The organism is Dorea sp. AM13-35, assembly GCF_003473885.1.
GTDB lineage: Bacteria > Bacillota > Clostridia > Lachnospirales > Lachnospiraceae > Dorea_D > Dorea_D hominis.
Genome location: NZ_QUCZ01000001.1, coordinates 461,374 through 576,716, shown reverse-complemented (window position 1 = coordinate 576,716; position 115,343 = coordinate 461,374). Strand labels below are relative to the sequence as shown.

116 protein-coding genes (2 of these 116 only partly in view) are annotated in these 115,343 nt (G+C 41.8%); 77 read left to right on the top strand and 39 right to left on the bottom strand.

Annotation, left to right across the window (positions count from 1 at the left end):
* Together DW152_RS02795 and DW152_RS02790 are read left to right on the top strand one after the other, a co-directional pair.
* Positions 1 to 759, top strand: the 3' portion of a protein-coding gene (locus DW152_RS02795) for an RnfABCDGE type electron transport complex subunit B (RefSeq protein ID WP_021861117.1). It extends 33 nt beyond the left edge of the window; the window shows 759 of its 792 coding nt (coding positions 34-792); the start codon falls outside the window, past its left edge; it ends in the stop codon at positions 757 to 759.
* A gap of 49 nt (positions 760 to 808) precedes the next feature.
* Positions 809 to 1,285, top strand: coding sequence for a DUF2752 domain-containing protein (locus tag DW152_RS02790; RefSeq protein ID WP_117537227.1), 477 nt, complete (start codon positions 809 to 811; stop codon positions 1,283 to 1,285).
* A 96-nt stretch (positions 1,286 to 1,381) separates the two neighbouring features.
* Here DW152_RS02790 and DW152_RS02785 read toward each other — a convergent pair whose 3' ends face one another.
* Positions 1,382 to 2,674 carry a nucleotidyltransferase gene (locus DW152_RS02785; protein ID WP_117537226.1) on the bottom strand — a complete coding sequence of 431 codons (1,293 nt, stop codon included), beginning with the start codon at positions 2,672 to 2,674 and terminating at the stop codon, positions 1,382 to 1,384.
* A gap of 125 nt (positions 2,675 to 2,799) precedes the next feature.
* Between DW152_RS02785 and mgtE the strand changes: the two genes are divergently transcribed.
* The 16 genes from mgtE (at position 2,800) to DW152_RS02705 (ending at position 22,328) form a co-directional block, all read left to right on the top strand.
* On the top strand, positions 2,800 to 4,161 hold the full coding sequence (gene mgtE / locus DW152_RS02780) for a magnesium transporter (RefSeq protein WP_021861115.1): 1,362 nt from the start codon (positions 2,800 to 2,802) through the stop codon (positions 4,159 to 4,161).
* Positions 4,162 to 4,305: 144 nt separating this feature from the next.
* Positions 4,306 to 5,307 (top strand): phosphate acetyltransferase, encoded by a 1,002-nt coding sequence (pta, locus tag DW152_RS02775; protein ID WP_117537225.1) that lies wholly within the window; start codon positions 4,306 to 4,308, stop codon positions 5,305 to 5,307.
* A gap of 20 nt (positions 5,308 to 5,327) precedes the next feature.
* Positions 5,328 to 6,518 carry an acetate/propionate family kinase gene (locus DW152_RS02770; protein ID WP_021861113.1) on the top strand — a complete coding sequence of 397 codons (1,191 nt, stop codon included), beginning with the start codon at positions 5,328 to 5,330 and terminating at the stop codon, positions 6,516 to 6,518.
* A gap of 262 nt (positions 6,519 to 6,780) precedes the next feature.
* Positions 6,781 to 8,097, top strand: coding sequence for a hypothetical protein (locus DW152_RS02765; RefSeq protein WP_147323691.1), 1,317 nt, complete (start codon positions 6,781 to 6,783; stop codon positions 8,095 to 8,097).
* A 125-nt stretch (positions 8,098 to 8,222) separates the two neighbouring features.
* Positions 8,223 to 9,509 carry a hypothetical protein gene (locus DW152_RS02760; protein ID WP_117537223.1) on the top strand — a complete coding sequence of 429 codons (1,287 nt, stop codon included), beginning with the start codon at positions 8,223 to 8,225 and terminating at the stop codon, positions 9,507 to 9,509.
* A 572-nt stretch (positions 9,510 to 10,081) separates the two neighbouring features.
* Positions 10,082 to 10,615 carry a YceD family protein gene (locus tag DW152_RS02755; RefSeq protein ID WP_021861110.1) on the top strand — a complete coding sequence of 178 codons (534 nt, stop codon included), beginning with the start codon at positions 10,082 to 10,084 and terminating at the stop codon, positions 10,613 to 10,615.
* A gap of 3 nt (positions 10,616 to 10,618) precedes the next feature.
* Positions 10,619 to 10,798 (top strand): 50S ribosomal protein L32, encoded by a 180-nt coding sequence (rpmF, locus tag DW152_RS02750; RefSeq protein ID WP_005332600.1) that lies wholly within the window; start codon positions 10,619 to 10,621, stop codon positions 10,796 to 10,798.
* 142 nt (positions 10,799 to 10,940) lie between these two features.
* Positions 10,941 to 11,948: a phosphate acyltransferase PlsX gene (gene plsX, locus DW152_RS02745; RefSeq protein ID WP_021861109.1), complete on the top strand. Its 1,008-nt coding sequence runs from the start codon at positions 10,941 to 10,943 to the stop codon at positions 11,946 to 11,948.
* A gap of 41 nt (positions 11,949 to 11,989) precedes the next feature.
* Positions 11,990 to 12,223, top strand: coding sequence for an acyl carrier protein (acpP, locus tag DW152_RS02740; RefSeq protein WP_021861108.1), 234 nt, complete (start codon positions 11,990 to 11,992; stop codon positions 12,221 to 12,223).
* A gap of 58 nt (positions 12,224 to 12,281) precedes the next feature.
* Positions 12,282 to 12,977 carry a ribonuclease III gene (rnc, locus tag DW152_RS02735; protein ID WP_117537222.1) on the top strand — a complete coding sequence of 232 codons (696 nt, stop codon included), beginning with the start codon at positions 12,282 to 12,284 and terminating at the stop codon, positions 12,975 to 12,977.
* A gap of 7 nt (positions 12,978 to 12,984) precedes the next feature.
* Positions 12,985 to 16,542, top strand: coding sequence for a chromosome segregation protein SMC (smc, locus tag DW152_RS02730; RefSeq protein WP_117537221.1), 3,558 nt, complete (start codon positions 12,985 to 12,987; stop codon positions 16,540 to 16,542).
* Between the two features lie 23 nt (positions 16,543 to 16,565).
* Complete coding sequence (gene ftsY / locus DW152_RS02725) at positions 16,566 to 17,507, top strand: signal recognition particle-docking protein FtsY (RefSeq protein WP_021861105.1); 942 nt, start codon at positions 16,566 to 16,568, stop codon at positions 17,505 to 17,507.
* A 13-nt stretch (positions 17,508 to 17,520) separates the two neighbouring features.
* Positions 17,521 to 18,741 (top strand): threonine ammonia-lyase, encoded by a 1,221-nt coding sequence (ilvA, locus tag DW152_RS02720; RefSeq protein WP_118287896.1) that lies wholly within the window; start codon positions 17,521 to 17,523, stop codon positions 18,739 to 18,741.
* Between the two features lie 263 nt (positions 18,742 to 19,004).
* Complete coding sequence (locus DW152_RS02715; RefSeq protein WP_117537219.1) at positions 19,005 to 20,396, top strand: 2-isopropylmalate synthase; 1,392 nt, start codon at positions 19,005 to 19,007, stop codon at positions 20,394 to 20,396.
* Positions 20,397 to 20,424: 28 nt separating this feature from the next.
* Complete coding sequence (locus tag DW152_RS02710) at positions 20,425 to 21,078, top strand: GntR family transcriptional regulator (RefSeq protein WP_118287895.1); 654 nt, start codon at positions 20,425 to 20,427, stop codon at positions 21,076 to 21,078.
* A gap of 44 nt (positions 21,079 to 21,122) precedes the next feature.
* Positions 21,123 to 22,328 (top strand): NADP-dependent isocitrate dehydrogenase, encoded by a 1,206-nt coding sequence (locus tag DW152_RS02705; protein ID WP_117537217.1) that lies wholly within the window; start codon positions 21,123 to 21,125, stop codon positions 22,326 to 22,328.
* A gap of 157 nt (positions 22,329 to 22,485) precedes the next feature.
* Here DW152_RS02705 and abc-f read toward each other — a convergent pair whose 3' ends face one another.
* Entirely contained in the window at positions 22,486 to 24,411 is a 1,926-nt protein-coding gene (abc-f, locus tag DW152_RS02700; protein ID WP_118287894.1) for a ribosomal protection-like ABC-F family protein, read from the bottom strand.
* Positions 24,412 to 24,545: 134 nt separating this feature from the next.
* Here abc-f and DW152_RS02695 point away from each other — a divergent pair, with 134 nt between their 5' ends.
* The 18 genes from DW152_RS02695 (at position 24,546) to DW152_RS02610 (ending at position 46,134) form a co-directional block, all read left to right on the top strand.
* On the top strand, positions 24,546 to 25,202 hold the full coding sequence (locus DW152_RS02695) for a redox-sensing transcriptional repressor Rex (protein ID WP_021861098.1): 657 nt from the start codon (positions 24,546 to 24,548) through the stop codon (positions 25,200 to 25,202).
* Positions 25,203 to 25,375: 173 nt separating this feature from the next.
* Positions 25,376 to 26,875: an NAD(P)H-hydrate dehydratase gene (locus tag DW152_RS02690; RefSeq protein ID WP_118287893.1), complete on the top strand. Its 1,500-nt coding sequence runs from the start codon at positions 25,376 to 25,378 to the stop codon at positions 26,873 to 26,875.
* Positions 26,876 to 26,887: 12 nt separating this feature from the next.
* Positions 26,888 to 28,054 carry an alanine racemase gene (gene alr / locus DW152_RS02685; RefSeq protein WP_118287892.1) on the top strand — a complete coding sequence of 389 codons (1,167 nt, stop codon included), beginning with the start codon at positions 26,888 to 26,890 and terminating at the stop codon, positions 28,052 to 28,054.
* 76 nt (positions 28,055 to 28,130) lie between these two features.
* The gene (locus DW152_RS02680; RefSeq protein ID WP_021861095.1) at positions 28,131 to 28,478 is read left to right on the top strand and encodes a type II toxin-antitoxin system PemK/MazF family toxin; all 348 of its coding nucleotides are present in this window, start codon (positions 28,131 to 28,133) and stop codon (positions 28,476 to 28,478) included.
* 24 nt (positions 28,479 to 28,502) lie between these two features.
* Positions 28,503 to 29,294 (top strand): hemolysin family protein, encoded by a 792-nt coding sequence (locus tag DW152_RS02675; protein WP_021861094.1) that lies wholly within the window; start codon positions 28,503 to 28,505, stop codon positions 29,292 to 29,294.
* 57 nt (positions 29,295 to 29,351) lie between these two features.
* Positions 29,352 to 30,083: a YebC/PmpR family DNA-binding transcriptional regulator gene (locus tag DW152_RS02670; RefSeq protein WP_117537212.1), complete on the top strand. Its 732-nt coding sequence runs from the start codon at positions 29,352 to 29,354 to the stop codon at positions 30,081 to 30,083.
* A gap of 27 nt (positions 30,084 to 30,110) precedes the next feature.
* Positions 30,111 to 30,869, top strand: a complete 759-nt coding sequence (locus tag DW152_RS02665; protein ID WP_207722374.1) for a CFI-box-CTERM domain-containing protein — start codon at positions 30,111 to 30,113, stop codon at positions 30,867 to 30,869.
* A 40-nt stretch (positions 30,870 to 30,909) separates the two neighbouring features.
* Positions 30,910 to 32,190, top strand: a complete 1,281-nt coding sequence (locus tag DW152_RS02660) for an O-acetylhomoserine aminocarboxypropyltransferase/cysteine synthase family protein (RefSeq protein ID WP_117537210.1) — start codon at positions 30,910 to 30,912, stop codon at positions 32,188 to 32,190.
* A 71-nt stretch (positions 32,191 to 32,261) separates the two neighbouring features.
* Positions 32,262 to 32,948 (top strand): ClpP family protease, encoded by a 687-nt coding sequence (locus DW152_RS02655; protein WP_118287891.1) that lies wholly within the window; start codon positions 32,262 to 32,264, stop codon positions 32,946 to 32,948.
* A gap of 68 nt (positions 32,949 to 33,016) precedes the next feature.
* Positions 33,017 to 35,446, top strand: coding sequence for an FtsK/SpoIIIE family DNA translocase (locus tag DW152_RS02650; RefSeq protein ID WP_118287890.1), 2,430 nt, complete (start codon positions 33,017 to 33,019; stop codon positions 35,444 to 35,446).
* Positions 35,447 to 35,528: 82 nt separating this feature from the next.
* Entirely contained in the window at positions 35,529 to 37,070 is a 1,542-nt protein-coding gene (locus tag DW152_RS02645) for a chitobiase/beta-hexosaminidase C-terminal domain-containing protein (protein ID WP_118287889.1), read from the top strand.
* A gap of 348 nt (positions 37,071 to 37,418) precedes the next feature.
* Complete coding sequence (locus DW152_RS02640; RefSeq protein WP_021861032.1) at positions 37,419 to 38,600, top strand: iron-containing alcohol dehydrogenase; 1,182 nt, start codon at positions 37,419 to 37,421, stop codon at positions 38,598 to 38,600.
* A gap of 282 nt (positions 38,601 to 38,882) precedes the next feature.
* Positions 38,883 to 39,770, top strand: coding sequence for a sulfide/dihydroorotate dehydrogenase-like FAD/NAD-binding protein (locus DW152_RS02635; protein WP_021861031.1), 888 nt, complete (start codon positions 38,883 to 38,885; stop codon positions 39,768 to 39,770).
* Positions 39,770 to 41,155, top strand: a complete 1,386-nt coding sequence (gene gltA / locus DW152_RS02630; protein ID WP_118287888.1) for an NADPH-dependent glutamate synthase — start codon at positions 39,770 to 39,772, stop codon at positions 41,153 to 41,155. The genes DW152_RS02635 and gltA overlap by 1 nt, the downstream gene beginning before the upstream one ends.
* Positions 41,156 to 41,313: 158 nt before the next feature.
* Positions 41,314 to 42,087: a ZIP family metal transporter gene (locus tag DW152_RS02625; protein ID WP_021861029.1), complete on the top strand. Its 774-nt coding sequence runs from the start codon at positions 41,314 to 41,316 to the stop codon at positions 42,085 to 42,087.
* Between the two features lie 49 nt (positions 42,088 to 42,136).
* Positions 42,137 to 44,176, top strand: a complete 2,040-nt coding sequence (locus tag DW152_RS02620; protein ID WP_118287930.1) for a HelD family protein — start codon at positions 42,137 to 42,139, stop codon at positions 44,174 to 44,176.
* A 17-nt stretch (positions 44,177 to 44,193) separates the two neighbouring features.
* Entirely contained in the window at positions 44,194 to 44,673 is a 480-nt protein-coding gene (rlmH, locus tag DW152_RS02615; RefSeq protein WP_021861027.1) for a 23S rRNA (pseudouridine(1915)-N(3))-methyltransferase RlmH, read from the top strand.
* Between the two features lie 102 nt (positions 44,674 to 44,775).
* Entirely contained in the window at positions 44,776 to 46,134 is a 1,359-nt protein-coding gene (locus DW152_RS02610) for an MATE family efflux transporter (protein WP_021861026.1), read from the top strand.
* Positions 46,135 to 46,191: 57 nt separating this feature from the next.
* Here DW152_RS02610 and DW152_RS02605 read toward each other — a convergent pair whose 3' ends face one another.
* Both DW152_RS02605 and DW152_RS02600 read right to left on the bottom strand, forming a co-directional pair.
* Complete coding sequence (locus DW152_RS02605; protein WP_117537207.1) at positions 46,192 to 46,809, bottom strand: hypothetical protein; 618 nt, start codon at positions 46,807 to 46,809, stop codon at positions 46,192 to 46,194.
* Complete coding sequence (locus tag DW152_RS02600) at positions 46,806 to 47,138, bottom strand: PadR family transcriptional regulator (protein WP_117537206.1); 333 nt, start codon at positions 47,136 to 47,138, stop codon at positions 46,806 to 46,808. Before DW152_RS02600 ends, DW152_RS02605 begins: the two co-directional genes overlap by 4 nt.
* 220 nt (positions 47,139 to 47,358) lie before the next feature.
* Here DW152_RS02600 and DW152_RS02595 point away from each other — a divergent pair, with 220 nt between their 5' ends.
* Entirely contained in the window at positions 47,359 to 48,678 is a 1,320-nt protein-coding gene (locus tag DW152_RS02595) for a M18 family aminopeptidase (protein WP_021861023.1), read from the top strand.
* Between the two features lie 140 nt (positions 48,679 to 48,818).
* Here DW152_RS02595 and DW152_RS02590 read toward each other — a convergent pair whose 3' ends face one another.
* Entirely contained in the window at positions 48,819 to 49,097 is a 279-nt protein-coding gene (locus tag DW152_RS02590) for a type II toxin-antitoxin system HicB family antitoxin (protein ID WP_021861022.1), read from the bottom strand.
* Between the two features lie 325 nt (positions 49,098 to 49,422).
* Between DW152_RS02590 and DW152_RS02585 the strand changes: the two genes are divergently transcribed.
* The 31 genes from DW152_RS02585 (at position 49,423) to DW152_RS02440 (ending at position 79,574) form a co-directional block, all read left to right on the top strand.
* Positions 49,423 to 49,866, top strand: coding sequence for a GNAT family N-acetyltransferase (locus tag DW152_RS02585; protein ID WP_118287887.1), 444 nt, complete (start codon positions 49,423 to 49,425; stop codon positions 49,864 to 49,866).
* A gap of 94 nt (positions 49,867 to 49,960) precedes the next feature.
* Entirely contained in the window at positions 49,961 to 50,647 is a 687-nt protein-coding gene (locus tag DW152_RS02580) for a SanA/YdcF family protein (RefSeq protein WP_118287886.1), read from the top strand.
* 82 nt (positions 50,648 to 50,729) lie between these two features.
* Entirely contained in the window at positions 50,730 to 50,978 is a 249-nt protein-coding gene (locus tag DW152_RS02575) for a YabP/YqfC family sporulation protein (protein ID WP_021861019.1), read from the top strand.
* A gap of 16 nt (positions 50,979 to 50,994) precedes the next feature.
* Positions 50,995 to 52,302 carry a sporulation protein YqfD gene (locus tag DW152_RS02570; RefSeq protein WP_118287885.1) on the top strand — a complete coding sequence of 436 codons (1,308 nt, stop codon included), beginning with the start codon at positions 50,995 to 50,997 and terminating at the stop codon, positions 52,300 to 52,302.
* Positions 52,277 to 53,275 (top strand): PhoH family protein, encoded by a 999-nt coding sequence (locus tag DW152_RS02565; protein ID WP_021861017.1) that lies wholly within the window; start codon positions 52,277 to 52,279, stop codon positions 53,273 to 53,275. Before DW152_RS02570 ends, DW152_RS02565 begins: the two co-directional genes overlap by 26 nt.
* Positions 53,275 to 53,769, top strand: coding sequence for an rRNA maturation RNase YbeY (gene ybeY / locus DW152_RS02560; protein WP_117537203.1), 495 nt, complete (start codon positions 53,275 to 53,277; stop codon positions 53,767 to 53,769). Before DW152_RS02565 ends, ybeY begins: the two co-directional genes overlap by 1 nt.
* A 13-nt stretch (positions 53,770 to 53,782) precedes the next feature.
* On the top strand, positions 53,783 to 55,441 hold the full coding sequence (locus DW152_RS02555; protein WP_118287884.1) for a putative polysaccharide biosynthesis protein: 1,659 nt from the start codon (positions 53,783 to 53,785) through the stop codon (positions 55,439 to 55,441).
* A gap of 58 nt (positions 55,442 to 55,499) precedes the next feature.
* On the top strand, positions 55,500 to 55,850 hold the full coding sequence (locus DW152_RS02550; RefSeq protein ID WP_207722375.1) for a hypothetical protein: 351 nt from the start codon (positions 55,500 to 55,502) through the stop codon (positions 55,848 to 55,850).
* Positions 55,851 to 55,911: 61 nt separating this feature from the next.
* Entirely contained in the window at positions 55,912 to 56,145 is a 234-nt protein-coding gene (locus DW152_RS13400) for a DUF896 domain-containing protein (RefSeq protein ID WP_021861013.1), read from the top strand.
* Positions 56,123 to 56,680, top strand: a complete 558-nt coding sequence (locus DW152_RS02545) for a 5-formyltetrahydrofolate cyclo-ligase (RefSeq protein ID WP_243059755.1) — start codon at positions 56,123 to 56,125, stop codon at positions 56,678 to 56,680. The genes DW152_RS13400 and DW152_RS02545 overlap by 23 nt, the downstream gene beginning before the upstream one ends.
* Positions 56,680 to 56,856 carry a DUF4250 domain-containing protein gene (locus tag DW152_RS02540; protein ID WP_021861011.1) on the top strand — a complete coding sequence of 59 codons (177 nt, stop codon included), beginning with the start codon at positions 56,680 to 56,682 and terminating at the stop codon, positions 56,854 to 56,856. The genes DW152_RS02545 and DW152_RS02540 overlap by 1 nt, the downstream gene beginning before the upstream one ends.
* Before the next feature lie 15 nt (positions 56,857 to 56,871).
* Positions 56,872 to 58,317, top strand: coding sequence for a tRNA (N6-isopentenyl adenosine(37)-C2)-methylthiotransferase MiaB (gene miaB / locus DW152_RS02535; protein ID WP_118287882.1), 1,446 nt, complete (start codon positions 56,872 to 56,874; stop codon positions 58,315 to 58,317).
* Between the two features lie 82 nt (positions 58,318 to 58,399).
* On the top strand, positions 58,400 to 58,819 hold the full coding sequence (locus tag DW152_RS02530; protein ID WP_021861009.1) for a putative ABC transporter permease: 420 nt from the start codon (positions 58,400 to 58,402) through the stop codon (positions 58,817 to 58,819).
* A 78-nt stretch (positions 58,820 to 58,897) separates the two neighbouring features.
* Entirely contained in the window at positions 58,898 to 61,543 is a 2,646-nt protein-coding gene (gene mutS / locus DW152_RS02525; protein ID WP_021861008.1) for a DNA mismatch repair protein MutS, read from the top strand.
* Positions 61,544 to 61,546: 3 nt separating this feature from the next.
* Positions 61,547 to 63,667 carry a DNA mismatch repair endonuclease MutL gene (mutL, locus tag DW152_RS02520; protein WP_118287881.1) on the top strand — a complete coding sequence of 707 codons (2,121 nt, stop codon included), beginning with the start codon at positions 61,547 to 61,549 and terminating at the stop codon, positions 63,665 to 63,667.
* Entirely contained in the window at positions 63,667 to 64,617 is a 951-nt protein-coding gene (gene miaA, locus DW152_RS02515; protein ID WP_118287880.1) for a tRNA (adenosine(37)-N6)-dimethylallyltransferase MiaA, read from the top strand. Before mutL ends, miaA begins: the two co-directional genes overlap by 1 nt.
* Positions 64,618 to 64,641: 24 nt before the next feature.
* Complete coding sequence (locus DW152_RS02510; protein WP_118287879.1) at positions 64,642 to 65,925, top strand: methionine gamma-lyase family protein; 1,284 nt, start codon at positions 64,642 to 64,644, stop codon at positions 65,923 to 65,925.
* Between the two features lie 22 nt (positions 65,926 to 65,947).
* Positions 65,948 to 67,213: an NAD(P)/FAD-dependent oxidoreductase gene (locus DW152_RS02505; protein ID WP_118287878.1), complete on the top strand. Its 1,266-nt coding sequence runs from the start codon at positions 65,948 to 65,950 to the stop codon at positions 67,211 to 67,213.
* Positions 67,214 to 67,242: 29 nt separating this feature from the next.
* On the top strand, positions 67,243 to 68,868 hold the full coding sequence (locus DW152_RS02500) for an NAD(P)/FAD-dependent oxidoreductase (protein WP_118287877.1): 1,626 nt from the start codon (positions 67,243 to 67,245) through the stop codon (positions 68,866 to 68,868).
* A 96-nt stretch (positions 68,869 to 68,964) separates the two neighbouring features.
* Positions 68,965 to 69,225: a DUF4321 domain-containing protein gene (locus DW152_RS02495; protein ID WP_021861002.1), complete on the top strand. Its 261-nt coding sequence runs from the start codon at positions 68,965 to 68,967 to the stop codon at positions 69,223 to 69,225.
* Between the two features lie 42 nt (positions 69,226 to 69,267).
* Positions 69,268 to 69,969 carry a RadC family protein gene (gene radC, locus DW152_RS02490; RefSeq protein WP_117537200.1) on the top strand — a complete coding sequence of 234 codons (702 nt, stop codon included), beginning with the start codon at positions 69,268 to 69,270 and terminating at the stop codon, positions 69,967 to 69,969.
* Positions 69,970 to 69,986: 17 nt separating this feature from the next.
* Positions 69,987 to 71,009, top strand: coding sequence for a rod shape-determining protein (locus tag DW152_RS02485; protein WP_021861000.1), 1,023 nt, complete (start codon positions 69,987 to 69,989; stop codon positions 71,007 to 71,009).
* Between the two features lies 1 nt (position 71,010).
* Positions 71,011 to 71,880 carry a rod shape-determining protein MreC gene (gene mreC, locus DW152_RS02480; RefSeq protein WP_021860999.1) on the top strand — a complete coding sequence of 290 codons (870 nt, stop codon included), beginning with the start codon at positions 71,011 to 71,013 and terminating at the stop codon, positions 71,878 to 71,880.
* A gap of 16 nt (positions 71,881 to 71,896) precedes the next feature.
* Positions 71,897 to 72,415: a rod shape-determining protein MreD gene (gene mreD, locus DW152_RS02475; RefSeq protein WP_021860998.1), complete on the top strand. Its 519-nt coding sequence runs from the start codon at positions 71,897 to 71,899 to the stop codon at positions 72,413 to 72,415.
* Complete coding sequence (locus DW152_RS02470) at positions 72,408 to 75,347, top strand: penicillin-binding transpeptidase domain-containing protein (protein ID WP_186855355.1); 2,940 nt, start codon at positions 72,408 to 72,410, stop codon at positions 75,345 to 75,347. The genes mreD and DW152_RS02470 overlap by 8 nt, the downstream gene beginning before the upstream one ends.
* A gap of 19 nt (positions 75,348 to 75,366) precedes the next feature.
* A complete protein-coding gene (locus tag DW152_RS02465) occupies positions 75,367 to 76,029 on the top strand; it encodes a septum site-determining protein MinC (RefSeq protein WP_021860996.1) in 663 nt (220 codons plus the stop codon).
* A complete protein-coding gene (minD, locus tag DW152_RS02460) occupies positions 76,011 to 76,802 on the top strand; it encodes a septum site-determining protein MinD (RefSeq protein WP_021860995.1) in 792 nt (263 codons plus the stop codon). Before DW152_RS02465 ends, minD begins: the two co-directional genes overlap by 19 nt.
* Positions 76,803 to 76,814: 12 nt before the next feature.
* A complete protein-coding gene (locus DW152_RS02455; protein WP_118287876.1) occupies positions 76,815 to 77,027 on the top strand; it encodes a cell division topological specificity factor MinE in 213 nt (70 codons plus the stop codon).
* Positions 77,024 to 78,148, top strand: coding sequence for an FtsW/RodA/SpoVE family cell cycle protein (locus DW152_RS02450; protein ID WP_118287875.1), 1,125 nt, complete (start codon positions 77,024 to 77,026; stop codon positions 78,146 to 78,148). The genes DW152_RS02455 and DW152_RS02450 overlap by 4 nt, the downstream gene beginning before the upstream one ends.
* A 12-nt stretch (positions 78,149 to 78,160) precedes the next feature.
* Complete coding sequence (gene mgsA, locus DW152_RS02445; RefSeq protein WP_021860992.1) at positions 78,161 to 78,556, top strand: methylglyoxal synthase; 396 nt, start codon at positions 78,161 to 78,163, stop codon at positions 78,554 to 78,556.
* Positions 78,540 to 79,574 (top strand): D-alanyl-D-alanine carboxypeptidase family protein, encoded by a 1,035-nt coding sequence (locus DW152_RS02440; RefSeq protein ID WP_021860991.1) that lies wholly within the window; start codon positions 78,540 to 78,542, stop codon positions 79,572 to 79,574. The genes mgsA and DW152_RS02440 overlap by 17 nt, the downstream gene beginning before the upstream one ends.
* Positions 79,575 to 79,625: 51 nt before the next feature.
* Here DW152_RS02440 and DW152_RS02435 read toward each other — a convergent pair whose 3' ends face one another.
* On the bottom strand, positions 79,626 to 79,829 hold the full coding sequence (locus tag DW152_RS02435) for a DUF378 domain-containing protein (RefSeq protein WP_021860990.1): 204 nt from the start codon (positions 79,827 to 79,829) through the stop codon (positions 79,626 to 79,628).
* Between the two features lie 94 nt (positions 79,830 to 79,923).
* Here DW152_RS02435 and DW152_RS02430 point away from each other — a divergent pair, with 94 nt between their 5' ends.
* The 8 genes from DW152_RS02430 to DW152_RS02395 all read left to right on the top strand — a co-directional run bounded on the left by DW152_RS02430 (position 79,924) and on the right by DW152_RS02395 (position 86,513).
* Positions 79,924 to 80,874, top strand: a complete 951-nt coding sequence (locus DW152_RS02430; RefSeq protein ID WP_118287874.1) for a TIGR01212 family radical SAM protein — start codon at positions 79,924 to 79,926, stop codon at positions 80,872 to 80,874.
* Between the two features lie 11 nt (positions 80,875 to 80,885).
* The gene (locus DW152_RS02425; RefSeq protein WP_118287873.1) at positions 80,886 to 82,265 is read left to right on the top strand and encodes an HlyD family efflux transporter periplasmic adaptor subunit; all 1,380 of its coding nucleotides are present in this window, start codon (positions 80,886 to 80,888) and stop codon (positions 82,263 to 82,265) included.
* A gap of 12 nt (positions 82,266 to 82,277) precedes the next feature.
* Positions 82,278 to 82,973: a YggS family pyridoxal phosphate-dependent enzyme gene (locus DW152_RS02420; RefSeq protein ID WP_021860987.1), complete on the top strand. Its 696-nt coding sequence runs from the start codon at positions 82,278 to 82,280 to the stop codon at positions 82,971 to 82,973.
* Between the two features lie 24 nt (positions 82,974 to 82,997).
* On the top strand, positions 82,998 to 83,549 hold the full coding sequence (locus DW152_RS02415; RefSeq protein ID WP_021860986.1) for a cell division protein SepF: 552 nt from the start codon (positions 82,998 to 83,000) through the stop codon (positions 83,547 to 83,549).
* A gap of 20 nt (positions 83,550 to 83,569) precedes the next feature.
* Positions 83,570 to 84,325, top strand: a complete 756-nt coding sequence (locus DW152_RS02410) for a YlmH family RNA-binding protein (RefSeq protein ID WP_118287872.1) — start codon at positions 83,570 to 83,572, stop codon at positions 84,323 to 84,325.
* Positions 84,326 to 84,343: 18 nt separating this feature from the next.
* Positions 84,344 to 84,865, top strand: a complete 522-nt coding sequence (lspA, locus tag DW152_RS02405) for a signal peptidase II (protein WP_118287871.1) — start codon at positions 84,344 to 84,346, stop codon at positions 84,863 to 84,865.
* The gene (locus tag DW152_RS02400) at positions 84,831 to 85,751 is read left to right on the top strand and encodes an RluA family pseudouridine synthase (protein WP_118287870.1); all 921 of its coding nucleotides are present in this window, start codon (positions 84,831 to 84,833) and stop codon (positions 85,749 to 85,751) included. The genes lspA and DW152_RS02400 overlap by 35 nt, the downstream gene beginning before the upstream one ends.
* A gap of 117 nt (positions 85,752 to 85,868) precedes the next feature.
* Positions 85,869 to 86,513: a cytidylate kinase-like family protein gene (locus DW152_RS02395; protein ID WP_021860982.1), complete on the top strand. Its 645-nt coding sequence runs from the start codon at positions 85,869 to 85,871 to the stop codon at positions 86,511 to 86,513.
* Between the two features lie 71 nt (positions 86,514 to 86,584).
* Here DW152_RS02395 and DW152_RS02390 read toward each other — a convergent pair whose 3' ends face one another.
* The 3 genes from DW152_RS02390 to DW152_RS02380 all read right to left on the bottom strand — a co-directional run bounded on the left by DW152_RS02390 (position 86,585) and on the right by DW152_RS02380 (position 89,793).
* Positions 86,585 to 87,640, bottom strand: coding sequence for a tyrosine-type recombinase/integrase (locus DW152_RS02390; RefSeq protein WP_021860981.1), 1,056 nt, complete (start codon positions 87,638 to 87,640; stop codon positions 86,585 to 86,587).
* A gap of 453 nt (positions 87,641 to 88,093) precedes the next feature.
* Positions 88,094 to 89,089, bottom strand: coding sequence for a dipeptidase (locus DW152_RS02385; protein WP_021860980.1), 996 nt, complete (start codon positions 89,087 to 89,089; stop codon positions 88,094 to 88,096).
* Positions 89,090 to 89,433: 344 nt separating this feature from the next.
* Positions 89,434 to 89,793 carry a LysM peptidoglycan-binding domain-containing protein gene (locus tag DW152_RS02380; RefSeq protein WP_021860979.1) on the bottom strand — a complete coding sequence of 120 codons (360 nt, stop codon included), beginning with the start codon at positions 89,791 to 89,793 and terminating at the stop codon, positions 89,434 to 89,436.
* 271 nt (positions 89,794 to 90,064) lie between these two features.
* Between DW152_RS02380 and lexA the strand changes: the two genes are divergently transcribed.
* On the top strand, positions 90,065 to 90,682 hold the full coding sequence (lexA, locus tag DW152_RS02375; protein WP_021860978.1) for a transcriptional repressor LexA: 618 nt from the start codon (positions 90,065 to 90,067) through the stop codon (positions 90,680 to 90,682).
* A gap of 204 nt (positions 90,683 to 90,886) precedes the next feature.
* On the opposite strand, the gene rsfS is transcribed toward lexA, so the two are convergent.
* The 30 genes from rsfS to DW152_RS02225 form a co-directional block, all read right to left on the bottom strand.
* Complete coding sequence (rsfS, locus tag DW152_RS02370) at positions 90,887 to 91,228, bottom strand: ribosome silencing factor (protein WP_021860977.1); 342 nt, start codon at positions 91,226 to 91,228, stop codon at positions 90,887 to 90,889.
* A 2-nt stretch (positions 91,229 to 91,230) separates the two neighbouring features.
* Positions 91,231 to 91,815: a bis(5'-nucleosyl)-tetraphosphatase (symmetrical) YqeK gene (yqeK, locus tag DW152_RS02365; RefSeq protein WP_021860976.1), complete on the bottom strand. Its 585-nt coding sequence runs from the start codon at positions 91,813 to 91,815 to the stop codon at positions 91,231 to 91,233.
* Positions 91,805 to 92,413: a nicotinate-nucleotide adenylyltransferase gene (gene nadD / locus DW152_RS02360; RefSeq protein ID WP_118287869.1), complete on the bottom strand. Its 609-nt coding sequence runs from the start codon at positions 92,411 to 92,413 to the stop codon at positions 91,805 to 91,807. Before nadD ends, yqeK begins: the two co-directional genes overlap by 11 nt.
* A 46-nt stretch (positions 92,414 to 92,459) precedes the next feature.
* Entirely contained in the window at positions 92,460 to 92,750 is a 291-nt protein-coding gene (yhbY, locus tag DW152_RS02355; protein WP_021860974.1) for a ribosome assembly RNA-binding protein YhbY, read from the bottom strand.
* Between the two features lie 25 nt (positions 92,751 to 92,775).
* Positions 92,776 to 94,059, bottom strand: a complete 1,284-nt coding sequence (gene obgE / locus DW152_RS02350) for a GTPase ObgE (protein WP_021860973.1) — start codon at positions 94,057 to 94,059, stop codon at positions 92,776 to 92,778.
* A 126-nt stretch (positions 94,060 to 94,185) separates the two neighbouring features.
* Entirely contained in the window at positions 94,186 to 94,470 is a 285-nt protein-coding gene (gene rpmA / locus DW152_RS02345) for a 50S ribosomal protein L27 (RefSeq protein WP_021860972.1), read from the bottom strand.
* Between the two features lie 5 nt (positions 94,471 to 94,475).
* Positions 94,476 to 94,808, bottom strand: a complete 333-nt coding sequence (locus DW152_RS02340; RefSeq protein ID WP_021860971.1) for a ribosomal-processing cysteine protease Prp — start codon at positions 94,806 to 94,808, stop codon at positions 94,476 to 94,478.
* 15 nt (positions 94,809 to 94,823) lie between these two features.
* Entirely contained in the window at positions 94,824 to 95,132 is a 309-nt protein-coding gene (rplU, locus tag DW152_RS02335; protein WP_118287868.1) for a 50S ribosomal protein L21, read from the bottom strand.
* A gap of 95 nt (positions 95,133 to 95,227) precedes the next feature.
* Positions 95,228 to 96,031: an amidohydrolase family protein gene (locus DW152_RS02330; protein WP_021860969.1), complete on the bottom strand. Its 804-nt coding sequence runs from the start codon at positions 96,029 to 96,031 to the stop codon at positions 95,228 to 95,230.
* A complete protein-coding gene (locus DW152_RS02325; protein WP_021860968.1) occupies positions 96,021 to 96,443 on the bottom strand; it encodes a CBS domain-containing protein in 423 nt (140 codons plus the stop codon). The genes DW152_RS02330 and DW152_RS02325 overlap by 11 nt, the downstream gene beginning before the upstream one ends.
* 15 nt (positions 96,444 to 96,458) lie before the next feature.
* Complete coding sequence (locus DW152_RS02320; RefSeq protein ID WP_021860967.1) at positions 96,459 to 97,811, bottom strand: aspartate kinase; 1,353 nt, start codon at positions 97,809 to 97,811, stop codon at positions 96,459 to 96,461.
* Between the two features lie 48 nt (positions 97,812 to 97,859).
* On the bottom strand, positions 97,860 to 98,468 hold the full coding sequence (locus DW152_RS02315) for an HAD-IA family hydrolase (RefSeq protein ID WP_021860966.1): 609 nt from the start codon (positions 98,466 to 98,468) through the stop codon (positions 97,860 to 97,862).
* Between the two features lie 79 nt (positions 98,469 to 98,547).
* Positions 98,548 to 99,033: a Cys-tRNA(Pro) deacylase gene (gene ybaK / locus DW152_RS02310; protein WP_021860965.1), complete on the bottom strand. Its 486-nt coding sequence runs from the start codon at positions 99,031 to 99,033 to the stop codon at positions 98,548 to 98,550.
* A 54-nt stretch (positions 99,034 to 99,087) separates the two neighbouring features.
* Positions 99,088 to 99,834: a TIGR03936 family radical SAM-associated protein gene (locus DW152_RS02305; RefSeq protein ID WP_021860964.1), complete on the bottom strand. Its 747-nt coding sequence runs from the start codon at positions 99,832 to 99,834 to the stop codon at positions 99,088 to 99,090.
* Positions 99,818 to 101,683 carry a TIGR03960 family B12-binding radical SAM protein gene (locus DW152_RS02300; protein WP_021860963.1) on the bottom strand — a complete coding sequence of 622 codons (1,866 nt, stop codon included), beginning with the start codon at positions 101,681 to 101,683 and terminating at the stop codon, positions 99,818 to 99,820. The genes DW152_RS02305 and DW152_RS02300 overlap by 17 nt, the downstream gene beginning before the upstream one ends.
* Before the next feature lie 202 nt (positions 101,684 to 101,885).
* On the bottom strand, positions 101,886 to 102,857 hold the full coding sequence (locus tag DW152_RS02295; RefSeq protein WP_021860962.1) for a dipeptidase: 972 nt from the start codon (positions 102,855 to 102,857) through the stop codon (positions 101,886 to 101,888).
* A gap of 140 nt (positions 102,858 to 102,997) precedes the next feature.
* Complete coding sequence (locus tag DW152_RS02290) at positions 102,998 to 104,257, bottom strand: DUF819 family protein (RefSeq protein ID WP_021860961.1); 1,260 nt, start codon at positions 104,255 to 104,257, stop codon at positions 102,998 to 103,000.
* Positions 104,258 to 104,632: 375 nt separating this feature from the next.
* A complete protein-coding gene (locus DW152_RS02285; protein WP_021860960.1) occupies positions 104,633 to 105,193 on the bottom strand; it encodes a chromate transporter in 561 nt (186 codons plus the stop codon).
* Positions 105,190 to 105,756, bottom strand: a complete 567-nt coding sequence (locus DW152_RS02280) for a chromate transporter (RefSeq protein ID WP_021860959.1) — start codon at positions 105,754 to 105,756, stop codon at positions 105,190 to 105,192. The genes DW152_RS02285 and DW152_RS02280 overlap by 4 nt, the downstream gene beginning before the upstream one ends.
* 9 nt (positions 105,757 to 105,765) lie before the next feature.
* Positions 105,766 to 106,749 (bottom strand): biotin synthase BioB, encoded by a 984-nt coding sequence (gene bioB, locus DW152_RS02275; protein ID WP_021860958.1) that lies wholly within the window; start codon positions 106,747 to 106,749, stop codon positions 105,766 to 105,768.
* 21 nt (positions 106,750 to 106,770) lie between these two features.
* Entirely contained in the window at positions 106,771 to 108,060 is a 1,290-nt protein-coding gene (locus tag DW152_RS02270) for a dicarboxylate/amino acid:cation symporter (RefSeq protein ID WP_021860957.1), read from the bottom strand.
* Positions 108,053 to 108,910, bottom strand: a complete 858-nt coding sequence (rfbD, locus tag DW152_RS02265) for a dTDP-4-dehydrorhamnose reductase (RefSeq protein ID WP_117537198.1) — start codon at positions 108,908 to 108,910, stop codon at positions 108,053 to 108,055. The genes DW152_RS02270 and rfbD overlap by 8 nt, the downstream gene beginning before the upstream one ends.
* Positions 108,911 to 108,949: 39 nt before the next feature.
* On the bottom strand, positions 108,950 to 109,252 hold the full coding sequence (locus DW152_RS02260; RefSeq protein ID WP_117537197.1) for a hypothetical protein: 303 nt from the start codon (positions 109,250 to 109,252) through the stop codon (positions 108,950 to 108,952).
* Positions 109,253 to 109,327: 75 nt separating this feature from the next.
* A complete protein-coding gene (hisIE, locus tag DW152_RS02255) occupies positions 109,328 to 110,611 on the bottom strand; it encodes a bifunctional phosphoribosyl-AMP cyclohydrolase/phosphoribosyl-ATP diphosphatase HisIE (RefSeq protein ID WP_021860454.1) in 1,284 nt (427 codons plus the stop codon).
* Between the two features lie 18 nt (positions 110,612 to 110,629).
* Complete coding sequence (gene hisB / locus DW152_RS02250; protein ID WP_021860455.1) at positions 110,630 to 111,217, bottom strand: imidazoleglycerol-phosphate dehydratase HisB; 588 nt, start codon at positions 111,215 to 111,217, stop codon at positions 110,630 to 110,632.
* A 14-nt stretch (positions 111,218 to 111,231) separates the two neighbouring features.
* Entirely contained in the window at positions 111,232 to 112,527 is a 1,296-nt protein-coding gene (gene hisD, locus DW152_RS02245) for a histidinol dehydrogenase (RefSeq protein WP_118287867.1), read from the bottom strand.
* Positions 112,528 to 112,545: 18 nt separating this feature from the next.
* Complete coding sequence (gene hisG, locus DW152_RS02240) at positions 112,546 to 113,181, bottom strand: ATP phosphoribosyltransferase (RefSeq protein ID WP_021860457.1); 636 nt, start codon at positions 113,179 to 113,181, stop codon at positions 112,546 to 112,548.
* A 25-nt stretch (positions 113,182 to 113,206) separates the two neighbouring features.
* Positions 113,207 to 114,466: an ATP phosphoribosyltransferase regulatory subunit gene (gene hisZ, locus DW152_RS02235; protein ID WP_021860458.1), complete on the bottom strand. Its 1,260-nt coding sequence runs from the start codon at positions 114,464 to 114,466 to the stop codon at positions 113,207 to 113,209.
* 106 nt (positions 114,467 to 114,572) lie between these two features.
* Positions 114,573 to 115,118, bottom strand: a complete 546-nt coding sequence (locus tag DW152_RS02230; protein ID WP_021860459.1) for a Holliday junction resolvase RecU — start codon at positions 115,116 to 115,118, stop codon at positions 114,573 to 114,575.
* On the bottom strand, positions 115,076 to 115,343 hold the 3' end of the coding sequence (locus DW152_RS02225; RefSeq protein ID WP_021860460.1) for an RluA family pseudouridine synthase. It continues 755 nt past the right edge of the window; the window shows 268 of its 1,023 coding nt (coding positions 756-1,023); its start codon lies beyond the right edge, outside the window; it ends in the stop codon at positions 115,076 to 115,078. The genes DW152_RS02230 and DW152_RS02225 overlap by 43 nt, the downstream gene beginning before the upstream one ends.

Below are 115,343 nucleotides of genomic sequence, written 5' to 3'. Positions count from 1 at the left end.
ATCGTAGGCGGCACCGGATTATTCATTGGTGTGTTCCTTGGTATTGCAGGAAAGAAATTTGCAGTAGAAGTAGATGAGAGAGAAGAAGCAATCCTTGAAGTATTGCCTGGAAACAACTGTGGTGGTTGTGGATATGCAGGATGTTCCGGACTTGCAGCTGCTATTGTAAAAGGCGAAGCTGAAGTTGGAGGATGTCCGGTCGGTGGAGCTCCGGTTGCAGCAAAGATTGGTGCAATCATGGGACAGGAAGCCGGTGCACAGGTACACGAAGTAGCATTTGTAAAATGTGCAGGAACCTGTGACAAAGCAAAACAGGAATATGAATATCACGGACTGAACGACTGTGTTATGATGAACATGATGCAGGCGGGAGGACCGAAAGGATGTAATTATGGATGTCTTGGAGAGGGAACATGTGTGAAAGCCTGTCCGTTTGATGCCATCCATATTGTAAACGGAGTTGCTGTTGTAGACAAAGAAGCATGTAAAGCATGTGGTAAATGTGTGGCAGCTTGTCCGAAACACCTGATCGAGATTGTACCGTATGACCAGAAACACCTCGTACAGTGCAGCTCTAAGGACAAAGGTAAAGATGTTATGTCTGTATGTTCCGTTGGATGTATCGGATGTAAGATGTGTGAGAAGATCTGTAAATTCGACGCTGTTAAGGTTGAGAATAACATTGCACACATTGATCCGGAAAAATGTATCGGATGCGGTGCATGTGCAGCAAAATGTCCGAAGAAGATCATTCTGTAGAAGAACGTCTTTTTCAGAGATTTATGAAATTGGTATACAGGAGAATCGTATGAAAAGATCTTTCAAAACGATAATATCCGAAGGATATGAACAATTCATAAAAGATATAAAGCAAACAAAATGGGCGATTATTGTTATAATCGCCTATTTTGTGTTTGGTAGAAAATTTATTTATAGTATTTGTCCGCTCATTATGCTTACCGGATATCCATGTCCGTCCTGCGGACTTACAAGAGCCGGTATCCGGCTATTGCATTTTGATTTTGCAGGAGCATGGCATATGCATCCATTTATCTATGTGGTTGCAATTCTTGTATTTCGCTATTGCTGGAACCGTTATATCAGGCTTCAGTTAAGGCAGCCAAAGAGTATGAAGATACTTGCAGGAATCGCACTTGTGGCACTTGTGATTTTTTATATTTACCGCATGGTGTGTTATTTTCCGGGGGAACCACCGATGAGCTATTACTCTGGGAATCTGCTGCATACTTGCAAAAATTTCCTTGCAAATTTATTTGTCCAATGATTTTATATAATAAATTTTTAAATTGGATATCATTCCGAAACCTGTGTCAACAGAATGGATCTGTATCAAATCTGTTAATCATTCTGAATAACAGGATTATTCGGTGTCAACTCTTATGATCTGCTGTCTGTATTCATTAAAGAATGGAATCTTAAACTTATCAGTTAAAACACTCTCATATAAATTAGCAGCCTGGATATCTGTGCGGAGCATGGAAAGCCCTGTCTCTGATAAGCTGTCTGTCTGTGTTAGTTTCGTAATCAATGGGATGCGAGAAGTCTGCTTAAGTATTGTAAGGACAGAAGACTGATCCATTCGGAAACCGAGAAGGCGTGCATACTGACAATTTCCACGAGCCTGATAATCCAGCATATCTGCGGTTTTAATCTGCAAAAGAATATGAAGCAGTGACCGACTGATTCTTGTATAGGTAAGATCTCTTGATTTCAGAAGATCACAAAACTGTTCGTAAGAGATCAGGTCATCAATGTGATTCATGATCCGGTTTGCAAGATCCTCTGTGATATCAAGATATTTCATAAGAGAATCTGAAGTTTCGTTCATAAGCCGGTATTTCAGAAGAAGTGAAAAATCATTTGCATATACCGGATACCGAATCAGGTGTGTATCCCGAAGAAGATCAATGCAAGCAGAAGGTACCTGGTCTTCCAGTCTTGTCAGTACATCAGAGAGCGGTGGTTCGTCGTAAATGCTGTCACTTCTTAAATGAATCGAACTTCCGGCCTGCGCAAGGAGTCTGCGGATCGCAGAGGCAGAACTGTAATTTCCGGACAGATCCCGATCATGATAACCGGACTCTTTACGCTGGATTGTATAGCCTTTGATCAGGCTTCCGGTCTGATATAATGCTTTGATATATTCGATGCCGAGAATGTTGTTCGGTTCATCCAGCACCTGATCCACATTTTCATCTTTTAAATAGGAGGATAATGCCTGCTGCCTTGCACGCGGAAAAGAAAGCCCCTTGCGCAGTGCTTCTTTCAGATAGAAGGTATAATCCTCCGGTTCCTCTGTAAGAATCCCGGCGATACGTTCCAGTAGTGCATAGTCTCCACATTCACTTCCGAAACAGAGTGCATCTACACAGCCAAGATGGTTAAGCAAAGAAACAGCACCTGTGGCGAAATATTCGGCGCTTCCAGTTGCGTAGCAGACCGGAAGTTCAAAGACGGCGGCAACACCACTTTCCAGAGCTACCTGGGCGCGCAGATGCTTTGGCATGATCGCGGGTGTTCCACGCTGTACATAATTTCCACTCATAATAACAAGAACAGCGTCTGCTCCGGTGATTTCTTTTGCTTTTCTTATATGGTATAAATGCCCGTTATGAAAGGGATTGTATTCAGCAATCAGTCCGACAATTTTCATAAAAAATCTCCTTGTATATCTATTTGAAATTGATTATACTATAAAAAGGGACTTTAGGTCAAAAAAGTCATTATTTTCACGTTTAGTTTATTACAATTGTTTTCAGGAGAGAAAGGAGGATATATATGAGCCAGGAAATCGAAGATATACTGACAGAAGATGAGATTAAAGAGATGTTGGAAAATCGGCAGTACAAAGAATTAAAAGAACAACTGGAAAGTAATATGTATCCTGTTGACCTCGCTGAGATTTTAGAGGATTTTGACCAGAAGCAGCTTGTTATGATCTTCCGGCTTCTTGCTAAAGAAGAAGCGGCTGAAACGTTTACTTATATGAACAGTGACATGCGTGAGATTCTGATTAATGCACTGACTGATTCCGAGCTGGAAGAAGTCATGGAAGAGATGTATCTGGATGATACGGTTGATGTGCTGGAGGAGATGCCGGCGAATGTTGTTGACCGTCTCCTGATGGTGACAGATGAAGAGACAAGAGTGCAGATCAATCAGCTCCTGCAATATCCGGAGGACAGTGCGGGCAGCATTATGAATGTGGAGTATATTGCACTCCGTAAAGAGATGACGGTTGCAGAATCTATTTTGAAGATTCGTCAGGTCGGTTTGAACCGGGAGACAATTTATACCTGTTATGTCACGGAAAAGCGTAAGCTTATCGGTCTTGTAGATGTCAAAGAATTACTGACGACCAGTGAATCGAAGACAGTGGAAGAGATCATGGAGACAAACATGCTCTATGCACATACAACAGATGACCAGGAGGAAGTTGCACTGACGATCCGCAAATATGGTCTGATCGCACTTCCAATCGTAGACCATGAGATGTGTATGGTCGGTATTGTAACAGTAGATGACGCAATGGATGTATTGCAGGAAGAGACGACGGAAGATATCAGTATCATGGCGGGTGTCAATCCGAATGAAGAATCTTATTTTGGGACAACGGTTATGGAACATGTGAAGAGCCGAATCCCATGGCTTCTGTTTCTGATGCTATCGGCAACCGTGACACAGATGATCATGAACAGTTATGAATCAGCGCTTGCCATTATGCCGCAGCTCGCAGGATTTGTCCCGATGTTGACAGGTACCGGAGGAAACTGCGGTTCCCAGAGCTCAACACTGGTGATCCGGGGACTGGCAGTCGGCGAGATTGAATTCCGGGATCTCCTGAAAGTAATATGGAAAGAAATCCGTATCGCAGTATGTATCAGTATTGTGCTTGCTGTGGTAAATGGACTGCGAATTATGCTGATGGGGCAGGGCGATGCGCTGATGGCATTTACGATCGGTCTGACGATGGCTTGTACCGTTGTGATCGCCAAAGTTGTTGGATGTACACTTCCGCTTATCGCAAAGCGGGTAGGTCTGGACCCGGCGATTATGGCAACACCTCTGATTTCAACACTGGTAGATATCAGCACGATCAGCGTATACTTTGCAATTGTCAGTGCAGTATTTCAGTTATAGATGCGTGATATATGCATATAGACAGAAAAAATGAGATAAAGTGACAGAATGTATGAAAAAATACACATAAGAGACCTTGTTTGCAAGGTCTCTTTGTATTATAATAGTCCTATCTGAGAAAATATGGAAAGGAGTCTATTTATCATGGGATTCATAGATGAGATTAAAGCAAAAGCAAAAACAAGCAAAAAGACAATCGTTCTTCCAGAAACAGAAGACGGCAGAACTTATGAAGCAGCAGAAGCTGTATTAAAAGAAGGAACAGCTAATCTGATCCTGATCGGAAGCGAAGAAGAGATCGCAAAGAACAAAGGATCTTTTGATATCAGCGGAGCTACTATTGTAGATCCTGCAACGTCTGAAAAGACAGACGCATACATTGCCAAACTTGTTGAATTAAGACAGAAAAAAGGAATGACAGAAGAACAGGCAAGAGAGCTTCTTCTGACAAATTACTTATATTATGGTGTTATGATGGTTAAGATGAAGGATGCTGACGGTATGGTATCCGGAGCATGCCATTCTACAGCAGATACATTAAGACCATGCCTTCAGATCCTGAAGACAAAACCAGGTACAAAACTCGTATCCGCTTTCTTCGTAATCGTAGTACCGGATTGCGATATGGGAGCTGACGGAACATTTGTATTTGCAGATTCCGGTCTGGAGCAGAATCCGGATCCAGAGAAACTTGCAGCAATCGCACTTTCTTCTGCAGATTCTTTCGAACTGCTGACAGGAAAAGAGCCAATCGTTGCAATGCTTTCACACTCTACTAAGGGAAGTGCAAAACATCCTGACGTAGACAAAGTTGTAGAAGCTACACGTATTGCAAAAGAAAATGCAAAAGAAGGTTTATTATTAGATGGAGAGTTCCAGCTTGACGCAGCAATCGTTCCGGAAGTTGGAGCATCCAAAGCACCGGGCAGCCCGGTTGCAGGTAAAGCAAATGTACTCGTATTTCCAGACCTGGATGCTGGTAATATCGGATACAAACTTGCACAGAGACTTGGTAAAGCAGAAGCTTACGGTCCTTTAACACAGGGAATTGCAGCGCCGGTTAATGATCTTTCAAGAGGATGCAGCGCAAAAGACATTGAAGGTGTTGTTGCCATTACAGCTGTACAGTGTATGGCTGAAGAATAAAAAAGAGAGGAAAAAAGATTATGAACGTATTAGTAATCAACTGTGGAAGTTCTTCATTGAAGTTCCAGCTGATCAATTCTGATTCAGAGCAGGTTCTTGCAAAAGGACTTTGTGAGAGAATTGGAATTGATGGAAGCCTTACTTATCAGCCGGCAGGCGGAGAGAAAGTCAAATCTGACAAAGCTATGCCGACTCATACAGAGGCTATTCAGTTCGTTATTGACGCACTGACAGATGACAAGACAGGTGTCGTAAAAGACTTAAAGGAAATTGGGGCAGTCGGACACCGTGTTGTACATGGCGGAGAGAAGTTCGCCAAATCTGTAGTAATTACAGATGAAGTTATGAAAGCAATCGAAGAGTGTAATGACCTTGCACCTCTTCACAACCCAGCTAACCTGATTGGTATCAATGCATGCCAGGAATTAATGCCGGGTACGCCGATGGTAGCTGTATTTGATACTGCTTTCCATCAGACAATGCCAGCAAAGGCGTATATGTATGGTCTGCCATATGAGTATTATGACAAATACAAAGTAAGACGTTATGGATTCCACGGAACAAGCCACAGTTTCGTATCCAAGAGAGCTGCTGAACTTGTTGGAAAACCATATGATGCAGTGAAGACAATCGTTTGTCATCTTGGTAACGGTGCAAGTATCTGTGCTGTAGAGAATGGTGAATCCGTAGATACATCTATGGGACTGACTCCACTGGAGGGTCTTGTAATGGGAACACGTTCCGGAGATATCGATCCGGCTATCTTAGAGTTCATCGCTAAGAAAGAAGACCTTGATATTGCAGGGCTTATGACAATGTTAAATAAAAAATCTGGTGTGTTTGGTCTTTCTAATAACTTATCCAGTGATTTCCGTGATCTTACAAGCGCTGCTGAGAGCGGAAATGAGATTGCTGCTACAACAGTTGATGTATTCTGCTACCGTGTAGCTAAGTACGTTGGAAGTTATGTAGCTGCCATGAATGGTGTGGATGTAATTGCATTTACAGCAGGAATTGGTGAGAATGCAAGTCTTGTACGTGAGAAAGTTATGGAATACCTTGGATACCTTGGAGTTGCAATCGATAAAGAAGCAAATGATTCACATGGTGAAGAAGTGAAGATCTCAACTCCGGATTCTAAAGTTGATGTATTTGTAATTCCTACAAATGAGGAACTTGCAATTGCAAGAGAGACTGTTGCATTAGTTTAATCAGCATAGTTGAACGATCATAGAATTGAGAGGTGTATCGAAGGCTGTCGCGGGAGCGGCAGCCTTCTTTATATATAAAGCTTTCGGCAGATATAAAGCCGTCGGCAGGAAGCGCACTCGCGCGAAGAGGCAGAACAGTATTTCTAATATTTTTCTTAAGATTCCGGGAATGAGCGGAAAGAGAATTGAATTTGAGAGAAATATCAAGTATAATGTGCTTGTTCTTAAGATAGGAGATAAAATAAAAAGGGGTAGATATAGAATGAAAAAAAGGAACATGTATGCAGCAGTTTTACTTACAGCAATTCTCAGTGTTACATCTCTGGGAAGTGCAGGTCATGTACAGGCGGCAGGAGATACATCCAGTGTCAGACTTCGGACAGTTAGTGCAGAAAAAGGAAATGCGCTGACAACAGACGTGTTGACAAAGGATACCGGGAAGAGCCAGAAGAAACTTGCAATCCAGACAGGCGCCGCAAAGCAAAAAGCAGCACTTACTGGCAAGAATGTCAGAGCCAAAGCAACAACAAAGAAGAATATGAGTTATATTCCGGTAGTCAAAGGTGTAACAGGTTCAGAAGAAGGCAAGCAGGGCAATGTTGCACTTGGTAATTCTGTCGGAACTACAGATGGCACGATGGGAAAGAGATACCTCTATTCACAGAAAGTTGAATTTCAGGGCAAGGGTTCTTTTTCATTTTCTGTTAAATGTACAGAAGCAAAGACGGCGGGACGTAATGTTGTCTACGGAGTATTCAAGCAGGCATCCCTGGAAGATCCGATTGATAAGTCAAGCGTTGATGTTGTAACGAAAAAAGGCGATCACAAGACAGTCGTTGTAAAGATCCCGAAAGCAGGAACCTATTATATCGGCATCTATACAATGGTCAATGCAAAAGATAAGAGCGAATCCTGGAAGTTTACGACAGGAGCGATCTACTGGAATGGCAATAATCGTACGATTACCAGTGATAAGAAGATTGCAGTCGGTCACAAAACAACGCAGACGAATTATTTTAAAATGAAAACCACAGAAAGCGGTTATATCACAGTGATCACAAGTGATCCGAAGAATAAGATCGTTCTTTATGACAGTAAGAAGAATCGTCTTACAGAGAGTACAATTGCAAAATATGGTGTCACATATGGTGTACCAAAGGGAAGAACTTACTATATTAAAGTATGGTCTCCGGCGAGTGAAGATGGCGGTTATACGCTGGTGGCAAAAAATCGTAAGATTTCCGAAAAAAGCGGAAGCAGTAAATCTAATGCTGTGGAGATTAAGAAAAATACCACAATCAAAGGAACAATGGAAACAGGAGTGAAGAGAGCGGACTGGTATAAGATCCGCCTTACATCCAAACGGAGTGTGGAACTTTCCTGGAAAGCAAGAACGAATGAAAAGATGAAACTTGCTATTTATCAGGGAAGCAGAAAGATTGATACAAAGACGTTGACTTATGCAGATGCTTCCTACAAACTTAAGTCCGTTGGAAAATGGCCAAAAGATACATATTATCTGAAAGTATATACAGATACAGAAAAATCTTCCGGTTGGTATATTTTAAGATGGAAATAATCAGATATTTATATTATAATGAATAAAAAGAGGGACAGTTTTTCTCAATACCATTTTAAATAGAATGATATTACGATGATTGCCCCTGATTTTATATCACAATAAAGGAAAAGGAGAAAGAGGTTATGATGAAGAGAAAAGGCAAAGTATTGTCACTTGTATTAGCGGCTATCCTTACTGTTTCTTCAGGAAGTGTAGTACAGGCGGCAGATACATCGACAAAAGTACAGAATACACAGGCAGTGAAGGCAGAGGCGCAGAGTCTGGAAGCACAGAGCAGTATTGTAAAGGCAGTGAAGGCTGCAAAAGTGAGTCCGGTAAGCGCACAGAGCGCAACTGTGAAAGCAACGAAAACAACAGTTGTAGATGGAAGTATTCCGGTTATCATGATGAATACAGGAAACGAGAGTGTCAACAAAGTAGGTCAGATTATACTTGCGGCCCGGAATGGAACAGTAGGCAATCACTATCAGTACAGTCAGGCTGTAACATTCAAAACGAAAGGTACATTGGATTTCGCAATGAATTATTCGGCAAAATCAGACGGTGCAAAGCAGAAATCAGCTACTTACGGATTGTTTTATGATTCCGCTTTAACAAAGCCGGTAGATTCTTATCAGTTTTGTGATGAGCTGGGAGAGACAACTTCCCGCATGTTCAAAGTCCCGAAACCGGGAAAATATTATCTTGGAATCTATGTTTATGCAAACACTTATTCAGATGGAGTCTATGATGCTTGGGGATTTGTGGCTGCAGCAGGTTTCTATAACGGTGCAGACCGTACGATTTTGCATAATAAGCAGATTGCGATTGGACAAAAAGAGCCACAGACAAATTATTTTAAATTCAAAGCAACACAGACGGGATATGTCTCTGCATTTGCCAGCAAAGACAGCAAATATTCAGTAAAGGTTGCACTTTGTAACAGCAAGAAAAAAGCTTATTCCGATTATACAGCGGTTGGATACAATCCTTCTTATGGAGTAACAAAAGGAAAGACATATTATTTTAAAGTAGCGTCATCCTATAACAGCAATGGTGGATATTTCTTTAAAGTTAAGAATTACAAAGTTTCTGAAAAGAGTGGCAAGAGCAAGGGAAAAGCTGTAACAATAAAGAAAGGCAAGACTGTAAGCGGAACACTGCAGGCAGGAAGCTCACAGGCAGACTGGTACAAATTCAAACTGACCAGCAAGAAGAGTGTGAAGATTTTATGGAAAGCAAAGACCAATGATACAATGAAGATTACCGTATATCAGGGAGGAAGAACGATCGGAACTCGATCATTGATTTATTCAAATTCTTCTTATACTTTACAGTCATTAGGCAAATGGTCAAAAGGAACTTATTATATTAAAGTATACCGTGGTAATTCCAAATCTTCAGGATGGTATTCTCTGAAATGGAAATAAATTGTAATTGCGCATCGCATACAGAATGTAATAGTGCAGGCTGTAAATACAGAGATAACAAAACAGAATCATAGAGTAAGCGGACAGCTACCGTGAATATTGTGGCTGTTCGCTTATTTTTTATTGTTGCGTGATAGGAAATTTCATTCATTTCATATAAATAAAAATCCTTCGGCAGTATGCACATATTTTTTTTATGTAGACGGAAAAATGGATCAAACGTGTTGTTGCTGAGATGGGTGAAAGAATGCGATCATCGTTGATTCTTCAGCAAATATTAAAAAGGCAGCCCAAGGTGTTGCAAGTTCAACCGTAAATTTACAGCAGCTGTTGTATTGCAGCATCCGTTTGGAGGATTTAATATGTCCGGAACAGATGCGAAGACAGGAACAGCAGATTATCTGATAAACTTCCAGAACCTTAAATCTGTAACAGTAGACTTGACAGATTAAGTGTTTTAGAGCAGCTTTTGAAAAAATGTGGACAAACATAAGAAAAATATCTCAAATACCAGTTGACAAAACAATTTTCCATGATATAATAATTTAGGTATGAATAGGGGTGATAGTATTATGTTATTAGACCTATCCAATGTTTTGTCTGAACAGCACAAATCTGTGGATAAGAATGTTTCGATTTCGATGGATGAATTCAGACTCAGAGGAAAGACTTATCCGGTTCTTTCAAAAGATGAGTTGCATATTCAGGTTGAATATGCAGGTGATCAGAAGCTGAGAGTATCCGGTCTGACAAATCTGACGATTGGAATTCCGTGTGATCGATGTCTTGAAGAGGTCCCGGTTGATTTCAAACTGGATTTTACAAGAGAAGTTGAGACAAAAGAAGCAGAAGTCGCTTCGGATGAAGCGGATCAATTAGACGAAAATAATTATATTGACGGATATCATCTTGACGTAGAAAAATTACTCTATAATGAGATATTGGTAGGATGGCCGATGAAAGTTCTGTGTAGCGAAGACTGTAAAGGAATTTGCAGCGTATGTGGTCAAAACCTAAATGAGGGTACCTGCAGCTGTGAAGATACAGGCCTCGATCCGAGAATGTCAGTTATCCGCGATGTTTTTAAGAATTTTAAGGAGGTGTAACCTATGTCAATTTGTCCAAAGAATAAATCTTCAAAAGCAAGAAGAGACAAAAGAAGAGCGAACTGGAAAATGAGCGCACCAAACCTGGTAAAATGCAGCAAATGCGGCGAATTAATGATGCCTCACAGAGTATGCAAAGCTTGTGGTTCGTACAACAAAAAAGAAATCATTGCTCAGGACTAATTTTGAGAATGAAGTTAAAATCAAGAGCGGCGTTTGTCGCTCTTGATTTTTTTTGACACAATCTTTTTATATCATTATAAAATGATTGATTTTTACAATGATGTCTAGTAGAATTATTCTAGTAGTTCTGGGAGGAATTAAGATGACAGATAGAACAATAGTAGCCCTGGATGCTATGGGCGGGGACAATGCCCCAAAAGAAATGATCAAGGGAGCTGTGCAGGCACTTGAGAAAACAGATGCCGTGCAGGTACTCCTTGTAGGTAAAGAAGATGTGATCCGTGCAGAACTTGCACAGTATACGTATGATAAAGCACGTATCGAGGTTGTAAATGCAACGGAAGTGATCGAGACAGCAGAACCGCCGGTGAATGCGATCCGTCGTAAGAAGGATTCTTCTATTGTGGTCGGTATGAAGCTCGTGAAGGAAGGACAGGCAGATGCCTTTGTTTCTGCCGGAAGTTCCGGGGCTGTACTAGTTGGAGGTCAGGTAATCGTTGGCAGGATCAAAGGCGTGGAGAGGCCTCCTCTTGCACCGCTGATCCCGACGGAGAAAGGCGTCAGCCTTCTGGTTGACTGTGGAGCCAATGTAGATGCAAGACCGTCTCATCTTGTACAGTTTGCGAAGATGGGTTCCATTTATATGGAGCATGTTGTCGGCATTAAGAATCCGAAAGTCGGCATCGTGAATATCGGAGCAGAAGAAGAGAAAGGCAATGCGCTTGTAAAAGAAACTTTCCCATTATTAAAAGGAGAGAAGAATATCAATTTTATTGGAAGTGTGGAGGCAAGAGAGATTCCGCATGGACAGGCTGATGTCATTGTCTGTGAAGCATTTGCCGGTAATATTATTCTTAAATTATTCGAAGGTGTCGGAAGTGTGCTTATTTCCGAGATCAAGAAAGGCATGATGGGAAGCTTAAGAAGCAAGATCGGTGCGCTTCTTGTAAAACCGGCACTGAAGAAGGCGTTGAAGAGTTTTGACTCGTCCGAGTACGGAGGAGCGCCACTTCTGGGACTCAACGGTCTCGTTGTCAAGACACACGGCAGCTCTACTGCGAAGGAAATCTGCAATACGATTATACAGTGTGTTACATTTAAAGAACAGAAGATTAATGAGAAGATCAAAGAAAGTATTCAGCCGGAGTAATTTCCGTTGGATAGATAGAAGAGCAGAAAGGATGAACAGATATGGAATTTGAAAAATTGAAAGCAATTATCGCAGATGTATTAAATCTTGATGAGAATGATATTCACATGGATTCTACATTTGTAGATGATCTCGGAGCAGATTCACTGGATATTTTCCAGATTATTATGGGAATCGAAGAAACTTTTGATATCGAGATCGATAATGAAGATGCGGAGAAGATTGTTACAGTCGGAGATGCTGTAGAACAGATAAAAAACGCAACAAATGACTAGGCATGAACAAGACGAGAAAGCCCAAGCGGGCTTTTTCGTTTTATGAGGTAGATAATTTATGGATAATATGTTAAAAGAGTTACAGGATCGGATCGGTTATCATTTTCAGGATGATAAACTTCTGAAAAAAGCGATGGTACACAGTTCTTATGCAAATGAGAAGCATCTTCCAAAATACGAGTGCAATGAACGTCTGGAATTTTTAGGAGATGCGGTGCTGGAGCTTATTTCCAGTGAATTTTTATTTTCCCTGCACAAGACGATGCCGGAAGGGCAGCTTACAAAGACGCGCGCAAGTATGGTGTGCGAACCTGCGCTTGCTTTCTGTGCAAGAGATATTGAGCTGGGTAAATATCTGCTGCTCGGAAAAGGTGAGGATGCAACCGGCGGAAGAAAGAGAGAATCTGTCACATCAGATGCGATGGAGGCACTGATCGGTGCAATTTATTTGGACGGTGGTTTTGCTAATGCAAAAGAGTTTATTGAGAGATTTATTTTAAAAGATCTGGAAAATAAGAAGCTCTTTTATGATAGCAAGACTATCCTGCAGGAGATTGTACAGTCAAACTTTAAGGAACCTGTGTCCTATGAGCTGCTTGGAGAAAAAGGACCGGATCATAATAAAGTGTTTGAAGTGGCTGTCCGGATCGGTGACGACAGATATGGAGTCGGCTCCGGGCGCACAAAGAAAGCAGCGGAGCAGGAGGCTGCTTACCAGAGTATACTGGCACTTCGGAAAAAGAACTTTGAGTAGGTGAGGTATGTATTTAAAAAGTATTGAAGTGCATGGATTTAAATCCTTTGCGCACAAATTAAAGTTTGACTTTCATAACGGAATTACCGGAATTGTCGGACCGAACGGAAGCGGTAAGAGTAATGTTGCAGATGCCGTCCGGTGGGTACTTGGTGAACAACGAATCAAGCAACTGCGTGGAGGCACGATGCAGGATGTTATTTTCTCCGGGACAGAGAACCGTAAGCCTTTAAGTTATGCATCGGTTGCGATTACGTTGGATAATTCTGATCATCAGCTTCCGATTGATTATGAGGAAGTGACGGTAACAAGAAAGTTATACCGTTCCGGCGAAAGTGAATATCTGATCAACGGCAGTACATGCAGGCTGAAAGATGTCAATGAACTCTTTTATGATACCGGAATAGGTAAAGAAGGGTATTCGATCATCGGACAGGGCCAGATTGATAAGATCTTAAGCGGAAAGCCGGAGGAACGAAGAGAGCTTTTTGATGAAGCGGCAGGTATCGTTAAGTTTAAGAGACGGAAGAATACTTCTGTTAAGAAGTTGGAAGAAGAGCGTCAGAACCTTCTGCGAGTCAATGATATTCTTGCTGAGTTGGAGAAACAGATCGGTCCACTGGAACGACAATCGGAAAAGGCAAGAGAATATTTGAAGAAGAAAGAAGCGCTCAAGACATACGATATTAATATGTTTCTTCTGGAGACAGAGAGACTTAAGAATCTTTCCAGTCAGGTGGAAGACAAGCTTAAGCTTACTAAAGAAGAGCTGGAGCAAGCTTCTGCAGATTATGATGGAATGAAGCAGGAATATGAAGCTGTAGAAGAGCAGATGGAGACGATTGATGAATCCATTGAACACTCCAAGAATCAGTTGAATGAGACTTCCATGCTTAAGCAGCAGCTGGAGAACCAGATTGCACTTTTAAAAGAACAGATCCACAGTGCACGTATGAACGATGAGCATTATGCCCAGCGTGCACAGAGCATTGAGATGGAACTGAGTGAACGTGAAAGCCAGCTTACTGAACTTAAGAAAGAACAGACGGTAATTCTTGCGGAACATAAGGAAAGCCGGGACAAGGAAGATAAGGCGAAACTGACACTTGTTGAAGTACAGAGTAAGATTGCAGAACTGACAGATGCGATTGACCGCGGTAACAGCAATATAATGGATGTGCTGAATAACCGTGCATCTACGAAAGCAAAGATCCAGAAATATGACACGATGCGGGAGCAGATCCAGGTGCGTCGTTCCGAGCTTACAAAACGGATTTTAGAGGAACAGACATCCGGAAACAAACAGCAGAAAGAGAAAGAAAAATATGCTGCGGAATTAGAAGATATTTCCGCACAGATCATTGAACTTAATGAGAAGCAGAATACATATGAAGAACAGATTAAAAGTATTCAGGCAGAGATGAACCGGCTGTCGGAACAGTTCCGTATCAGCCAGACTTCTTATCACCGGGAGCAGTCCAGACTGGAGTCTCTGAAAAATATTACAGAGCGTTATGATGGATATGGAAACAGCATTCGGCGTGTCATGGACAACAAGAATCAGGAACCGGGACTTCTCGGTGTTGTTGCAGATCTCATCAAAGTAGAAAAGCAGTATGAGATTGCGATTGAGACTGCACTTGGCGGAAGTATCCAGAATATTGTTACCCGTGATGAAGATACTGCTAAGCGGATGATTCAGTTTCTTAAGAAGAATAAGTTTGGACGTGCAACATTTCTTCCGCTTACAAGTATTCGTCCGGGAAATGGAATCGGCAGACCGGAAGCGCTGAAAGAGCCGGGAGTGATCGGACCTGCGAATGCACTTGTTACAGTCGATCCGAAATACAACGGTCTTGCATCGAATCTTCTGGGACGTACGCTTGTTGTTGACCACATTGATCATGGAATCCAGATTGCGGGAAAATACAAACAGTCAATCCGCATTGTTACGTTAGAAGGAGAACTGATCAATCCAGGTGGTTCTATGACTGGTGGTGCATTTAAGAATACGAGTAATCTGTTAAGCCGCAGGAGAGAGATCGAAGAATTGGAAAAAGCGGTACAGAAGTTAAAAGCACAGATGAATGATCTGGAGCAGTCTCTGAATGAAAAGAGAACGAAGCGTACCGGATATTATGAGAAGATAGAGCTGTTAAAAGAAGAATTGCAGAAGGCATATGTCGTTCAGAATACAGCGAAGATGAACCTTGATCAGGCGGAGGCGAAGATCCATACGTCAGAGAACATGATTTCAGATATTAACAGAGAATCAGAAGAGCTGGAACATGAGATGTCAAATATTTCTGATAATCAGGAATCTATACAGGTAGAGCTAGATACATCAGAGAAGATGGAGCAGGAGTTAAATGCCAGAATTGAAGCGGATCAGACTGTATTAGATCAGATCCGAGAGGAAGAAACTTTATGTCAGAAAGAGGTGGAGACTCTGCATCTTGCTAATGCAAGTCAGGAGCAGAAGATAACATTTATTACAGAAAATGTTACACGTATCCAGGAAGAAATTGATAAATTCACACAGGAAATGGAAGAACTTACAGCAAGCCAGGGCGGTAATTCCAAAGAAATCGAAGATAAGGAATTACAGATCCGTGAGCTGAAAGAGACGATTGCAAATTCTGGAGATTTATTTACAGAGATCCGGCAGGAGATTGAGAAATCAAGGAAAGAGCGTGAAGAACTGAACCAGAGACACAAAAGTTTCTTAGAGAAACGGGAAGAACTTTCGAGACATATGTCTAATCTGGATAAGGAAGTATTCCGTCTGGAAAGCCAGAAAGAAGGCTACGAGGAATCCACAGAAAAACAGATTAATTATATGTGGGATGAATATGAGATCACATATGGTCATGCACAGGAATTAAGGGATGCGAACCTTACAGATCTCTCCAGAATGAAAAAGCGTATCCAGGAGTTAAAAGGCGAAATCCGGCAGTTAGGTTCCGTAAACGTAAACGCAATCGAGGATTACAAGAATGTTTCCGAGCGCTATACGTTCTTAAAGAACCAGCACGATGACCTTGTGGAAGCGGAAGCGACATTGGAACAGATCATTGCGGAGCTGGATACAGCGATGCGTAAGCAGTTCAGGGAGCAGTTTGAACGGATCTGCAAGGAATTTGACACCGTATTCAAAGAACTGTTCGGTGGTGGTAAAGGAACGCTTGAGCTTATGGAAGATGAAGATATTCTGGAAGCAGGAATCCGCATTATCGCACAGCCACCGGGAAAGAAACTGCAAAATATGATGCAGTTATCCGGAGGGGAGAAAGCATTGACGGCGATTTCCCTGTTGTTTGCAATACAGAATCTCAAGCCTTCACCGTTCTGTCTCTTAGATGAGATCGAGGCGGCGCTGGACGATAATAATGTAGACCGTTTTGCAAAATATTTACACAAGCTGACAGAGAATACACAGTTTATTGTAATTACACATCGTAGAGGAACGATGATCGCTGCGGATAGATTATATGGAATCACAATGCAGGAAAAAGGTGTTTCAACCCTTGTTTCGGTAGATTTACTGGAAAATGAATTAAAATAATAGTATGATAAGAGGAGGCTGTTATGGCAGAGGAGAAAAAGGGCGGCTTTTTCAGCCGGCTCGTTTCAGGGCTTACGAAAACAAGAGATAATATTGTATCCGGAATGGACAGCATTTTTCACGGATTTACACATATTGATGATGATTTTTATGAAGAACTGGAAGAAGTTATGATCATGGGAGATCTTGGCGTTCAGGCAACCTACGATATTCTGGATGACCTGAAGGAAAAGGTAAAAGAGCGTCACATCAAGGAACCGGCAGACTGCAGAGAAATTCTTATTGAGAGTATCAAAGAACAGATGGATGTTGGTGAGACTGCTTATGAATTTGAAGACAAGACTTCTGTTGTAATGATGATCGGTGTCAATGGTGTCGGAAAGACAACGACAATCGGCAAGCTCGCAGGAAAACTGCGTGCCCAGAATAAGAAAGTCGTACTGGCTGCTGCGGACACATTTCGTGCTGCTGCCGGTGAACAGTTAAAAGAATGGGCAAACAGATCGCAGGCAGAGCTGATCGGCGGTCAGGAAGGTTCCGATCCGGCATCCGTTGTATTTGATGCAGTTGCAGCCGCAAAGGCAAGACATGCAGACGTACTTTTATGCGACACGGCAGGAAGACTGCACAACAAGAAGAACCTGATGGAAGAGCTCAGAAAGATGAATCGTATCATTGACCGGGAATTTCCGGAAGCATACAGAGAGACGCTGGTCGTGCTGGATGCGACAACGGGACAGAATGCACTGCAGCAGGCAAAGGATTTTAATGATGTTGCGGATATTACCGGAATCGTACTGACGAAGATGGATGGAACAGCCAAGGGTGGTATTGCAGTTGCAATCCAGGCAGAACTTGGTATACCGGTGAAGTACATCGGTGTCGGAGAAACAATAGATGATTTGCAGAAATTTGATGCGGATGCATTTGTAAATGCGTTATTTGCGAAGGAAGACGAGAATTAGGAGGGCAACAAAGATGGAAAGTTTAACACTGGAAAGTTTTGAACAGGCGAGTGAGATCGTGAAAAAAGTTACACTGCCTACCAAGCTGGTTTACAGCGAGTATTTAAGCAAAGAGACAGGTGGTAAGATTTATCTGAAACCGGAAAATATGCAGTATACAGGCGCTTACAAAGTACGAGGATCTTATTATAAGATCAGCAGAATGTCAGAAGAAGAGAGAGAACATGGACTCATCACTGCTTCTGCCGGAAACCATGCACAGGGTGTTGCCTATGCAGCACAGCAGTTTGGCTGCAAAGCAACAATCGTTATGCCGACAGTTACACCACTTATCAAAGTCAACCGTACAAAGAGCTATGGAGCGGAAGTTATCCTTCATGGTGATGTTTATGACGATGCATGTGCGTATGCGCTGAAGCTTGCCGAAGAGAAAGGATACACATTTGTACATCCGTTTGATGATCTGGAAGTTGCAACCGGACAGGGAAGTATCGCAATGGAGATTGTACAGGAACTTCCTACAGTTGATTATATTCTTGCTCCGATCGGTGGTGGCGGACTGATCACAGGTGTATCAACACTTGCGAAGATGCTGAACCCAAAGATCAAAGTCATCGGTGTAGAGCCGAAAGCAGCAGCAAGTATGACTGCAGCATTTAATGCGGGTGAGCCGGTTACACTGGACAGCGCAGATACGATTGCTGATGGTACAGCTGTAAAACGTGTCGGAGAAAATATTTTCCCATATGCGAAAGAGAATATCGATGAGATTTTGCTCGTAGAGGACGATGAGTTGATCGGTGCTTTCCTTGATATGGTAGAGAACCATAAGATGGTTGTCGAAAATTCCGGACTTCTGACAGTTGCAGCGCTGAAACAGATGAACTTAAAAGGTAAGAAAGCAGTTGCAATCTTAAGCGGTGGTAATATGGACGTTATTACGATGTCATCTATCGTACAGCATGGTCTGATCCAGAGAGACCGTATCTTCTCTGTATCTGTACTCCTTCCGGATAAAGCCGGTGAGCTAGTGCGTGTTGCGAAGACGATTGCGGATGCCAAAGGTAACGTTATCAAACTGGAACACAACCAGTTTGTAAGCACGAACCGTAATGCGGCTGTGGAGCTTCGTATCACAATGGAAGCATTTGGAACAGAGCATAAGAATGAGATTCTCCAGGCACTGGAAGATGAAGGACTTCGCCCGAGAGAGATCAGTGCAAAACTGTACTAATGAAAAGAAATGCTGAAAGTATGATATAGAAAAACATGACTTTCTGCCAGGTCATCTGGTGGAAGTAATAATTGAATACAGAGATGCTACAGACATAAAAGCAGTATGGGTATAATAGGAGAAAACCTAAGATATTCATATTGCTTTTCTATTTTCCTCATAAAAATTATAATTTCTTCTTGACATACAATGTATGATTGTATACAATCATACATGAAGATTGAAAAAGAATCGTATTTGTTACGGAAAGAGAGATGACAGCAATGGAAGATAGAAAAGTATACCTTGATAAACACAGCAATCTGTTGCAGCTGGAAGAGCATATGTATCCGCTCGTAGATGTCGATAAACCGAATGTGTTCCGGAATCTGTTCCACTATGATGAGATCCCGAAGATTGCATTCAATGACCGTATTGTACCGCACAGTATGCCGGATGAAATCTGGATCACAGATACAACCTTCCGCGATGGACAGCAGTCCAGAACTCCGTACACGACAGATCAGATCGTAACGCTTTATGATTATTTTCACAGATTGGGCGGACCGAATGGAAAGATCAGACAGTGTGAATTTTTCCTCTACAGTAAAAAAGACAGAGATGCCGTTTATAAATGTATGGAGCGAGGATATAAGTTTCCGGAGATCACAAGTTGGATCCGTGCAAGCAAGAAAGACTTTGAACTTGTGAAAGAGATCGGTATGAAAGAGACCGGTATTCTTGTAAGCTGTTCTGATTATCATATTTTTTATAAACTGAAAATGACAAGAAGAGAGGCAATGAACCATTATCTTTCTGTTGTTCGTGAATGTCTGGAGACAGGAATTTCACCTAGATGTCATCTGGAAGATATTACACGATCTGATATTTACGGATTCGTGATTCCGTTCTGTCTGGAACTTATGCATCTGATGGAAGAATATAAGATTCCGGTGAAGATCCGAGTCTGTGATACGATGGGATATGGTATCAACTATCCGGGTGCCGTGATCCCAAGATCCATTCCGGGTATTATCTATGGCCTTCGTGTACATGCCGGAGTTCCGAGCGAACTGATCGAGTTCCATGGACATAACGATTTCTACAAAGCAGTCAGCAATTCTACAACCGCATGGCTGTACGGTGCAAGCAGTGTAAACTGTTCGCTGTTTGGAATCGGTGAACGTACCGGTAATACACCGTTGGAAGCTATGGTATTTGAATATGCACAGCTTCGCGGAACACTGGATGGCATGGACACAAGAGTGATCACAGAGATTGCAGAGTATTACGAGAAAGAGATCGGCTACAGAGTCCCGTCGAGGACACCGTTTGTCGGAAAGAATTTCAATGTTACCCGTGCAGGAATCCATGCGGATGGTCTGCTGAAAAATGAAGAGATTTATAATATTTTCGATACAGATAAATTCCTGAACCGCCCGCCACTTGTTGCAATTTCAAATACATCCGGTCTTGCGGGAATCGCACACTGGATCAATACTTACTTCGGACTGAAAGAAGAGAAGCAGGTTGACAAGAACAGCAAGCTTGTTGACAAAGTAAAAGAGTGGGTAGATAAGGAATATGAAAGCGGTCGTGTCACCGTCCTGACAGATGAAGAACTGTTAGGTGTTATTGATGAGGCGTGCAAAGAGCTTGGCATCCGTCTCAGATAACAACGAACAAATAGAGAGAGGTATAAAAATGATGGAATATCAGGATCAGTCTCTGAGAGGAAGAGTTTTTCAGAGACTGCGTGAAGATATATTAAATGGTAAATACAAAGAAAATGATGAGCTTAGGGAGATTTCCATCGGGGATGAACTGGGAGTCAGCCGTACACCGGTAAGGGAAGCTCTCCGTCAGCTTGAACTGGAAGGACTGGTACGGATCGTACCGAATAAAGGCGCTTATGTGACCGGAATTACAAGAAAAGATGTAGCAGACATCTTTAAGATCCGTTCGATGTTAGAAGGTCTGTGCGCCAGATGGGCAACTGATCATATTACGGATGAACAGATTGAAGAATTGGAAGAGATGCTTCTTCTGTCAGAATTTCGTCTGAAAAAGGAGCAGAGTTCTGTCGCAGAACAAGTATCCGAACTTGACGGAAGATTTCACAGAGTTCTTTACGAAGCATCGGACAGCCGTATATTAGAGCATGTCCTGACAGATTTTCATAAGTATGTGAAGCTGGCAAGAAAGACTTCTGTTGGCGAAGAACACCGGGCCGAAAAATCCATTCAGGAACACCGGGCAATTCTGGAAGCAATCAAACAGAAAGACGCAGACAAGGCAGAAGAACTTGCGAATCAGCATATCAAAAATGTAATGCAGAACCTGCATCTGGAAGAATAATAATCAGATAGAATATAGAAAATAACGTAGAAAGGGAGAAGAATATGGCTAAGATTAAAATGACAGTACCAATTGTGGAAATGGACGGAGACGAGATGACAAGAATCCTTTGGAAGATGATTAAGGAAAATCTTCTGGAACCTTTCATAGAGTTAAATACCGAATATTATGATCTCGGACTGGAACACAGAAACGAGACAGATGATCAGGTGACGATCGATTCGGCAAATGCGACGAAAAAATACAAAGTCGCTGTAAAATGTGCAACAATCACACCGAATGCCGCCCGCGTAAAAGAATATAACTTAAAAGAAATGTGGAAGAGCCCGAATGGAACGATCCGTGCTATCTTAGATGGAACGGTATTCCGTGCACCGATCGTTGTAAAGGGCATTGAACCTTGTGTAAAAAACTGGAAGAAACCGATTACCATCGCAAGACATGCATATGGAGATGTGTATAAAGGTTCTGAGATGAAGATTCCGGGAGCAGGAAAGGTAGAGCTTGTTTATACTGCAGAAGATGGCAGTGAGACAAGAGAACTCGTACATAATTTTGACAGTGCCGGAGTTGTACAGGGAATGCATAATATCAATCATTCGATTGAGAGCTTTGCAAGAAGTTGTTTCAATTATGCACTGGATACAAAACAGGATCTCTGGTTTGCTACGAAAGATACAATTTCCAAAAAATATGACCATACATTCAAAGATATTTTCCAGGATATCTACGATGCAGATTATAAAGACAAATTTGAAGAAGCAGGAATTACTTATTTCTACACACTGATCGACGATGCGGTTGCCCGTGTTATGAAATCCGAGGGTGGTTATATCTGGGCATGCAAGAATTATGACGGAGATGTTATGAGTGACATGGTATCATCTGCATTTGGTTCACTTGCAATGATGACATCTGTGCTTGTGTCTCCGGAAGGATATTATGAGTACGAGGCAGCACACGGAACCGTACAGCGCCACTATTACAAACATCTGAAAGGTGAAGAGACATCCACAAACTCTGTGGCAACAATTTTTGCATGGACAGGAGCACTACGTAAACGTGGTGAGATGGATGGAAACAAAGAGCTGATGGCATTTGCAGACAAGCTGGAAAAAGCAACGATTGATACAATTGAAAGCGGCAAAATGACAAAAGACCTGGCACTTATTACAACACTTGAGAATCCGACTGTGCTGAACAGCGAAGACTTTATTAAAGCAATTGCAGAAAAATTAAAAGAGGACTAAACTTTACATAGATTTTACGGAAAACAGATATACTTCAAACAGAACTATGGTATTTTTGTAAAAGGCAAAAAAGTAAAAGGCTTTAACTTCTCGCAGTCAAAGCCTTTTTGTATTATTTATCTTATGCAATAAGAACAGTAGTTTTGACTAAGATAATTTAGTCTTCAGCAAGAATTTCCCAGTTTTTATAAAGAGTTTCCAACTCTTCCGCAATCTGTACTTTCTCTTTGGCGAGTTCCTGGCATTTGACAGAGTTTGTGAAAATCTCTTCTTGTACCATAAGTTCATCAATTTCCCGGTCGCGGTCTTCGAGTACGCTGATGCGTTCTTCCGTCTTTTTTAATTCATTCTGGCGTTTGCGTTCCTTAGCCTGCAGTTCTTTTTGTTCCTGCCAGCTTAATTTGGAAGCGGAGACTTCACCGGAATCGGTGGAAGAATCAGAAGTCATATCGATATTTTCTGTATATGCAGCTGTGAGTTCTTCCTTTTTCTCCAAGTAATAATCGTAATTTCCAATGTAATTGACAAACGTATGATGCGTAAGATCCAGGATTCTTGTGGCTGTCTGATTGATGAAATAACGGTCATGCGAAACATAGAGCAGTGTTCCGGTATAATTATTCAGCGCTTTTTCCAGAATTTCTTTTGAGGTAATGTCTAAATGGTTGGTCGGCTCATCGAGGATCAGGAAGTTTGCTTCAGAGAGCATAAGCTTTGCAAGAGAAACACGTCCTCTTTCACCACCGCTTAAATCGGAAATCCGTTTAAAGACATCGTCTCCGGTAAATAAGAATGCTGCAAGCATGTTCCGGATCTGCGTATTTGTAAGAGTCGGGTAATCATCCGAAATCTCTTCAAAGATTGTCTTTTCCATATGGAGCACATGGTGTTCCTGATCGTAGTAGCCAATCTGGACATTCGTACCAAGGGTGAAAGTTCCGTTGTCTGCAGGGAGAACCTGATTTAAAATCTTAAGCAGAGTCGTCTTGCCGGTTCCATTATCGCCGATGATCGCAACGTGTTCGCCACGCTTGATCTCAAAACTGATATCTGAAAATAACGTCTGTGGTGGAAAGGCTTTACTTAAATGTTCTACCGTCAGTACATCATTACCGCTGATGGTTGCAGGTTCCAGCTTTAACTGAAAGTCTTTGTTTGTTTCTATCGGTTTTTCTACCGGTTTGATCTTCTCAAGCATTTTCTCACGGCTTTCCGCCCGTTTGATTGATTTCTCGCGGTTGAAAGAGCGGAGCTTTTCAATAACAGCTTCCTGATGCTTGATCTCTTGCTGTTGGTTGAGATATTCTTTGATACGCGCTTCGCGGATCTGCTGTTTTTTCTGAGAGTAATCAGTATAATTACCAGAATAAGTCATCAGTTTACCGTTTTCTATTTCGATGACTTTCGTTACAATCCGGTTCAGAAAATAACGGTCGTGTGAGACGATCAGTACTGCACCCGGATAATTTAATATGTAAGTTTCCAGCCACGTGATTGAATTCAAATCCAGGTGGTTGGTCGGCTCGTCCAGAAGCAGAATATCCGGTTTAGTAAGCAGAAGTTTGCCGAGAGAAACACGGGTTTTCTGTCCTCCGGAGAGCGTATTCACCGGTTTGGTAAATTCTTCTTCCTGAAAACCTAGTCCCTTTAAGACGCCAGTCAGTTCGCTTTCGTAAGCATATCCATTTTCGCGTTCAAATGCTGCGGTCAGCCGGTTGTAGGAGTCCATGTGGTCTTCCAGAGAGTCTCCACTTAAGTCCTTCATCTCCAGTTCCAGCTGACGGATTTTCTGTTCCATGGCAATGATATCTGCTTTTGCCGTGCGCACTTCTTCGTAGATCGAACGATCTGTATTCATGTCCTGATGCTGGGCGAGATATCCCATAGTCTTTCCTTTGGTCAGGATGACGGAACCACCATCTGACGGCAGTTCTCCGGCAATTATCTTGAAAATAGTAGATTTGCCGGCTCCGTTCGGGCCTACAAGGGCAGCTTTCTCATGATCTTCTATATGAAAAGAACCATCTTTCACAATGATTTCTTCACCAAATGTTTTGTTAATTCCATGACAGGCAAGTATCATAAAAAATTCCTCCTTATCTGTTCACATACGTTCTTATTATAGCGAAAACGTAATAAAAAAACTACTAAAAAATTGACTTTATTCATACAATTTTATATAATAACAGTTAGAATATATATGGGAAGGTGAAAAAATTGGATAATCGAGGAATATCACAGGCAGTCATCCGACGTTTGCCGCGATATTATAGATATTTAGGAGAACTCCTTGAAAATGGGGTAGAACGTATTTCTTCTAACGATCTGAGCAAAAGGATGAAGGTTACTGCGTCTCAGATTCGTCAGGATCTTAACAATTTCGGAGGATTCGGACAGCAGGGATACGGCTATAATGTCAAATATCTATATACAGAGATCGGCAAAATCCTGGGACTGGAAGAAGATCATAAGATCATAATCATTGGTGCAGGTAATTTGGGACAGGCACTTGCAAATTATGCAGCGTTTGAAAAACGTGGATTTATCCTGACCGGAATTTTTGATGTAAATCCGCGTCTGGAGGGAGTTGCGATTCGTGGAGTGCCGATCCGCATGATGGACGAGTTGAAGTCCTTTGTCCAGAAGAATGATGTAGAGATTGCTGTACTTACAATTCCAAAAGAGAAGGCAATCGAAGTTGCGAATATGCTTGTGGAGAACGGCGTGCGCGCGATTTGGAACTTTGCACATACGGACCTCAATATGCCGGATAACATCATTGTTGAGAATGTGCATTTGTCAGAGAGTCTGATGCAGTTATCTTATAACATCAGTCGTTATAATGAAGACCAGCGCAAAAAAGGAAAGAACTAGTAAAAGCAGACGTATAGAAACAGGCATGTGTATACAGGCTTGTTTTTATACGTCCTTTTTATATGATACCAGAGCAGAAAAGCCTGCATTCATGTGAGCTTGTCAGTAAGCGGATGTAAGATTTTGTGACTCCGCAGGTGTCATAAGTACGATTATATTAGGGAGATGAGCATATGAGGTTTTTACCGGATGGAGACAGTATGAAGGCGGCAGATAAGGATACGATAGAGAATCTCGGTATCCCATCACTGGAACTGATGGAACGTGCGGCGAGGAGTTGTATTGATTCCATGAAAAAGGAAAAGCTGGATTTTACAGATGTTCTGATTGTCTGTGGATCGGGAAATAATGGCGGAGATGGTTTTGCTATTGCGAGACTTTTAAAAGAAGAAGGATGTGCGGTTACTGTTTTTATGGCGGGGAATCCGGCACATTTAAGTGCGGAATGCCGGTATCAGTGGAAGCTTTTTGAAAGCATTGGAGGATCGATCCGCGACCACTACCCGGATGGCACATACAGCCTGATCATTGATGCTATATTCGGTGTTGGTCTGAGTCGGGAAGTAACCGGGCATTACCGGGAAGTTATCGAGTGGATGAATGAAGCGTCCGGAACAAAAGTTGCAGTGGATATTCCATCGGGAATCAATGCCGGAAATGGTTGTGTGCTTGGTATTGCATTCCGCGCAGATTATACAGTGACGTTTCAGGTTGAGAAGATCGGACTTATCTTTTATCCTGGAAAAGAATATGCAGGTAAAGTCACAGTGACAGATATCGGAATATCACTCCGAACGATGGAGAAGAACAAGAACATTGCATATCTGCCGGACAGAGAGGAATATATCAGAATGCTGCCGGACAGACCGGAAGATTCCAATAAGGGTACTTATGGAAGGCTGCTTGTGATCGCCGGAAGTAAAGGGATGAGCGGAGCTGCATTTCTTAATGCAATGGCAGCTTATCGGATGGGAGCCGGACTGGTGCAGATTTATACGGAGGAATCGAACCGGGTTATTTTACAGGCACTCCTGCCGGAAGCAATCATCACAACCTATACAGAATTTGACAAGGAAGAAGTGAAACGGCTTTTAAGCCACGCAGATGCGGTATGCATTGGTTCCGGACTTAGCAGATCCAAGACTGCAAAGAAGATTTTAAAAACCGTATTGTCCAATGTGGAAGTAGCATGTGTGATCGATGCAGATGGACTGAATCTGCTTGCGGAGCATTTGAAATATACAGAATATCTTACAGAAGGAAGTTTTATCCTGACTCCGCATATGAAAGAGATGTCCAGACTGACCGGACTTTCTGTTCCTGAAATCAGAGCTAACAGACAGCAGGTGCTGGAATCTCTGACGGAAGAATGGAACGTTACCTGTGTCCTGAAAGATTCAAGAACGTTGATCGGAGAGGCCGGGAAACGGACCTGTGTCAATACAAGTGGCTGTCAGGCGCTGGCAAAAGGCGGTTCCGGAGATGTGCTTTGCGGTGTGATCGCCGGACTTCTGGCACAGGGAATCAGTACATTCGAGGCGGCAACTCTCGGAACTTATATACATGGATTAAGTGGTGAAACAGCTGCGAGAGAGAAGAACCGTTACAGTATTCTGGCAAGGGATCTGCTTGAGAGCCTTGCAACAACGGACATTACAAATAGTAATTTATAAGGAGGAAGAACAATGAAAAATTATACAAGAGTGTGTGCAAGAATCAATCTGGATGCAATTGAATCAAACGTAGAGAATATGAAGAATAATTTACAGGAAAATGTTCCGATGATCGTTGTTATTAAGACAGATGCCTATGGACACGGTGCTGCTCAGGTAGCACATCTTCTGGAGCCAAAATCTTATGTATGGGGATTTGCAGTTGCTACATTAGATGAAGCAGTATTACTTCGTAAAGCAGATGTGACAAAACCGATCTTGATTCTTGGCTGCGTCTTCCAGGATCAGAGAGAAGATCTTATCAATAACGAGATTCGAATGGCAGTATATACAGAAGAAATGGCAAAAGAACTGTCTGATCTTGCCGTGAAACTTGGCAAAAAAGCTTATGTACATATCAAACTGGATACCGGTATGGGAAGAATCGGATTCAAAATCAATGACGAAAGCGCTGATACGATTGAAAGAATCAGTAAACTTCCGGGACTTGTACTGGAAGGAATGTTTACACATTTCTCCAAAGCTGATGAGACAGATAAGACATATACAAACAGTCAGTTTGAGAAATATATGCGGATGAAACATGCACTGGATGAAAAGAAAGTATATTTTACTTATTATCACTGCTGCAACAGTGCAGGGATCATTGACTGCAAAGAAGATAATCTGAGCCTTGTTCGTGCAGGTATTTCCACTTATGGTATGTATCCGTCTGAGGAAGTTCATAAGGAAAACGTTGCGTTGATGCCGGCATTGGAACTGATCAGTCACGTTGCATATGTAAAATGGGAAGATCCGGATGAGTTGATAAGTTATGGAGGAACTTATAGGACAACAAAAAGGACAAAGATTGTTACGGTTCCGGTCGGCTACGGAGACGGTTATCCGAGAAGTCTGTCCAACAAAGGTTATGTCCTGATCCACGGAAAGAAAGCACCGATCATCGGACGTGTCTGCATGGATCAGTTTATGGTGGATGCGACAGAGATTGATGACGTGAAATTTGGTGATAAGATCACACTTGTCGGACATGACGGAGACGAATTCCTGCCGGTAGAGACATTAAGTGAGCTGTCAGGAAGATTTAACTATGAATTTGTATGTGACCTCGGAAAGCGGATTCCGAGAGAATATATCCGTGACGGAAAAGTTGTAGAGCAGGCTGATTGTTTCGCATAATATAAAACAAAAGCATACATCCGAAAAATATGGGAATACTGAAAGTATCTTAATTTGAGCGGAGTGTGAAGAAGACGTGCAGGTAAGACGCGGTGATATATATTATGCGGATCTAAGTCCGGTTGTTGGATCAGAACAGGGAGGAATCCGGCCGGTTTTAATTATTCAGAATGACACAGGTAACAGGCACAGTCCGACTGTGATCTGTGCAGCGATCACGTCCAGGATGAATAAGGCAAAACTTCCTACGCATGTGGAGATTGATGCAAGGCAGTACCAGCTAGTGAAAAATTCAGTAATCCTTCTGGAACAGATTCGCACGATCGATAAGCAGCGGTTAAAAGATCTGGTATGCCACTTGGATAAAAATATTATGACAAAAGTTGATGAAGCACTGAAAATCAGTCTCAGTCTTCATACATAGAAAAGGAGTACAAGATAATTTACTATGGAAAAGAAAAGTTTATTTCAACGGATCAGGCAGAGTCTCAAACTCGATGACGAGATGGACGAAGCACAGATACGAAAGGCGGCAGGTCTGATCCGTAATATCTTCCGTTATATGGACAAAGATGCAAAGGATATTATGACACACCGGAAAAATATCGTTGCGATTGATGCGACAGAAACACTGGAAAATGCATTTCAGTTCATGCTGGGAGAGAGCTATTCCCGCTTCCCGATTTACGAGGAGGATATAGACCAGATCATCGGTTTTATCCATCTGCGGGAGGCGGCGACCTGTTATCTGGATGAATCGCTCAGAAAACGTCCGGTAAAAGAATTGGATACATATATAAGGTCGGTTTCCTTCATACCAGAGACGAAAAGTATTGATAAATTATTTAAAGAAATGCAGACAAAGAAAAATCACATTGTTATCGTTCTGGATGAATATGGACAGACTTCCGGTCTTGTTGCGATGGAAGATATTCTGGAAGAGATTGTTGGAAATATTCTGGACGAATACGACGAAGAAGAAGAGATGATCCATGCGCAGTTGGACGGAAGCTACCTTGTGGATGGGCTGACGGAACTGGAAGATCTGGAAGATATTCTGCAGATTTCTTTTGAGGAAGAGGAATGTGACACGTTAAATGGATTCCTGATCCGGCAACTTGAACGTATTCCCGGAGAGGATGAAAACTGCTCAGTTCTCTACAATTCCTACCGATTTACAATCTTATCCGTAGATAATAATACAATACAGAGAGTTAAGATTGAAAAAGTACTTGAATAGTGCTAGAATAAAACGATGTGAAATAATTAAGAATAGATACAAGGAGAGATAAGATTTATGTCTGGACATTCAAAATTTGCCAATATCAAACATAAGAAAGAGAAAAATGATGCAGCAAAGGGAAAGATTTTTACAAAAATCGGTAAAGAGCTTGCCGTTGCAGTAAAAGAAGGAGGAAGTTCAGATCCTGCTAACAACAGCAGACTTCGTGATGTTATTGCTAAAGCAAAAGCTAATAATATGCCGAATGATACAATCGACAGAAATATCAAGAAAGCATCCGGAGATGCCAATGCAGCGAATTATGAGCATATTACATATGAAGGATATGGACCAAACGGAACAGCTATTATTGTAGAGACACTGACAGATAACAGAAACCGTACAGCTACGAATGTTAAGAATGCATTTACTAAAGGAAACGGTAATGTCGGGACTCCTGGATGTGTATCCTTCATGTTTGACCGCAAAGGTCAGATTATCATTGATAAAGAGGAATACGAAGGGGATGCAGATGAGCTGATGATGCAGGCGCTGGATGCGGGTGCAGATGATTTTATAGAAGAGGAAGACAGCTATGAAGTTGTTACAGATCCGGATACATTCAGTGAAGTACGTCAGTCTCTTGAAGATGCAGGAATCGCTATGGCTTCCGCAGAAGTAACTATGATCCCGCAGACATATGTAGAACTGACAGATGCAAAAGATATTGCAAGCATTCAGAAGACACTGGATATGCTGGATGATGACGATGATGTACAGGATGTATATCACAACTGGGATGAATAGGATATCTGGAAACTTCGGAGGAGAAGCATGGACAATATAGAAAAGACACTGCAAGAGCTGTTTGACGAGATGTTGACACATGTCAAAGGCTTTCGCAGAAAAACATACAACGGAGTTTTTGAAAAAGGATATTTGAAATACCGCCCTGTACTTGTAAGTCTTGAGCAGCTTTTAGCTGAGACAGAAGATGAGGAGAAAGATGCGCTAATAGAAAAACTTTCGCAGGTGATTCCAGCTTATGCGTATGATAAGATGCAGAAAGAAGCGAAAAAAAACAGAGAGCGTCTGGGTGTAGATTATAATATGAATATGGCAGTATATGTTATTCCGTTTCTGAATTACTCCAGAAATGAAGACTGCGAGAAATTGTCCCGTCGCATTGTAGAAGTATGGAATGAGAAGAAGGTTACATCCTTAACACTTTCTCATTCTTCTTATGATGATATTGCGGAAGGATTTCGCAGCAAACTATGTTATATCACTACAGCAGTGTGTGAACATATGCAGAAAGAAGACGACTGCTATGAAATGCAAGTGATGCGCAGATTCCGAGATGAATATCTGATGCAGACGGATGAAGGACGTAGTATTATAAAGGACTACTATGAGGTCGCGCCGGGAATTGTGATGATTTTAAATATGCAGAAAGATGCAGCTGCCATCTATAAGCAACTGTATTGTAAATATTTGCTACCATGCGTGCAACTGATCGAGCAAGGGAAGAAAGCACAGTGCCAGGCATTATATATGCAGATGGTACAGAATCTTAAAATGCAGTATATCTAAATATCAGAATATTATAAGGTATAGTCAGGAGGAAAAGGAAATGAGTGATTACAAACTGGAAACCAAATGTATTCAGTCCGGTTATGAACCGGGAAATGGGGAACCGAGAGTGCTTCCGATTTATCAGAGCACAACATTTAAGTATAACAGCAGTGAGCAGATGGGCAGACTGTTTGATCTGGAGGAATCCGGATATTTTTATACACGTCTGCAGAATCCGACAAATGATGCTGTAGCAGCAAAGATCTGTGATCTGGAAGGCGGTGTTGCCGCAATGCTGACTTCATCCGGACAGGCTGCAAACTTTTACGCAATTATGAATATTGTAGAAGCAGGAGACCATATCGTATGCGCATCTGCGCTTTATGGAGGCACCTATAACCTGTATGCCCATACGATTAAGAAAATGGGTGTGGATGCAACATTTGTTGATCCGGAATGTTCTGAAGAAGAGTTAAATGCAGCATTCCAGGAGAATACAAAAGTTGTATTCGGTGAGACGATCGCCAATCCGGCGCTTGTTGTACTTGATCTGGAGAAATTTGCCAAAGCTGCACATTCACATGGAGTTCCATTTATCGTGGATAATACATTTGCAACTCCAGTCAACTGCCGCCCGTTTGAGTGGGGAGCAGATATCGTTACACATTCTACAACAAAGTACATGGATGGACATGCATCCTGCGTCGGTGGGGCAATCGTAGACAGTGGTAATTTTGACTGGGAAGCGCACAAAGACAAATTCCCGGGACTGACTGCACCGGATGAGACGTATCATGGAATTGTCTATACAGAGAGATTTGGAAAAGGCGCCTATATTACAAAAGCAACGTCTCAGTTAATGCGTGACCTTGGTTCAATCCAGGCACCGCAGAATGCATTTCTTCTGAACATCGGACTGGAGACTTTACATCTGCGTGTACCGAGACATTGTGAGAATGCTTTAAAAGCAGCTGAATATCTGAAAAACCACGAAAAGGTTGCATGGGTTTGCTGCCCGTCCATGCCAGGTGACAAATACTACGATCTGGCATCCAAGTATATGCCGAACGGAACCTGTGGTGTAATCACATTCGGCTTAAAAGGCGGAAGAGATGCTGCTGTACGCATGATGGACAGCCTGAAGATGATTGCGATCGTGACACATGTAGCGGATGCGAGAAGTTGTGTACTGCATCCGGCAAGCCACACACATAGACAGATGAATGATGAGGAACTGAAAGAAGCTGGCGTACAGCCGGATCTGATCCGTTTCAGCGTCGGAATCGAGAATGCAGAAGATATTATTGCGGATCTTGCACAGGCTCTTGAGCAGGCTTAATTTTCTGATTTACGAATAAAAATAACAGGACACCTTCATACTAACAATAAAGAAGTATGGAGGTGTTTTTTATGGATCAGAAGCAGTCAGAAGAGAGAGAACAGATCAAAGAAATGGGGAGTCTTGATCTGAGAACAAATAAACAGAAAGACAGGATTAAATTACTGACGATTATTGGCGAGATCGAAGGTCATGAGGCAGTATCAGGCAATACAAAGGCAACGAAATATGAGCATCTTCTCCCGGTGCTTGCGGAAATAGAAGACAGCGAAGAGATTGATGGACTGCTTGTGCTTCTGCACACACTGGGCGGTGACGTGGAAGCGGGGCTTTCTATTGCAGAGATGATCGCATCGCTCAGCAAGCCTACCGTATCGCTTGTTCTTGGAGGCAGCCATTCTATCGGCGGACCGCTTGCAGTATCAGCCAGATATTCTTTTATTGTTCCAAGCGGCACGATGGTTGTTCATCCGGTGCGTACGAACGGCATGTTTATCGGCGTGGAACAGAGCCTTCGCAATATGCTGAAAACACAGGATCGGATCACCCGGTTTCTTTCAGATCATTCGAAAATGAGTCAGGAGAGAATTGAAAAATTAATGCTCAATCCTACAGAACTTGTAAAAGATGTCGGTACTTTGCTGGAAGGTGAAGATGCTGTGAGGGAAGGTCTGATCGATGCGGTTGGGGGGCTTAAGGATGCACTTGGCAAACTGCATGAAATGATCGCGCAGGAGAAGCAAAAAAGAGCAAAATAACGTAATGACATCCCTTCTTAATAATGCTATACTAATAATAGTATTGCCAAGAATAAGGGGGAATATAAATGGCTGCAAAGTCAAGAAAAAAGAGGAGTACAAGGCAGACCAAAAAGAAAAAACAGGAACAGAGTTTCCTGCGGGATGAAGTGACAATTTGGCTGACACTGGCAGTCAGCATTTTGATCATGCTCAGTAATTTCGGCCTGGGCGGCTCGGCGGGAGCAAAGGCTTCCCACGGATTATATTATGCATTTGGAGCAGTTGCCTATGTAGTTCCGTTTCTATTATTTGGAATTGTTGCATTTCTTATCTCAAACAAAGGGAATGTAAATGCATATTTAAAGACAGCGGCAGGACTTATATTTGTTGTCCTGACCTGCGCACTTCTGGAACTGGTGGACAAGATCGGAGGTATCATCGGCGAAAAGATTACGAATGTACTGGCACCGGTTATCGGAGTCGCAGGTACATATGTTGTTGTTCTTATTTTCATGATCATTTGTTTTGTCATTATGACTGGAAAGTCTTTGCTTAAGGGAGTAAAAGAAAGTGGAGACCGAGCATACGGCAAAGCAAAAGAAGATTCTGCCAGAAGAAGGAAAATTGCAAAAGAGCGCCGGGAAGAACGCAGTAAAGAGCGGGAGCGACTGCGTGAACAGAAAGCAAAAGAAGTGCTGGAACAGAAGAAATTCCAGGCAGAGAAACCACCAAAGAGTGTCGGAAAAAGTAAGCGCAGTGAGAAGCATGTGGAAGGTGTTTCGTTTGATACAACACTTGGCGGCGGACAAACACCGGCACACGAAGATATGCATGAAGTTTCAGCAGAACCACAGTTCGTGATCCACCGCGGGGATGATGCGTCTATGCCGGCTGATAAAAACGAGATGCCGTCAGTGGCAGACGCAGATGTTCAGGAAGAGAAACCGCGCAGACGCAAAACACGTGAAGCGGCTGCAGAACTGGCGAAGGAGACTGCACAGGTTGCGGCTACGGTTGCTTCAGGAGAGAGAAAATCAAAGAAAGCATATCAGTTCCCACCAATCTCACTTTTGAAACGAGGAAAGAATAAAGGTGGAGAATCTGATGCAAGCCTTAGAGAGACCGCAATGAAGTTACAGCAGACACTGCAGAATTTCGGAGTCCAGGTTACAGTGACGAATGTAAGCTGCGGCCCTGCGGTAACACGGTACGAGTTACAGCCGGAGATGGGGGTCAAAGTTAGCAAGATTGTTGGTCTTGCCGATGATATCAAACTGAATCTTGCAGCGGCAGACATTCGTATCGAGGCGCCGATTCCCGGAAAAGCGGCAGTCGGAATTGAAGTTCCGAATAAGGAAAATTCCGCAGTTATGCTCCGTGATTTGCTGGAGACAGGAGAGTTCCAGAACAGTCCGTCAAATATTTCATTTGCAGCTGGAAAAGATATCGGTGGCAAAGTTGTTGTGACGGATATTGCGAAGATGCCACATCTTCTGATCGCAGGTGCAACCGGTTCCGGTAAATCTGTCTGCATCAACACAATCATTATGAGTATTTTATATAAAGCAAGACCAGATGAAGTGAAGCTTATCATGATTGATCCGAAAGTTGTAGAGTTAAGTGTATATAACGGGATTCCGCACCTGATGATTCCGGTTGTGACCGATCCGAAGAAAGCAGCAGGTGCTCTTAACTGGGCGGTTGCAGAGATGACGCGAAGATATCAGGCATTCGCAGAATACAATGTACGTGATATGAAAGGCTACAATGCGAAAGTAGAAGCAATGCCGGAACCAGCTGAGGGTGAACCGGCAAAACCGGTTCTGATGCCACAGATTGTCATTATCGTAGATGAGCTTGCAGATCTGATGATGGTAGCGCCGGGAGATGTAGAAGAAGCAATCTGCCGTCTGGCGCAGCTTGCCCGTGCAGCCGGAATCCATCTGGTTGTTGCAACACAGCGTCCATCCGTAAATGTTATTACCGGACTGATCAAGGCAAATATGCCATCAAGAATTGCATTTTCCGTATCATCCGGTGTTGATTCCAGAACAATCATCGATATGAACGGAGCAGAGAAACTGCTTGGAAAAGGTGATATGCTTTTCTACCCGTCCGGTTATCAGAAACCAGCCAGAGTACAGGGTGCGTTTGTAACGGATAAAGAAGTGCAGGATGTTGTGGAGTATCTGAAATCACATAATGATGATTCCGGATATGATGAAAACGTTGCAAACCATGTGAATACTTCGGAGATCGGAAGTGGAAGCATCGGAAGTGCAGATACCGGGGAGACGGATGTGCATTTTATAGAGGCCGGAAGACTGATCATTGAAAAGGACAAGGCGTCTATTGGTATGTTGCAGCGTACGTTTAAGATTGGATTTAATCGTGCAGCGCGCATTATGGATCAGCTTTGTGAAGCCGGAGTTGTAGGCGGCGAAGAAGGCACGAAACCACGAAAGATTTTGATGTCTGCGGAGGAATTTGAGCAGTATATCACAAAAAAATCATAAGTTTCCAGTTGCAAGCAGAAAAACTTTGAAGTATAATAGTGGAGTTTCGAGAAAATATACAGGGAGGAGGACATGATGAATCATGAAATGTAAATACTGCGGACATGAGATACCGGATGGTGTGTTGTATTGTGATGCATGTGGGAATGAAGTCCGTATTGTTCCTGATTATAATCCTCTTGATGATATGTTAACCGAGCAGGTTCGGTTTTCGATAGATGAACAAAATGAAGGGAAAGAAGATCCGGATTATCTGGCATATGACCGTACCCGGGTGGATGTCCGAAGTAATACGGGTGGACGTACCAGTGGAAGATCTGGCGCAACCGGTAGAATAACAGGAGTATCTGCCCGCACGACAAGACGAACGATGAATACGCGTGTGACGGGCGATACATCTATCCGGGCAACCGGTAAAACTACGGTGCTTCGCCAGACCGGAAGAACAGGAAATACAGGCAGAACCGGACGTACCGGTCAGATCGCAGACCGTACCGGAGGCGGTAAAAGGTCTGTGAGTCGTAAGAAGAAAGAACAGAAGATGGCAAGACTTAGGAGAAAGCGCCGGATTGTCATTCTTGTTCTTATTCTTTGTATTGCTGCGATCGCTGGTATCAGTTATGCACTTTACATCAATTCCTATACGGGAATTGTAAGAAGTGGTAATAATGCACTTAAGAATCAGGAATATTCAAAAGCGGAAAGTTATTTTAAAAGAGCGATCAAAAAGAATAAGCAACGGCCGGAGGCTTATAGCGGTCTTGCAAAGACATATCTCGGTCAGGATGAAGATGACAAGGCAGAGAATGTATTCCTGGACGCGATTGATACGCAGTCAGGAAATGCGGATCTTTATGATGCCTGTTTCCAGTTTTATCTGGATACAGACCAGACACTTAAGATTCCGGAACTTCTCGATGACGCTGATGATTCTGTACAGGAACAGTTGTCAGAATATGATATTGACAGACCAACATACAGTCTGGATGATAAAAAGACATATGATGATGTACAGCAGGTGACACTTACCGCCGGTAAAGGAATGACGATTTATTATACAACCGATGGAACGGATCCGACATTTGACAGCGACAAATACAAAGAACCGATTCAGCTTGAAGAAGGGGAAAATGACGTGCGCGCAATTGCTGTCAATAAAAAAGGAATACCGAGCAGCACTGCACAGAAGGTGTATAAGATTGTGTTCCCGATTGAGGAAGCACCGGCTATTTCACCGTCTACCGGACAGTACGAAAGTAGTCAGACGATTGAAATTAAAGTACCGGATGGATATACGGCATACTATACGATGAATGGAAAGACACCGACAACATCCTCAAAGAAATATACCGGGCCGATTAAGATGCCGGAGGGCGAGACATTGTTTAAGGCGATTCTTGTAAACAGTGACGGACGTTCAAGTGGTGTTACAACACGTAATTACGTGCTGGATCTCAGCAGCTCGAAGGGCAATTCAGATACCTCATCCAATATATCCGGAAGTAACAGCGATTCTTCGGATATATCTACGTCCGACAGTAATACTGACGGATTGGGAACAGATACAACAACCGGAAGCCGTTCCAACCGTGTGATCACCGGAAAGGGAGGAGCTTCTGAGTAGGACTGATGTCAGAATAAAGCAAAAAGATAATATAAGAAATGAGCAGGGACACATGGAAAGTGAAGCTTATCATGTGTCCTTTTTTGTGTAATAGTTTCGTTTCTACTACGTAAAAACTCTCCGGAAGGATGCGCACTCACGTGAAATGGCAGAGTGTAATAAGCAACAGCGCTCAACGCAAGAAAATGCCTTGGCACATTCTATTTTGTTATGACGATATGAAAAAAGATTGCACGAAAATAAGTACAAAAAGTTATAAAAAAACTATTGCGTTATTTTTTTAACAGATATATAATTGCGTTAAAGAATTAACAAAACAATATATCTTAAGAAAAGGAGATGCGAACAATGGCAAGATTTACATTACCAAGAGACGTATATCACGGCAAAGGATGTTTGGAAGAACTTAAGAATTTAAAAGGTAAAAAAGCAATCCTCGTAGTAGGCGGCGGTTCTATGAAGCGACAGGGATTTCTGGACAAGGCTGTCGGTTATTTGAAAGAAGCTGGTATGGAAGTCCAGTTGTTTGAAGGTGTAGAACCTGATCCATCTGTAGAAACTGTAATGAAAGGTGCAAAAGCAATGCAGGAGTTCGAACCGGACTGGATCGTTGCTATGGGTGGAGGATCACCAATCGATGCTGCAAAAGCAATGTGGGCATTTTATGAATATCCGGACATTACATTTGAAGATCTGATCACACCGTTCAGTTTCCCGGAATTAAGACAGAAAGCAAAATTTGCAGCGATTCCGTCTACATCGGGAACGGCAACAGAGGTTACGGCATTCTCCGTTATCACAGATTATGCAAAAGGAATCAAATACCCTCTGGCAGATTTCAATATCACACCAGATGTAGCAATCGTTGATTCAGAACTGGTAGAAGGACTTCCGGCAAAACAGGTTGCATATACAGGAATGGATGCACTGACACATGCGATTGAAGCTTATGTATCTACTCTGAACTGTGTATATACAGATCCACTTGCAATCCAGGCAATTGAAATGGTATTCGATTACCTGCCGGCATCTTACAACGGAAATATGGAAGCAAGAGCACAGATGCATGACGCACAGTGTCTCGCAGGAATGGCATTTTCCAATGCATTACTTGGAATTGTCCACTCTATGGCACATAAGACGGGTGCAGTCTTCTCAACCGGTCATATCACACATGGTCTTGCGAATGCAATGTATCTGCCATATGTAATCAAATACAATGCAAAAGATCCGATCGCAGCAAAACGTTATGCGGAGATCGCACGTAAAGTAGGACTTCCGGGAGCTTCAGAAAAGGCACTGATCAATAGTTTGTGTGAGAAGATCCAGGCATTCAATGTAAAACTTAACATTCCGGCAACATTAAAAGAGTTCGGAATCAAAGAAGATGAATTCAAAGAGAAGATTGCTACAATCGCTGAAAATGCTGTTGGTGATGCCTGTACAGGATCTAACCCAAGAGCCATCGATCCGGCAACAATGGAAAAGTTATTTACATGCATTTATTACGGAACAGAAGTTGACTTTTAATTCGGCATTTTTCCAATTACCATACATAAGGAAGGAAGCGGAACCTGACTCCGCTTCCTTCTTTTATCGCCGTCAGGGCAATATAAAAAATATAACATTTATGTGTCCGTCAGGCTGCATTTGATGAATGTTAAATGTTTATCTATAAGTATATAATTATAATAAATAGTCAAAAGAAGAGAATTACTGCAAAACAATTGTACAAAAACAGGATGTATTGCTTGCTATTTTTCTAAAAATATTTTATTATGATAAAAGGATTATATTCGAGGAGGAAGAAAGATGTACAAGATATTGAAAGCTGAGAAATTGGCTGCGAACATTTATCTTATGGATGTCGAAGCTCCACGTGTTGCACGTCACTGTGAACCGGGACAGTTCGTTATCGTTAAGATGGATGAAAAAGGGGAACGTATTCCACTTACAATTTGTGATTATGACAGAGAAGCCGGAACGATTACAATTGTATTCCAGCCGGTAGGAGCATCTACAACAAAGATGACAGAGATGAAAGCCGGAGATTATTTCCGCGATTTCACAGGACCGCTTGGATGTCCATCTGAATTTATTCATGAAGATCTGGAAGAACTGAAAAAGAAGAAAATCTTATTTGTCGGTGGTGGTGTCGGAGCCGCACCGGTATACCCACAGGTAAAATGGATGAAAGAGCATGGAATCGATGTGGATGTTATCATCGGCTCCAAGACAAAAGACCTCTTAATTCTGGAAGACCAGATGGAGGCAGCTGCAGGAAATTATTATCCATGTACAGATGATGGATCTTATGGTCATGCAGGTATGGTTACAACAAAGATCGAACAGCTTGTAGAAGAAGGCAACAAATACGATGTCTGTATCGCAATCGGACCAATGATCATGATGAAATTCGTATGCCTGCTTACAAAGAAACTGGAGATCCCGACAGTTGTAAGTATGAATCCGATCATGGTAGACGGAACCGGTATGTGTGGAGCCTGTCGTCTGATTGTAGGCGGAGAAGTAAAATTCGCATGCGTAGACGGACCGGAATTTGACGGACATCTCGTTGATTTTGACAACGCTATGAAGAGACAGCAGATGTATAAGACACAGGAAGGTCGTGCGATGTTAAAATTACAGGAAGGTGACACCCATCACGGTGGATGTGGCCAGTGCGGAGGTGAGAACTAATGGCAGATGTATTAAAAAGAGTGCCTGTCAGAGAACAGGATCCAAAAGTAAGAGCTACGAATTTCGAAGAAGTTTGTTATGGATATAATCAGGAAGAGGCAATGGAAGAAGCTACACGTTGCCTAAACTGTAAGAATGCAAGATGTATCCAGGGATGTCCGGTATCGATCAACATTCCGGGATTTATCTCAAAAGTAAAAGAAGGAGATATCGAAGGCGCATATAAAGTAATCGGTGAGTCTTCTGCACTTCCTGCAATCTGCGGACGTGTATGTCCACAGGAATCACAGTGTGAGTGCAAATGTATTCGTGGAATCAAAGGCGACGCCGTATCTATAGGTAAACTGGAAAGATTCGTTGCAGATTATGCACTGGAACATGATATTAAACCTGAAAAAGCTGAGAAGACCAATGGTCACAAAGTTGCAGTGATCGGTTCCGGTCCGTCCGGACTTACCTGCGCAGGAGATCTTGCCAAATTAGGATATGAAGTAACTGTATTTGAGGCACTTCACGAACTCGGGGGTGTGCTTGTATATGGTATTCCTGAATTCCGTCTTCCAAAGCAGAAAGTTGTTAAGAAAGAGATTGAGAAGGTAAAAGAACTCGGTGTTAAGTTCGAGACAAACGTTGTAATCGGTAAATCTACAACGATTGACCAGTTAATGGAAGAAGAGAACTTCGAAGCAGTATTCATCGGATCAGGAGCCGGACTTCCAATGTTTATGGGTATTCCGGGAGAAACTGCAAATGGCGTATTCTCTGCAAATGAATATCTGACAAGAAGTAACCTGATGAAAGCATTTGATGATTCTTATGATACACCGATCGCAGCAGGCAAGAAAGTTGCAGTTGTCGGTGGTGGTAACGTAGCTATGGATGCTGCGAGAACGGCACTTCGTCTTGGCGCAGAAGTACATGTTGTATATCGTCGAAGCGAAGCAGAGCTTCCGGCAAGAGCAGAAGAAGTTCACCATGCAAAAGAAGAAGGCATCATCTTTGATCTTCTTACCAATCCGAAAGAGATTCTCGTTGATGAGAACGGTTGGGTGAAAGGTATGAAAGTTGTGAAGATGGAACTTGGTGAGCCTGATGCATCCGGAAGAAGACGTCCAGTTGAGATTCCTGGATCTGAGTATGATATTGACCTGGATACAGTGATCATGTCTCTTGGCACTTCTCCGAACCCACTGATTGCTTCTACAACAAAAGGTCTGGAGACAAACAAGAGAAAATGCATCGTTGCCGAAGAAGACAACGGACAGACTTCCAAAGCATTTGTATTTGCCGGCGGAGATGCCGTTACAGGAGCTGCTACAGTTATCCTTGCTATGGGAGCCGGTAAAGCAGGAGCAAAAGGTATCCACGAAGCATTATCCAAGTAGAACATATAAAAATCTTAAAGTTTTATACAGATATTAATCATTAAGATTATGAAGACGAAAAGACAAGGGCAGGTAATTCTGTGCCTTGTCTTTTTTTCTGGGTGTGGTATAATTTTGAAATATGACGTGAAGGAAACAGCAAGCAGAAAGGAGTATTTATGACTGTATTTTTAGGACTTATCATTCCTTTTATCGGAACAACTCTTGGCGCAGTTTGCGTATTTTTTGTGAAAAATGAATTAAAACCGTTGATCCAGAAATCGCTGCTCGGATTCGCAGCGGGAGTAATGGTTGCAGCCTCTGTGTGGTCTCTTCTGATACCTGCAATGGAAATGAGCGGGTCAATGGGCAGGCTTGCATTTCTTCCGGCTGCGGTTGGATTCATTATCGGAATCCTGTTTTTGCTGATTCTGGACCGGGCTATTCCACATCTGCACATCGGATGCGAGGAGGCAGAAGGCCCGGCATGCAGTCTGAAAAAATCAACGATGCTGATTCTTGCTGTAACGATTCATAATATTCCGGAAGGAATATCCAGCGGTGCCATATTTGCCGGCATCGTCAGCGGCAATACCAATATAACTCTGGCGGGAGCATTTGCTCTGTCTATTGGTATTGCAATCCAGAATCTTCCGGAGGGATTTATTGTCTCTCTGCCAATCAGAAGTGAAAATGGACGTGGAAAGGCATTTTTCTATGGTATGCTTTCTGGAATCGTTGAACCGATCGCGGGTGGGATTACTGTATTATTTGCTTCTTTTATTACACCGGGATTGCCGTATCTGCTTGCATTTGCGGCAGGGGCGATGATCTATGTTGTCGTTGAGGAATTGATTCCGGAGGCAGCGGAAGGTGAACACAGTAATATTGGAACCATCGGATTTGCAGCAGGATTCGTATTAATGATGATTCTGGATGTGGCACTGGGATAAAAGTGCTGTATATCAGAAAGTTACAATAAATAAAAGGACACGAACAGCTATGGGACAGAACCTTGAGGATATCCGCTTTGACGGAGAACTTTTTTTAGAAGACGTATTAGAAAAATTACATAAAAAGATGGATGAACTGAAAGAGGATCTGACTGCCGGGGAACAGGAGATCCGCCAGATGCATGACTATTACTGGGAAAATTATACCGAGATGGACCAGTATGGATATGAAGATTATGATAATCAGCAGGCACTTTTGCATCAGGTGAATGCAAATCAGGAAAAACTGCGCATGCAGCAGAGAATTGCAAGGCTCATGGATGCCCCTTTTTTTGGACGAGTGGATTTCATCTATGATGGAGAAGACGAATCGGAGCCATTTTATATTGGAATCGGAAATTTTGCGCCGGAAGCGGGTATGTGTCCGCTGATCTATGACTGGCGTGCGCCGGTCTGTGGACTTTTCTATGATTATGATGCCGGAGAAGCTTCCTATGAGGCGCCATCCGGTACGATCACAGGAAAGATTGCATCCAAGTGGCAGTATAAGATCCGTAAGGGAAAAATGATCTATGCCTTTGAGAGCGATACGAAGATTGATGATGAGATTTTAAAACAGGAGCTTGGAAGCAACAGCGATGTACAGTTAAAGAATATTGTGCGCACGATCCAGAAGGAACAGAACGCAATCATCCGTAACCGCAAAGACCAGATCCTTGTGATCCAGGGTGTGGCAGGAAGTGGCAAGACATCGGTAGCGCTTCATCGTGTGGCATATCTTCTGTATCATGACAGAGAACATCTGAAAGCGTCAAATGTGCTGATCTTATCGCCGAACAGTGTGTTTTCGGATTATATTTCACATATTCTGCCGGAACTTGGAGAAGAAAACATCCGGGAGATGAGCTTTGATCTTTTTGCATACAAAGAACTGCATAGTATTGTAAATGACTGTGAAGACCGCTATGACGAACTGGAACATCAGATGCAGTTCCCGGACGCAGCTGCAAAGAAGCAGTATGAATTGAAACAGTCACCGGAGATCATCGGAATGATGGAGGCATTTCTTGCACTTTTGGAAGAAGAGCTGGTTGATCTGAAAGAGATCTCTTATAAAGGATATACTAAGTCAGAGAGTGAAATTATCTCTCTCTTTTATTTCAAATTCCAGAATACACCGCTGCTCGCAAGAATGGATGCAGTCATGGATTATTTTAAAGATGAATTTGTGACTTTAAGAGGCAGGGAACTCTCCGAGGAAGAAGAGGAATATCTGAAAGAAAAGGCAGGGCAGATGTATATGGAACGTGATATTTATCATATTTATAACCGCTTTCTGGAGTTTGCAGGTTATGAAACATTACCAGATCTGCCATATGAAAAAAGGATCCTTTCTTATGAAGATGTCTATCCGATGTTATATTTAAAATACCGCCTGTGCGGAGCCACACAGCATAAAAATGTCAAACATCTTGTCATCGATGAGATGCAGGATTATTCTTATCTGCAGTACAGTATTCTTGCCATGTTATTCCCGTGCAGAATGACGATCCTCGGCGACCGCATGCAGACAATGGATGAAAAGCAACAGGATGTCACCCGGTTTCTTCCGAAGATTTTTGAACGGAAAGTAAGGAAACTGGAGATGAATAAAAGTTATCGTAATACTGTCGAGATCGCAGAGTATGCAAGAGCACTGAGCGGCGATCAGGAGCTGGAACTTCTGATGCGTCATGGACAGGGTGTTACAGAACAGACATTTGTTTCAAAAGAAGCGTTGCTGGATCAGGTTCTTATAGATGTAAACCTGGAAAAATACGAGACTGCTGCCATTTTAACACTGACAGAAGAAGATGCTTTAACCGTCTGTCAGATTTTGAAGGACAGGGAAGAAAATTATCATTATATTGACCGTAATACATCTGCGTTTGAAAAAGGGCTTACCGTGACAACCTTTTATCTGGCAAAAGGGCTGGAATTTGACCAGGTATTCACTGCATTTTTCCATCGTGACAATCCACTTTACAAGCAGGCGGCTTACATCAGTGCGACAAGGGCGCTGCATGAACTTTTTGTCTATCAGATATAAGGAGAGATAAGAAATCTATGAAAATAACAGTGATAACCGTAGGGAAAATAAAAGAAAAATATCTGAAAGATGCAATTGCAGAATACAGCAAACGGCTCAGCCGTTACTGCAAACTGGAAATTCTGGAAGTTGCTGATGAGAAGACACCGGATGGTGCAAGTGAGATAGTAGAAGAGAATATCCGCGAAAAAGAAGGCGAACGGATTTTAAAGCTGATCAAAGAGGACGCATATGTCATCACGCTGGAAATCAGCGGAAAGATGTTAACTTCCGAGGAACTGGCAGACCGGATCGAGACACTTGGAATCCAGGGGAAAAGCCACCTGGTATTCGTGATCGGCGGATCGATCGGACTTGGAAGAGAAGTGTTAAGGCGTTCCGACTATGCACTCAGTTTTTCCAAAATGACATTTCCGCATCAGCTTATGCGCGTCATTTTGCTGGAGCAGATTTACAGAAGTTATCGCATTATCAATGGAGAGCCGTATCATAAATAAGATGATATCAGATAAGGTGTGGTGAAAGTGCATAGTACGTAATTATCTGCAGACATCACAACATCAACATTATATAGATTATATAGAACAGAAGGTTAGAACATGAACGAAGATAAAGAATTTTTAGGAACAGAACCAATTGGAAAATTATTATTAAGACTGGCGCTTCCAACCCTAGCGGCTCAGATTATCAATATGCTGTACAATATTGTGGACCGTATTTATATCGGGCATATCCCACATGTAGGTGCGGCGGCACTGACAGGAGTCGGTGTCTGCATGCCACTGATTATGATCGTGTCTGCATTTGCGGCACTGGTCGGATATGGAGGTTCGCCGAGAGCATCCATTTATCTCGGAAAGAAAGATGTTGAATCGGCAGAGAAGATTTTAGGAAACTGCTTTACAATGCAGATTCTTGTATCGCTGATACTGACAGCAGTTTTGATTATCTGGAATCGGGATCTTCTGCTTGCATTCGGTGCCAGTGAAAATACAATTCCCTATGCGAACAGCTATATGAATCTTTATGCACTTGGAACGCTGTTTGTAGAACTGACACTTGGTATGAACGCATTTATTACGACACAGGGATTTGCTAAGACTGGAATGTATTCCGTTTTGATTGGTGCAGTTGCCAATATCATCCTGGATCCTGTGTTTATCTTTTTACTGGGTATGGGAGTGAGAGGAGCGGCGCTTGCTACAATACTTTCGCAGGCTCTTTCCTGCATCTGGGTCGTGAGTTTTCTGTGTGGGAAGAAGACATTTATCCGTATCCGGAAAGAGAATCTGAAACTGATACCGAAAGTAATTTTACCGTGTCTTGCACTTGGATCTGCAACATTTATTATGCAGGCAAGTGAGAGCGTTATTTCGGTATGCTTCAATTTTTCGCTTCAGAAATACGGCGGAGATATGGCAGTTGGAGCTATGACAATCCTTACAAGCGTCATGCAGTTTGCAATGCTTCCGCTTCAGGGATTCGGCCAGGGGGCACAGCCAATCATGAGTTACAATTACGGCGCAAAAAATGTAAAGCGTGTAAAAGCCGCCTTTTTATTACTATTAAAGATCAGTATGATCTATGCAGTTATTTTATGGGGCTGCGTCATGTTCTTCCCGCAGATTTTTGCCGGAATCTTCACAACAGATACGGCACTGGTTGCATTTACAGCAAAAGCGCTCCGTGTATATCTTGCAGTGATGTTCCTGTTCGGTATCCAGATTTCCTGCCAGATGGCGTTTAATTCACTTGGAAGAGCTGTGGAATCCATTATCGTTGCAGTTGTACGTAAGTTCGTGCTTCTGATTCCGCTTATCTATATTATTCCGCAGATCTTCCGCGCGGATCAGACAACAGCGGTTTATATGGCAGAGCCGGTCGCAGATTTGATCGCAGTTACATTTACGGCAATTTTATTTTCTGTTCGATTCAAAAAGGCGCTTAGAGCAATCTAGGCGCCTTTTTGAATCGGATGCATAATCTGTCATTAGCAGATTATACGTTGCAGTATATTAAATTTCATTTGGAGAGTGTGCTCGGTTACGTCTGGCTCCGATGATATAGATAAGCGTCATCGGATAATCTAATATCAACCCGAAAAGGAAAATAATACAATCACCCGTTTCAATCGGGCTGTCAATACTCATAATGGCATTATAAATGTCATTTCCGGCTATGAATATGAGGAAAATAAGTCCAAGTGCAAGGATTTTATTTCCCTTTTCTGGTGTATTACAGCCATGTTCGGCATAATATCCCATAAAGAAAGCATAAGCTGCAAATATATTATAATAAATAATTTCCGTCGCAGAAAGACCACCAAATACAGCCACCAGTCCCATTGAGATTGGGAGAAGTCCATAAAGCTGAAAATAGATTCCGCTGATTCGCAATAATTTTCTGCCGCCAAGTGCCTGCATTCCGCCGATGGAATATACAAGATCTTCACAGAATTCCCGAATCGGTTTTCCGATAACCTCCATAAAATCTTCCCCTCGTTCCTGTGATTCTAATGCCATTCCAGTAATGTCCTCTTCAATCTGACGAATCTCTTCAGTAGAAAGAGGGAACGTACGGATATATCGTTTTGCTTTTCTCATAATTTTTTCATTTTCCTTTGTTAGTTTCATAATGATTCCTCCATATTTAAGATTTCATTTACTGATTTCTGCACCTGATTCCAACAGTTTATAAATCCATGCAGATAGGTAAGTCCTTCGTCGGTAATGGAATAGTATTTGCGCCTTGGTCCAAGAGGAGACGGACGCAGAGTTGAACTAATATAATTCTTCTTCTCCAATCTGACGAGAAGTGGATAAATCGTTCCTTCTTTAATATCCTCAAAACCATACTCTGTAAGGCTGGTTACAATCTGGTAGCCGTAAGTGGTTTCCCGATACAGAATCTGTAAAATACAACCTTCCAGTGTCCCGCGCATAAGCTGTGACTTGTCATACATATTGTAATCACCATCCTTTTTTCAAATTCTTTATTTACTACCTTACAATACATAGTAGCTATTGACTATATTGTAACACATAGTAGTGAGATGTCAAGTGAAACATAAAAATGATTTACAGATAAGGAAAGCATATATTGCGTCTGGGAATAGTCCTTGTGAGAAAATGCGATCTGCTGTATGATGTGTATATAATAAAAATTAGAGAGGGCATAATAAAATGGAAATAAACAGGATAACTGAATTAACGGATTTTATAGAGCAGTCACCGACCGCTTTCCATGCGGTACAAAATTTGAAAACCATGCTGGATAAAGATGGATTCCAGGAATTAAAGGAAGCTGAAAAATGGCATCTGGAACCAGACGGAAAATACTATGTCACAAGAAATAATTCCAGCATTATTGCATTGAAAATAGGAAATGCTTTGGATGAATACAGCTTTCATGTGACGGCATCCCACAGCGATTCACCGACATTCAAATTAAAAGAAAATATCGAGATAAATGTCGCTGGAAAGTATACCGTGCTCAACACAGAAGGATACGGCGGTATGATCTGTTCTACATGGTTCGACAGACCGCTTTCGTTGGCAGGCCGTGTTATGGTAAAAGATGGAAACAGTATTGAAACAAAATTAGTGAAAATTAATCGTGATCTGCTTATGATCCCAAGTCTTGCCATTCATATGGACCGCAAAGTAAACGATGGAAAATCCTACAACAAACAGATCGACATGCTTCCGGTTCTGTCCGGCAGTGTAAAAGAATCCGGCGAGATAAAAGCGATCATTGCAAAAGAACTGGATGTAGAAACAGAGGATATTTATGGAATGGATCTTTTCTTATATAACCGTATGAAAGCGGTACGCTGGGGAAGTGAAGAAGAATTTATTGGATGTCCGAGACTGGATGATTTAGAGTGTGCATTTACTTCTGCAAAAGCATTCCTGACAGCCGGTAATCAGAAAAATATCAATGTCTTTGCCTGCTTTGATAATGAAGAAGTCGGTTCCGGAACGAAACAAGGAGCCAAGTCTACCTTCCTTTTTGATGTATTGTGGCGCACAAATCAAGCACTGGGATACAGCGAAGAAGATTTTTACCGTGCACTTGCAGGAAGCTTTCTGTTAAGCTGCGACAATGCACATGCTGTGCATCCGAATTACAGGCAGAAAACAGATACGACGAACTGTACTTATATGAACGAAGGAATTGTTGTGAAATCACATGCCGGTCAGAAATATACAAGTGATGCGGTCAGTATTGCGGTATTTAAGATGATCTGTGAAAAAGCAGGTGTTCCGGTACAGTTTTTCGCAAACCGTTCGGATGAAGCAGGTGGCAGTACGCTTGGTAATCTTGCTATGGCTCAGGTGTCCATGAACACAGTTGATATCGGGCTGCCACAGCTTGGCATGCATTCCGCATATGAGACAGCCGGTGTCAAAGATGTGGATTCTATGATACGTGCCATACAGGAATTTTATCAAACGCACATAAAAGCAAACGCGGATGGAAATTACATTCTCAAAGAATAAAATCAGAAATAAATTTACAAAACATTGTGTGAAAGAGTTCGCTGAACGAAATAATAATAAAAGAAAATCTCTGGGAAAACAGGAGCAGTCACGCTCTTTATTTCCAGAGATTTTTATCTTACATGCTTTCTGTTATCTCTTTATTCATCCCATCCTTCATAAAAACGGATGTTCATGGAAATGTTGCGGACAATATCGCCTTCTTCCAAAGTCAGATCTTCCAGATCACTGACATATGGGATGAGTGGTTCGTCTTCGGATAATTCCAGTGTCAACCAGTCTTTTCCGGCATCGTTGATACTGTCGATGGCGTCATCCAGAGTCTCCCCTTCTCCGTAACAATATTCCAGGTCCGGGAAATAACCTTTGTAGCTGCCTTCTTCAGTCTGACGGAAGATGGCAGGATATATAAATTTCATAAAATAGTTCCTCCTTCATTCGGTAAATGCATATCTTGTACTATTATAGCATCCAGAAATCAGAATGCAAGGTCTAAGAGACTATACAGGCGGAATAAACTCATGTATAATGTTAGATGCCAGGGGCAAAAGCCTAAAACTACGATGTGCTTGCACATGAGTAGTTTTAGGGCTTAATGCCCCGCCCCGATATGAGCATAAAAGTGGAGCGTAAGCTTCACGATATGCGAATATTGGGTAGAATTGTGAGAGTACGAAGTACGAAACAATTCGTATGGAATCTGTATATAACAGATGTGAAATAAGAAAAGTATCGGAGGTTTTTATGTTTACAATCAGAGATGTTAAAGAGACAGACAGAGAAGTCCTTTTTGCGATGGAGAAGGAATTTTATGAAGGACCGGCGTGTGACCACACGGTTCCGGAAGAAAATTTTGAGGCAACACTTAAGGAATGCCTGCGCAGCCGACAGTATGCGAGAATGTTGATGCTGGAAGATGAAACCGGCGTTGTCGGATATTTTAATATGTCTCTTACTTGGAGCAACGAGGCGGGAGGACAGACAGTTCTCTTAGAAGAACTTTTCTTCAAACCGGAAGCGAGAGGCAAAGGTTATGGAACAAAAGTATTTGCATGGGTAGAAGAAGAATACCCGGATGCTAAGAGATACCGCCTGGAGGCAACACCGTGCAATGAAAAAGCAATCGCGTTATACAAAAGGCTTGGATATGAAGAACTTGATTATTATCAAATGATTAAGGAACGTTAAAATACAGCACATGCAAAATTAGCTATTGGCAGTTTTCTTCAGATGCTATGGCGACAAAGAATTGTAGTTAGGTAAAAAAGAAATGGGGAAGTATATGAAAAGACAAAAGAAAAAAAGATTGATACTGCGCATTTTCAGAAATCTGATCTGTATCGGATTGTTTGTTATTCTTGCAGCACTTCTTGGAAATGCATGGGTGATTGGAAGCACGAAAGGTCTGATCAAAAAGGAATCTGAAGTGAAATCTTCAAAAGCAGACTGTATCTTTGTACTTGGAGCAGGCGTACACAAGGACAATTCACCGTCGCTTATGTTACGGGACCGTCTGGAGACGGCATGCAGACTTTATGAAGAAGGAGCAGCATCCAAGATCATTATGAGTGGCGATCATGGCAGAAAAGACTATGATGAAGTACAGGTTATGAAAGATTATGCCATAGATAAAGGGATTCCGTCTTCAGATATTTTTATGGATCATGCCGGATTTTCCACTTATGAGAGTATGTATCGTGCAAAGGCGGTTTTTCAGGTAAAGAATATGATCGTTGTGTCACAGAAATATCATCTGTATCGTGCACTGTACAGTGGCAAGGGGCTTGGAATGAAGGTGACCGGAGTTCCGGCAAAGGAAACGCGCTATGCAGGACAGATGTACCGGGATCTGCGGGAACTTCTGGCAAGAGATAAAGACGTTGTATCGGTATTGCTTAAGACAAAACCGACGTATCTTGGAGAAGCGATCCCGGTGAGCGGAGACGGGGATGCAACCAACGATCAGTAAATTTTTTTGCGTGGATGTGAGCATATTGATATAAAGATCTGCATAGATTACAATAACATCCATAAGAAGGCAGTCGGTGTGTATGGAGTTTGCAGAGATACCGAAAGATGTACTTCCGGGGCTGTCGGTTCTGACAGTAACCGGTAATGTGGAGCTTACGCTGGAGAACTACCGTGGGATTCTGGAATATACAGGCGAACTTGTCCGGGTGCAGGTAAAAGGCGGTCAGTTAAAAGTTACCGGAGAGCATCTGATGATCTCCTATTATACGAATGATGAGATGAAAATGACCGGATGGATCCGGGATATCGAATATCATTGCAGTGAATAAGGAGGTGTCGGAAAAGATGCTGATCCGTTTGTGGAGATATACCCGGGGATATTTAAGAATCCGTATTACAGGCTCCGGAACCGAGCGTTTTATTAATGGCTGTCGTCACAGGAACATCCGTCTCTGGAATCTGCAGGTTGTAAATGGCGCATATGAAGTAAATATGTTCGTATGCGATTTCAAAAAACTGAAAACGATTCTTCGAAAGACCGGTACGAAAGTCACGATCGTGAAGCGTATTGGTCTTCCTTTTTTTCTGCTCCGCTACCGCAGGAGAAAATTATTTTTTGCGGGATGTGTACTGTGTTTTGCATTACTGGTCATGCTGACACGTTTTATCTGGGATATTGATCTGTCGGGAAATCAGATCTATACGAGAGAGCAGATTCTTCATTATCTGGAAAATAATAAGGTACATACCGGAATGGTGAAATCGAAAGTAAACTGCGGCAAGATTGCAGCAGATCTTAGAAGGAATTATAAAAATATCATATGGGTTTCAGCGAGCATTGACGGCAATCGGCTCTGTATCCGTGTCCGGGAAAATATGGATGCATACAGAAGTAAAACAAAGAAACTGACGGAAAATAGAAAAGAGAAAACCGTGTCCCCTTATGATCTTGTCGCAGATACAGATGGTGTGATCACAGAAATTGTTCCAAGGGAAGGTATTCCCAGAATCCGGAAAGGAAAGAAGGTCAGAAAGGGACAGGTGCTTGTGTCCGGTCAGGTTCCGGTAAAGGACGACAGTCAGACAGTGATCGATTACCAGTATCACAGGGCAGATGCGGATATCAAAGCGGAAGTAAAGATTCCATATAAAGAGGTTTTAGCAAACAGTTATGCGAAAAAAGTTTATGGAACAATAAAGAAGAAAGAAGACTATATAAGGATTGCAGACTGGCAGTTTCAGACCGGAGATATTTTCCCCGAAAAACAGACGGAACAAACGAAAAAACAGGAAACTTATATCACAAATCATCCACTCTGCCTTTTTGACCGCATCAAACTGCCGGTTTCTTATGGCACGAAAACAACGGTTTTTTACAGAATAAGTCAGAAAAATCATACAACAAAGGAAAAACAGCAGCTTTTAAGCCATACATTTTCACAATATTGCCGTGATTTGGAGAAAAAAGGGGTAGAAATTCTGGAGAATGATGTTAAAATATACACAGGGTCAGGAAACGCCAGTGCGAGAGGCACGATCACTGCAGTCAGGAGTATCGGTGTTTTGAGACCGTCGAAGATAAAAAAGATTCCGCGAAATTCAAAATCGCAACAAGGAGAGAATATAGATGGGCATGATGGAAACAGTCATTGAGATTCCGACCGAGCATGAGCAGAATGTGTTCGGTCAGTTCGATGTTTATGCGAAAAAAATTGAAAGATCTTTACATGTCACACTTATAGCAAGAGATGAACATGTAAAGATCATGGGTGAAGCTGCCCGCGTTGAGAAAGCGAAAAGCGTACTTGCGAATCTGGTAAAACTGTCCGAACGTGGTGGTGGTATCACAGAACAGCAGGTAGATTATACACTTTCACTTGCAATGGAAGACAGCGAAGACAGTGTATTGGAGATTGATAAAGATATTATCTGTCATACGATCCAGGGTAAGCCGATCAAGCCGAAGACGCTGGGACAGAAAAAATACGTCGATGCGATCCGTAAGCAGATGATTACCTTCGGTCTCGGACCAGCAGGAACGGGAAAGACCTACCTTGCAATGGCGATGGCGATCACGGCATTTAAAAATAATGAAGTAGGACGTATCATTCTTACAAGACCGGCAATTGAAGCAGGAGAAAAACTTGGATTTCTTCCTGGAGATCTGCAGAGCAAGATCGATCCTTATTTAAGGCCACTGTATGATGCACTGTATCAGATCATGGGGGCGGAGAGTTTTCTGAAAAATTCTGAAAAAGGTCTGATCGAGGTGGCACCACTTGCTTACATGCGCGGTCGTACACTGGACAATGCATTTATTATTCTGGATGAAGCGCAGAATACAACTCCGGCACAGATGAAGATGTTCCTCACCCGTATCGGTTTTGGCTCCAAAGTCATTATCACCGGAGATGAAACGCAGAAAGACCTGCCGTCCGGTCAGATTTCCGGTCTGGATACAGCTGTAAAAGTTGTAAAAAACATTAATGATATCAGCATCTGCCGCTTGTCAAGCAAGGATGTTGTGCGTCATCCACTTGTACAGAAGATTGTAAAAGCTTATGAAGAATATGAAAATAAAGCAAATGCCGCCAAGGTACGCGGACGTGAAAAAAGGAGAAAATAATGACGGTTTACTTTGAAGAAGAGGGTGCCCTCACATTGCCTGTAAATGCAAAAGAGATTGCCGAAGAAGTCGTGGAAGGAGCACTGGATTATATCGGATGTCCTTATGAAGCGGAGGTGAATCTGCTTCTTACCATGAATGAACAAATCCATGAGATGAATCTTGAATTCCGAGAGATTGACAGACCGACGGATGTCCTGTCATTTCCGATGCTTGATTATGAAGAGGCAGGTAATTTTGATTTCCTTGAAAACTGTGAGGAAGCTTTTGATCCGGAAAGCGGAGAGCTTGTTCTTGGAGATATTGTCATATCAAAGGAAAAAGTTCTCGCACAGGCTGAAGAATACGGACATTCTCCCCGTAGAGAATATGCTTTTTTAATTGCACATTCTGTGTTACACTTATGTGGATATGACCATATGGAGGAAGAAGAACGCCTCGTTATGGAACAGAAGCAAAGAGAGATTTTAGAAAAATTAGAAATATTACGTTAAGATGGAGTAGAACATGTCGGAAAAACAACAAAGCGAAAAAAATCTGCTGATCCAGGGGACAATTCTGGCAGCCGCAGGAGTGATTACCAAGATCATCGGTGCGGTATACAGAGTTCCGCTGGTTGGTATTCTTGGTGATAAAGGACTGGGATATTACGGTGTTGCGTTCCAGATTTATGCGATTGCGCTGACACTGACTTCGTACAGTCTCCCAGTTGCTGTTTCCAAACTGGTATCCGCCAGAGTTGCAGTCGGCGAATATAAAAATGCATATAAAGTATTCCGTGGTGCGCTTGCATTTGCAATCACAGTAGGAGGAACGGCAGCACTGATTATATTCTTCGGCGCGGGAGTCATTGCCAAAAATATTATGGCGATGAGCATGAGTGTCTATGCACTTCGCGTACTTGCACCCTGTATTCTGATTGTAGCGATTCTTGGTGTATTCCGTGGTTTCTTTCAGGGCAACGGCTCTATGATGCCGACGGCAATCTCGCAGATCTTAGAGCAGATCATCAATGCGGTTGTCAGCATCGGTGGCGCTTATGTCTTATTAAAAGCAGGACGTGCGGTTGGAAAGACAAGAGGTGATTCCTCTTACGGAGAAGCTTATGGTGCGGCCGGTGGTACATTAGGAACAGTTGCCGGTGCAGCCGCAGCACTTGTGTTTGTAGTCTTTATCTTTCTCGTTTACCAGAGAGTTGTAAAGAAAAAAATGAAAAAAGACAGAAGCAGGCACAAGGAAACTTATGAAGAGATATTCCGGGTTCTGCTTTTGACGATCGCACCGGTTATTTTAAGTGCGACGGTATATAATATCTGTGGTGTTATTGACAATGCAATGTTTGGCAAGATCATGGCAGCACAGGGACACAAGGAGAGTGAATACGCAGCACTTCTTGGAATCATCAGTGGTAAGTACGATACGCTGATCAACGTTCCACTTGCCTTTTCCAGTGCGATCGCATCTGCGATGATGCCGAGTATTGTAGCGGCAGTTAAGAACAGAAGCCGCAAACAGTTACATAATAAGATTGAACTTTTCAGCCGTTTTACAATGGTTGTGGCACTTCCAAGTGCAGTGGGATTTATCGTGCTGGCAAAACCACTTCTGGATCTTATTTTCTTTACAGAAGATAACCGGATTGCAGCCGTGACACTGCAGTTTGGAGCATTGTCAGTTATTTTCTACTGTTTGTCAACAATCACAAATGCGGCGTTACAGGGCATGGATCGTATGATGACACCGGTATACAGTGCAGCGGCAGCACTTGTTGTACATATTATTTCATTGTTTATTATGATGGTTGTATTTAAGTGGGGCATTTATGCTGTTGTATTAAGTAAGATTGTATTCTCTGTTACTGCTTGTATTTTCAATGCACATGCCTTAAGAGAATATGCCGGCTTTGTACAGGAACGCAAGAAGACATTTATTATACCTGCGATTGCCTCTGTGATCATGGGTGTTGTGGCATTAGTTGTACACCTGTTCTTTGAGTTGTTCCTTGGAACACATATTGCTACAATTCTGGCACTTCTTGCGGCGGTAGCTGTTTATGGTACAGCAATCATCCTGCTTGGCGGTCTTACCGAAGCAGAAATGCGGCAGATGCCGATGGGAACAAAACTGGTTGCCGTTTGTAAAAAATGCCGTCTGTTTCCGTCTTAGGAGCGTATAAAAAAGATTTTACATGCCAATACTATACTAAAAAGGAGTTGTCCTTATTATGAATAAGTATGGTATTGGCTTTTTCACGACAGCAGTTCTGGCAGTGCTGATCCTGACATTTGCCTATCAGTTCAGTTTCCAGAAGGCAAGAGAACATGCACAGGAAGAAGCGGAAGTAAAAAGAGAGACGCAGACAGTTCCTGCGGATGCAAATAAAAAAGAAGGATATTATCTGATAGAGGAAGGCGGATTCCTGGTTGTATATGCCAGTGATCGTAAAACTGTATATGAATATACAGATATTGCTTATGATGATCTGCCGGAGAAGGTCCGCAATGAGATCCGCTATGGAAAATATATCCGTTCCCAGGCAGATCTGTACGGATTTCTGGAAAATTATTCCAGCTGAAACCATAGAAAATGAAAAGATTTAAACGAATACAGATAAATGACGGAAAGGACAAAAGAGAATGGACGAGAAGAAAATCGCAAGAATTAACGAATTATATCATAAATCAAAAGAAGGAACACTTACTGAAGAAGAGAGAAAGGAACAGCAGATCCTGCGCCGCGAATATATTGATTCTGTCCGGATGAACCTGCGCGGTCAGCTTAATAATATTTCTATCAAAGAACATGACGGAAGTGTTACAGATCTGGGAAAAAGACATGCAGAAAAATATGGAAACAAAAAAGGAAATTAGATCCTGCATTTTAAAACAGCGGAGAGCACAGTCCAAAGAGACATGTGAGAAATCAAGCATGGTGATCGCCCAAAAACTGCTTGCCCTGCCGGAATACCGGAAAGCGAAGAATATTTACGCATATATGAATTTTTCGGGGGAAGTAAAGACAGAAATGATACTGAAAGAATCTCTCCGACTTGGCAAGAATCTCTGGCTTCCGAGAGTGAACGGTGATATTATGGATTTCTTCCGGGTCAGATCGAAAGATGACTTCGAGATCGGAGCATACGGAATCCTGGAGCCAAAAGGCGAGAGTAAAGCCGGGAAAGAAGAAGCAAGAGATGGCTTCATGGTTGTGCCGGGTGTTGCTTTTGATGCAGACAGAAACCGCATCGGCTTCGGCGGTGGTTACTATGATAAATATCTGGAACTATATCCGGAGCTTTTTACGGCTGCGGTTGCATTCGGATTTCAGATTGTAGAAGGTGTGCCGACAGAGGCGAATGATATCCGTCCACAGAAACTGATCACAGAAGAAAGGATATATGAATAATGAATTTACCAAAAGATCCGATGCTGCTTTTAAGCGTCGTGAATACAAAACTGCGCGACCAGTATACATCTCTTGATGCGTTGTGTGAGGATATGCAGGCAGACAGAGAAAAGATGGAAACTAAATTACAGAACATTGATTACACTTACGACGAAAATACCAACCAATTTGTATAGAAGAAAGGAAACAATATGTCAGATCATATGAAATACAACATCGATCTTATGCAAACTCCACCAGAGGAAGATACTGCGAGACAGTATTATTACATAGAAAAAGCAAAAAAATATGTACAGAAAGAGGCTGAGGAAGCAGGACGTCCACTGACTGCATGTATTACTACTTTTGGATGTCAGATGAACGCAAGAGATTCTGAAAAATTAAGGGGAATCTTACTGGATATCGGATATATGGAAGCACCTGAAGACGAAGCAGATTTTGTAATCTTCAATACATGTACCGTGCGTGAAAATGCCAATACCCGTGTGTACGGAAGACTGGGACAGTTAAAGCCTCATAAGAAGAAAAATTCACATATGAAGATTGGACTCTGTGGCTGTATGATGCAGGAGCCGGAAGTTATTGAAAAATTAAAGAAGAGCTATTCATTTGTGGATCTTGTATTTGGAACGCACAATATTTACAAATTTGCAGAGCTTATATGCCAGCGCTATGAAAGCGGTAAGATGGTTGTCGATATTTGGAAAGATACCGATAAAATCGTAGAAGATCTTCCGAATAAGAGAAAATATTCATTCAAATCGGGAATCAATATTATGTTCGGTTGTAATAACTTCTGTAGCTACTGCATTGTACCATATGTAAGAGGCCGTGAGCGAAGCAGAAAGCCGGAAGATATTATCCGGGAGATTGAGCGCCTTGTTTCAGACGGTGTCACGGAAGTTATGCTTCTCGGACAGAATGTCAATTCCTATGGAAAGACACTGGATGAGCCGATAAGTTTTGCGCAGTTATTGCAGAAAATTCAAAAGATTGAAGGACTTAAACGTATCCGATTTATGACTTCCCATCCAAAGGATCTTTCCGATGAACTGATCGATGTAATGGCAACTTCAAAGAAAATCTGTAAGCATTTGCACCTTCCGGTACAGTCAGGAAGTACAGAAATCTTAAAGAAAATGAACCGTCATTATACGAAAGAATCTTATCTGGAACTGGTAGAAAAGCTGCGTGCGAAAGTGCCGGATATTTCTCTTACCACAGATATTATCGTCGGATTTCCGGGGGAGACAGAAGAAGATTTTGAAGAGACGCTGGACGTTGTAAGAAAAGTCCGCTATGACAGCGCATTTACATTTATCTATTCCAAACGTACCGGAACACCTGCCGCAAAAATGGAAAACCAGGTACCGGCAGATGTTGTGAAAAAGAGATTTGACCGCCTTCTTCATGAAGTTCAATCCATCGCAGCTGAAGTATGTGCGGTTCATGAAGGAACAACACAGGAAGTATTGATTGAGTCTGTCAGCGATCATGATTCGACTATGGTGACCGGACGTATGAGTAATAACCTGCTTGTACATTTAAAAGGAGAGGCCTCCATGATCGGAAGCTATGTCAATGCACACCTGACAGAATGTAAAGGATTCTATTATCTGGGAGAACTTGCAGAATAAAATCATTTGCAATATCTTCCACCTATAAAGAGATACAAAAACGCTCAAACTATCTGGTAAGAAGGATAGTGAGGGCGTTTTTATGGGTAGAACCGGAAAATATCTCTGCCTCATCGGAATCGGAGGCAGTCTGTATTATGTATTTGAACAATTGTTTCGTGGATTTTCGCACTGGAGCATGTTTCTGCTTGGTGGAATCTGTTTCCTGTTTATTTATCTGCAGGGCAGCAAGATTGGATGGGATGAACCACTGTGGAAACAAATTTTGAGATGCGATATTTTTGTAGTTTCCATGGAATTTATGACAGGAATCGTTGTAAACTGTATGTGGCATATGAATGTATGGGATTATACAGATATGCCATTTCAGATCTTAGGGCAGATCTGTCTGCCTTTTGCAATCATTTTTGCAGGACTCTGTGCGGTTGGAATTTTTCTTTCCAGCTACCTTGCCTGTTACCTGTTCGGCGAAGAAAAACCTGTTTTTCATGTTCTGAGATGAGAAATTCTATCTTTTCCCACCGGAAAAATAATGTTATAATAAAATGTAAACTTAAAATCGATACAAAGGAGAATAGATGTGGCTGAATTAACACCAATGATGCAGCAATACATGAAAACAAAAGAAGAATACAAAGACTGTATCTTGTTTTATAGACTGGGAGATTTTTATGAAATGTTCTTTGACGATGCAATCACAGCATCAAAAGAACTGGAGATCACCCTGACAGGGAAGAACTGCGGGCTGGAGGAACGGGCACCAATGTGTGGAGTACCTTATCACGCTGTAGACAGTTACCTGAACCGGCTTGTGTCCAAAGGATATAAAGTTGCAATCTGTGAACAGGTGGAAGATCCTGCGACAGCGAAAGGAATTGTAAAGAGAGAAGTTGTCAGGATCGCAACACCGGGTACGAATCTGGATACCCAGGCATTGGATGAGACGAAGAACAATTATCTTATGTGTGTCGCATACATTGCAGACCGGTATGGTGTATCGGTTGCGGATGTGACAACCGGAGATTATTTTGTGACCGAGATAGAAGACAGTGAAAAGTTATTTGATGAAATTTACAAATTTATGCCCTCAGAGCTTATTTGCAATGAGGCTTTTTATATGAGTGGCATGGATTTTGACGATTTAAGAGAACGTCTTGGTATCACCGTTTACTCGCTGGATGCATGGTATTTTGATGATGAAATCTGCACAAAGACGCTGGAAGAGCATTTCCACTGTGCAACACTGGAAGGGCTTGGACTTGCGGATTATGACTGCGGTATTGTAGCGGCAGGTGCACTGTTCCAGTATCTGAAGGAGACGCAGAAGAATGCACTGACACATATGTCCAGACTGATACCGTATACGAATGGCAAATATATGCTTCTCGACAGTTCTACAAGACGGAATCTGGAACTTTGTGAAACAATGCGTGAGAAGCAGAAAAGAGGTTCCCTACTCTGGGTTCTCGATAAGACGAAAACTGCGATGGGAGCGCGGACACTGCGCAAGTATATTGAACAGCCATTGTTACATAAAAAAGAAATTGATGAGAGACTGGATGCGGTAGAGGAATTTAAAAACAATGCGATCGCAAGAGAAGAGATTCGAGAATACCTGACACCGGTCTATGACCTGGAACGTCTCGTCAGCAAGATTACATACCAGTCTGCCAATCCAAGAGATCTGACTGCTTTTGAGAGTTCCCTCTCCATGTTGCCACATGTAAAGACAATCTTAAGTGATATGCAAAGTACCCTGAACCGGGAACTGTACGATGCGTTAGATCCACTGGAAGATCTGTGTACATTGGTGAAAAAGGCAATTAAGGATGAGCCACCGCTTGCCATGAAAGAGGGTGGCATCATCCGGGATGGTTACAATGCAGAAGTAGACAAGTTAAGACATGCCAAGTCTGACGGAAAAGAATGGCTTGCCAAGTTGGAAGAAGACGAGCGGGAAAAGACCGGAATCAAGAATCTCAAAATCAAATATAATAAAGTATTCGGCTATTATCTGGAAGTAACTAATTCTTTCAAGAATCTGGTGCCGGAGTACTATACAAGGAAACAGACACTTGCCAATGCGGAACGCTACATTATTCCAGAATTAAAAGAACTGGAAGACACGATCCTCGGTGCAGAAGATAAGCTGTATGCGCTGGAATATCAGCTCTACTGTGAGGTGCGTGACACGATTGCAAAAGAAGTTGTGCGTATCCAGACAACAGCGAAAGCGGTTGCGAAGATTGATACTCTGGCTTCTCTGGCACTGGTCGCTGAACGTAATAATTATGTGCGTCCGAAGATCAATGAGAAAGGTGTCATTGATATCAAAGACGGCAGACATCCGGTCGTAGAGAAGATGATTCCGAATGATATGTTCATTACAAATGATACTTATCTGAATGATAAGAAGAAAAGAATTTCTATCATCACCGGACCGAACATGGCTGGAAAGTCAACTTATATGCGCCAGACAGCCTTGATCGTACTGATGGCACAGATTGGATCCTACGTTCCGGCATCTTCGGCAAATATCGGACTTGTTGACCGTATTTTCACCCGAGTGGGAGCATCGGATGATCTGGCTTCCGGACAGAGTACCTTTATGGTAGAGATGACAGAAGTCGCGAATATTTTACGAAATGCGACAAGCAAGAGTCTCCTGATCCTTGATGAGATTGGGCGTGGAACAAGTACCTTTGACGGACTGAGTATTGCGTGGGCAGTGATTGAGCATATCAGCAACAGTAAACTGCTGGGAGCAAAGACATTATTTGCAACGCATTATCATGAGCTGACGGAACTGGAAGGAAAGATTGATAACGTGAATAATTACTGCATTGCCGTGAAAGAAAAAGGCGATGACATTATCTTCCTTCGTAAAATCGTAAGCGGTGGTGCGGACAAAAGTTATGGTATTCAGGTGGCGCGTCTTGCCGGTGTCCCAGCTTCTGTTACAGACCGTGCAAAAGAAATTGTAGAAGAACTGGTGCAGGCAGACATCACGTCACGGATCAAAGATATTGCAGTGGCAGGAAGTGAGTCGAAACACAAAGCAAAGAAATATGATGATGTGGATCTGGCACAGATGTCATTGTTTGATACCGTCAAAGATGATGATGTACTTCAGGAACTCAAAAACCTGGATGTAACGAATCTGACGCCGATTGACGCACTGAATACACTGTATCAGTTGCAGAACAAGTTAAAAAACAGGTGGTAGTTTATGTCAAACATACATGTATTAGATCAGATAACAATTGATAAGATCGCAGCCGGAGAAGTGATTGAACGTCCGGCTTCTGTTGTAAAAGAGCTGGTAGAAAATGCCATTGATGCCGGTTCCGGTTCTGTGACTGTAGAGATCAAAGAAGGCGGCATTTCTTATATGCGCATTGCTGACAACGGCTGCGGAATTGCACGGGACGATGTTCAGAATGCATTTCTCAGACATTCTACGAGCAAGATCCGCGCTGCCGAAGATCTGGAACATATTGCATCTTTAGGCTTTCGTGGTGAAGCGTTGTCCAGTATTGCGGCTGTCTCACAGGTCGAGATGATTACAAAAACAAAGGAACAGCTTCTTGGAACGCGTTACCAGATCGCCGGTGGGAAAGAAGAAGAACTGGAAGATACCGGAGCTTCGGATGGAACAACATTTCTGATCCGTCAGCTTTTTTATAATGTACCGGCAAGACGGAAATTTTTGAAGACACCGATCACCGAAGCAAGCCATGTCGGCGATCTGATGACGAGACTTGCACTGTCGCACCCGGAGATTTCTTTCCAGTTCATCAATAACGGGCAGTCCAGACTGCATACATCCGGAAATGGAAATTTAAAAGATGTCATTTATCACGTATATGGAAGAGAGATTACTGCTAATCTCATTCCTCTGGAATATAAGAATAACGGGCTTTCCTTAAGCGGCTACATTGGAGCGCCGCTCATTTCCAGAGGAAACCGTAATTTTGAAAATTATTTTATTAATGGCCGCTACGTGAAAAGTAATATTATTTACCGTGCCATTGAAGATGCATATAAAGATTTTTCCATGCAGCATAAGTTCCCATTTACTGTCTTTCACATTACGATTGATGGAGAACATGTAGATGTGAATGTCCATCCAACAAAGATGGAGCTTCGGTTTAACAATCAGCAGGAAGTGTATAATACACTCTATGAAGCAATCGACTCGGCACTTCACGGAAGAGAACTGATTCCGAAGGTGACACTAGATGAGCCGAAAGTGCCGAGGGCAGAGGTTGTGCCGGTAACGAAGGAAAAGCAAAATTTCCGTACAACCGGATCTTCGGTCAGCTTTGCATCAACTGCCGGGAATATGACAAAACAGGCAGCGCAATCAGAAATGTGGGCTGGGGTGCAGACACCGGTGAAACAAAAATCGAAAATACCGCCGAAAGAAGAGAGGAATCTGGATTATTTCATGGAACAGATGAAAAAGCGTGTAACATCTTATCACCAGCAGAATTCATCTGCGGAAGTAAAGAGCCGGTCAGATATTTTTAAGCCTGAACGGCAGGCAGACCGGATAAGAGAAGCGGTGTCGCAGTACAAAGCGACTGCAAGGGATGCGAAAAAACAAGAGTTTCCTAAAAAGACAGATGTAACACCAGAAATACCGGGAACTGCTAAAACAACGACTGAAAAGACAACAGCAAATGAACAAGGTATTGACATCAAAGCAAATGAAAAACCGGAACAGATGGATCTCTTTGAAGATCGTTTTCTTGACAAAGAACGAAAAGCAGATTATACGTTGATTGGGCAGATTTTCGATACCTACTGGCTTGTCCAGTTCGAAAATAGTCTGTATATTATCGACCAGCATGCAGCACATGAAAGAGTTCTGTATGAACGGACATTGCGGGAAATGAAAAACCGGGAATTCACATCCCAGATGATCAGCCCGCCGATCATTCTGAACCTGACGATGCAAGAGGCGGAGCTGCTCAGACAGTACATGGATCGCTTTACAAGAATTGGATTTGAGTTTGAAGAATTCGGGCAGGATTCTTTTGCGGTAAGAAGTGTTCCGGATAATCTGTTCAGCATTGCCAAAAAAGATCTGCTTCTGGAAATGATTGACCATTTATCGGATGAGCTTAACAGAAACCAGCCGTCCGACCTGATTGATGAGAAGATTGCGTCTATGTCCTGCAAAGCGGCTGTAAAAGGCAATATGAGTCTTTCTGCTGCAGAAGTCGACACCTTGATCGGCGAACTGCTTCTTCTGGATAATCCGTATCATTGTCCACACGGAAGACCGACGATTATTTCCATGACTAAACGGGAGTTAGAAAAGAAATTTAAGAGGATTGTATAATGAAGAAAAAACCATTGATCATTCTTACCGGTCCGACGGCCGTTGGCAAGACAAAGGCCTCCATCGGACTTGCAAAAGCAGTTGACGGCGAGATTATTTCTGCTGACTCGATGCAGGTTTACCGGCATATGGATATCGGTTCTGCGAAGATAAAACCAGAAGAGATGGAAGGCATACCGCATCACCTGATTGATGTACTGGAGCCGGATGATGAATTTCATGTTGTAAAATTTCAGCAGCTTGCCAAAAAAGCGATGCGGGAAATCTGGGAACGCGGGCATATCCCGATCGTTACCGGTGGAACCGGCTTCTATATCCAGGCATTGCTTTATGATATTGATTTTGATGAAAATGAAAAAGAAGATGCATGCCGGAAAGAACTGGAAGCTTATGCCAGAGAACATGGAGCAGAAGCTTTGCATGAGAAGCTTGCTTTGGTTGATCCGGCATCTGCTGAAATGATTCATCCAAATAACATCAAGCGTGTGATACGTGCGCTGGAATTTTATGAGCAGACCGGAAAACGAATTTCCGAACACAACGAGACACAGCGTCAAAGGGAGTCCCCGTATGCATTTGCCTATTTTGTGCTGACAGATGACAGAGCACATCTGTACGAACGTATTAACCGGCGTGTCGATCAAATGATTGAGGAAGGTCTGGTAAATGAAGTACAGGCTTTAAAAGACAAGGGCTATACAAAGCAGCTTGTTTCCATGCAGGGACTTGGCTACAAAGAAATTCTGGATTATCTGGATGGCAATTGTACGCTGGAAGAAGCTATTTATACAATTAAACGAGATACAAGGCATTTCGCCAAACGTCAGCTCACCTGGTTTAAGAGAGAGCGGGATGTAATCTGGATCAACAAACAATCATTTGGTTATGAGGCGGAGCAGATTTTAGACGAAATGCTTTCAAAACTCCCGTGGAAGGCAGAAGAAAAATAATATATATAATGAGAGGGTAAGAACATGTCAGAGATTACAAATATGTATGAAAAAATGGGTATTCGCCCGGAAGTACTGAAATTTGGAAATACTATTGAAAAAGATTTAAAAGAACGTTTTGACGAGATTGATCAGCGTGCCGAGTACAATCAGTTAAAAGTATTGCACGCTATGCAGAAAAATCACGTAAGTGCAGACTGCTTTAACTATGTCAGCGGATATGGATATGACGATCATGGAAGAGATACACTGGAGAAAATTTACGCAGATGTCTTCCATACAGAAAGTGCACTGGTTCGCCCACAGATTACCTGTGGAACACATGCGCTGGCACTTTCTCTTGCAGCGAATTTACGCCCGGGAGACGAGCTTTTGGCGGCTGGCGGCAAGCCTTACGACACACTGGAGGAAGTAATCGGTATCCGCCCTTCCAAAGGATCGCTTGCAGAATATGGGATTTCTTACAGACAGGTAGACCTTCTGGAAGATGGGACATTTGATTTTGATTCCATCCGTGAAGCAATCAATGAAAAAACAAAGATGGTTACGGTACAACGTTCCAAAGGTTACCAGACGCGTCCGAGCTTTTCTGTTGCACAGATCGGGGAAGTGATCCGTTTTGTCAAAGAGATCAAACCAGGAGTGATCTGCATGGTTGATAACTGCTACGGAGAATTTGTAGAAGAAATCGAGCCAAGTGATGTAGGTGCGGATATGGTTGTCGGTTCTCTGATCAAAAATCCGGGAGGCGGACTTGCGCCGATCGGCGGCTATATTGCCGGTAAAGAAGAACTGATTGAAAACTGTGCATATCGTCTGACTTCTCCAGGACTTGGAAAAGAAGTCGGCGCATCTCTCGGAATCATGCAGTCATTCTATCAGGGACTGTTCCTTGCCCCGACAGTTGTAGCAAGTGCATTAAAGGGTGCTATTCTTGCGGCAAAAATTTATGAAAAACTGGGGTACCCGGTTGTACCAAACGGAACGGAAAGCCGTCATGATATTATCCAGGCAGTAGAACTTGGCTCTGCCGAGGCAATGATTGCCTTTTGTCATGGTATCCAGGCGGCCGCACCGGTAGATTCCTATGTTGCTCCGGAACCGTGGGCAATGCCGGGATATGACAGTGATGTAATTATGGCGGCGGGTACATTTGTACAGGGCTCTTCGATTGAGCTGAGCGCAGACGGACCAATCAAACCGCCGTATGCGGTTTATTTCCAGGGCGGTTTAACATGGCCAAGCGCAAAACTTGGAATCCTGATGTCTCTGGAACATCTTGTAAGAGCCGGTATTGTAAAATTATAAGCAATAAATATAAGGAGTATTTATGGCAAAGATCGTAATCATCGGAGGCGGTGCGGCAGGCATGACGGCAGCGATCGCAGCAGCCTGGACAGATCCGTCTCATGAGATTCTTATATTAGAACATAAAAATCAATTAGGAAAGAAATTATTATCTACCGGAAACGGTCGCTGTAATTTCACAAATGCTTATATGGAAAAAGAATGTTTTTACAGTGATTCAAAAGATGTGATACCATGTGTTCTTGATAAATTCGGAACAGATGAGACGCTGGATTTCTTTCGAAAATTAGGTGTATATCCGAAAGACCGGAACGGTTATTACTATCCGAGATCGGATCAGGCACAGACAATCCAGCAGCTGTTGATTCTTGAATTAAAAGCACTGGGCGTAACATATAAGACAGACATTCATGTAACCGAAGTGCAGCGAAATAAAAAAGGATTCCGCATTTTTACAGATACACCGGGAATGAGTATTCATGCCGATCGGTTGATTCTCGCATGTGGTGGACGCGCAGCGGCTGTTCTTGGTTCAGACGGAAGCGGATATACACTTGCAAAGATGCTTGGACATTCGCTTGTTCCGGTTGTTCCGGCACTTGTGCAGTTAAAAGTAAAATCGCATCCACTGGCAAAGGCTTCCGGTGTGCGCACAGAAACAAAAGTTGAAATCTTTGATGGAAGCGATATGAACAATCACCCCGTAATTCTCGGAAGCGACACCGGAGAAGTTCAGATCACTGCTTATGGCATTTCCGGTATACCGGTATTTCAGATCAGCCGTCTGGCGGCAAAACTTTTGTATGAGAAAAAGACGCCGGTTGTACGGATAGATTTCTTTCCTGGAATGTCTGAAGAAGAATTAAAATCCTATTTACAGAAACGTACACAGAACCGTGAAACTTATATGGTTTCCGAATTTCTACTCGGTCTTCTGAATCAGAAACTAATCACAGTGCTTTTAAAAACGGCCGGAATACCGGAAAAACTGTATGTGAAAAAGTTGAAAACACCGGATTGGGATAGACTTATTTCTACATTAAAGAGGTTGGAACTTGTCATTTCTGACACGAATGGGTTTGACAATGCACAGGTTTGCGCCGGAGGTGTAAATCTTACAGAGATTGCATCTGATACAATGGAGTCGCGTATCTGTAAGGACCTGTATCTTGCCGGAGAGCTGCTGGATGTTGACGGCATCTGCGGAGGCTACAATCTGCAATGGGCATGGGCAAGTGGGTATCTTGCCGGATGTGCTGCCGCAGGTAAGAAAAACACCGGAAAATAAAAGTAATAAAATAACAGGAGTTAAAACGGATGATCCAAATTTCAAATCTGAAACTACAGATTCCACATACAACAAAGCGTCTTAAGGAAAAAGCTTTGAAACAACTGCACATCCGCGAGCAGGACCTTATCGGATTCCGGATTGCAAAACGTTCTCTGGATGCACGGAAAAAGCCGGTGTTGTATTATGTCTATACACTGGAACTGTCAGTAAAAAACGAAGCAGGATTACAGAAGAAAAATCTGCCGAAAAATGTAAACGTCTGCAAAGCAAAGCCGATATATGCACCGGTTCCAACCGGCACAGAAACACTTGCACATGCGCCGATAATCGCCGGAAGCGGACCGGCAGGATTATTCTGTGCATATAGCCTGGCAAAAATGGGCTATGCACCGGTTCTTGTAGAGCGGGGAGAAGATGTGGATACACGAATGCAGGATGTAGAAGCGTTCTGGAACGGAGGCTCTTTAAAGCCCAATTCCAATGTCCAGTTCGGAGAAGGTGGAGCCGGAACGTTTTCAGACGGAAAACTGAATACGTTGGTTCACGATAAAGAGGGCAGAGGCAGAGCTGCTCTGGAAACATTTGTAAAATTCGGAGCGCCTAAAAAAATTCTTTATGATAATAAACCACATGTAGGGACAGATATTCTTGCTGTTGTTGTAAAACGTATGAGAGAAGAAATCTGCCGTCTGGGCGGACAAGTCCATTTTCATACACAGGTAACAGAACTTTTAACAGAAGAGGGAAAGCTTACCGGAATAAAACTTCAGGATACACATAGTGGCGAAGTGACAGACAAGCCAACGCAGGCACTTGTCCTTGCAATCGGACACAGTGCAAGAGATACATTTGAAATGCTGAAAAGAAAAGAAATTCCGATGACAACAAAGGCTTTTGCGGTTGGTGTCCGTGTGGAACATAAACAGTCCATGATCAATGAAAATCAGTATGGAAGCGCACAGCCGGATGGACTTCCGGCAGCTCCATATAAATTGACTGTCAATCTGGAAAATGGAAGAGGCGTCTATACTTTCTGTATGTGTCCGGGCGGATATGTCGTGAATGCATCTTCGGAAGCCGGAAGACTTGCCGTAAATGGAATGAGTTACAGTGGCAGAGATGGTCAAAATGCGAACAGTGCAGTTATTGTCACGGTAACACCGGAAGATTACGGCACGGATGATGTACTTGCAGGAATGGCATTTCAGCGGAAACTCGAGGAAGCCGCATACAGAGCAGGAGAAGGGAAAATCCCGGTGCAGTTATTCGGAGATTTCTGTGAAGACAAAGCTTCTGAAGCAGAAGGCAGAGTTACCCCACAGATGAAAGGTGCATATCACTGGACGAACCTGCGTCCGGTATTCCCGGAAGTGATCGCTGATTCACTGGAAGAGGGGATACGCTCGTTTGATCAGAAGATAAAGGGATATGCGGATGCGGATACGGTGCTTTCAGGAGTGGAGAGCAGGACATCCTCTCCGGTACGCATTCTGCGGGATGAGACACTGCAGAGCAGCGTGCGCGGACTTTACCCTTGCGGAGAGGGCGCAGGGTATGCCGGAGGAATTACTTCCGCTGCAATGGACGGGCTTAAGACAGCCGAAGCAATCAGCCGGGTTTACCGTCCTTTCGACATATCTGGTACATGTTAAGAAAAAATTAATGGGATAACTCTATACACTTTTTCGGAAATATGATAAAATGTATTGAGTTTTTCGAAGAGATAAACACGAGGAGGAGTACATATTATGAAGGGAAAAGGAGGCAAAAACGCCTGGGCTTTATTTCTGCTATTACTGGCAGGGATTGTTCTTGGTGGTTTTATTGGCATGCTGGCAGACGGTGTATCTTCACTGAACTGGCTCAGCTATGGACAGACGTTCGGACTGGATGATCCGGTGGTTCTGAATCTGGGACTGCTTGTTGTGACATTCGGACTTACAATTAAAATTACCATTGCAAGCATCATTGGCGTGATTGTAGCAATTTTCATTTATCGTTTCCTTTAATTTAAGATTTTAAAGGGATCGTCGTACGAATCTAAAGATGAGATGAATCAATCAAATACCATGAAAGAAATTCCAAGTGTGGAACGGCCTTATGAGAAATGTGTGGAGATGGGACCGGAGAGTTTGACAGATATCGAACTTCTGGCAGTGTTTCTCCGTACGGGGACCAAAGGTGAGAATGCTGTTGAACTGGCGAAAAGGATCTTATATGATTCCGGTCAGAACGGGATTCTGGGTATTCACCATTTTTCCTTACCCAGGCTTCTTAAGCTTAAGGGAATAGGGAAAGTGAAAGCCATACAGATTCTGTGTCTGTCAGAGCTGGCAAAACGATTGGCAAAAGCGTCTGCGAAAGAGCATCTCAGATTTTCATCCCCCACATCAATAGCTGATTATTATATGGAAGATTTACGGCATGAGAGTCAGGAAGTTATGAAACTTCTGATGCTGAATACAAAAGCGGAACTGATCTGTGAACGAAACATTTCAAAAGGAACAGTGAAAGCATCGATCATTACGCCGCGAGAGCTTTTTGTGGAAGCTTTGAAACAGGAAGCTGTATCCATTGTGCTGTTACATAATCATCCGAGCGGAGATCCGACTCCGAGCGCGGATGACCGACTGATCACAGGTCGTATCGCACAGGCAGGAGCGCTGGTTGGAATTGATTTGTTAGATCATATTATTATTGGCAATCATTGTTATATGAGCTTTCGCGAAGAAGGACTATTAGAAAATGCTTGAGAAAGGATAAATATCAGATGGCAAGAAATACTTACGGACTGGATCTTGGATCTTATGAGATCAAGGTATATGATAAGAAAAAAGATACGATCTGGAAAGAAAAAGATGTAATTGCGATCAAAGACGGTACGGAGATTTTCGCTGTCGGAGATGATGCATATGGCATGTATGAGAAAGCACCGGACAACATTAATGTTGTATTTCCAATGAAGGAGGGTGTAATTTCCCATTTTAATGATATGCAGTTTTTGCTCCAGAATCTGTTGAAGAAAGGAAGACAGTTCGCCAGAGGTTCGGAATATGTAATCGCAGTTCCGACGGATGTGACAGAAGTTGAGAAAAAGGCATTCTTTGACCTGGTGATCCATTCTACTGCAAAGGCAAAAGAAGTAAATATCGTGGAGCGTTCCATTGCAGATGCAGTCGGGCTCGGACTTGATGTCAAAGAGACAAAGGGTGTGCTTATCGTGAATTTTGGCGGTGAGACGACAGAACTATCGGTTCTTGCAGAAGGCGGTATGGTTTTGAACCGGCTGTTAAAGCTCGGCGGAACAGCCTATGACCAGGCAATCGTTAATCTGGTGCGGCACAGCCATGATTTCCTGATCGGTCATCATACAGCTGAGATCTTAAGAAAACGTTTCGGCGTTTTTACCGGCGAGAAAGATGCAGCACTGTCTGTTGCAGGACGTGATCTAATCACAGGACTTCCAATGCGTAAGACAATTTCTTATACATTGATCCGTGCAGCGCTTCGTGATCCTTTGCTGGACTGCGTACGCGCCATTCATTCCTTACTTGACAGGACACCACCGGAAGTACGCAAAGCGATTCATGAGAACGGGATCTACCTGACTGGTGGCATGGCATATATGCCGGGACTTGAGACCTATATCGAGAAGGCAACCGGTATCCATACATCGACGTCGTCGGAACCGGACATTTGTGTCGTAAACGGATTAGAGAAAATCATTAAATCAAAAGAATTAAGCAAACTTGCATACTCAATGTTAGATCAAAATTATAGGTGGATGAGATAATATGAAGATAAAGAATCAATCGTCACTTCCAAGCAAATACTGGCTTCTGATCATAGCGGTTGTCTGTATACTTCTGATGGGAATTGAACATTTTACCGGCCATGCCGGTCCGGTTACTTTTGTTGCCAACTATACGGTTATTCCAATGGAAAAAGGGATCAGCTATGCCGGTACATGGATGAGTGACGTATCCAAAAACTTTCAGACAATGAAAGATATGACGAAGGAAAACAAAAAATTACAGAAAAAAGTAGATGAGCTTACAACCGATAATACAAGGCTCCGTCAGGAACAGTATGAACTGGACAGGCTCAAGCAGTTATACAAACTGGATGAAAACTACTCGGATTATAAGAAAATCGGAGCGCATGTCATTGCCGATAATGGCACGAACTGGTTCAGTGATTTTATAATTGATAAGGGAAGCAAAGACGGTATCAAAAAGAACTGCAACGTTCTTGCCGGAAGCGGTCTGGTCGGTATTGTCACAGAAGTCGGACCACATTATGCAAGAGTTCGTGCATTGATTGATGATGCAAGCAATGTCAGTGCAATGATGCTTTCTACTTCAGATACCTGTATTGTCCGCGGAGATTTAAAACTTGCCTCTGACGGACGACTCCGTTTTGAAAAACTTGCCAATAACGACAATAAGATTGAAGTGGGAGAGCAGGTTGTCACATCCCACGTCAGTGACCGCTACTTACAGGGACTGTTTATCGGATATGTCAGTGAAGTGAAGGTAGATTCCAACAATCTGACGCGTTCTGGTTATATTACACCAGCTGTTGATTACAGCAAGATCCAGGAAGTGCTTGTCATTACAAAAACCAAGCAGGAGATGATCAGCAGCCGGTCAAAAAAGAAGTAAGAAGGAGTAAGGATTCATGAAAAGAAAAGTAATTACTTTTTTCATCATATTAATCAGTTTCCTTTTGCAAAGTACGCTATTTGTCAAACTGAAATTCGGTGCAGTAAGTCCGAATCTTATGCTCGTAGTAACGTCCTCCTTCGGATTTATGAGAGGACGCAAATCCGGAATAGCTGTCGGTGCCATATCCGGACTTTTAGTAGATATATTCTGGGGACAGCTCCTTGGATTTCATACACTGCTATATACCGTGATCGGATATCTGAACGGTTCGTTTGAGCGCCTTTTTTACGATGAAGATATCAAACTTCCGATCGTACTGATCTCCGCAAGCGAATTCTTATATGGAATCTGTATCTATGTATTTGTATATATGCTGCAGGGAGACTTTGCATTTGGAACATACCTGTTCAGTATTATTATACCGGAACTTGTATACACCATACTGGTAACCCTGATCCTTTATCAGGTGATCCTTCATATTAACCGAAAACTTGAATCAGAAGAACAAAGGAGTGCTAGTAAATTTGTCTAATTTATTCGAACGATTGAGAGATCGTATTGCAGAAATATTTAAATCCAGAATATTTGTTGCCGTTGTTGTATTCTGTATTATGTCTGCGGTTTTGGTACAGCGTGTCTTTTATTTGCAGATTGTAAAAGGGCAGGAATATCTGGATAACTATAAACTGCAAATCCAGAAAACAAAAGATGTTGAAGGTACCCGCGGGAATATTTATGACCGTAACGGAAAGCTGCTTGCTTATAATGAACTGGCATATTCTGTTACGATTGAAGATAACGGAGAGTATGATACTTTAAAAGAAAAGAACAAAGCTCTGAACAAGATCATCACAACGGTAATCAAGATGGTTGAATCAAATAGTGATACGGTGATCAATAACTTTGGTATTATTCTTGACAAGGATAAAGAATATGTATTTGCCGCAGAATCAGATACACAGAGACTTCGTTTTGTTGCCGATGTTTACGGCAAGAGGACGATCGATGAGCTCAGCAAAGAGCAGAAAAATGAATCTGCTGCAGATATTATCCATTACCTCTGCACAGACAAGCGGAGTGGTTACGGAATCAATGAGAAGAAGCTGGATAAGCAGAGTGTTCTTAAGCTGATCAATATTCGCTATGCGATCGCTTTGAACAGTTATCAGAAATACATTGCAACAACGATTGCAGAAGATGTCAGCGATGATACCGTTGCAGATGTAATGGAAAATATGGATCATTTACAGGGAGTCAATATCGATGAGAAATCACTCCGTAAATATACGAACAGCAAATGTTTCGCCAATCTGATCGGTTATACCGGACAGATTTCTACGGAAGAATACGATGCGTTGAGCCAAAAAAAACAGAAAGAATACGATAAGACCGATACCGTTGGTAAAGCCGGTATTGAAAAAACAATGGATACAACCTTAAAAGGTAAAAAAGGAACAGTCAAGCTGTATGTTAATAACGTAGGTAAAGTTCTGGATACTGTTCAGGGCAAGAAGGCAAAAGCAGGAAACGACCTTTATCTTACAATTGATGCGGATCTGCAGGTTGCAGCTTATAATATTCTGGAACAGGAACTTGCCGGAATTATATTAAGTAAATTGCAGAATACTTTGAATTATGACCGTACGAAGGTATCCGACGGAAGTGATGTGATCATTCCGGTTGGTGATGTATATAATTCCTTCATTTCCAATGATATTCTGGATATGACACATTTTTCGGATGATGATGCCAAGTCTACAGAAAAGGCAGTTCACAAAACATTTTCATCCAATAAAAAAGCCGTGCTTAAAAAGCTCAAAAAAATGTTAAACAGTTCAGGTGCTGCCGCATATAAAGATCAGTCAAAGGAATATCAGGCATACTTGAGTTACCTTGTTAATGATATGCTGACAAGCAATAATAAAGTACTGCTTTCAGGAAAAATCGATTCCAGTGACAAAACTTACAAAGCATGGCATGATTCTGAGACAATCAACATTAAAAAGTATCTGAACTATGCGATTTCCAAGAACTGGATTGATACTTCAAAATTAACAAATTATATGCCGAAGAGCGGAAAATATTCGGATTCTACAGAGCTATACAAAGCACTTGTTTCGTATATCATGGACGGACTGAAATCAAACAGCAGTTTTGATAAGATGATATACAAGTACATGATCAAAGCCGGTACAATCACCGGACGCCAGATTTGTCTGATGTTATATGAGCAGAATGTGCTGAAGAAGAGTGATGCACAGTATGCACAGTTAAAAGCCGGTAGTCTTGGCTCTTATGATTTTATCCGTGCAAAGATCAAGAAACTGGAAATCACGCCGGGCGAGCTGGGACTGGAACCATCTACAGGCTCACTTGTCATGACGGATCCAAATAATGGAGATGTGCTGGCATGTGTATCTTATCCGGGATATGACAATAACAAGCTGGCAAATACAATGGATTCCAATTATTACAGCAAGCTGTTAAATGACAGTTCCAGACCGTTATATAACAGTGCAACGCAGGAAAAGACAGCGCCCGGTTCCACATACAAGCCACTGTCTGCAATTGCCGGATTATCGGAAGGTGTTATTACAACATCATCTATTATTAATTGTTCCGGTATTTATAAGAAAGTAACACCGAATCCAAAATGCTGGGCTTATCCGAGTGCGCATGGAAGTCTGAACGTCTCACAGGCAATCCAGCATTCCTGCAACAGCTTCTTCTATGAAGTCGGATACCGTCTGAGTCTGAAACAGAATGGACTGAATCAGATACAGTCAGACAATGCAGAAGGAAAAGCAACTTCTTCTTATTATTCCAGCGACCGTGGACTTAATGTACTGAAGAAATATGCGAAAAAATTCGGACTTGGAAGTACTTCCGGTATTGAGATTCCGGAGGCGCAGCCACAGATTTCTGATGATTCTTCTGTTCCGTCAGCAATTGGACAAGGTACAAATAACTACACGACCAGCCAGCTTGCAAGATATATTACAACTGTTGCAAATAAAGGAACTGTATACAATTTGACAGTTCTTGATAAAGTAACCAATGTTAAAGGAAAGAGGATCAAATCTTACAAAGCCAAAGTAAAGAATAAGATCACAGATGTTCCGGATTCCACTTGGAGTGCAGTACACACAGGTATGCGTAATGTGGTACTTCTGGAACATAATGATATTTTCTCGAGCCTGAATCATACAAATCTCGCAATTTCCGGTAAAACCGGTACTGCACAGCAGGGAAAGACACATCCGGATCATGGATTGTTTGTCGGATTTGCGCCAAGCAATTCTCCGGAAGTCGCATGGGCAATCCGTATTGCAAACGGATACAGCTCTTCCCGTGCGGCCGAAGTCGGAAGAGATGTTATGAAATACTATTACAACAAAGGCGACAAGAAGAAGATCATCACCGGAGAAGCTGCAACGATTGGAAGCGGTTCCGGAGGCGACTAAAAGAAAGAGGTGGTTCTATGTGAAAGATCCTGTTCTGATCAAAAGTAACAGATATGGTATGACTCTTCGTTTTGATCCGGAACTTCCGTTTGATCTGTTAAGAGAACGGGTTCACGAAAAACTGCATGCATTTACTCATTTTTTTAATCATGCATGTATGGTAGTAACTTTTGAAGGGCGTACGTTTACGAAAGAGGAAGAACAGGCAATGGCAGAGACAATTGAAGAATCTGCCGGGATTCAGATTCTGTGCCTGACAGACACGGAAGATAATACACAGGAAACACATACTATAACAGATACTCCGGTGTCTGGCAGACATCTGTGCCGTAAGACAAGAGACAATACTTCTAATGATACAGCAGGTGAAGCTTATGACTCCGCAGAGACAATACACACAGAGTATGGACTGTTCTACAGAGGCAATCTGAGAGGACGTGCCATCCTTGAAGCGGATAAAAGCATTGTAATTGTTGGAGATATTGAGACAGGCGCAACTGTCATATGTAAGGGCAGCGTTACAGTGACCGGGACGATATACGGAACAGTCATTGCAGGCGCAACTGGAGATTATAATGCGATGATCGCAGCAATTGATATGAAGCCAGAATTGCTTCGAATCGGTGAGATCGAAGTAAAACCAGTAATAGGAGGAAGTTATTCATGGGCGAGGTTATTGTAATTACTTCAGGAAAAGGCGGTGTAGGTAAAACAACTACAACAGCAAATATCGGTGCCGGCTTATCAGAAGCCGGCAAGAAGGTTGTCGTGATCGATACCGATCTCGGCCTTCGGAACCTGGATGTAGTCATGGGACTGGAAAATCTCATCGTATACAACCTGGTAGATGTGATCGAAGGCTCCTGCCGCTTAAAACAGGCGCTTATAAGAGATAAACGATATGAGAATCTATATCTTCTGCCTTCTGCACAGACGAAGGACAAGTCGGCAATATCACCGGGACAAATGAAAAAGCTGACTTCTGAATTAAAAGAAGATTTTGATTATATCCTGCTGGATTGCCCGGCGGGAATTGAGCAGGGCTTCCATAATGCGATCGCAGGTGCTGACCGCGCACTTGTAGTCACAACTCCGGAAGTGTCTGCGATCCGTGACGCAGACCGTATCATCGGACTGCTGGAAAAAAGCGGTCTCAGGGATAACGCATTGATCATTAACCGGATCCGCATGGATATGGTCAGACGCGGCGATATGATGTCCGTGGATGATGTGACAGAGATTCTGTCGATCCCTCTGATCGGTGCATTGCCGGATGATGAACACGTCGTCATTGGCACAAACCAGGGAGAACCCGTCATCGGAATTGACTCTCTGGCTGGAAAAGCGTATCGTAATATCAGCAGAAGAATTATGGGTGAAGATGTTCCATTTATGGATCTTAACAGCAGCCACAAATTCTTTTCAAAGCTTTCTGGAATTTTCCGGAAAGGGTAGGAGGCAGAGCCTATGTTAAAAAAATCTTCTGTTTTTGTTGCAAAAAACCGTTTAAAAGCACTGGTTACCAGCGACAGGGTGAAATGCACACCAGATTCTTATGATAAAATATGTCGGGAATTGTATGAGACGCTTTCCAAGTATATGGAATTTACAGAAGAGGATTTTAAAGTAGAAATATTCAGAACACAAATTTTAATTAGTTTTTCAGGAGAAGAAGAGTGAAATTACCAAAATTTACGAAACCGTATCGGTTAAGAGATTACAATTTTACATTAGTTACACTTGTTTTTATCTTATCTGTAATTGGAATACTTGTTGTAGGAAGTGCCAAGCAGGTATATCAAAGCCGTCAGGTACTGGGGGTCATGATCGGAATTGTCTTTATGATGATCGTCACATTCATTGATTATGTCTGGCTGCTTGATTTTTACTGGTTTTTCTATGGCTTTTCTATTTTTATACTGGGGCTGGTACTTGTTGCAGGTAAAAAGGTCGGCGGAGCGACTAGATGGATCGATCTGGGATTTACTACCTTCCAGCCATCTGAGATGGCAAAGATCCTGCTGATACTTTTTTTCGCAAAGTTCCTGATGGAACATGAACGGGATGTAAACGACCGTAGCACACTTTGCAAATATGCGATTCTTGCGGGATTACCGTTGGCGCTTATCATTATGGAGCCAAACCTTTCCACAACGATCTGTACTGCTGTGGTAATCTGTTTTCTGATTTATATTGCAGGACTCAGTTACCGCTTTATCGGAACTGTTTTGATAATTCTGATTCCGACAGCAATTATCTTTTTGAGCATTGTTGTGCAGCCGAACCAGCCATTCCTGAAAGATTACCAGCAGGAACGTATTCTTTCCTTCCTTGAACCGGATAAATATGCAGATGATGGAGCCTATCAGCAGAACAACTCTGTTATGGCAATTGGTTCCGGACAGCTTTCCGGAAAAGGACTGAATAATAATACAACAACCTCTGTAAAAAATGGTAACTTTATTCTGGAGCCACAGACTGATTTTATTTTTGCGATCATAGGTGAAGAATTAGGTTTCATTGGAAGTTGCGTTGTTATTGCTTTATTATTATTAATTGTGCTACAATGTATTCTGATAGGAATTCGAGCGAAGGACCTCGCAGGGAGGATCATCTGCTGCGGGGTAGGCGGACTCATAGGAGTCCAGAGCTTTATCAATATCGGTGTTGCGACAGGATTGATTCCGAACACAGGAGTTCCACTTCCGTTTGTCAGTTACGGAATGACTTCTCTTGTCAGTCTGTACATTGGTATCGGAATTGTATTGAATGTTGGTTTACAGCCGAAAAAATACAAATAAGGAGAGAATACAATGAACATAGGTCTAATTGCACACGATTCAAAGAAAACATTAATGCAGAATTTTTGTATCGCATACAGAGGTATTTTAAGCAGACATCATTTATATGCAACCGGGACGACCGGACGTTTGATCGAGGAAGTGACGAATCTTAATATTCACAAATATCTTGCAGGTTCCCTGGGGGGACAGCAGCAGTTAGGAGCACAGATCGCACAGAATGATATCGATGCACTGATTTTCTTAAGAGAACCATATGCACCGAAGCCAAACGATCCGGATCTTAATGATGTGATTCGGATGTGCGATACTTATAATATTCCGTTAGCAACGAATCTTGCTACGGCTGAACTTATTATTTTATCAATTGACAGAGGAGATCTTGACTGGCGTGAAATGTACCGATAATAACAGAAAAAAGAAATCATATTCCAGAAGGAGAAGACAACGTCAGCGGACACTGCGCCTGATGACAGGAATCTTTCTTGTGTTATGTGTTGTTGCCGGCTATCTTATCATTTCCGGCGGAATGGGAACGAAACAGCTTGTCTATGCCTATGAAAAGAAGCAGTATAATAAAGCAATATATACCGGTGAATTATTTGCAAAGGATCTGTGTCTTGTGAATGGCGATACAGAGATGTCCGGTGCTCCGGACAGTTCCACGTATAAAGCTGCGGCGCTGTTTGATGTGAACAATTCTAAGACCACGTATGCATATAATGCAACTGCAAAGATGTATCCTGCAAGTATTACGAAGATTATGACGGCTCTTGTTGCAATAGAGAGTGCAGATCTATCCGAAGAGGTCACCGTAGAAGTAGATTCCTCAGATTTTGCAGCCGATGAACAGACCTGCGGAATCCACAAAGGAGATAAACTGACACTGGAAGCGTTGTTAAACGGATTACTTCTGTATTCCGGCAATGACAATGCAGAGGCAATCGCTTATTACATTGGCGGAAGTATCGAAGGCTTCGCAGATATGATGAATAAGAAAGCACAGGAATTAATGGCTACTAACACTCATTTTGCAAATCCAAGCGGATTACATGATGAGAACCATTATACGACTGCCTATGATATTTATCTGATCTTCAATGAATGTGTCAAACACAAAGAGTTTACAGATATCATCGGAAGATCATCTTATACTGCGGACATTCAGAGTGCCAATGGAACAACACGAAAAGTAACCTGGAAACCGACGAACTACTATGCAACCGGAGAAGCTAAACGCCCATCAGGAGCGACTGTAGTAGGCGGTAAGACCGGAACTACCGCAAAAGCTGGAAACTGCCTTGTTCTTCTTGACCAGACAGATGAGAAGGCACCATATATATCGATTATAATGGGGGCTACATCAAAAGAATTGTTATATAAAGATATGTCATCCATTATTGATCAGATACCAAATACAAATTAGAATTTATATGTAAGGGGCAGCCAGAAATGATTGCCCCTTTTGTGTGTATGATTAATCGGACATGGAACCGATTCTTCCATACAGACTGATCAGATACAGCCCGCAGAGACCTACCAGTGTATAGATAATTCTGGAAAGCCATGTCAGATTTCCAAAAAGAAATGCCACAAAGTCAAAGCGAAAAATACCGATCAGAAGCCAATTGACGGCGCCAATAATGACAAGTGTTAATGATGTATTGTCAAACCATTTCATATTAGAAATACCTCCTTTTTGCTAGTATTACTAATATGACGGAAAATATACAGGATCTGTCATTTTATTCTATTTTAGAGGGACGAAATTCAAAATGGTAAAAGAATCACCGTTATACTATCCTTATTCGGATTATTTAAAAAATAAATATGGAGAGAAAGTATACAAGCTTCCAATTAATCTGCCAATCACCTGTCCAAACCGTTTAAACGGCAAACGTGGCTGCAGCTTCTGCGCAGAATGTGGAACCGGATTTGAATCTTTAGATGCAGTTTATACCGTTACCGAACAGCTTGCAAAAAATCAGGAACATATTGCAAAGAAATACAAAGCGAAGAAGTATATCGCTTATTTCCAGAATTATACAAATACATTTCTTCCACTTAATGATTTCCGGAAATATATGGAAGAAGCAGCACAGTTTCCAGATATTACAGAGCTTGCTGTCTCTACAAGACCGGATTGTATCAAAGTGGAATATCTTGATGTTTTACGTAGTGTTTCTGAACAATACCACTGCAATATCACGATTGAACTAGGACTGCAGACCGCAAATTATCATACACTTTTGAAGATTGACCGTGGACATACACTTGCAGAATATATTGATGCCGCAATACAGATAAAACGATACGGTTTTGATCTTTGCACACATGTAATACTAAATCTGCCGGGAGATACGATCACAGACAGCATCGAAACCGCAAAAATCTTAAGTGCTCTTTCTAATGATTGCGTGAAGGTACATTCCCTTTACATTGCAAAAAACACGCGGTTGTGTGAAGAATACGAAAATGGTACAATAACTTTGTGTTCCAAAGAAGAATATTTCCGGCGTGTAACGGTATTTCTTGAGTATCTGAAACCACGCATTGCAGTAGAGCGGCTTTTCAGCCGTATTCCGGAAAAAGATGCTGTATTCTGCAACTGGCAGACAAGCTGGTGGAAATTAAAAGACGAACTTGAAGCACATATGATAGCCGGAGAGCATTATCAGGGAAGATTATCCGGATATCTTGACGGTGCTGCACTAAATGAAAAATAGGGGGCTGTATTTTGGCAGATAACAAAATGACAAATATTGCGGTTTACCGCAAAAAAACACATATAAATATCGGGATCATTATATTTGGTGCTGTTTTCATTTACCTGTTTGCAACGGTACTGATGTATCTGACCAATAAGCATGTTTCTGCTTATGAAGTAAGAGAGGGATCCATTGTAAAAGATAATACTTATACCGGATTTGTAATTCGTGAGGAGAGTACCATCACCGCAGACCGGGATGGCTACGTGAATTATTTTGCTCCGGAGGAGAGCAAAGTCGGTGCAAGAACCAGTGTTTATACATCATCTGCGAAGAAATTAAATCTAAATAACAGTACTTCCACTGAAACAAATGAACTGAGCAGTGAAGAAGAAGAGGCGATGCTTGTAAAGATTCAGAATTTCAGCGAGAATTTCAAAGAAGATTCTTTTCGGGATGTATATTCCGTAAAGGATTCTGTAAAATCCGTACTGGACAACAAATCCAGTCAGAATCGTCAGGCACAGTTGTCGGATATTCTGACTTCCAATACCGGAACCGTGAGTGTATATAAGGGAACGAAGGACGGCGTTGTTTTTTATTCTTATGACGGATATGAAAGCACGACGGCGAACCAGGTCACGGAGCAGATGATTTCCGGTAAATCTTATGAAAAAAAGATTTTATCCAATAACCAGTATGTAAAAGCGCAGAATCCGGTATACCGTCTTGTTACAGGAGATTCCTGGACAGTGATCATTCCGCTGGATTCCACAACTGCAGATTCTCTGAAAAAGCAGTCCATGGTCAAAGTGCGGTTTCTGAAAGATAATGAAACAGCTTCCGCAGGTCTCACGATCAAAGAGAAAGATGGAGGCTATCTTGCATATTTAAGTTTCCGGAATGGGATGATCCGTTATGCAGATGAACGATTCCTTGACCTGGAACTTATACTGGAAGACGAATCAGGACTTAAGATTCCAAAATCCTCTGTTGTTTCCAAAGATTTTTATGCAGTTCCGGAAGATTACCTGACACAGGGCGGCAACAGCAAGAGTACGGGCGTCCTGCTGGATAATGGATCGGAGAATGCGGAATTTCAGGTCGAAACGATTTATTACCGCGATTCGAAAAAGGGACTTGTTTATCTGAATCCAGCTGATTTTAAAGAAGGGGCTGTACTAATCAAGCCGGATTCTACACAGAAATATACATTAAGTGAGACAAAATCGCTGAAAGGCGTTTATAATATTAACAAAGGTTATGCTGTATTCAAACAGATCAATATTTTATGTAAGAGCGATGAATATTACATTGTGGAAGAGGGAAACGATTATGGTCTGTCTAATTATGACCATATTGCATTAGACGGTAAATCTGTTCAGGATAATGATATCGTCTTTGAATAAAGGAGGTACAACATGTTAAAAGAAAATCTGGAAAGCGTAGAAGAAAAAATTCAGGAAGCATGTAAAAAAAGTGGTCGTAACAGAGAGGATGTAACACTGATCGCGGTCAGTAAAACAAAACCTGTAGAGACACTTCAGGAAGCTTATGATCTTGGTGTCCGTGTCTTCGGAGAGAACAAAGTACAGGAACTGACAGAAAAATACGACTCACTTCCAAAAGATATACACTGGCATATGATCGGTCATCTGCAGCGCAATAAAGTCAAATATATTATTGATAAAGTAGATCTGATCCACTCTGTAGATTCCATCCGTCTTGCTGAGACAATTGACAAAGAAGCGCAGAAACATGATCTGATCGCAAACATTCTTGTAGAAGTCAATGTTGCAAAAGAAGAAAGCAAATTCGGACTTATGCCGGAAGAAGTAGACGGCTTCATTGATGAAATTGCAAACTTAAAACATATTCAGGTAAAAGGACTTATGACAATTGCTCCATTTGTAGAAAATCCAGAAAAAAATCGTACAGTTTTCGCTGATTTACGTAAATTATCTGTTGACATTGCAAAGAAAAACGTTGATAATGTTAATGTGAGTATACTTTCTATGGGTATGACGAATGATTATCAAGTAGCCGTAGAAGAGGGGGCAACAATGGTTCGTGTCGGAACAGGTATTTTCGGTGCGCGCAATTATGCTCAAGTATAAACGGAAGATAGGAGATTATTGAAAATGGGAGTATTAGATAAGTTTTTAGACATCATGAAGTTAAGCGATGACGAAGATTACGATGATGACTTTTATGATGATGAGTATGATGACGATTTTGAAGAAAAACCGAAAAAGAGCTTTTTCAAAAAAAATAATAAGGGAAAAGATTTTGATGATGAAGAAGCAGAAGAGGACTTTGATCTTCCGGAAAAATCTACAAAACCGGTTCATTCAAGCAATAAAGTTACTCCGATGCGTCAGCCTGCAAGAAGAAGCAATGTTAATATGGAAGTTTGTGTTATCAAACCAAATTCCGTAGAAGATGCACGCGAGATTACAGAGACACTTCTGAGTGGAAGAACTGTAATTCTGAATCTGGAAGGATTGGATCTGGAAGTGGCTCAGCGTATTATCGACTTTACTTCCGGAGCTGCGTTTGCAATCAGCGGTAATCTTCAGAAGATTTCAAATTACATATTCCTGGTAACACCGACAGATGTAGATATTTCCGGTGATCTTCAGGATCTTTTAAATACTTCTTTTGATGCTTCTTCCATGCGATCAAGATTTTAAGGATCTTTAACAGCAAAGCTATGAACAAAGAAGAACTTATGTTAAGAAAACGTCTGATTGAATTATCGAATCAGGCTTATCAGAGAGATATCGTAACATTTTCAGATTTTCTGAATCTGAATGAATTAAATATACTTCATACTACGCCAAAGGATCAGTTTCCGGTTGCCTACGAAACTTACGGTGGGTATGACACAGCAGAGCGTCAGATGGTTGCATTTCTACCTGATGCTCTTTGTTATGAATATTTTTATCCAATGAAAACAGTGATAATCGAACCGTTAAATCTGAATTTTTCAGAATCACTGACACATCGAGATTACCTTGGCGCTTTAATGAATCTTGGTATTGAAAGAAGCCGTATGGGCGATATTCTCATTGACGGCCAGAGAGCAATCGTATTTGTTAAACCGGAGATTGCTGACTTTATCGCCGATAATCTGACACGTATCCGTCACACTACAGTACAGACTAAGATTCAGGAACCAGGAGACATTTCCTATGAACCCAAATACCAACAGATAAAGGGGACGGTTCCGTCGGTAAGACTGGATACGATCCTTTCTGTGGCATATCCATTGTCCCGCAGCAAGCTGACCGCTTATATTCAAGCTGGGAAAGTATTTGTAAATGGAAAGCTTATCACAAGCAACGGATGCCATCTGAAAGAGGGAGATTTTATTTCCGTACGCGGGCTCGGCAGGATCATGTATGAAGAAACAATTGCTGCTACGAAAAAAGGGCGTTATATGGTAACTGTCAGAAAATATATTTAAAAGAAAAAGAGGAAAATTATGAAGAAAGAACAATCACGTCCGGTACATTATTTCATTGCAATTATCGCAGTTGCTGCCGGAGTTTTATTTGATCAGTGGACCAAATTGCTGGTACTTACGCATCTTAAAGGACACGATTCTTATATTGTTATAAAGAATGTATTTGAACTTGAATATCTTGAAAACAGAGGCGCTGCTTTTGGAATGCTGCAGGGCAAACAGTTTTTCTTTATTTTCTGTGTCGCTCTTATTGCGTTTTTTTCCATATATTTTTACAGGACAGTTCCGATGACGAAACATTTTTTGCCACTTCGTATCTGTGCGGTATTTATATTAGCAGGGGCGTTCGGTAATATGATCGATCGTGTGATCCGGCATTATGTAGTGGATTTCTTTTATTTTTCTCTCATTGATTTCCCTATATTTAATGTTGCTGATATTTATGTAACGGTTTCGGCATTTGGACTGATTATTTTATTATTATTTTATTATAAGGAGGAAGACCTTGAGCAGATCTTTCATAATCGAAAAGGAAAATAACGGGGCTCGGATTGACCGTTTTCTCGCTGATGCAGCACCGGAGCTTTCCCGATCACGGATTCAGAAGTTAATAAAAGATGCACATATTACTGTCAATGAGAAGCCTGTAAAATCCAATTACAGGCTTCTTACAGATGATGTAATATCTTTGTCCATTCCAGAGCTAAAAGAGCCGGATATCCTCCCTGAGGCACTTCCACTGGATATTCTGTATGAAGACAAGGATGTTATCGTTGTAAATAAACCAAAGGGGATGGTTGTCCATCCGGCTCCAGGCCATTATACAGGTACGCTGGTAAACGCATTGTTGTATCATTGCAAAGATCAGTTGTCCGGAATCAATGGTGATTTAAGACCTGGTATTGTCCATCGTATCGATATGGATACGACAGGCTCTCTGATCGTCTGTAAAAACGATCTGGCACACCAGAACCTGTCTGAACAGCTTAAAGAACACTCAATCCACCGGATTTATATTGCAATTGTACACGGCAATATAAAAGAAGACGAAGGCACCGTAAATGCTCCGATCGGCAGACATCCCATTGACCGGAAAAAAATGAGTACGCATGCAAAGCAAAGCAGGCATGCAGTAACACATTATAAAGTACTGGAGCGTTTCGGCAATTATACTTATATCCAATGTAAGCTGGAGACCGGACGTACACATCAAATCCGCGTGCATATGTCCAGTATCGGACATCCACTGTTAGGGGATCAGGTGTACGGACCGAAAAAATGTCCATTTCCAGGACTTACCGGTCAGACACTTCATGCAAAAACGCTTGGTTTCATTCATCCGCGCTCCGGTGAATATATTGAAGTAGATGCGCCAATTCCAGAGTATTTTAACAATCTTCTTGATATACTTAGAAAAAAAGCATAAATTATCTAAAAATTATATACATTTCACTTGAATTATTGTATAATAATAGATATACAGAGAACCTGTTATCTTCAGCTTCTCTTGTATACGCAGGTATAAAAAAGGAGCGTGATGGATATGGAAAAAACAAATACAATCATTACAATAGGAAGACAATTTGGAAGTGCCGGACGTGAGATCGGATATAAAGTTGCAAAAGATCTTGGAATTAAGCTGTACGATAAAGAAATGCTTGCAAGAGCGGCAAAAGAAAGTGGGCTCTGCGAAGAATTATTTGAGACACATGATGAGAAACCAACGAACAGTTTCCTTTATTCTCTTGTAATGGATACTTATTCTCTTGGATATTCATCCGGAAGTTATGCGGATATGCCAATCAACCATAAAGTATTTCTTGCACAGTTTGATGCGATCAAGAAGATTGCTTCTGAAGGACCGTGTATTCTTGTAGGAAGATGTGCAGATTACGCATTGGAAGATAATGAGAATTTGTTGAGTGTATTTATTCATGCCGATCTGGATGCAAGGATCCGCAGAATTGCCAGAATCTATGATCTGACAGATGCAAAAGCAAAAGATATGATCATGAAAACAGATAAAAAGCGTGCAAGCTATTATAATTACTACAGCAATAAGAAATGGGGATCTGCAGAAAGTTATCATATGAGCCTGGACAGCTCCGTGCTTGGTATCGATGGAACTGCAGAGGCTATTGAGAAACTTGTAGAACTGAAAGAACGCGACAGTAATAAGAAGCTGTAATATCGGAATTTAATTATAGAACCACGCGACTATCGCGTGGTTTTCTTAATACAAGAAAAAGAGAAAGCCGGTCAGCTCTCTCTTAATTTTACAGCAGAAGCGGCAAGACGACGCCGGTTTTCGTCAATTGCGGCATAATGCTTCTTTGTCGTATTTACATCTTTGTGTCCTAGAACATCCGCAACAAGATAAATATCACCGGTTTCTTTATAGAGCGCCGTACCATAAGTGCTGCGCAGCTTATGCGGTGTTATTTTTTTGTTCGGTGTCACCTGTCTGGCATATTTTTTCACCATATTTTCTATAGCTTGAACACCCATACGTGTGCGCCTAGTAGATAAAAAAAGTGCATTTTCATGACCGGAGAGAGGTGTGGCTGCTTTTCTGTCTCCACAGATGTAAGTATCCAATGCATTCGCAACCTCTGACCCAAAATAAACAACCATCTGATTACCACCTTTTCGTGTAACTGTAATTCCATTATTTTTAAAATCTACATCTGTAAGATCCAGTCCCACGCACTCTGAAACACGGATTCCAGTGCCAAGAAGCAATGTCAGGATTGCCAGATCACGATCTCTTGTTTTCCTGTAATATGTTAGTGATTGACCGGTTAAATGTTCGCCTGCATGTTCTACATAGTCAAGCAAGAGCGCTACCTCGTCCGTATCCAGACGAATAATCGCTTTTTCATGTAATTTGGGCATATCAACCAGCAATGTCGGATTTTTCTCAATCATCTGATGTTTGAAATAATACTGGTAAAAGCTACGCAGAGCTGACATCTTCCTGGAAAGCCCTTTTTCACTGTTCGTGATCCGTTCGCCTTCACGGTTATATACTTTCAAATATTCCATATATTCTTCGATATCTACCGGTTTTAAACGCTCCAGATCACTGACTTTAAACTGATCGATTGTGTAATTCTTATAAAACGAATTATTTTCCATCAGGAAATGAAAGAAAACCCGGATATCATATGCATAATTCATTCTTGTTTTTGCGGAAGATCTGGGCTCTATGGCACGAAAATAATCTTTGGCAAATGGCGGCAGCGTCTGCAGGATTTCTCTTAATCGTATCGTTTCGTCAATCTGAATCTGTTCGTGGTATGTTTTGGTCTGCATATATCTTGTGACTCCTTATTATACAATTTATTTACTTTATTTACTATTTGAACTTATTTACACAATATAGATATACTCAACTTAAAAGCTAACTAACATCAATATGAAAAGACTTAGTATCAAGATTAATTTTAATTGCCGTGTATTATATTGACAACTGTATTATACCATATTTTTGATTTTCGTGTCTATATCTTTTGGAAAAATCGGTATTTGTCGTATAGATATATTATGAACCATATTCTCTTTTTGATAACAAACTACGAGATATAATATTATGAATATGGAAAATAAAAACTTTTATTTTATAATAAGAGAAAAGATGGATGTTTGATACAGCAGGAAGGTCAGTTGATAGAGAATCACCTGACCTTCCTGCTAAAAAATATTATGAAGAGATTATGCGTTTATTCATAAATTAAATTATAATAAAATATTTTTTATCTGCGTCTCTTATTTTAATACCTGTTTGTATACTCTGTAGAAGTTCTTATAAGCAATCTTTTCAAGATCTTCATCACTGTAGCCTTTTTTCTTCAATGTCTCAATGAAGTTCCACGCATCTGCTGCAGATAACAGGCCTTTTGTTCCAAGCGGATTCTCGTCCGGTGCACCATTCTTAGAAAGTGCATCTGAACTCAGATAATCTTCAAAATCAAATCCGCATCCAACATGATCAATACCTACCAGATTGACGATATAATCTACATGTTCTGCCAGACCTTCTACGGACTGTTTTGCTTTATCAGGACTGATAAATGCATCCAGACGGTTCATTCCCATTACACCGCCGGTTGCAGCTAAAGCTTTGATCATTTCATCACTTAAGTTTCGTCCATGTGCAGATAATGCTCTTGCGTTACTGTGGGATGCAATAACCGGATGTCCGTCTGATAATTCAATAATATCCCAGAAACCTTTGTCATTCAGATGAGAAACATCCAGAACAATACCAAGTTCATTCATACGTTTGATTGCTTCTTTCCCTTTTGGAGTTAAGCCTCTGTTCTTGTCTCCCGGCCATCCGGAACCAAGAGCATTCTCTTCATTCCATGTTACCATGATATCACGTACACCAAATTCGTCATAATAATAATTGATCTGATCAATATCTTCGCCTATGTAAGATAAACCTTCCAGTCCCATCAATACATTAATCTTACCCTCCGCTGTACCTTTCTCAAAATCCTCATACTTTTTAACGATATTCAGAATATCTTTTGAGTCTTCAATCTCCTGACGTACGGCAGCTTCAATTTGTTTGATACGTTTCTTTGGATCTTCATCATATGGTGGATCAATCCACATTACAAACGTACCACCAAAAACATTACCTTTTTTGAACTTATCCAAATGGTACTTCCTGAAAATATCGCGTTCTCCTTTCAGACTGTGAATTGTAACATCTGACCAGATATCCCCATGTGCATCAAAAAGTTGTTTTTTCATTGTAACATTCCTCCTCTTTTATATTAACGTCTTTTTTCATTGACGTTTTGTATATTTATAATCTCTATATCCGTATTGAAATTCTAAATTCATTATACATCTTTTTGCGAAAATAAACAACATTTTGAAAAATTAAAATAAAAAAGAACAAATTCAGATAACGAAATACCATTATCAAAATCTGTTCTTTTGGTGAGTATAATATATATAAGATAGGGTTTCCCTTATATATCAAAATAGATTACTAATTATTAATCCTTTGAAATCCACGGGATTAATAACTTACAAGACTTGCAACTGACAACTTTCTCAAGATGCTATGACAATTAAACATCCTTACCTGATTACTGGAAATTCGCCTCATAATATGATACTGTCAAATACTGTCCTGCATGAATATCATCCGAATCCAGATGATTCATCTGCTTTAATTCATCTATATAATCGTAAATGGAATCATAGTCCTGACTCATATATTCTTTTGCAATGCTCCATAAACTGTCTCCTCTGGAAACTTCAATGCTCTTGTAGTACTTATATTCAACAGATTCCTTCGCTGCGTTATCATGTGCTGATACAAGCCGGCTTCCACCGACAATACTACCGGTTAATACAATACCTGCCAGTGCAAGCGTAATACATATTTTTTTCAAAAACACTTCTCTTCTTCTCTTTACTGTTCTATGATTACTTCCCTTACGCATAACTGATTCCCCCTCTGTACAGTTTCGAATATATGTTCCTGAACATTTGTTCTAAATGCATTATACAAAACAAATGTTCGGTTGTCAATAGATTTATTTCAAATAATCGAACATATTTTCTAAACATTTGTTTGCTTTTTAAATATCTCTATGATAAAATATTTTTAGGTATTAGAAAGTTCCTGACATATAACGAACTACAGGTATCACTGCGGAGGATTTTGCTTTGATATCTTATATAATATATTATAGAATACGGAGGCAATGACATATGGCACAGGGAAAGATAAGCGCAAAACAACAGGAGATTCTGGATTACATTAAGTCACAGATTCTGGAACGTGGTTTTCCACCTGCCGTTCGTGATATCTGCGAGGCTGTTCATTTAAAATCTACTTCTTCTGTACACTCCCACTTAGAAACACTGGAGAAGAACGGATATATCCGCCGTGATTCGACAAAGCCTCGTGCGATTGAGATTTTAGATGAAGCATTTAACTTTACAAGACGTGAGATGGTCAACGTCCCGATCGTAGGGCGTGTCGCAGCCGGAGAACCACTTCTCGCAGAACAGAATATTGAAGAATACTTTCCTATCCCAATGGAATTTATGCCGAATAAGCAAACATTTCTTCTAAAAGTCTGTGGTGAAAGTATGATTAATGCCGGAATTCTGAATGGGGATTATGTTCTTGCTCAGGAAGAGAATACTGCACACAACGGTGATATGGTTGTTGCTATGATTGAAGATGGTGCTACAGTTAAAACCTTTTATAAAGAGGAAGGTGTCATTCGTCTGCAGCCGGAGAATGATTTTATGGATCCAATCATTGTTCCGGACTGTACGATCTTAGGTAAAGTTATCGGTGTGTTCCGCTTTATGCGCTAAGATTAATAATTTTATCATTGATTCGCTGGCGGTTGGAGGCTGCATCTGTACGAGTGCATGCATTTATTTTAAGCGTCGTCATAACAAAAAAGCCTGCAAGCGCTGACTTTAACAGACGCACTTGCAGGCCTTTTATCATTTCTATTTTTTATTCTATAATTATTTTCACAAACGCCTTTTAAATCCTTTAAAAGAATTGTTATTTTACATCTCTACCTCTGTCCCATCGCTCCAGGTGCGCTCCAGATTGTAGAAAGAACGGTTCTCTTTATCAAATACATGTACGATAATATCACCATAATCCAGCAGTACCCAAGTTCCGCTTCTATTTCCTTCTGTCTGCTTTGGATGATGACCGACTCTTGCCAGTTTTTCCTGTACATTTTCGACCAGTGCCTTCACCTGACTGTCACTGGTACCGTTTGTGATGATAAAGTAATCAGCAATTACAGATATCTGTGAGATATCGATTACTTTGATCGCCTCGCCTTTTTTTTCGTCAAGTGCTTCATAAGCGATTTTAGCCATGTCTAATGCCTGATCCATCGTCAACTCTCCTTTCCGAGTTTTTCTTTATAATATAAATATGTCTTTTCCGTCATTGGATCCAGTGGAAGATTCCGGCTGTTTAAATATACCAGCGAATCTTTTAAAATTCTGTAGAGACATTCATCAAGATCCTGAAATGCCATTTTCCGCACATCCGCCATATTCGGCAATTCCCTGCGCCCAGGCTCAATGTAGTCGGCAATATACAAAATCTTATCCAGACGGGACATATGCGGTCTTCCTGTCGTATGACAGGCAATTGCATCTACAATCTCCCGATTCTCAACATGATAATTTCTGGCAGCCAGAAAGGCGCCCAGTTTCGCATGGAGGAGACTTGGATTCTTCATCTCTACTTCAGATATGCTCAGGTGATATTTGTCACAGAGACGGATCTTGGTTTCTGAAGGAATGCATTTGGCGCAATCATGCAGGAGTCCAGCAAGCAATGCCTTCTCAATATCTTCGCCATGGCACATAGCGAGCGATGAAGCTGTATACATAACGCCCAATGTATGTTCATAACGGTCTGTGTCCAGTTCTGACTTTAATTTTTTGCGTATTTTACGTACTTTATGATTCATACAAACCTTCCTTTGCAATAAATGCTTCCACTTCCGCAGGAACAAGCCCGGTAATAGACTCTCCTGCTCTTATCTTTGCACGCAATTCGTGAGAAGATATTGCAATCAGCGGAGACTGTAAAAGCTTGATACGTGCATGGTATTTATCATTCAGGTAAGAAATATGTTCCAGCATTGTCTGTCTGGTATTCCACTCATCCCTGTAAGCAGCCAGCACGTGGCAGACCGCAAGCAACCGCTCTGTATGCACCCATTTTTCAATATCACGAAGAGAGTCCGCACCAATAATAAAATAAAATTCATCTTCCGGATATACTGCATGAAAATATTCCAGTGTCTCATACGAATAGGAGACTTCTTTTCTTTTTAGTTCATAATCCTGTAATTCAAATGATTTGTGATCTTTGATAGCCAGTGCCACCATCTTTGCACGCATATCTGTGTCTGATCCTATAGAATCCAATGCCTTGTGCGGAGGACGTCCGTTTGGCATAAACCATATAACGTCCAGACCGAACTGATCTCTTGCCGTATCTCCGAGCATTAAATGTCCGTTATGGATCGGATCAAACGTACCACCCATAATACCTATTTTCATGGTTGCCTCTCTCCTGCTTACTTTGTTCCGCTGTTTTTCAATTTCACTATGGAAGCTGTATTTTTTTGTTTTTATCTTTTCCTTCTTTGTAAAGGACTATCTTCTTGCCGATCACCTGTACAACCTGGGAGCGTGTACGCTCAGCAAGCAGTGACGCCAGTTCTTTCGGATCATCTGCACAGTTTTTCAGCACACTGATCTTAATTAGTTCGCGTGCTTCCAAAGCTTCAGCAATTGCTTTTGTAAATTCCGGTGTCATGCTGTTTTTCCCGACCTGGAAGATCGGATCCATTGTCATGGCAAGACTTTTTAAATAAGCTCTCTGTTTCGTTGTCATGCTTTCTCTCCTATTTTGTTATCATTTATTTATAATAATCAAACTGCAATCCATACATTCTTACTGTATCACCTTCCTGGATACCGGCTTCTTCCAGTTCATCTAAAATACCGGTGTCTTTCAGGAATTTCTGGAAGAATGCAAATCCCTTCTCAGAATCCAGGTTTGTATAACCAAGCATCTTCTCAATCTTTGGTCCTTCTACAACATATACATTGTCTTCCTTTTCAACGGTATATGGAAGATCGATATATAAAAGTTCTTCCTCAGGGAAATATTCCTGTTCAAATACAATCGGTGTATCATCCAGCTTGGCAATTTCGCCGGATACATAATATAAAAGCTCTGAAATACCGACTCCGGTTGCACCTGAGATTGGAAATACACGAATTCCTTTTGGTTCAAATTCGGCCTTTAATCTTGCAACCGGATCTTCGTCTTCGCTGTATATCAAATCCGTCTTATTTGCAGCAATAACCTGCGGACGGGCTGCAATCTCAGGATTGTAAGCTTCAAGTTCGGCATTGATCTTATGAATATCATCAACCGGATCACGTCCTTCACTTCCGGCAGCGTCTACTACATGGATCATCATCTTTGTTCTCTCGATGTGGCGAAGGAATTCATGTCCAAGACCGACTCCTTCAGAAGCGCCTTCGATCAATCCTGGAATATCTGCGATTACAAAACCGCTTGCTCCTTCCAGATCGACAACACCAAGATTTGGATTTAGTGTTGTGAAATGATAATTTGCAATTTTCGGTTGCGCATTTGTTACTCTGGATAACAATGTAGATTTGCCTACATTTGGAAATCCGACAAGTCCCACATCAGCAATTACTTTCAGCTCCAGATTCACCCAGAGCTCCTGTGCAGGCTGACCAGGCTGTGCATACTTTGGAATCTGCATTGTAGCTGTTGCAAAATGCTGATTTCCCAGACCGCCTTTGCCACCTTTTAAAACAATCTGTCTGCGATTATCTCCGGACATATCTGCGATTACTTTTCCGGACTCAGACTCTTTGATCACAGTACCTTCCGGTACTCTTAAAATGATATCTTCAGCATCTTTTCCATGGCAGCGTCTCTTGCCGCCCTGTTCTCCGTCTTTTGCTGAAAATTTTTTGCGATGTCTGAAATCCTGAAGTGTGTTAAGACCTTCATCAACTTCAAAGATGACATCGCCACCGCGGCCGCCATCACCGCCATCCGGACCGCCGTTCGGGACATAGAGCTCCCGGCGGAAGCTGACATGTCCGTCTCCGCCTTTTCCTGATCTGATAAATATCTTTGCTCTGTCTGCAAACATAAATCTTTCTCCTTAAATATATAAAAACCTGTCTAATCGGTTACAATGCAATTTTCTGTTATTTAAAAAGAGTGCTGCCTCATAACTGTGATCAGTTATATCGCAACACTCTCCTCTGATTCTTAATTATTGAGCAACTGGATAGATAGAAACCTGTTTCTTATCTCTTCCTTTTCTCTCAAATTTAACTACACCATCAACAAGTGCGAATAATGTATCATCACCACCGCGTCCAACGTTAACACCTGGGTGAATCTTTGTTCCGCGCTGTCTGTAAAGGATGTTACCAGCTTTTACAAACTGTCCGTCAGCTCTCTTGGCGCCAAGTCTTTTAGACTCAGAATCTCTACCGTTCTTTGTAGAACCAACACCTTTCTTATGAGCGAAAAACTGAAGGTTTAATTTCATCATGGTTGTTACACCTCCTCGAATGTTAGATCAATATATTGTGCATAGTCTTCATCATGTGACATCTCTGTCAATCCGAGAACCATCGACTTAAGAAGAAGTTCCGCATCCGCAGACACTTTTCCGTCAATCCGGTAGGAAATGTATCCTTCCGTCTGTTCTGCCTCAAGTATTGCACGATCACCTGTAAACTGATCAATCGCATTTATTGTATTAATCGTGAGAACCGACGCTGCTGCACAGACAATGTCCTGTCCCTCCGGTGCATATCCTGCATGACCTGATGTCTGAAAACCGATGTATTCTTTTGCTGAATTCACATATACTGTTACATGAAACATGGATATTCTCCAATATTAAGCATTGATTTTTTCAATCTTTACTGCTGTGTACTGCTGTCTGTGACCATTTTTCTTGTGGTATCCTGTTTTTCTCTTGTACTTGTAAACGATTACTTTTTTAGCTTTTCCGTTTTCAACTACAGAAGCTTCAACAGTTGCACCTTCAATTGTAGGATTACCGATCTTTAATCCGTTGTCACTTACTGCAAGCACCTGGTCAAATGTAAAAGTCTCTCCGGCTTCTACACCAAGCTTTTCTACTTTAATGATATCGCCTTCGGCTACTTTGTACTGTTTACCACCTGTTGCTATAATTGCGTACATATGGCACCTCCTATTATCATTACTCGCCAATTACGGTGTCTGTCACATGAATTATGGCAGAACTTCAACCTCATTGTGCGGCATACTATTGTATATTAGCACATGTTTCCCTGAAAATCAAGCAGTTTACAAGCATTTTTATAAAAAATCTTATTTTTTTCTTCCTGTGTAAGTTTAGAATCATTTAACAGATGTACAAATGCCCCCTGATCCCGCCACGGAACATCGGTTCCGAAAAGGATCTTATCAGCACCGTGATTACGCACGATCCGAAGAAACTGATCTTCTTTTATCACATCAAGTACCACGGCAGTGTCCAAATATACATCTTTTCCGACCAGGTATTTTTCTACATCATCCCACATCTCATTGCCGCCGAGATGGGCAAGGACAAGGTTCACAGGGTGAACCTCATCTATAACTTCTGCAGCCATCTCCGGTGTACAGTGAACGTCATCCGGGCATTTCGGGTCAAGTCCCGCATGGACGACAATGATAAGTCCAAGCTCTGTGGCATAATCTACCAGTCTTTTATAACGGATATCATTAAAATACATGTCCTGATAATCCGGATGTAATTTGATCCCTTTAAGTCCCAGTTCTTTTATATGCCGGAGTTCTTCTCGGTAATGTTCTGTCGCCGGATGGATGCCTCCGAAAGAGATGACATTTCCTTCCTGATGTGCAGCGGCAAATGTATTGACCGAATCAAACTGAGAAGGCTTTGTCATAGCCGGAAGTGCAATACTTAAGTCTACACCACCCTTTTTCGCAGACTCTGAAAGTCCCGTGTATGTTCCATCTGTCTGCGGTGGTATCTGACAGACCTCTGCCAGAAATGTAATCGTTTTGTCAGCGATCTTATCTGGAAACATATGTGTATGAAAATCAATTACCATTTTTTTCATACTCCTGTACCTTGTCGTAACAATATTTGATAATATCACGTCTTGTGATCATTCCGATAAAATGTTCCTGATCATCCACAACCGGCACAAAGTTCTGCTCCATTGCACGTCCGATCAGGTCTTCCATCTTAGATTCGGCATTGACACACTGGTAATCATTCCTTCTGTCAATTTTCATGATACTGATATTCTCAGCATCTTTAAGATTCAATAGTTTTAATTTTTTGACAGCCCACAAAAGATCACCTTCTGTGATACTGCCGACATATTTTCCCTCTTTATTCAAAATCGGGACACATGTATATCTGTAGTGTTCCATAATTTCCAAAGCCTGTCTGAGTGTATGATAATCATAAATAAATGCAAGTTCACTCTTTGGCTTCAGGAAAAATAAAATATTCATCTTTTGAACAGCCTCCTAAATTTGTGTAGTTACAAAAATATCATAAATTGCTTTGATCGCACCTTCAAAATCATGGTTGCTGACACCAATGATAATATTCAGCTCACTGGAACCCTGGTCGATCATACGGACGTTAATATTTGCATGTGCAAGCGCAGAGAAAATACGTCCGGAAGTACCTCTGGTTGCTCTCATTCCACGTCCTACAACTGCGATCAGTGCAAGGTCAGATTCCAGTTCCAGATAATCCGGTTCCACTTCTCTGTGAATGCCTGCGATCACTTTCTGCTCTTTTTCTTCAAATTCTTCCTGGTGAACAAAAATTGTCATCGTATCAATTCCGGATGGCATATGTTCGATAGAAACATGGTTCTCTTCAAAAACTTCCAACACTTTACGGCAGAACCCAACCTGAGAGTTCATCATCGCTTTCTCCACAGTTACAGAAGCGAAATCCTTCTTACCTGCAATACCGGTAATAACAAAACGTGGTTTCTGACATGTTGCTTCCACAATCAGAGTTCCTTTATCCTCCGGTGCATTCGTATTGCGGATATTGATCGGGATACCTTCCTTGCGCACCGGGAAAATGGCATCTTCGTGAAGAACCGTAGCGCCCATATAGGACAGCTCACGAAGTTCGCGGTATGTGATCACATCGATCGGTTTCGGATTCGGAATGATTCTTGGATCCGTAATCAGGAATCCGGATACATCTGTCCAGTTTTCATACATCTCTGCATGAACCGCTTTTGCAACGATAGATCCGGTAATATCCGATCCACCACGGGAAAATGTTTTCACACTTCCATCCGGTTCAGAACCGTAAAATCCCGGAATTACCGCACGTTCTATATCTGCAAGTTTTGCAGTCAACACCTCATCGGTCTTTTCTGCATCAAAATTACCTTCTTCATCAAAGAAAACAACTTCGGCTGCGTCAATGAATGTATATCCGAGATATTCAGCCATAATCTTACCATTCAGAAATTCACCGCGGGATGCCGCATAATCTCTTCCAATCTTGGCAAGAAAATTCTTACGGATGATCTTGAAATCTTCCTCCAGCGAAATTTTAAGTCCAAGTCCGTCAATAATTGACTGATAACGTGCTTTGATCGCAGTCAGAAGATTCTCAAAATTCTCCATGTGTTCTTCTTTTTCTTCGTCGTCATATGCAAGGATTGCCTGTCCATAACAACTGTACAGCATATCCGTTACTTTTGTATCGTCAGAGGTACGTTTTCCCGGCGCAGACGGAATCACATAACGTCTGCTGGAATCTTTTCTGATGATCGCACCGACTTTTTCAAACTGTTCGGCGCTTGCCAGTGAACTTCCTCCGAATTTAACAACTTTAATTAACATTTTTGTATTCCTCCAGGTTGCCTTTTCTTTTGCTGCTACTATATTACCTTATTTTCCCATCATCTGCAATGGAATATCTGTATGAAACAGGATGCCCTGTATGCCGAATTTCTCGGCAGCTTCCACATTCGCGACACGGTCATCAAAAAATACTGTATGTTTTGGATCTATGTTATATCGGTCTAATAATATCTGATAAATCTTTGAATCCGGTTTCATACATTTTTCTTGCCATGAAAACACACCGCCGTAAAAACTCTTTAAAAACGCAAGCTTTTCTTCTGACTGACGGAACATTTCATCCGAATAATTAGACAGATAATAAAGCTTCATTCCTTTTTCGCGAAAATATGCAAACCATTCTTCAATAAAAGGAAATGGTACGATAGATGCTCCGAATCCAGCAAAGGTTGTCCGTATCTCTTTCTCATACGCCGGATCATTTTCTATAAAAAGTTCCAGCCATTCTTCGGTTGTTACCAGACCGGAATCTCCTGCATCCCAGTCTTTATTACAAAACATAGCATCCGCCACATGCTTGGTCGTCTCTTCTGAAAATCCTAATGATTCCAGATATTCTTTCCACGCAAAATAAATTAATACATTTCCAATATCAAAAATAACTGTATTGGTATTCTCCCTTAATTCAGGTATCATTTTTTCTTCCTTCTCTTCTTGATTGTACTTTGTTTCCAAAAACTGTATACGGAAATATTTCCCATATATCCGCAGATTTTTAATGATCGCGGATAACGTCTGCAAACTGTGCTTTTGCTGCCTTCTTAAGATCCGCCGGAGCAAGTTTTAACTGCATTCCTAATTTACCGCCACTGACATGCATCTGCGTAAGTTCTTCCGCATCTTTTTGTATGACTGTCGGAAACTGTTTTTTCATTCCAATTGCCGTACAGCCGCCACGCACATATCCGGTTACTTTTGTCAGATTTTTTAAATGCAGCATCTCCAGCGATTTCTCACCGACCGCTTTTGCTGCCTTCTTAAAATCAATCTCTGCTTCGATTGGAATGACAAACACATAATGTTCACCGCTCTTGCCGGTCGTCACAAGCGTCTTGTATACAAGCGCATGGTCATATCCAAGTTTATCTGCAGTTTCAATACCATCCGTGAAGTCTTCACATTCATAAGTTTCATATTCATAAGGAATCTTCATGCGGTCCAGCATACGCATGGCATTTGTCTTTAATTCCTTCTTGCTCATAAGAAGTTCACTCCTTTATATCATTCATGTTTATATCTGTATAAGCACACATATTTAAGTGGTTACAATGTCTTTTCCCAGGTCTTCCAACGAAATGAAATCGTTTTTTGTTGTTCCACCTGCTGATTCCGGATTCTTCGCATATACTTCCAGGCGGTGGAAATGAAGCGGTACTTCCTCCGGATTTTCACCGATGAAGCGCAGGAACGCTTCCATTACGAGATCCGGTTTCAAATTCTGCTCACTACCTGTTGCAAGGAACAGAAAAATGCCGTCATCCTCTGCATGCATATCGTAAATCATCGGTTTGATATCGACTTCTTTCTCACTTCGTTTTGTTTTCTTCCATACGATGATCTGCGGTTCTTTCATAAATGCACACACACTGTCTTTCCATTTTGCCGAAAGTACTCTTATATCTTCCGCATGTTGAAAAGTCTGTGGCTGAGTCACTTTGTAATCTGCCGCAGCTACGATCGTCATACCGCTCGCTTTTTTATCCGAAGAGATCTCACGGAAACCGGTAACTTCAATTCCCTCGACCATCACAGCATTTAACTGTGCAACTGCCTGCTCTGAGGCGATTGCTTCTGTCAACTCAATATCAAAATATTCTCCGTCACTTGTCACACCGACACCAAGTGGCTGCGCAAACGACATGATCATATGTGGGCTGTATCCACTCGTAAATGCAATCGGGATCTCTGCCCTGCGGATCGCTTTCTGAAAGAAACGCATCACATCCAGGTGTCCAATAAAACGCATTACTCCATATTTACGGAATTTAATTCTTGCTTTCAATACAGACACCTCCTTTCCATTTTGCCACACCACAACCGGAACATTTCATCCGGCAATTCGGTGTAACTTCTGCGTTCATTGCATGATTCCATTCCCGTTTCAGAAAATCTTTCGTCACGCCAATGTCTATGAAATCCCACGGGAACACTTCATCAAGTGAACGCTCTCTGTGATTATAAAATGCAATATCCAGTCCTGTATTTTCAAACGCTTGCATCCATTTATTATTATCAAACTGATCGCTCCAGGAATCATACAGACATCCCAGACGATAAGCTTCTTCGATAACTGCGGAAGTCTTACGGTCTCCTCTGGCAAAAACACCTTCCAATACCGTTACTTCTGCATCATGCCAGTTATATTTCAGACTCTTCCGGTTCAACTGATCGTTAAATGCGTGTTTTACAATCGCAGCTCTGGAGATGTATTCTTCATTCGTATACATTCTCGCCCACTGGAACGGAGTAAACGGTTTCGGTATAAAGAACGATGTACTTGTCGTAATCTGGCATTTTCCGTTCCGCTGATCCTTCGGGATCTCGTAATAACGTCTTGCAATTTTATCTGCCAGCTCTGGAATAGCACGCATATCATCTTCGGTCTCTGTCGGTAATCCCAGCATGAAATAAAGTTTTACCTTATTCCAGCCTCCTTCAAAAGCCTGTCCTGCGCCATCTAAAATAATCTCCTCTGTCAGTCCTTTGTTGATGACATCACGCATACGCTGGGACCCAGCCTCCGGCGCAAATGTCAGGCTGCTCTTGCGGATATCCTGCACCTGTCCCATCACATCCAGCGAAAATGCATCTATTCGAAGCGATGGCAGACTGATATTAATTCCCTTGGACTTAAACTCATCAATCAGAAATGTGACCAGCTCTTTTAAATGACTATAATCACTGGAACTTAAAGAACTTAGAGAGATTTCTTCGTGTCCTGTATTTTTCAGCATCTTATATGCATAATCTTTTAAAACTTCTACGTCTTTTTCTCTTGTCGGGCGATATAGCATTCCTGCCTGGCAGAAGCGGCAGCCACGGATACAACCGCGCTGGATCTCCAGTACAACACGATCCTGTGTTGCTTTAATAAAAGGTACTACCGGTTTTTCCGGATATGGCGCACTGGACATATCCATTACAACCTGCTTCTTAATATTCTCTTTTGCATGAACATTGTTCGGTGTAAAAGAGAGGATGGTACCATCTTCCTTATATTCTACATCATAAAAAGACGGAATGTATATTCCTTCTACTTCTGCAGCCATCTCAAGGAAATCCCATCTGGAGCCTCCTGCTGCTTTATTCTTCTTGTAAAGATCCAGTAATTCATCATAAACGGTTTCGCCTTCACCCATATAAAACAGGTCAAAGAAATCTGCCAGTGGCTCCGGATTGTACGTGCATGGACCACCACCGATCACGATCGGATCTTCTTCTGTTCTGTCTTTTGTTTTTATCGGGATCCCGGACAGATCCAGAATCTGTAAAATGTTCGTATAACACATCTCATACTGGATCGTAATGCCTAAGAAATCAAAATTTTTGATCGGATCCTGCGATTCCAGCGCAAACAACGGAATCTTCTTCTCGCGCATAACCGCATCCAGATCTGTCCACGGTGAATAAACTCTCTCACACCAGACATCCTCTCTGCGGTTAAACATATCATAGAGAATCTGGATTCCAAGATGTGACATTCCAATCTCGTACACATCCGGGAAACACATGGCAAACCGGATATCGACTTTCGTCTTATCTTTCATGACCGAATTCACTTCGTTTCCGATATAGCGCGCCGGCTTCTCGATCTTCATCAATATATCATCAGTTAATGCTAATTTTCTCATGGTTACTCCTTGGTTTTTAAATGTTCTCTTTGCATACACTCGTTTAATTGTACCACAAATTGAACACATTGGTAAATAGGAAGTATTTTTTCCCAAATCACTTCATAACCTGTCACCGGCAGCTTTCACTGGTTATTATGGTAACCTAAAAAGGGCTCCCTCAAAAGGGAGCCTTCGAATTGCATGTTTTTAAATTTTTTTATTATCCAATTGTCCGTTTAACAAGATTCTGGAAATTAACTCTGGCAATCTTATCCATCTCTTCTTTGGTCATTCCCATCTTCTCGAAACAGCTAAAGAGATTCGGAATCTCTGAAGCATCCTTCATACCGTGTGCTGCCGGGCTGGAATCTTCTGTCATAGTTCCCATCGCCTCATCATTGATAAACTCAAAGAAATCAAATCCACAGCCAACATGATCGATGCCCATTACATTGATCATATGATCTGCATGTCTTGCAAGATTCTCAACGGTCTGTTCCGGTCCTCTCGGATCAATGAAGTCTTTGAAAGAATTAAGTCCGACAACACCGTCTACATCACGGATGGCACGAAGCTGATCATCTGTCAGGTTACGCGGCACATCACAGAGCGCACGGCAGTTTGAATGAGAAGCAATGATTGGCTTCGTAGCAAGCTTCATGCAGTCCCAGAAACCAGCTTCATTCAGATGTGACATATCAAGGATCATGCCCTTATCCTGTACTTTTCTGGCAGCTTTCTTACCTGTTTCCGTAAGTCCGTAGGATTCGCCGGAGTTTGCGCCTGCGCCAAGTGCATTTGCTTCATTCCACGTAAGGATTGCATGCCTGCAGCCAAAATCATAATATTCATCGATCTTAGAAATATCTTCCCCGATTGCTGCGAGTCCTTCAATTCCATGAAATACATAAATCTTGCCATCAGCTTTCGCCTGCATCATCTCTGCGTAGTTATGTACAATACGGATTTCATCACATTCCTCAGCCTCCGCTTTTGCACATTGCATAATCTCTTTTGTTCTCTTTACATAATCTACATCATACGGCGGATCTACCCAGATTACAAAAATGCTTCCTTCTACGCCGCCTTTTCTAAGCCTTTCCAGATGACGTCTGCGTAATACATCGGTTTCGCCCTTTAATCTACGTGCGGTTACATCACACCAAATATCCGAATGTGCGTCAAAATACATAATCTACCATCCTTTCTTACATTGTCTAATCCATTCTGCTTTCAGTTCCGACATTTATAAAATCCCATTTTTATAATCGGCGCGTCCCCTTTTACGGGAACGCGCCGTTTACCAGTCGCTTTCAATATATTATGTAATTCTTATGCTCCTAAGAGAACTCCAATCATAGTTCCAAGGTAGTTACCGATTACATATCCGAGAGTACCTACTAACATTGCAGGTCCAACCAGACGGCTCCATCCCTGTGAAATAGCCATACCGGCAGCTGTTGTCGGTCCACCGATATTTGCATTGGAGGCAATAATCGCATCTTCCAAATCGCATTTGAAGATCTTTGCTCCGATGAAACAGAATAACATGTTTACACAAACCATGATAGCTGTAAGTACAAGAAGCAGAGGTGACTTTGTAACTACTGTGATAATGTTTGCTGGAACACCGATTACAAACAGGAATAAGTAGATTAAAAAAGTACCAATCTCCTGTGATCCATGCAGATTCTCTTCTACCTGTTTATGGAAGAATGTTGCAACGATTACTGAGAATGTTGTGATCCATACATACTGGCTTCCGAAGAATTTACCGATGAAATCCATAAATCCAGTTGCATTCTCACCAACAGCTCCGCTGATCGTTCCAGCGATAAACTGTGAAACCCATACGATTGTTACAGAATATGCAACATTGTAAGCGATATCCTTCAAAGAGATATCTTTACGGCTCCAAAATGCTGCAGCCTGTGTCTGAGCAGCGTCTTTTGAAATTCCCGCTTCTACTTCGTCAATATGTGGATGTGCGAAGTGTGAACGGAAGAATTTCATACCTGCAAATGCAATCAATACGAAGAAATATGCAGCCATCAAAAGGTTATCTGCAACTGTTGCTGCCGCTGTTAAATCTTCACCTGCCGCATACTGTGATGCCATTGCTGCAAAGTTTACACCACCACCGATATAAGAACCGGTCATCATACTTGCTACTTTTGCGAGTCCGCTTGCATCACCGAATGGTCCACGCAGTGCAAAGAATGCAATAATTGCACCACATACTGTACCAACTGCACCGATCAGGAATACGATCAACATCTTACCGGTATCTCTCCATACACGGGAAAGGTTACACTGAAGAAGCAATAACGGAATACCCATTGGTACGATCATACCCCAGACAATATCGTCATACAGTACACTGTGAATAGGAATGATACTTAAGTTTGCAAGTACCATTGCAATGATCAGTGCCAGGATCGCACCGGAAACTTTCGATGCCCAATTGTACTTTTGCTCTAAGTAGATAGAAAAAGCAACACCAAGACACATGATTGCGAGTAATGCCCATGTATCTTCTGCTGCGATGAGCGATTCCCGCCCGACTAGATTTTGAAATACTGAACTTAACATAGAATACCCTCCTTCGTTCTCATTGTTTCACGACTGTTATAGATGAACCTTATATATTCATCTGATTTATCCCTATTATACATACATTTTTCAACAATAACAATAGTTTATTGAAATTTTGGTCAATATGCTGAAAAATATTTTCAATTCACTGTAGCATTGTGAAAGCTGTTTGATATTATCTTATTTGTATAAAAATTAGATAGTTTTTTCATCTTTTCCACAATTCATACACTTTAAGTTGATCTATTTTAATTTGATTGTACATAAAAAAAACACCTTTTTGTATATTTTGCAAAAAGGTGTTTTAAATCGTATATGCAAATGAATAAAATCTGTACCTTAGTCTTTGGTAAAATCCCCAAAAATTCTTCACTATTTGACATAACAAAATATGACATTTAGTATGCCTGCCAGTAGCATGACTATAATCGGGTTCCATTTTTTCCAGCATAATAATATCAGACAAATCAGAAAAATTACGAAAAGCGGTATATTTATACCAGTGACAGACAGTACACTGCCTGCTTCCAAGAAAGCATTTTTTAAAATACTGACTCCTGCGGAGGCAATTAGTGCGACTACTGCCGGGCGCAGGGATTTCAAAACTCCCTGCAACAAATCTAATTTCCGGTATTTTAAGTATAGTTTCGCAATAGCTGTCACAATAATACAGGACGGAAGGATATTCCCAAGTGTTGCTGCAAGCGCTCCCGGCACTCCTGCTACTTTAATTCCGACAAATGTTGCCGAATTGATGGCGATCGGTCCGGGTGTCATCTGTGATAATGTAATAAGATCTGTAAATTCTTTAACATCCAGCCATCTGTGCGCATCGACGATTTGGCTCTGAATAAGCGGAAGCGCTGCATAACCACCGCCAAAGCTGAATAATCCAACCTGAAGGAAACTAAGGAAAAGCTGGATATAAATCATTTCCGCACCTTCCTTTCAAGCATAGTCCGTATGACACCAAGGATTCCGCATCCGAGAATAATCCAGACGATATTAATTTCCCCGCTGCATGCAAGAAGAAATGAAAGAATCAGAACAAGCACGGATATCACATCTTTCTCCTTTATAACCGAACATCCCATTCCAAAAGTAACAGAAGCAATTACAGCTCCCACACCCGCCTGCATACCTTCCAGCATCCGTGCAACCAGAAGGTTGGAGCGGAATGCCTGATAGCAGACAGATAATATCGATATAATGACAAAAGGAGGGATAACTGTTCCGAAAATAGCAACGAATGCGCCTAGAATTCCTGCCAGTTTATATCCGACAACAATCGCGCCGTTGACAGCAATTGCCCCCGGCGCTGACTGGGCGATTGCCACAAGATCCAGCATCTCCTCCTCATCGATCCAGTGTCTGGCATCGACAAAATCTTTTTTCATTAATGACACAATGACATATCCACCTCCAAAGGTGAATGTGCTTAAATATAAAGTTGATAAAAATAAAGTCCGAAGTATTTTACTATTCTTTTTTTTCATTGTATTATCCTACTCTTCGTCTGTAGACTCTATTTCACCATCAAATCCGGCATCTCGAATCATCTGCATTGTGGCATCAATCCCCTGACCGTCTGCGGTCAGATATCCGGATGCGAAAATCGAATCAACAACTTTGAAAAGCGTCGGCTCTATTCCTTTAAAATATACTTCTCTTCCGGCCGCACAACGGATATCAGAAGTCGGGATCATAAGTCTTGCAAGGCATAAAACTTTCATGCAGTATTCTGGTGTAAGTCCGGAAATATCCCTGTCTGCAAGTCGTGTCCCCGGAATCGGAAGCAGGAAATTGATTGGTACAGATTCCGGATGAATTTCACGAAGATCCAGAAGCATGTCCACAACATCTTCTTTTCTCTCTCCCATTCCGATAATACCACCGCTGCAGATCTCAAAGCCGATATCCTGAAGCATATGTATATTTGCCACACGCTGCTCGTAAGTGTGCGTCGTACAAATCTCCGGGTAAAATCTCCGGCTGCTGTTCAGATTATGATTGATCCTGTCCAGTCCGGCATCTTTTAAAAGTCTCGCCTGCTTCTCCGTCAGAAATCCAATAGAACAGCAGATCTGCGTTCCTTTCTTCTTCATTTCCCGGATACGTTCTGCAAGATCTTCAATCTCTGCATCTGAAAACTGAATTCCGCTCAGACCGATACAGTGTCTTGCCAGATGCTTGTCATCTACCAGATCGTTATCCCCGTAAAGTTTTTCATCCGAAACACGACGATATTTTTCAATGGCCGCATGCGACTCGCAGGACTGTGCACAATATGCACAGTTCTGCGAACAGTTTCCGCTGCGGACATTAGTCAGAAGCTGTACGCTTACTTTCTTGCCTTTATACTTTGTACGGAGCGCATAGGCACATGCGATCAGATCATCCATGTCTTCCTTTGGAAGATTTAAAATTTTAATTGCTTCCTCTCTCGTAAGTCTCTTTGTCTCATCCCAGTGTTTCAACCATTCTTTCATAGAAACATCTCTCCTTTTATCTTAAGCTTTTTCTTCCTTTTTATTAAATATCTCACGATCCAGCGCCTTGTTCTGATGTGCAACGATTGTTGTACATACAGCATCACCTGTAATATTAACGGCTGTTCGTGTCATGTCAAGAATACGGTCAATACCCATGATCAGTCCGATTGCCTCAACCGGGAGTCCTACAGAATTAAATACCATTGTAAGTGTAACAAGACCTACACTTGGTACTCCGGCCGTTCCGATAGATGCAAGTGTCGCTGTCCCGATAACCGTAACATAATCGGTAAGAGAAAGATGGATTCCAAATGCCTGTGCCGCAAACACAACAGCTACACCCTGCATAATCGCTGTTCCATCCATATTGATCGTCGCACCAAGCGGGATCGTAAAGGACGAAATTTTCTTGGATACACCCATTTTTTTAGACAGCGTATCGATGGAAAGCGGAATGGTCGCATTGGATGTTGCTGTTGAAAATGCAAACGCCATAACCGGGAAGAATTTTTTAATAAATTTGAATGGATTCAGTCCTGTAAATCCTTTTAAAAGTCCCAGATATACAACAAAACACTGCAGGGCAAGTGCAAGCAGGACACCGATCATGTATTTTGCAAGCGGAATGAACGCGCTGAAACCGATATTAGCAAAAGTGCGTGCGATCAGGCAGAACACTCCGATCGGAGCAAGTCCCATAACCATCATTGTCATTTCCATCATGATGTCATTGAACTGACTGAAGAAATTGCTGACTGTCTCTGTACGCTCTCCTAGTTTTGCCAGAATAACACCGACGATCAGTGCAAATACAATAATCTGAAGCATTGTTCCGTTTGCCAGCGCATTCAGCGGATTGTCCGGAATGATATTCAGAAGCGTTTCTGTCAGTGTAGTTGCTTTCATGGACTCCACTTCCGCAGCATTCTGCTGAATACTGCTCATATCCAGTCCTTTGCCAGGATTAATTAGATTACCGACAGATAACGCAACTGTAACTGCAACGGCTGTTGTAAACAGATAAAAAACGAGTGTACGCACGCCGACTGTTCCGAGTTTTTTTGTATCTCCAATCGACATACTTCCACATACGATCGAACAAAATACAAGTGGAACAACAAGCATCTTCATCAAACGGATGAATCCTTGTCCGATTACATATAAAATTCCTTCTACGATTACATCATCTTTGATACTGCTTTTCGGGACAAGATAACATAAAATCACACCAAACAGCGCTCCTGCAAGAAGGGAAATGAATATTTTCGTAGTAAGTCCCATCTTTTTCTTTTCTTTTGTATTACTCATGAGTCTCCTCCTTCCACTCGGCAATGTATTCCTCAAGAGACTGTTTCCATTTCGGCATTTCATATACATCAATGATCCGTAAAATAAAATTATCCAGAACCGCATATGCTGGCCGTACCAGATGTTCTTTAGAATCTGCAATTGAAATCTCTTTTACTTCTGCATGAAGACCTGCCAGAGATAGAATCTCTCTTGCAAAATCATATCGACTGCAAAGTCCTTTACATGTTGCATGATAGGTTCCATATTCATTTGTTGTAATAAGATACAAAATAATACGTGCCAAATCCTTCGCACTGGTCGGACATCCGGTCTCATCTATTGCAGCCTCGATCAACTCTCCATTTCCCGCCTTCCGCAATACACGTGTCACAAAATTATCGCCATGTCCAAAAATCCAGCTGCTCCGAATCACAAAATGTTTGTGTGTAAATTCCCGCACATAATTTTCACCGGCTCTCTTAGAGCGTCCGTACACGGTCTTCGGATTCGTATCATCAAATTCACTGTAAGGCGTATTTTTGTTACCATCGAAGACATCATCTGTAGATATCTGGACGATTTTAGCACCGATCTTACGTGCGACGATACTTAAATTTCTTGCACCGAGTGCATTAACACGGTACGCCAGTTCCGGTTCTTTTTCACAAAGATCCATATCTGTGATTCCGGCACAGTTGATGATCACATCCGGACGGTTGATCTCACCAAAGCTTAATACTTCATCTGTCTGTGTGATATCCAACTCATCTTTATCTGTGTTAAAAACTTCCATCTCCAGTGGATCTAACACTTCGTTAATAGCAGTTCCGATCTGTCCTGCCGATCCTGCAATCCATATTTTTAACATGTTTCATCCTCCTCTTTCGTTCCTCATTTACTCATGAAATTACCGGTGTTCCAGAATCGGAAACGCCGATGTATCTTCAGAGATCATTTGAATGATTTCTGAGCTGTTCACACTCATAAACTCATCCTTTTTGTAATCCATTGCAACAAATGCAGCAAACAGCAGAAAGCTTATGAAAAGCCGGAGCCCCAGTGTACCGCTCTTAAATTCCTGCGGCTCTTCATAAAGCAAACGGTATGCCGCTCCATATCTCGGGTGTACCGCCGGAGAGTCATAAGAATCCCGGTACAGTTCCCGTGTCCGCATTAATAATTTCTGCCTTCGTCTTTCTGCTTCATTCAATCCCGGTCACATCCTTTCCACTCTAGGATATGCATGGATATTCGGTTCTATACCTGAAAAGACAGTGCACGCGCATTAGCGGCTTGCCAGTTCTTTTACAATATCTTCCCAGTTCAGTCCTTTTTCAACCATTAATACAATCATATGATAAAGGAAATCCGAGATCTCATACTTCGTCTCTTCTGCACTTGGATTCTTGGCAGCGATCACAATCTCCGTTGCCTCTTCGCCGATTTTTTTCAAAATCTTATCAATTCCTTTATCAAATAAATAATTCGTATAAGAACCCTCTTTTGGATTCTCTTTTCTGTCTACAACGGTATTATAGATGATTTCAAAAACTTCCAGCGGATTTGCTTCGTTATATTCCGTTCCTGCAAGGTGCTGGAAAAAACAGGTCGGATTACCGGTGTGACATGCCGCACCAACCTGATCTACTTTTGCAAGTAACGTATCATAATCACAGTCAATTGTCAGCGACTTGACATACTGGAAATGCCCGCTTGTCTCACCTTTCACCCAGAGCTTCTGGCGGCTTCTGCTGAAGTAAGTCATTTTTCCTGTTTTGATCGTCTGATCAAATGATTCTTCATTCATATAGGCTAACATCAATACTTCTCTCGTCTTATAATGCTGTACAATAACCGGGATCAGCCCCTGCTCATTTGTCTTAAACTGTGAAAATTCCATAATACTTTCAAAAGAAGTCATCTGGATGCCTTCCTCTGAACACTCTTTCTTAAATTCCACAAAATCCATATCCGGCTGACTGACATATTTTCCTGAAAGCCCTTTCACTCCCGGACATTTAAGTATCTTGAATAACTCCGGTTTTTCCAGCGTATCTGTTACGATTACACATGGAATATCCGTTACGTCCATAACCGAATTAAGATCCAGACGATGCATGAACACAATCTCACTGGAATATTCATCAATCAGATGCTGATGTTTGAAAAGCGCATCAAAATCATTCAGCGATACTGCAATTTTCTCTTTTCCAAAACGTTTTGCCGCCTCTTCCACTGCCTTCGCACTGTCCGGTTTGGAAAAATTCAGCATTGCACGCTTTGCTCCGGCATACAAAATCTTCTTTACATCCTCCTGCCGTTTGATATTACCACCCGCTACCATTGGGATACGGATCAAGCGATTAATACGGCGCATCAAGTCAATGGCTTCTTCGTGCTCATCATCAGATGTAGAAAGATCGAACACAAGCAACTCATCTGCCCCGTGATCGCTGTAGTATTTTGCAAGTGCGATCACATCGTCCTGTAATACGCTCTTATCATTAAACCATTTTACAGCCTTCCCACCTGCAATAAAAATGCAGGGAATCAATCTTTTATAACTCATATATGTTCAAAAACTCCTTTAAAGACTTCCTTTTGTCGTCCACGCTTCTTTGATCCGTGGTTCATCCATAGTTGCCATATCAAGCGCTTTTCCAAAACTTTTGAAAAGTGCTTCAGCCATGTGATGATTGTTCTCACCATCCATGATCTTAAGATGGATGTTCATTCCTGCGCTGTAAGAAACAGCATAGAAAAATTCTTTCACCATCTCTGTATCCATGTCACCAATCTTCGGAACTGTAAATTCTGCATCATAGCGAAGGTATGGACGACCGGACAGATCTACCGCGCAAAGTGCTAGCGTCTCATCCATCGGAAGGATCATATCCCCAAAGCGTTTGATACCGGCTTTATCTCCGATGGCTTTTAAAATGGCATTTCCTAGCACAATTCCTGTATCTTCGATCGTATGATGACTGTCTACATCCAAATCGCCATTTACTCGAACAGTCAGGTCAAACAGTCCATGTCTTGCAAATCCGTCCAACATATGGTCAAAAAATCCAATCCCCGTATGAATATCGTTATTTCCGGTTCCATCCAGATTCAGCGTAATGGAAATGTCGGTTTCTTTTGTTTTTCTTTCACAAGTAACGATTCTGCTCATTTTTTACATCCTCCTTACTTCTTCTCAAAACGTACTTTGATGGAATTTGCATGTGCTGTCAGATGTTCTGCTTCTGCAAATTTCTCAATATCGGTATGGATCGCACCAAGTGCTTCCTGTGAGTAGGCAATAATGCTTGATTTTTTAATAAAATCATCAACAGAAAGCGGTGAGAAGAATTTTGCTGTTCCGTTTGTCGGAAGGACATGGTTCGGTCCTGCAAAATAATCTCCAAGCGGTTCACTGGAATATTCGCCAATGAAAATAGCGCCTGCGTTGCGGATGCGTGTCATAATGTCATACGGATTCTTTGTCTGGATCTCCAGATGTTCCGAAGCGATCTCATTCGCAATGTCAATCACTTCTTCCATGGTATCTGCTACCAGTATGTATCCATAATTATCCAGTGATTTGCGGATGATCTCACTTCTGGAAAGTTCTTTTAAAAATCCGTCTACTTCTTCAGATACCTTCTCTACAAGCTCCTGGCTGGTTGTCACTAAAATTGCAGAAGCGAGCTCGTCATGTTCTGCCTGGGACAGAAGATCCGCAGCTACATAGCGTGGATTTGCTGTCTCATCAGCGATTACAAGGATTTCACTTGGTCCTGCTATCGCATCAATGCTTACATGCCCGTATACAGCACGCTTTGCAAGTGCAACATAAATATTTCCAGGTCCTACAATTTTGTCAACCTTCGGGATACTCTCCGTTCCATAAGCAAGTGCAGCGATCGCCTGTGCGCCGCCGACTTTATATACAACATCAGCACCTGCTTCATGTGCTGCAACCAGTGTTGTCGGTGTGACTTTTCCGTCTTTTCCCGGAGGTGTTACCATTACGATTTCGTCAACTCCTGCAGCTTTCGCTGGTGCGATATTCATAAGGACAGAAGACGGATAAGCAGCTTTTCCGCCTGGTACATAGACGCCGACTCTCTGAAGAGGTGTAACTTTCTGTCCAAGCATTGTTCCATTCGGTTTGCTCTCAAACCAGCTGTTCTGACGCTGTCTCTCGTGATAATCACGGATATTAAATAATGCCTTGCGGATAATACCTGTTAACTCTTCGCCGACTAATTCGTAAGCTTCTTTAATCTCTTCTTCTGTTACTTTAATATTCGATGCATCAATCTTTGCTCCGTCAAATTTTTCTGTATATGCAAATACAGCCGCATCTTTTTCGCTGCGTACATGATCCAGGATTTCTGCAACACCTTGCTCATATTTGCCATAGTTATTCGGACTTCTCTTTAAAAGATCCTCCAGCAGATTCATTTTTGTATTCTTATCGAGATGCTGTATTCTCATTTTATCACTCCTATATTCCTATATTTGTGCGCGTAATTTCATTAATAATGCCTTAATTCTGTCACTCTCCATACGCATGCTTACCGGATTGACGATCATACGCGCAGACAGTGGGCAAACTTCCTCCAGAACTTCCAGACCGTTTTCACGCAGTGTGGAACCCGTTTCTACAATATCCACGATCACTTCAGAAAGACCAACGATCGGTGCCAGTTCAATCGAACCGTTTAATTTTACGATCTCTACAGTCTGGTGTTTTGTGTTGTAGAAATAGTCTTTTGCAATATTCGGATATTTTGTTGCGACACGGATCAGCTCATGATGTTTCAATAACGGTATTGCATCTTTATAACCGCACACACACATTTTACATTTCCCATAACCAAGATCCAGAACTTCATGAACTTTACGTCCCTCTTCAAGGATCGTGTCTTTTCCGACAACTCCGATGTCCGCTGCACCATATTCTACATAAGTCGGTACATCCGGTCCTTTTGCAAGGAAGAAGCGAAGCTTCAATTCTTCATTTGTAAAGATCAGTTTTCTGGAATCTTTGTCTTTCATCTCTTCACAGGTTATACCAATTTTCTCAAACAGTTCCAGCGTCTGTCTTGCCAGACGCCCTTTTCCAAGGGCAAATGTAAGATATCTCATAGTAAAAACTCCATTCTCTTATATATTATGATGTGGTCTTCTTTCCGTTTCCGGCAATCTTGTGTTCACCTGTCACAAGATTGATCATGACCACTTCTCCATCTTCTCTTATATATACAAGGTTTCCTGCATAATACTCTTTTCCATAAGTAATATATTCTTCCAGGATCTTGTCATCCGCTTTCTTGATCAGTTCCACATTCTTTGCTTTGTTACGGAAATCTTTTGCAAGCATAACCGCCTGTTTTGTCTTCCCTTCATCATATAAAATGATCGTATTCTTTCTTGTATATACGATGCGGAGTTTCTGTCGGTTCATCGCATTCATCAGCTCATCAATGACAATTGCAAATCCAATAGAAGGTGATTTCTTACCAAACTTCTCCAACAGATGGTCGTAACGTCCACCTTTTACGATCGCATCTCCGGTTCCAAAAGTATAACCGCGGAAAACAATACCGGTATAATATCCGTAAGTTCCTGTCATGCTCAGATCAAATGTTACAAATTTTTCCATTCCATATAATTTTAGAATGTCGTATATATGCTCCAGACGTCTGATTGCCATAATACCGGCAGAGTTAGGCGCAAGATCTTTTGCCTGGGAAAGGATCTCTACTCCGCCAACCATTTCTCCAAGTGCTGCAAAAGCTTCCTTGGAGCTTCTCTTTACAAGAATACTGTCCAGATATTCTTCCACACCGAAATAATTCCGGTTATTGATTAGTTCAATGACGCGTTCTCTTGCATCCTCATCCAGCGATGCATCTTCAATCAGGCTCTGGAAGAAATCAACATTCCCCACACTGATTTGAAATTCCTTCACGCCAATTGTAAGCATCGATTCAATCACAAGTGCAAGCATCTCTGCATCTGCTTCCACGGAATCATCACCAATCAGCTCTGCGCCCATCTGTGTGACTTCTCTTAATCTCCCCTGATAGTTGGAATGATTAATAAATGTATTACCTGTATAACAAAGCCGGATCGGCACTTCTTCCTCACCAAACAGTGTTGCTGCTGCTCTTGCAACGGACGGTGTGATATCTGGCCTCAGTGCAAGTGTATTTCCATCTTTATCAAAAAACTTATATAAATCTTTGGATGCCGTTGTTCCGATTTCTTTACGAAACACATCAAAATATTCAAACATCGGTGTCTGGATATCATGATAACCATATAAATGGAACGTCTTCTTTAAACGGCTCTCCAGTGCAAGTTTCTTTCCGCATTCTACATTATATATATCCCGGACTCCTTCCGGTGTATGCAATACTTTCTTCATATGACCTCCTGTTAGCTCTTTCACTTTAGCGTGCTAATACGTTAAAACCCTTTCCGTATTATATACATTTTCTGATTCTTTGTCAAGTATATGACAAAGCCTGCCATTACTTCTGTTTCTGCTCCCGGACATCCAGGTCTTTATTAATCCCGTCCAGATACGGAACAAGACTTCCACGCCTTAATTCCATAAAAAATTCCGGATCCAGTTCTTCCAGACGGAAGCTTTTTCTTCCGCCTTTTTTTGCACGGTTCCAGAACTTCATCATTTCTTCATAGCGCATATAATACAGTATATTTTTTGCTGAATAATAAAGCAAAAAAAATGCAATTCCTTCCTGTTTTTCAAATCTGCCCATAAACTCTATCTGATGCTCATGGATATTCTGTAATGGAAAGGTATCTGCCACACATTCTTTTGCATCAAAGCATACCGGAATGCCCTGCACAACACCGATATAATCAACCGTACTTCTCTGTTCAAAATATGCCAGTGTGATCTGCCGGTGTTCCTTATCCATGCGGACCGGCGTGATCGGTGTCGGGATCTTCTGGATCAGCGCCAGATTTTTTTCCATATAATATTCATTGGTCCGGTTTACGAAATCCTCTAATGTTGAACCTCTAAGACCTCTTGAGTTCCATGTTCCCATGTTGTCTCCTTTATGATTTTATAGAAATCTTCCGGAACCGGAGCTGTAAACGTTCGCCCGGAAAGTTTCTTTAATGTCTTATTCATCTCCGGCATTACAAGTTCATATGCATGAAGCATCTGTCTTGTCTGTGCTGTCTTCATTCTTCCGTTCCATTTCCGGTTCCACTTTGGATCACCATACTTCGGATCACCAAGAAGCGGATGTCCCTGCCATGCCAGATGT

Excerpts from the sequence above, each read along its gene's own strand:
- DW152_RS02790 (WP_117537227.1), top strand. The coding sequence starts at position 809 with ATGAAAAGATCTTTCAAAACGATAATATCCGAAGGATATGAACAATTC.
- DW152_RS02785 (WP_117537226.1), bottom strand. The coding sequence starts at position 2,674 with ATGAAAATTGTCGGACTGATTGCTGAATACAATCCCTTTCATAACGGG.
- mgtE (WP_021861115.1), top strand. The coding sequence starts at position 2,800 with ATGAGCCAGGAAATCGAAGATATACTGACAGAAGATGAGATTAAAGAG.
- pta (WP_117537225.1), top strand. The coding sequence starts at position 4,306 with ATGGGATTCATAGATGAGATTAAAGCAAAAGCAAAAACAAGCAAAAAG.
- DW152_RS02770 (WP_021861113.1), top strand. The coding sequence starts at position 5,328 with ATGAACGTATTAGTAATCAACTGTGGAAGTTCTTCATTGAAGTTCCAG.
- DW152_RS02765 (WP_147323691.1), top strand. The coding sequence starts at position 6,781 with ATGAAAAAAAGGAACATGTATGCAGCAGTTTTACTTACAGCAATTCTC.
- DW152_RS02760 (WP_117537223.1), top strand. The coding sequence starts at position 8,223 with ATGATGAAGAGAAAAGGCAAAGTATTGTCACTTGTATTAGCGGCTATC.
- DW152_RS02755 (WP_021861110.1), top strand. The coding sequence starts at position 10,082 with ATGTTATTAGACCTATCCAATGTTTTGTCTGAACAGCACAAATCTGTG.
- rpmF (WP_005332600.1), top strand. The coding sequence starts at position 10,619 with ATGTCAATTTGTCCAAAGAATAAATCTTCAAAAGCAAGAAGAGACAAA.
- plsX (WP_021861109.1), top strand. The coding sequence starts at position 10,941 with ATGACAGATAGAACAATAGTAGCCCTGGATGCTATGGGCGGGGACAAT.
- acpP (WP_021861108.1), top strand. The coding sequence starts at position 11,990 with ATGGAATTTGAAAAATTGAAAGCAATTATCGCAGATGTATTAAATCTT.
- rnc (WP_117537222.1), top strand. The coding sequence starts at position 12,282 with ATGGATAATATGTTAAAAGAGTTACAGGATCGGATCGGTTATCATTTT.
- smc (WP_117537221.1), top strand. The coding sequence starts at position 12,985 with ATGTATTTAAAAAGTATTGAAGTGCATGGATTTAAATCCTTTGCGCAC.
- ftsY (WP_021861105.1), top strand. The coding sequence starts at position 16,566 with ATGGCAGAGGAGAAAAAGGGCGGCTTTTTCAGCCGGCTCGTTTCAGGG.
- ilvA (WP_118287896.1), top strand. The coding sequence starts at position 17,521 with ATGGAAAGTTTAACACTGGAAAGTTTTGAACAGGCGAGTGAGATCGTG.
- DW152_RS02715 (WP_117537219.1), top strand. The coding sequence starts at position 19,005 with ATGGAAGATAGAAAAGTATACCTTGATAAACACAGCAATCTGTTGCAG.
- DW152_RS02710 (WP_118287895.1), top strand. The coding sequence starts at position 20,425 with ATGATGGAATATCAGGATCAGTCTCTGAGAGGAAGAGTTTTTCAGAGA.
- DW152_RS02705 (WP_117537217.1), top strand. The coding sequence starts at position 21,123 with ATGGCTAAGATTAAAATGACAGTACCAATTGTGGAAATGGACGGAGAC.
- abc-f (WP_118287894.1), bottom strand. The coding sequence starts at position 24,411 with ATGATACTTGCCTGTCATGGAATTAACAAAACATTTGGTGAAGAAATC.
- DW152_RS02690 (WP_118287893.1), top strand. The coding sequence starts at position 25,376 with ATGAGGTTTTTACCGGATGGAGACAGTATGAAGGCGGCAGATAAGGAT.
- alr (WP_118287892.1), top strand. The coding sequence starts at position 26,888 with ATGAAAAATTATACAAGAGTGTGTGCAAGAATCAATCTGGATGCAATT.
- DW152_RS02675 (WP_021861094.1), top strand. The coding sequence starts at position 28,503 with ATGGAAAAGAAAAGTTTATTTCAACGGATCAGGCAGAGTCTCAAACTC.
- DW152_RS02670 (WP_117537212.1), top strand. The coding sequence starts at position 29,352 with ATGTCTGGACATTCAAAATTTGCCAATATCAAACATAAGAAAGAGAAA.
- DW152_RS02665 (WP_207722374.1), top strand. The coding sequence starts at position 30,111 with ATGGACAATATAGAAAAGACACTGCAAGAGCTGTTTGACGAGATGTTG.
- DW152_RS02660 (WP_117537210.1), top strand. The coding sequence starts at position 30,910 with ATGAGTGATTACAAACTGGAAACCAAATGTATTCAGTCCGGTTATGAA.
- DW152_RS02655 (WP_118287891.1), top strand. The coding sequence starts at position 32,262 with ATGGATCAGAAGCAGTCAGAAGAGAGAGAACAGATCAAAGAAATGGGG.
- DW152_RS02650 (WP_118287890.1), top strand. The coding sequence starts at position 33,017 with ATGGCTGCAAAGTCAAGAAAAAAGAGGAGTACAAGGCAGACCAAAAAG.
- DW152_RS02645 (WP_118287889.1), top strand. The coding sequence starts at position 35,529 with ATGAAATGTAAATACTGCGGACATGAGATACCGGATGGTGTGTTGTAT.
- DW152_RS02640 (WP_021861032.1), top strand. The coding sequence starts at position 37,419 with ATGGCAAGATTTACATTACCAAGAGACGTATATCACGGCAAAGGATGT.
- DW152_RS02635 (WP_021861031.1), top strand. The coding sequence starts at position 38,883 with ATGTACAAGATATTGAAAGCTGAGAAATTGGCTGCGAACATTTATCTT.
- gltA (WP_118287888.1), top strand. The coding sequence starts at position 39,770 with ATGGCAGATGTATTAAAAAGAGTGCCTGTCAGAGAACAGGATCCAAAA.
- DW152_RS02625 (WP_021861029.1), top strand. The coding sequence starts at position 41,314 with ATGACTGTATTTTTAGGACTTATCATTCCTTTTATCGGAACAACTCTT.
- DW152_RS02620 (WP_118287930.1), top strand. The coding sequence starts at position 42,137 with ATGGGACAGAACCTTGAGGATATCCGCTTTGACGGAGAACTTTTTTTA.
- rlmH (WP_021861027.1), top strand. The coding sequence starts at position 44,194 with ATGAAAATAACAGTGATAACCGTAGGGAAAATAAAAGAAAAATATCTG.
- DW152_RS02610 (WP_021861026.1), top strand. The coding sequence starts at position 44,776 with ATGAACGAAGATAAAGAATTTTTAGGAACAGAACCAATTGGAAAATTA.
- DW152_RS02605 (WP_117537207.1), bottom strand. The coding sequence starts at position 46,809 with ATGAAACTAACAAAGGAAAATGAAAAAATTATGAGAAAAGCAAAACGA.
- DW152_RS02600 (WP_117537206.1), bottom strand. The coding sequence starts at position 47,138 with ATGTATGACAAGTCACAGCTTATGCGCGGGACACTGGAAGGTTGTATT.
- DW152_RS02595 (WP_021861023.1), top strand. The coding sequence starts at position 47,359 with ATGGAAATAAACAGGATAACTGAATTAACGGATTTTATAGAGCAGTCA.
- DW152_RS02590 (WP_021861022.1), bottom strand. The coding sequence starts at position 49,097 with ATGAAATTTATATATCCTGCCATCTTCCGTCAGACTGAAGAAGGCAGC.
- DW152_RS02585 (WP_118287887.1), top strand. The coding sequence starts at position 49,423 with ATGTTTACAATCAGAGATGTTAAAGAGACAGACAGAGAAGTCCTTTTT.
- DW152_RS02580 (WP_118287886.1), top strand. The coding sequence starts at position 49,961 with ATGAAAAGACAAAAGAAAAAAAGATTGATACTGCGCATTTTCAGAAAT.
- DW152_RS02575 (WP_021861019.1), top strand. The coding sequence starts at position 50,730 with ATGGAGTTTGCAGAGATACCGAAAGATGTACTTCCGGGGCTGTCGGTT.
- DW152_RS02570 (WP_118287885.1), top strand. The coding sequence starts at position 50,995 with ATGCTGATCCGTTTGTGGAGATATACCCGGGGATATTTAAGAATCCGT.
- DW152_RS02565 (WP_021861017.1), top strand. The coding sequence starts at position 52,277 with ATGGGCATGATGGAAACAGTCATTGAGATTCCGACCGAGCATGAGCAG.
- ybeY (WP_117537203.1), top strand. The coding sequence starts at position 53,275 with ATGACGGTTTACTTTGAAGAAGAGGGTGCCCTCACATTGCCTGTAAAT.
- DW152_RS02555 (WP_118287884.1), top strand. The coding sequence starts at position 53,783 with ATGTCGGAAAAACAACAAAGCGAAAAAAATCTGCTGATCCAGGGGACA.
- DW152_RS02550 (WP_207722375.1), top strand. The coding sequence starts at position 55,500 with ATGAATAAGTATGGTATTGGCTTTTTCACGACAGCAGTTCTGGCAGTG.
- DW152_RS13400 (WP_021861013.1), top strand. The coding sequence starts at position 55,912 with ATGGACGAGAAGAAAATCGCAAGAATTAACGAATTATATCATAAATCA.
- DW152_RS02545 (WP_243059755.1), top strand. The coding sequence starts at position 56,123 with ATGGAAACAAAAAAGGAAATTAGATCCTGCATTTTAAAACAGCGGAGA.
- DW152_RS02540 (WP_021861011.1), top strand. The coding sequence starts at position 56,680 with ATGAATTTACCAAAAGATCCGATGCTGCTTTTAAGCGTCGTGAATACA.
- miaB (WP_118287882.1), top strand. The coding sequence starts at position 56,872 with ATGTCAGATCATATGAAATACAACATCGATCTTATGCAAACTCCACCA.
- DW152_RS02530 (WP_021861009.1), top strand. The coding sequence starts at position 58,400 with ATGGGTAGAACCGGAAAATATCTCTGCCTCATCGGAATCGGAGGCAGT.
- mutL (WP_118287881.1), top strand. The coding sequence starts at position 61,547 with ATGTCAAACATACATGTATTAGATCAGATAACAATTGATAAGATCGCA.
- miaA (WP_118287880.1), top strand. The coding sequence starts at position 63,667 with ATGAAGAAAAAACCATTGATCATTCTTACCGGTCCGACGGCCGTTGGC.
- DW152_RS02510 (WP_118287879.1), top strand. The coding sequence starts at position 64,642 with ATGTCAGAGATTACAAATATGTATGAAAAAATGGGTATTCGCCCGGAA.
- DW152_RS02505 (WP_118287878.1), top strand. The coding sequence starts at position 65,948 with ATGGCAAAGATCGTAATCATCGGAGGCGGTGCGGCAGGCATGACGGCA.
- DW152_RS02500 (WP_118287877.1), top strand. The coding sequence starts at position 67,243 with ATGATCCAAATTTCAAATCTGAAACTACAGATTCCACATACAACAAAG.
- DW152_RS02495 (WP_021861002.1), top strand. The coding sequence starts at position 68,965 with ATGAAGGGAAAAGGAGGCAAAAACGCCTGGGCTTTATTTCTGCTATTA.
- radC (WP_117537200.1), top strand. The coding sequence starts at position 69,268 with ATGAATCAATCAAATACCATGAAAGAAATTCCAAGTGTGGAACGGCCT.
- DW152_RS02485 (WP_021861000.1), top strand. The coding sequence starts at position 69,987 with ATGGCAAGAAATACTTACGGACTGGATCTTGGATCTTATGAGATCAAG.
- mreC (WP_021860999.1), top strand. The coding sequence starts at position 71,011 with ATGAAGATAAAGAATCAATCGTCACTTCCAAGCAAATACTGGCTTCTG.
- mreD (WP_021860998.1), top strand. The coding sequence starts at position 71,897 with ATGAAAAGAAAAGTAATTACTTTTTTCATCATATTAATCAGTTTCCTT.
- minD (WP_021860995.1), top strand. The coding sequence starts at position 76,011 with ATGGGCGAGGTTATTGTAATTACTTCAGGAAAAGGCGGTGTAGGTAAA.
- DW152_RS02455 (WP_118287876.1), top strand. The coding sequence starts at position 76,815 with ATGTTAAAAAAATCTTCTGTTTTTGTTGCAAAAAACCGTTTAAAAGCA.
- mgsA (WP_021860992.1), top strand. The coding sequence starts at position 78,161 with ATGAACATAGGTCTAATTGCACACGATTCAAAGAAAACATTAATGCAG.
- DW152_RS02435 (WP_021860990.1), bottom strand. The coding sequence starts at position 79,829 with ATGAAATGGTTTGACAATACATCATTAACACTTGTCATTATTGGCGCC.
- DW152_RS02430 (WP_118287874.1), top strand. The coding sequence starts at position 79,924 with ATGGTAAAAGAATCACCGTTATACTATCCTTATTCGGATTATTTAAAA.
- DW152_RS02420 (WP_021860987.1), top strand. The coding sequence starts at position 82,278 with ATGTTAAAAGAAAATCTGGAAAGCGTAGAAGAAAAAATTCAGGAAGCA.
- DW152_RS02415 (WP_021860986.1), top strand. The coding sequence starts at position 82,998 with ATGGGAGTATTAGATAAGTTTTTAGACATCATGAAGTTAAGCGATGAC.
- DW152_RS02410 (WP_118287872.1), top strand. The coding sequence starts at position 83,570 with ATGAACAAAGAAGAACTTATGTTAAGAAAACGTCTGATTGAATTATCG.
- lspA (WP_118287871.1), top strand. The coding sequence starts at position 84,344 with ATGAAGAAAGAACAATCACGTCCGGTACATTATTTCATTGCAATTATC.
- DW152_RS02395 (WP_021860982.1), top strand. The coding sequence starts at position 85,869 with ATGGAAAAAACAAATACAATCATTACAATAGGAAGACAATTTGGAAGT.
- DW152_RS02390 (WP_021860981.1), bottom strand. The coding sequence starts at position 87,640 with ATGCAGACCAAAACATACCACGAACAGATTCAGATTGACGAAACGATA.
- DW152_RS02385 (WP_021860980.1), bottom strand. The coding sequence starts at position 89,089 with ATGAAAAAACAACTTTTTGATGCACATGGGGATATCTGGTCAGATGTT.
- DW152_RS02380 (WP_021860979.1), bottom strand. The coding sequence starts at position 89,793 with ATGCGTAAGGGAAGTAATCATAGAACAGTAAAGAGAAGAAGAGAAGTG.
- lexA (WP_021860978.1), top strand. The coding sequence starts at position 90,065 with ATGGCACAGGGAAAGATAAGCGCAAAACAACAGGAGATTCTGGATTAC.
- rsfS (WP_021860977.1), bottom strand. The coding sequence starts at position 91,228 with ATGGATCAGGCATTAGACATGGCTAAAATCGCTTATGAAGCACTTGAC.
- yqeK (WP_021860976.1), bottom strand. The coding sequence starts at position 91,815 with ATGAATCATAAAGTACGTAAAATACGCAAAAAATTAAAGTCAGAACTG.
- nadD (WP_118287869.1), bottom strand. The coding sequence starts at position 92,413 with ATGAAAATAGGTATTATGGGTGGTACGTTTGATCCGATCCATAACGGA.
- yhbY (WP_021860974.1), bottom strand. The coding sequence starts at position 92,750 with ATGACAACGAAACAGAGAGCTTATTTAAAAAGTCTTGCCATGACAATG.
- obgE (WP_021860973.1), bottom strand. The coding sequence starts at position 94,059 with ATGTTTGCAGACAGAGCAAAGATATTTATCAGATCAGGAAAAGGCGGA.
- rpmA (WP_021860972.1), bottom strand. The coding sequence starts at position 94,470 with ATGATGAAATTAAACCTTCAGTTTTTCGCTCATAAGAAAGGTGTTGGT.
- DW152_RS02340 (WP_021860971.1), bottom strand. The coding sequence starts at position 94,808 with ATGTTTCATGTAACAGTATATGTGAATTCAGCAAAAGAATACATCGGT.
- rplU (WP_118287868.1), bottom strand. The coding sequence starts at position 95,132 with ATGTACGCAATTATAGCAACAGGTGGTAAACAGTACAAAGTAGCCGAA.
- DW152_RS02330 (WP_021860969.1), bottom strand. The coding sequence starts at position 96,031 with ATGGTAATTGATTTTCATACACATATGTTTCCAGATAAGATCGCTGAC.
- DW152_RS02325 (WP_021860968.1), bottom strand. The coding sequence starts at position 96,443 with ATGAATATTTTATTTTTCCTGAAGCCAAAGAGTGAACTTGCATTTATT.
- DW152_RS02320 (WP_021860967.1), bottom strand. The coding sequence starts at position 97,811 with ATGTTAATTAAAGTTGTTAAATTCGGAGGAAGTTCACTGGCAAGCGCC.
- DW152_RS02315 (WP_021860966.1), bottom strand. The coding sequence starts at position 98,468 with ATGATACCTGAATTAAGGGAGAATACCAATACAGTTATTTTTGATATT.
- ybaK (WP_021860965.1), bottom strand. The coding sequence starts at position 99,033 with ATGAGCAAGAAGGAATTAAAGACAAATGCCATGCGTATGCTGGACCGC.
- DW152_RS02300 (WP_021860963.1), bottom strand. The coding sequence starts at position 101,683 with ATGAGAAAATTAGCATTAACTGATGATATATTGATGAAGATCGAGAAG.
- DW152_RS02295 (WP_021860962.1), bottom strand. The coding sequence starts at position 102,857 with ATGTATTTTGACGCACATTCGGATATTTGGTGTGATGTAACCGCACGT.
- DW152_RS02290 (WP_021860961.1), bottom strand. The coding sequence starts at position 104,257 with ATGTTAAGTTCAGTATTTCAAAATCTAGTCGGGCGGGAATCGCTCATC.
- DW152_RS02285 (WP_021860960.1), bottom strand. The coding sequence starts at position 105,193 with ATGATTTATATCCAGCTTTTCCTTAGTTTCCTTCAGGTTGGATTATTC.
- DW152_RS02280 (WP_021860959.1), bottom strand. The coding sequence starts at position 105,756 with ATGAAAAAAAAGAATAGTAAAATACTTCGGACTTTATTTTTATCAACT.
- bioB (WP_021860958.1), bottom strand. The coding sequence starts at position 106,749 with ATGAAAGAATGGTTGAAACACTGGGATGAGACAAAGAGACTTACGAGA.
- DW152_RS02270 (WP_021860957.1), bottom strand. The coding sequence starts at position 108,060 with ATGAGTAATACAAAAGAAAAGAAAAAGATGGGACTTACTACGAAAATA.
- rfbD (WP_117537198.1), bottom strand. The coding sequence starts at position 108,910 with ATGTTAAAAATATGGATTGCAGGATCGGCAGGACAGATCGGAACTGCT.
- hisIE (WP_021860454.1), bottom strand. The coding sequence starts at position 110,611 with ATGAGTTATAAAAGATTGATTCCCTGCATTTTTATTGCAGGTGGGAAG.
- hisB (WP_021860455.1), bottom strand. The coding sequence starts at position 111,217 with ATGAGCAGAATCGTTACTTGTGAAAGAAAAACAAAAGAAACCGACATT.
- hisD (WP_118287867.1), bottom strand. The coding sequence starts at position 112,527 with ATGAGAATACAGCATCTCGATAAGAATACAAAAATGAATCTGCTGGAG.
- hisG (WP_021860457.1), bottom strand. The coding sequence starts at position 113,181 with ATGAGATATCTTACATTTGCCCTTGGAAAAGGGCGTCTGGCAAGACAG.
- hisZ (WP_021860458.1), bottom strand. The coding sequence starts at position 114,466 with ATGAAGAAAGTATTGCATACACCGGAAGGAGTCCGGGATATATATAAT.
- DW152_RS02230 (WP_021860459.1), bottom strand. The coding sequence starts at position 115,118 with ATGGGAACATGGAACTCAAGAGGTCTTAGAGGTTCAACATTAGAGGAT.